Here is a 115343-nt window from a genome sequence, read left to right as displayed (position 1 = left end):
GTACGTCCCGATTTGCCCACCATGTCGCCGAGGAAGAGAAGTCTCATGCCCACTTCTATCCAGAGGCACGGACGCTAGGCAAGCGCTACCCGGGCGATTGGCGCTAACGCCGGCCGAAAGTACCACGCTGCTGTTGAGGCGGCTTGGCGCTCGCGCCCGCAACGCGAACTGCCGAAGGCATCATCGGTGACGCCGGCGGTGCGGTGCGTCCGCGCAGCCAGAAGAACCACACGTAAAAAACAGTGAACCCACCAGTAGCGGCCAGGAGCAACAGCCCGCCGCGCCAGCCCTTCATCGCCGCGGTATCGAGGATCGATGGATTGGCAGGGTTGTAATACAACTTCACCGCGTCGCCTTTGGACGCCGTGTAGAGGCCGATGTCCTTTCCCTTGCCGGACCACGTCATCGGTGCATCGTTCGCGACATAGGTGACAGCGACGTTGATGCCTTTCGCGGTGAGGCCATTACCCTGGGCTTCGCTGTAGGAACTGACATCCGTCACTGTGGCAACCGTCTGATGCAGGCGAACTGGTGGTGCAGGGCCGTTCCGGAAATGTGCAATGCCATCGCGAACAGCGTTACCGCGATGAGGACGAACGGCATCAGCAGGAAGCGTGCGAAGACAAACATGATGGCCGCCATCGGCTCGGACTGTGTTGCCGGAATACTATCCGGCACGTCTTGGAAACGCGTTAAGCGGGATCGCGGTCTTTTAAGCGATGTCGAAGCGGCGCAAACCGCTCTCGGTCAGTATTTCCGGGATGATGACGTCGTGCGCCTCATCCGGCACCAAACCCACCTCCTGGCAATCGAAAGCGATGCCGATCAGTCGTGGCGGCTGGCCCTTGTCGATCAGCCTGGCGATGGCGCGGTCGTAATAGCCGGCGCCATACCCGATGCGATGACCGCGGCTGTCGAAGGCCGCGAGCGGCACCAGCATCACCGCGGGATCGAGAACCTCGGCCTCCGCATGCGGACCGACCGTGCCAAAACCCATCTCGACCATCGGCGCGCCGCGCACCAGTTCGCGAAAGACGATGGTGGTCTTGTCGAGGATGGCCGGCAGGCAAAGCCTGGCCCCGTTCTCGCGCAAGGCGAACATCAGCGGCCTGACGTCGACTTCCGATCGCATCGGCCAGAAAGCTGAAACGATCTGACCCGGCTCGATGGCGAGGTGGTCGCGCGCCGTCTCGGCCATTTCAAGCGCGATCTCCACCCGCCACAGCGGATCGAGCGCATCGCGACGGCCGAGTGCCTCGAGGCGCAACTGCTTTTTCAGGTCTTTGGGAGATGTCATGCGCGGCCGATAGAAAAGGTCGGATCTGGGTGACGTTTCATGAGCGACGTTTTCTACCACATCATCCGCCAAACTGGGCGGATAGAGGTAAGTGACGATCCACACAACCGGTGGAGAGAGCGATCCCGGGAACCTACAAAGTAGGTGGGCGCCGTATGAGAAAACCCACGGGTCTTCCCAGGGACAGCTCCCTAAGGATCGTTAAGGCCCCGGGGAAAATGTTCTCCTGCCGGGAAGCGCAGACCGCCAAGCCCAATATAGGCGGCTGGTCGGTCAAGCGCTAGTGACATGAGCCGATGTTTCCATTTCGATCTCACACGCTTTGGTCGCAGCCGGCTCGCCCTTGCACAGGTCAAGCAGCGTCCTTACGCTCGCGCTGACCAACCGAGGAGCAAGTATGCGTTTCGAAGGCACGGCGGCCTATGTCGCCGACAAGGATCTGATGGTGGCGGTGAACGCCGCGATCGCGCTGGAGCGGCCGTTGCTGGTCAAGGGCGAGCCGGGCACCGGCAAGACCGAGCTTGCCCGCCAGGTGGCATCGGCGCTCGGCCTCGACTTGATCGAATGGCACGTCAAGTCGACCACCCGTGCGCAGCAGGGACTGTATGAATATGATGCTGTCTCGCGGCTGCGCGACAGCCAGCTCGGCGATGCCAGGTTCAACGACATCAAAAACTACATCAAGCGCGGCAAGCTCTGGCACGCCTTCGCGGCCGGTAAGAAGGTCGTGCTGTTGATCGACGAGATCGACAAGGCCGATATCGAATTCCCCAACGACCTGCTGCAGGAACTCGACCGGATGGAGTTCTTCGTCTACGAAACCGGCGAAACGATCCGCGCCGCTGTGCGCCCCATCGTCATCATCACTTCCAACAATGAGAAGGAACTGCCCGACGCCTTCCTGCGCCGGTGCTTCTTCCACTACATCCGCTTTCCCGATGTCGACACGCTGCACAAAATCGTCGACGTGCACTATCCCGGCATAAAGCAGAATTTGGTGCGTGCTGCCCTGACCCAGTTCTACGAGATCCGCGATGTGCAGGGGTTGAAGAAGAAGCCGTCGACCTCCGAGGCGCTCGACTGGATCCGCCTGCTGGTCGCCGACGACATCGCACCCGAGGATCTGCGCGCCGACCCCAGGAACGCGCTGCCGAAGCTGCACGGCGCACTGCTCAAGAACGAACAGGACGTGCATCTGTTTGAACGCCTGGCCTTCATGGCCAGACGGCAGGGGTGAGGATCGAGGGTTGGCTGACAGCTACGGGCGGCTTTGGCCGCTTACTCCGCGGGAGCAAACCCTCTCTCCTGCGGCGCGACGCGCTTCGGCCCGAAGATGACGAAGCCGATGACCGACAGGGCGAGAACGCCGATCCCGCAATAGAGCATGACCCAGCCGAAACCATTGACCAGCGCGGCATGCACGATGGCGCCGGATGGGTCGAGGGCTGCGAGCTTCGGCGTCCCCTGCGCAAGGCCCTCCAGATTGCCGGTGGCGACCCTTTCCGCCAGTGCCCGCAACTCATCCGGCTCCAAAGCCGCGCCGAGTGTGGCCCGCAGGTGGGAAACGATACCTTGCGTCAGCAGCAGGCCGAGCACCGCGATGTTGATAGCGAGCGTGATCAGGCGTGCGCTGATGTCGATGCCGGACGCCATGCCGGCACGATCCGGCGATACCGCGCCGGTCGTGGTATTGGTGGTCGGCGAATTGGTGAGACCGATGCCGATGCCGGCAATCAGCGTGCCGGGCAGCATGGTCAGCCAGGTGGCGCCCTCGAGCCTGGAGCCGATCCACATGGCGATGAAACCGATCCCTAGCGTCAGCAGACCGAGCGGGATGGCAATTCGTGCCTGATAGCGCGCGCGAATGCGCTCGGCGATCGGCGGCATCACCATGAAGGGCAGCGTGTAGACGAGCAACAGCAGGCCGGTCGTCGTGCTGTCATAGCCGAGAACGCCCGAATAATAGATCGGCAGATAGATGATGAACGGCCAGTAACTGAAATTCATGCCGATGGCGCCCATGATCGCGCCGGAAAACTGGCGGATGCGGAACGCGGAGAAATCGAACATCGGATAGGGATTGACCCTCTCGGCCACAAGGAAAGCGATGAACGCAGCCACGGAGGCTGATATCACGCCGATGCGGGCGCTGGTCCCGAGATCCGCACCTTGCGTGATCAGATAGGAAAAGCCGAACACCGCCGCCGACAGCGTCAGCATGCCGGCCCAGTCGAGCTTCTGGGCGTTGTGATCGCGCGATTGCGTGACACCGGCGCCGATAAAGGCGAGCGCCAGGATCGCCAGCGGCACGTGGATGAGGAACACCCATTGCCAGTTCGACAGCGCCACGATCAAGCCACCGATGGCGGGCCCGAAACCGAGCCCGATGCCTGAGACGACGCTCCAGGCGACGAAAGCCTTGCCGCGTTCGCGGCCGTCCTGGAACTGGTGAGACAGCACGGCGACGCTGCAGGTCAGCATCGCGCCGCCGGCGAGGCCTTGCAGGAAGCGGGCGGCTATCAGCAGTGCAGCACTCGGAGCCAGGCCGCACTGCAGCGAGGCGAGGCCGAAGGCGACGGTGGTGATCACCATCACGCTCTTGCGGCCGAAACGGTCGGCCAATGTCCCTGTCGCCATCAGCACTGTCGTGCAGGCGATGGTGTAGGCATTCATGATCCACTGCAAATCCCTGAAATTGGCGGCGAGCACGCTTTCCAGTTTCGGCAGGATCACCGGCACGCTGGAGATTTCGAGCCCGAACAGCAGCGACGCCAGGCACACGCCGGTGAGCGCTATGGTGTTTCGTTGAATTGGCATATCGATCTCTTTCCATCCGAGCATGAGGCGCTCTTCAAACCGCGACCAGTTTGAGATAGAGGAGACTCGACCATGAAAAAAGGCTATGCTCGGCTATATCAGAAATGACAAAACGGAATGATCGGCCCAATGGAGTGCTGCGATGACCAGTCTTGATGTGGACGCCGTACGAACCTTTGTGATGGTGGCCGATCTGCAGAGCTTCACCCAGGCGGCATCGGCGCTGGGCAGCACGCAGGCGACGATCAGCGTCAAGCTGCGCCGCCTTGAGGAGAAGCTCGGCGCGCGATTGATTGAAAGAACGCCGCGCCGCGTCAGCCTGTCGGCACGAGGCGCCGTCTTCCTCCCCGCCGCGCGTGACTTCCTTGCCGCGCACGAGCGCGCCATGGCGGAGTTTGCGTCAGCACCGTGCCGGCTTGCGCTCGGCTTTGTCGATCATGCCGCCGGTCCGGCGCTGTCCATTCTGATTGCCCAGCTCCATGCGCACGATCCATCGCTGACGCTCAGTTTGAGGATCGATACCAGCACGGTGCTCAAGGAAGCTTTCGAACACGGCGAGCTCGATGCAGTCATCGTGCACCGCGAAGGCGACAGCCGTCCTGGCCGGACCTTGTCGCGCAACCACTATGGCTGGTTCGCAGCACCTTCCTTCGAGTGGCAGCGCGGAACGCCGTTGCGCCTCGCGCTCTTAAGCACCGTGTGCAACTGTCCGGATCGTGTGCGGGCGGTCGAGGCGCTGGACAAAGCAGGCATCGCCTGGGAGGAGGCCTTCGTCGGCGGCGGCGGCGCGGCCGTCAACATTGCGATATCGGCGGGCTTTGCCGTTTCGGCGCTGGCTCACTGCGTCGCTCCGCCCGGCCTGATCGAGGTTGGCCGCAAACTTGGTCTTCCATCGCTTGACCCTTCCGAAGTGGTGCTGCATTCGCACAATCTGGCGCCGCGCGCGCGTGACGCGCTGCAGATGCTGGCGACCGCATTTCGCGAGTACAATTCGCCGGTGGATTAGGCGATGGTGTTTCCGATCTGATTCCGCCGGAATCCGATAAGGCTTTGGAGGAACCGAAATGACCGAGATCACCGTCCGCCCGCTGGCGCTGGCCGACCATGCCGACTGGCGGCGGCTGTGGACTGCCTACCTCACCTTCTACGAGACCAAGCTGCCGGACGAGGTCTACGACATCACCTGGAAACGACTGTTCACGGAAGGTGAATTCGAACCGAAGGGGTTTATCGCCACGCTCGACGGCAAGGCGGTCGGCCTGACCCATTATCTCTATCACCGCTCCGGCTGGTCGGAGAAAAACAACTGCTACCTGCAGGACCTGTTCGCCGACCCTGATGTGCGCGGCAAGGGCATCGGTGCGGCCCTCATTGAAGCGGTCAAGCAGGCAGCCGGCAAGATCGGCGTCAAGAACGTCTATTGGATGACCCACGAAACCAACACCACAGCGCGCAAGCTCTACGACCATGTCGCGCGGCGGACAGGGTTTATCGAGTATGATCTGCTATGATGCGAGCGCGATCGAAATAACGCGGAAGGAGCCGAATGATCCGCTATGTCGGAATCCTGGATGGCAGTGACGGCGTTTGGGGAGTGCGGATGCCCGATCTCGCCGGCTGCCACGGGGCCGGCGCAAACACGGCTGAAGCGATAGCCGATGCCGCGTCGGCTATGCGCGAATGGGCGGAAGCCCGCATCGCAAAGCACTTGCCCATGCCCAACCCACGTACCGTGGCAAATCTTCTGCAATCCGGCGAAATCGACAGTGCCCGTGGCGACTCCGCCGTGACCGTTCGGCATAGATAACGGCCAACCATGTTCCTCCCCTTCTTTCTCGAACTAAAGGCCGCGCGGGTTCCCGTTTCGCTCAGGGAATATCTGTCGCTGCTGGAAGGGCTGGAGGCCGGGCTGGTCGACTATGACGTCCAGGGTTTTTACTACCTCGCCCGCGCCGCGCTTGTGAAGGACGAACGCCATATCGACCGCTTCGACCAGGTGTTTACGCATGTCTTCAAGGGGATCGAGGCGCTCACCGGCCCCGATGCCGTCGGTGTCGCCAACATCCCTGAGGAATGGCTGCGCCGGCTCGCCGAAAAGCACCTGACCGAGGAAGAGAAGAAACTGATCGAGGCGCTCGGCGGTTTCGACAAGCTGATGGAGACACTGAAGCAGCGGCTGGAGGAGCAGAAAGGCCGCCACCAGGGCGGCTCGAAATGGATCGGTACCGGCGGCACCTCGCCTTTCGGCGCCTATGGCTACAATCCCGAAGGCGTGCGCATCGGCCAGCATGAAAGCCGAAATCGCCGTGCGGTGAAAGTCTGGGACGAGCGCGAGTTCAAAAATTTCGACGACGCCGTCGAGCTCGGCACCCGCAACATCAAGGTGGCGCTGAAGCGCCTGCGCCGCTGGGTGCGCGAGGGTGCGGAGGAAGTGTTCGACCTGCCCGGCACCATCCATGCCACCGCCGAGCACGGCTATCTCGATGTGCAGACGCGCCCCGAACGGCGCAACGCCGTGAAGCTCTTGATGTTCTTCGATGTCGGCGGCTCGATGGACGACCACATCAAAAGCGTCGAGGAGCTGTTTTCGGCCGCCCGCGCCGAATTCCGCCAGCTCGAATATTTTTACTTCCACAACTGCGTTTACGAGGGCGTCTGGAAGGACAACCGGCGCAGGCATGCCGAGACCATCCCGACCTTCGATCTGCTTCACAAATACGGCCCCGACTACAAGGTGATCGTCGTCGGCGATGCCTCGATGAGCCCTTACGAGATCGCGCATCCCGGCGGTTCGGTCGAGCATTGGAATCCGGAAGCCGGCAGTGTCTGGCTTGGCCGCCTCATCCAGCAATGGCCGAATGCGGTCTGGCTGAACCCCGAAAACCAGAAAAACTGGGGCTTCACCCATTCGATCGCGATGATCCGCGATCTCTTCGGCGGCCGCATGTTCCCACTGACGCTGGCCGGGTTGGAAGCCGCGACGAAGCAGCTCTCACGCAAGCATTGATATGAGAGGAAAACCGATGACCTGCTTTCTTTGCCCGCAATGCGGCGTCCAGTTCGCGGCAACGCAGACCCCTCCAGAAAATTGCCCGATCTGCGAGGACGAGCGGCAATATGTGCGCTGGGAAGGCCAGGCCTGGATCACTGGGGAAGAACTCTCTGCCGGGCATAGGCTTGTGATGAAGGACGATGCCGGCGTTCTCGCTTTCGGCATCGAGCCGCGCTTTGCTATCGGCCAGCGGGCGCTGCTGGCGCAGACGCCGCACGGCAATGTGCTGTGGGATTGCATCTCGATGGTGAGCGACGAGGCGGTAGCCGAAATCAACCGTCGCGGCGGCCTGGCCGCGATCGCCATTTCGCACTGCCACTATTATTCGGTGATGGTCGAGTGGAGCGAGGCGTTTGGCGGCGTGCCGATCTATCTCCATGCCGACGACCGCCAGTGGATCATGCGGCCGCACAACGCCATCGTCAGCTGGGCGGGCGAGACGCTGGCCATAAACCCGTCGCTGACACTCGTGCGTTGCGGTGGCCATTTTGCCGGCGGCCAGGTGCTGCATTGGAAACGCGATGACGGTAACGCCCTGCTGTCCGGCGACATATTGCAGGTGACGCCGACGCGTCGCCATGTCAGCTTCATGTACAGCTATCCGAACTACATTCCGCTCAATGCGCCGGCCGTGCGACGCATCGCGGCGGCACTTGAGCCTTTCGAATTCGACGACATCTACGGCGCGTGGTGGCAGCAGAACATCATCGGCGGCGCAAGAACGGCATTTCATGCGTCGATCGCCCGCTATCTTCAGGCGATTGGGTAGGAACTCGGCTGAAAATGCGAGCAAAACACGTAACAACGCCTATCTCTAAGCGAATATTGCTTGCAACCAACAACAAGCCGCCAAGGCTGAGGAGATCAAATGGACACCCACACCTACCCTGTCACCCGCACCGACGCCGAATGGCGCGCCCGCCTGACGCCCGAGCAATATGCGGTCATGCGCGGCCATGGCACCGAACGGCCCGGAAGCTGCGCGCTGCTCTACGAAAAGCGCGCCGGCACCTTTTCCTGCGTCGGCTGCGACCAGCCGCTGTTCGAATCCAAGCTCAAGTTCGAGAGCGGCACCGGCTGGCCGAGCTTCAATGATCCGGTGCCCGGTTCGGTCGAAAACACCGTCGACCGCAGCTACGGCATGGTCCGCACCGAATGCCACTGCGCCCGCTGCGGCAGCCATCTCGGCCATGTCTTCGAGGACGGCCCGCCGCCGACCGGCCTGCGCTATTGCATCAACGGCGTGGCGCTGAAATTCGAGCCGACGGCTTAAACCGCAGCTTGACCACCATCTTCAAAGGGCGGCTTCGGCCGCCCTTTTTCGTGTCAATCTTCTCAGACAACCACCACCAGGATCAGCCAAAGCGTAGCCCCGAGCGTCATCAACGAAGCCTTGGCGCCACTGGATTTTTCCGTGGTTCGCCAGACGGCAAAGGTCAGAAAGATGTTGTAGGGCACGGGCGCGAAATGCACCGCCAGGACGACGGCGAGCGGCAGCTTCAAGCCGAGCAGAATGAGCGCGGCCACCGACGAGGCGATGTTGATCGCCGTGCCGACAAGGACTAGATCGCGCCAGAACAACCGCTCGACCGGCACCGCGCCTTGCCAGCGCGAGCCGAAGAAGGATCCGATGCTTTGCACCAACACCTGATAGCTATCCCTCTCCCAGCACGTCGGTGACGGCGCGCTCGAAGCGCGAGCATTCCGTCACCAGCCAGTCGGCCATGGCCGGCCAGTTGTCCTCGGCATAGCAGTTCACCCGCCACATCGAATTGATGCCGAGGCCCTCGCAGCTCTGCTCCGGCCTGAGCTTCAGCCTGTCTTCGATTGCCGGTTGGAACGGCTTCAGCCGCGACCAGACCCCGGTCGCGCCGAACTTCCCGTTACGGCCGAAAAAGACGCCAACTTGGCTTTGCGCCGGCGCGACATACATCGACAGGACCAGAGCGAAGTCAGGCAGCCCGCGCTGCCAGAACCAGGGTCCGCGCCGCGCCATGGAAGCGCGTTCCTCCGGATGCCGTTCGGCGAACAGCGCCCAGAAGCTGCGTTGGCGGAATTCAGAGGCGCGGCGGGCGCCGAAGTCGAATTCGCTCATGGTTCGATGCCCGTTCCAGCATCATTCCTTGGCCCGAGACTGTTTCGAAATTCGCTCCGGCGATATCAGCCGGAGTAGAATTTCCAGACAGCCTTACACCATGCCGAGCGCGGCCTTGTAGAGATCGAGGATGGTTTCCTCTTCCTGGCGCTCGGCCTGGTCCTTCTTGCGCAGCCGGATGAGCGACCGCATCGCCTTGGTGTCGAAGCCGGTGCCCTTGGCCTCGGCGAACACTTCCTTGATGTCGTCGGCGATGGTCTTCTTTTCTTCCTCGAGCCGCTCGATGCGCTCGATGAAGGCGCGCAACTGGCCGGCGGCAACAGTCTGGCTGGTATCTGTGATGTCGTCGGCCATGTTTTTTCTCCGCTACTTTTTAAGCACCGCGATTCTGGCGCGGTAAATTGGGAGCGGGTTCGATGCCCGAGCAGGCGCGGCGGGTCAAGCCATTATCGATGCTCCATCAACGGCTGCTGCCAGCCGTCCCCAGTGTGATGGATCCGCGCGTCAGCCAAACGCGATCAACAGATCCTTCGCATCGATCTGATCGCCGGCCTTGACCAGCACTTCGGCCACTGTGCCGTCGCGCTCGGCATGCAGGGCCGTCTCCATCTTCATGGCTTCGATCGACAACAGCACGTCGCCGGCCTTGACCGCTTGGCCGGCGGCAACTGAAAGGGCGGAGACCACGCCCGGCATCGGCGCGCCGACATGCGCCTCGTTGCCGGGCTCGGCCTTGCGCCGAGCCTTGGCCGCCGAGGCGCCATGCGCCCTGTCCGGCACCCGGACACGGCGCGGCTGGCCGTTGAGCTCGAAGAACACGGTGACCATGCCCTTCTCATCGACGTCGCCGATCGCAAGGCAGCGCACCACAAGCGTCTTGCCTTTTTCGATGTCCAGGAAGATCTCGTCTTCGGACTTCATGCCGTAGAAATAGGTCGGCGTCGGCAGCACACTGACCGGCCCGTAGGTTTCCTGCGCGGCGGCGAAGTCGGTAAACACTTTCGGATACATCAGCCAGGAGGCGAATTCGTACTCCGAGAGCTTGCGCTCCAGCTTCTGCTCGATCTCCTTGCGGCTGGCCTTGAGGTCGGCTGGCTTGAGCAGCGAGCCCGGCCGCACGGTGATCGGCTTGCTTTCCTTCAGTGCCTTCTTCTGCAGCTTCGCAGGCCAGCCGCCGGGCGACTGGCCGAGATCGCCGCGCAGCATCGAGACGACCGAGTCCGGGAAGGCGATGTCCTTGGCCGGGTTTTCGACGTCGGCAACGGTCAGATCCTGGCTCACCATCATCAGCGCCATGTCGCCGACCACCTTGGACGACGGCGTCACCTTGACGATGTCACCGAACATCAAATTGACGTCGTGATAGGCTTGTGCCACCTCGTGCCAACGCGTTTCCAGCCCGAGCGAACGCGCCTGCTCCTTGAGGTTGGTGAACTGGCCGCCCGGCATTTCGTGCAGATAGACTTCCGAGGCTGGCCCCTTGAGATCGCTTTCGAAGGCCGCATACTGGTTGCGCACCGCTTCCCAGTAGAAGGAGATGTTGCGGATCCATTGCGGATCGAGGCCGGGATCGCGCTCGGTTCCCTTCAGCGCCTCGACGATCGAGCCCAGGCAAGGCTGCGAGGTGTTGCCGGAGAAGGAATCCATCGCCGCGTCGATGGCGTCGACGCCACTTTCCACGCCGGCCAGCACCGTCGCCGCCGACAGGCCTGACGTGTCGTGGGTGTGGAAATGGATCGGCAGGTCGGTCGCCTCGCGCAGCGCCTTGAACAGCACGCGGGCGGCAGCCGGCTTCAAAAGCCCGGCCATGTCCTTGACGGCGATGATATGGGCGCCGGCGGCCTGCAATTCCTTCGCCAGCCCGACATAGTACTTAAGGTCGTATTTGGCGCGCGCCGGATCGAGGATGTCGCCGGTGTAGCAGATCGCCGCTTCGACCAGCTTGCCCTCGGCGCCCACCGCGTCCATGGCGACGCGCATGTTCTCGACCCAGTTCAGGCAGTCGAAGACGCGGAACAGGTCGACGCCGCCGGCCGCCGCCTGGCTGACGAAATGTTGCACCACATTGTCGGGATAGTTGGTGTAGCCGACGCCGTTGGCGCCGCGCAGAAGCATCTGCAGCAAAAGGTTGGGGGCCGCTTCGCGCACTTTGCTCAGCCGCTCCCACGGATCCTCGGTCAGGAAGCGCATGGCGACGTCGAAAGTGGCGCCGCCCCAGCATTCCAGCGACAGCAGCCGCGGCAGCGCCCGCGCATAGGTGCCGGCAATGCCGGCAATGTCATGCGTACGCATGCGGGTGGCGAGCAGCGACTGGTGGCCGTCGCGCATCGTCGTGTCGGTGACCAGCACCTCTTTTTGCTCACGCATCCAGGCAGCGAATTTCTCCGGCCCCAGCGTGTCGAGCTTCTGCTTGCTGCCATCAGGCACATTGCCGTTGAGATAGGGCACGACAGGCGCTGCCGCATCGGTCTTGGGCATCGGTCGGCCGCGGGTTTCGGGATGGCCGTTGACGCTGACGTCGGCCAGATAGTTGAGCAGCTTGGTGGCGCGGTCCTGCCGCTTCACCTGCGCGAACAGCTCCGGCGTCGTGTCGATGAACCTGGTCGTGTAGGAATTGTCGGCGAAGCGCGGGTGGTTGATGATTGCCTCGAGGAAGGTGAGGTTGGTCGCCACGCCGCGGATGCGGAACTCGCGCAAGGCCCGGTTCATGCGGGCGATCGCCTCGGCCGGTGTCGGCGCCCAGGCAGTCACCTTCTCCAGCAGCGGATCGTAGAAGCGGGTGATGACCGCGCCCGAATAGGCGGTGCCGCCGTCGAGGCGGATGCCGAAACCGGCGGCTTCGCGATAAGCGGTGATGCGGCCGTAGTCCGGAATGAAACTATGCTCCGGATCCTCGGTCGTAATGCGGCACTGCAGCGCGTGACCGTTCAGCCTGATGTCGGCCTGCGCCGGTACGCCCGACTCTTTCGTGCCGATGGCAAAGCCGTCCAGTATGTGGATCTGCGCCTTGACGATGTCGATGCCGGTCACCTGCTCGGTGACGGTGTGCTCGACCTGGATGCGCGGATTGACCTCGATGAAGTAGAATTTGCCGGTGTCGGCGTCCTGCAGGAATTCCACCGTACCGGCGCCGATATAGCTGGTCTCGCGCGCGATCTTGAGCGCATAGCCGCAAAGCTCCTGGCGCAATGCCTCGCTGAGATAGGGCGCCGGCGCCCGTTCGACGACCTTCTGGTTGCGGCGCTGGATCGAGCAGTCGCGCTCGAACAGATGTACAGCGTTGCCATGCGTGTCGCCGAGCACCTGGACCTCGACATGGCGAGCGCGCTCGATCAGCTTTTCGAGATAGACCTCGTCCTTGCCGAAGGCGGCCTTGGCCTCGCGCTTGCCTTCCATCACCTCGCGGGCGAGGTCGGCTTCCGCGCGGATGGCGCGCATGCCGCGCCCGCCGCCGCCCCATGATGCCTTGAGCATCACCGGATAGCCGACTGTCTTGGCGAGCTGCTTGACTGCTTCCATGTCGTCCGGCAGCGGTTCGGTTGCCGGCACCACCGGCACGCCGACCTCGATGGCCAGATTGCGCGCGGCGACCTTGTTGCCGAGCCGGCGCATCGTGTCGGGCTTCGGCCCTATGAAAGTGATGCCGGCCTCGGCGCAGGCATCTGCGAATTCAGGGCTTTCCGACAGGAGGCCATAGCCCGGGTGGATGGCGTCGGCGCCGGACAGTCTGGCGACCCGGATCACTTCCTCGATCGACAGATAGCTTTCGATCGGCCCCATGTCCCTGGCCAGATGCGGCCCGCGCCCGACTTGGTAGCTTTCATCGGCCTTGAACCGATGAAGCGAATATTTGTCCTCCTCGGCCCAGATCGCCACGGTTTTGAGGCCGAGCTCGTTTGCCGCGCGAAAGACGCGGATGGCAATTTCGGACCTGTTGGCGACGAGGATCTTCGTGATGGCCAAGGAAGGAGGCTCCGGACAGGGAGGGATGGGGCAGAGGCATGATTAACGCGAAAATGCTGCAGTGCAACCAAAATCGGGGAGAGATTAAACCGATTTAAATGGGATTCTAGCACCACTGCTCGAAAAGCTGCGTGCGATTGCGTCGCGAGGTGACGCTAATTGTCGTGCCCGCACAAATTCGACCCCGGCTAGCGGCTTATCCAGCCACCCTCGCTGCGCCCTGTCACCAAAGAGAAATGCCCGGCGCGAGCGCCGGGCATTCCATAGAGCTGTGTCCCGAATTACGACTTCGGGAACCAGGAGATCTTGCCGTCCGGACCCTTCTTCCATTCGTACATGATGTAGCCCGGGAGCTTCGGATCGCCCTTCGCGTCATAGGCGAGATCGCCCAGAACGGTCTTGAACGGACCCTTCTCGTGCAGCGCCTTGGCCACTTCCACGGGGTCGTTCGACTTGGCCACGGCAGCGGCCTCGGCGATCACCTGCATGGCGGCGTAGGAGTAGAGAGTGTAGGCTTCCGGCTCGAAGCCCTGGGCGCGGAACTTCTCGACCAGTGCCTTGTTCTCGGGGATCAGACGCGGATCTGGACCGAACGTGTTGAGCGTACCGATAACCGCATCGCCGGCGATCGCAGCCAGCTCGTCGGTCACGATGCCGTCGCCCGACATCAAGGTAGCCTTGAGGCCCTGGTCCGCCGACTGGCGGATGATCAGGCCGGCTTCGGTGTGCAGGCCGCCCCAATAGATCAGGGTAACACCGGCGTCCTTCATCTTGGCAATGAGCGCCGAGAAGTCCTTGTCGCCGACATTGACGCCTTCGTACATGACTTCGGTCAGGCCGGCTGCGTTCATCGCCTTCTTGGTCTCGTCGGCAAGGCCCTGACCATAGGGGGTCTTGTCGTGGATGACGGCAACCTTGGCGTCCTTGAAGTTGGTCGCGATATAGCCGCCGGCGATGCCGCCCTGCTGGTCATCGCGTCCGCAGGTGCGGAACACGTTCCACAGGCCGCGCTCGGTGAATTTCGGGTTGGTCGCCGCAGGCGTCACTTCGACGATGTTGTTGTCGACGTAGACTTCCTGCGAAACCGGGATCGAGACGCCCGAGTTGAAGTGGCCGATCACGAATTTCACGCCGTCGCCGACGAACTTGTTGCCGACCGAAATGCCCTGCTTCGGATCCGAGACGTCGTCGCCGACTTCGAGCTTGATCTGCTCGCCGTTCATGCCGCCTGCTGCGTTGATGTCGGCAACGGCCGCTTCCGCACCCTTCTGCAGCTGCGCACCGAAGGCCGCATTCGGACCGGTGATCGGACCTGCGACGCCGACGATAACGTCAGCCCATGCATTGCCACCGAACGCGACAAGCGCGGTCAGGGCAACGGCGGACAAAAGTGATTTCTTCATTTAAACGCTCCCATTTACGAGGTGGGCGTGGATGAAACTTTCATGCGATGCCCACCCTTATCGCAGAAAGCGTACTTTGCCGATTTTCAGGCCCTTGTCACGCCGATTCATCCCCGGAACGGCGTTAATGATGAACGTCAACCTTTCGGTTTCCAGCTTAAGATCGAAGCCCGTTCGTAAAGCCAATTATACTGCGTCACCATCTGGTTCGTACGCGTGTATTGATAGCCGACAAATCCCAATATCATGAGCACGATTGTGTCCACGACATAGTATTGCAGCGAAAACATCGTGCCGCCGAACAAGGCATGATGGATGAACCTGATGCCTATGCCGAGACCCAGCAGATAGGCGAACAGCGCCGGCAGGCTGCGCCATGTCTGGGCGCTGGCCTTGCCGGTCATCCATGCCGCCCAGCCGCCGAGCAGACAGGTGACGAAGAAGAACTGCCAGATGGAAGGTTCCTCGTGAAGAATGCCTTGCATGATGAAGACTCCCTAGCATGATCCCGAAAAGTTGCAGACTTTTCGGACAAAGGTCATGCGACAAACAAACAAGTTGGAGCGGAATACCGTATGCATACATTCCGCTCCAAAATCAGTGATGGCCGCCTTCGAGATAGGCCGCCCGCACTTCCGGATTGGCGAGCAATTCCTTGCCTGTGCCGCTCATGGTCACGTTGCCGTTGACCATGACATAGCCGCGCGTGGCGAGTTTGAGCGCGCCGAAGGCGTTCTGCTCGACCAGGAACACGGTCAGCCCTTGCGTGCGGTTCAGCTCGCGGATGGCATCGAAGATCTGCTTGACGATCAGCGGCGCCAGACCCAGCGACGGCTCGTCGAGCAACAGCAGCTTAGGCCGCGCCATCAGCGCACGTCCGATCGACAGCATCTGCTGCTCGCCGCCCGACAGCGTGCCGCCGCGCTGGGCAATGCGCTCCTTGAGGCGCGGGAACAGCGCGAACACCTTCTCGGCATCTTCGTCATAGTGCTTGAGATTGTCGAGACCGGCGCCCATCTGCAGGTTTTCCATCACCGTCATGCGCGGGAAAATGCGCCTGCCTTCCGGCGACTGCGCAATGCGCATGCGGGCGATCTCGTGCGTCGGCATCTGGGTGATGTCGGTGCCGGCGAAAGTGATTGAGCCGGCACGAGCGCGCGGCGCACCGAAGATGGTCATCATCAGCGTCGACTTGCCGGCACCGTTCGCACCGATCAGCGCGACGATCTCGCCCTGGTTGACGTGGACATCGACGCCGTTCAGCGCCTTGATGTTGCCGTAGTAGGTCTCGACGCCCTTGATGTCGAGCAGCGTTGTCTCGGCCATCACTTACGCCCTCCGCGCGGCTTGCCTGTCGGGGATTTGGTGGCCGCCGGCTTGGACTTGGCTGTCAGACGCTCGGACGGTGCTCTTGGCGCGGAGTTGGCTCTTGTATCGTATTGGGTGGCTTTTGAAGCTCCCTTCGACACTGTGACCCGCTCGCCCTGGCTGTGGCCGATCGTGTCGCTTACCGGGCCGGCGAGATAGGAAGACGATGTGCCTGGTCCGTGAGCCGAATCCGGCCCGATGTCCAGCTGCTCGATGACGTCTTCATCGCCAACCTCGGTCAGCACCGTCTCGACCTCCTCGTCGTCGACGCCGAGATAGGCGGCGATGACGCGCGGGTCGGTACGCACCGATTGCGGGCTGCCGTCGGAAATCTTGCGGCCATATTCAAGCACCACGACATGGTCGGAAATCTGCATGACCACCGACATGTCATGTTCGATCAGCAGGATCGAGGTACTGCTCTTGATGTCCATCAGCAGCGAATTCAGCGCAGCCGACTCCTTCGGATTGAGACCGGCCGCAGGCTCGTCGAGGCACAGAAGTTCGGGCCCTGTGCACATGGCGCGCGCAATCTCGAGGCGCCGCTGCGCGCCATAGGGCAGGTCGCCGGCCGGATCGTCGGCGCGATCGACAAGATCGGCCTTCTCCAGCCAGTGCTTGGCAAGCTCCACCGATTCAGCCGAGGCTCTGCGGTAGCCGCCGATCCCGAACAGGCCCAGGATCGTATAGCCGGATGCCTTCATCAGCTTGTTGTGCTGGGCAACCAGCAGATTCTCCAGCAGCGTCATGCCCGAGAACAGGCGGATGTTCTGGAAGGTGCGCGCCACCTTGGCGCGCGCCGGGATCTCATGATTGGGCAGCCGTTCGAGCAGGAAGCTCGAGCCGTCGGCCCGGTTGAGCGTAATCATGCCTTCCGACGGCTTGTAGAAGCCGGTGATGCAATTGAAGACGGTGGTCTTGCCGGCGCCATTGGGTCCGATCAGAGCGGTGATCTCGCCGCGCTTGGCCTGGAACGACAGATCGCCGATGGCGATCAGGCCGCCGAACTTCATCGAAAGATGCTCGACCTGGAGGATGGCGTCTTTCATACCCGGATTGGTCTTCTGAATGGAGGTCGCGCTCATCAGCCGTGCCCTTCCTTGGTGAAGGAGGAGGAGACCGCTTTTCGTTCACTGAGGAAGGCCGTCGGTTCACGGCTGCCGACAAAGCCGCGCGGCTTCCACAGCATTACGATGACCATCGCCATGCCGAACAAAAGCATGCGGTAAAGCTCCGGCGTGAAATCTTTTCCGAAGACACTTTTCAGGAAATCGAGTTCGCGCAGTGCCTCGGTGCCGCCGATCATCACCAGCGCGGCGACCGCGATGCCGACCAGCGAGCCCATGCCGCCGAGCACCACGATGGCCAGGATGATCGCCGATTCCAGGAAGACGAAGGATTCAGGGCTGACGAAGCCTTGCCGTGCGGCGAAGAAGGCGCCGGCAAAACCGCCGAACATGGCGCCGGTGGCAAAGGCGGTGAGCTTGGTGGTGGTGGTGTTGATGCCAAGCGAGCGGCAGGCAATCTCGTCCTCGCGCAGCGCCTCCCAGGCGCGGCCGACAGGCATGCGCCTGAGCCTGATGGTGACGAAGGCGGTCAGCAGCGCCAGCCCGAGAATGAGATAGTAGAGGAAGATCTTGTAGTAGGCGCTTGACTGGGCGATGTGCAGCACCTTGCCGATATAGTTCGGGTCGGTCGAATTAAACGTCATCAGGCCGAAGAAGGTGACCTTCGGGATGCCGGAGATGCCGGCCGAGCCGTTGGTGACTTCACGCCAGTTGATCAGCACCAGGCGGATGATCTCGCCGAACGCCAGGGTCACGATCGCCAGGTAATCGCCACGAAGCCTGAGCACCGGAAAGCCGAGCATAACGCCCCAGAAGGCGGCCATGGCGCCGGCGGCGGGCAGCAGGATCCAGAACGACAGGCCGTATTGCGAGCCCAGCAACGCATAGGCATAGGCGCCGACCGCGTAAAAGGCGACGTAGCCGAGATCGAGCAGGCCGGCGAGGCCGACGACGATGTTCAGCCCCCAGGCCAGCATCACATAGATCAGGATCTGGATGCCGAAATTGTCGACCCACTTCAACGAGCCCTGCAGGCCGCCGGTTATCGACCACGCGTAGATCGACAGCACCACGACGACGAGGATCGGGTATAGCACCAGCGCCGCAATGCCGAGCTTGGTGAAATTGGCGTGGATGAAGGAGCGGAAATAGAAGATCACGCAAGCGAGCGCGTAAATGACGGCCAATGCGCGCAGGAACTGAAGGTAGCCGGCCAGATCGGGTCCCACCAACACCGGCAGGGCGCTGCCGAACGCAACCAGGACAACCGCCAGCACGACGGCGACGATGAAGGCCGGAAGCAGGAAGAAGCGCGACGCGACGCTCGCCGGCAACAGGCCGGTGGCGACATTGGTGATCTTCTGATTGGCCATGAACGGCTGGCCATATGCAATGTAGAAGAAGCGGCCAAGCATGGTCAGCACGACCACGGTGATGAGCAGCAACCAGCGCTGCACCAGGATCAGCTGGTTGCTTATGTTCTGGTCGGTCTTCAGGCCGATGAAGAGAATGAACAACCCCAGCGAGATGGCGCCGGCATAGAACGCTTCGCGCAATGCACGCTGCACGGGGGAGGCGACGGTGTCGCGCTCCGAGGATACGGAAACCGCCATTGTCTCAGACCTTTTCGACTTCTGGCCGGCCCAAAATGCCGGAAGGCAGGAAGATCAGCACGATCGCCAGGATCGAGAACGCCGCGACGTCCTTGTAGTCGATCGAGAAATACGCCGACCACATGCTCTCGATGAAGCCGATCAAAAGCCCGCCAAGCACCGCGCCCGGCAGAGACCCGATGCCGCCGAGAACGGCCGCGGTGAAGGCCTTGACCCCCGGCACAAAGCCGTCGGAAAAGGCGATGACGCCGTAATACATCAGGAACAACGTGCCCGCGACGGCCGCAAGCGCTGCACCCATGATAAAGGTGATCGAGATCGTACGGTCGACATCGACACCGAGCAGCGCCGCCATCTTGCGGTCCTGCTCGCACGCCCTTTGCGCCCGGCCGAGGGAAGTCCTGTTAACCAGGTACCAGAACAGCGCCAGCAGCAGGGCGGTGACGACGACGATGATGATCTGCTTCAGCGACACGCTGATGCCGTTGATGTTGTAGACTTGGCTGACCATCGGCGGGATCGGCTTGTTGCGCGGGCCTTGCGTCACCTGGATGAAGTTCGACAGCGCGATCGACATGCCGATGGCGGTGATCAGCGGCGCCAGCCGGAACGAACCGCGCAGCGGCCGGTAGGCCACCTTCTCGATCGTCCAGTTGTAGAGGCTGGTGAGCAGCATCGCCACGATCATCATGATCAGCAGCGCCAGGACGACCGGCACTGAATAGAACAAGGAGCCGAGGATGAGGAAGACGACGAGGGCGGCGAATGCCCCGACCATGAAAATGTCGCCGTGGGCGAAGTTGATCATGCCGATGATGCCGTAGACCATCGTGTAGCCGATTGCGATCAGCCCATAGATCGATCCCAGCGTCAGCCCATTGATAAGCTGCTGGACAAAGTACTGCATGTGTACATGGCTCCCCTGGAATGTCGCCCATGCAGACGCATTCCTTTTCGTATTTCCCCTAGTCGTAAAGTTTCGAGCCCGGATTGCAACGTGATTTTTCAAACGTCGAGCGTGTTTTGCCGGCACGCCTTCCGATTGCCCGTTTTTTTGCTCCCGACCCCTGGACTATCGCGGACCCTATCATTGGCATAACGCAATGTCTTTGACGATTCAGCCGGACCAGGCACATCATTTCGAAGAATTCGCCGTCAAGAATGGGTGGTGAGACGAATCGTTGCATTTTGGAGAGGGATCGTTGTTTGGCCACATTCCTTTCCGCGGGGGCAAGATTCCTGCTGTTGGCCTCAAGCCATGGCCGCCGGGCAGGGAAGCGCTGCCGTCTGCGATCAATAAGCTGGTCCACCTCCTCGCTGAGCGCATGCCGTTCGGTACCGTTCAGCGGCGGGTTGATGCACGGCGCAACTGCGACAAGGGATACTACCTGACCGTGTCAGCGAACGCCTCGACCGCTGCACTAACCTTTGCCGACTGGTTTCGCCGTGAGGTCTGGGTCGGGCCGGATGATCAGCACCCGGCAAGCTCACTTGACGACGAACCCGTGCGCGAACGGATCGCGGTCGTCGATGAAGATGGTGTTCAGGCCGGTCATCCGCGCCCAGCCGCCGATCGAGGGAATGATGGCCGGCTTGCCGGCAACAGTGACGTCCCTCTCGACCTTGCCCTTGAACAGCGAGCCGATGATCGATTCGTGGACAAAACTGTCGCCGGCCTTGAGCTTGCCCTTGGCATGGAGCTGCGCCATGCGCGCCGAGGTGCCGGTGCCGCAAGGTGAGCGGTCGATCGCCTTGTCGCCATAGAAGACGGCGTTGCGTGCGTCGGCCCCCTCCACCGTCGGCTCGCCGGTCCACAGCATGTGGGACAGCCGGTTGATGCCGGGGTTTTCCGGATGCACGAACGAGTACTTCTCGTTGAGCCGCTGCCGCACCACAGGGCTCCAGGCGATGAAATCGCCGGCGGAATAATCAGCCATGTCGCGAAAATTTGCCTGCGGCTCGACGATTGCGTAGAAATTGCCGCCATAGGCGACATCGACGGTGATCTCGCCAAGCTGCGGGCAGTCGACCGTCAGTCCCTCGGCATAAAGGAAGGACGGCACATTCGTGATGCGCACCTCCTCGACATAGTCGCCGACTTGTTTGTATTCGGCGATAACCAGCCCGGCCGGTGTGTCGAGCCGGAGCACGCCGGGTGTCTTCGGCTTGATCAGCCCATGTTCGATGGCCATCGTCACCGTGCCGATCGTGCCGTGGCCGCACATCGGCAGGCAGCCCGACGTCTCGATGAACAGGATGGCTATGTCGCAATCCTCGCGCGTCGGCGGATAGAGGATCGAGCCCGACATGACATCGTGGCCGCGCGGCTCGAACATCAGCCCGGTGCGGATCCAGTCATACTCCGCCAGGAAATGCGCCCGCCGCTCCATCATCGTCGACCCCTGAAGCAAAGGGCCGCCGCCGGCGACCAGCCGCACCGGATTGCCGCAGGTATGGCCGTCGATGCAAAAGAAGGATTTTTTGGCCATGATTTCCTCGAACTCAAAACCGTTGCGGGCTGAAGGGAGCAAGATCGATCGGCGAAGTTTGCCCGAGAACAAGATTGCGGATCAAGCGGCCGGTGGCCGCCGCCTGGGTCAGGCCGAGATGGCCATGGCCGAAGGCGTAGACAACGTTGGGCGCGGTTCGCGCCGTGCCGATCACCGGCAGCGAATCCGGCAGCGACGGGCGATAGCCCATCCACTCGCGGCCGCCTGACGCGTCCAGCCCCGGAAGGAACTGTCTGGCTTTTTCCAGCATGGCCTTCGAGCGCGCAAAATTCGGCGGCCGGTCGAGACCGCCCAACTCGACGGCGCCGCCGACGCGCAAGCCCGTCTCGAGTGGCGTGATGACGAAGCCATGGCCGGAAAAGATCAGCATCCGCTGCACGTCGAAAGCGGTCTTCGGCAGTGTTGTGTTGTAGCCGCGCTCGGTTTCGAGCGGGATGGTGTCGCCAAGCGCCTTCGTCAGCAGATGCGACCATGCCCCGGCGGCCACGACAAGATGTCTTGCCTGCCTGGTCGTGCCGTCGGTCAGCGCCAGCGTCGCGCCATCAGGATTGGCGGCGACGCGCTCTATGCGCGCCTTTTCGAAACGCGCGCCCAACCCTTCGGCATAGGCCCACACCCCCTTGCCGAGCAGTTTCGGATCGGCGACGGTCTTCCAGCCCGGCACGAAGGTGCCCTTGATGAAGCGCGGCGACAGTCCCGGCTGCAGCCGCGCCAGTTCGTCGCCTTCGACATGGCGAAAGCCGATGCCGAAGCGCTCGCGCGCCGCCCAGCCCGGCAGCCCGGCCTGAAATTCGGCCTCGCTTTCATAAAGCTCCAGCGAGCCGTCCTCGCGCAGCATCAGCCGCGTGCCGGAACGGTCGAGCAGGCCCATCCATTCAGCCTCGGCGAGCTTCATCATGCCTGCCTGAGCAGCAAGGCTCGCCTCATATTTTTCTGGTGCGCCAGCGCGCCAGAAGCGCAACAGCCAAGGCAACAGCTTCGGCAAGTAGGCCGGCGGGATGCTGAGTGGCCCGAGCGGATCGGCAAGCCATTTCGGCAAGTGCCGCATCATGCCCTTATGCGCCAGCGGCAGCACGTCGGAGAAGGCGAAGGCGGCGGCATTGCCGGAGCTCGTCTCCTCGCAGATGCCGGTGCGGTCGAAGACCGTGACGCTGCGCCCGGCCTCGGCCAGCATGGCCGCCGCGCAGATGCCGACAATGCCGCCACCGACAATGGCGATATCTACCCTTTCTCCCCGTTCACGGGGAGAAGGGGCCCGAAGGGCGGATGAGGGGCGGCGGCCCTCCTCTGTGTCCCTGGAATTTCCTTGCACGTCGGCGCTGCCCCTCATCTGGCTGCCGCCATCTTCTCCCCGTGCACGTGCACGGGGAGAAGAAAGCCTTCAGAACTGCGGCAGCTTCGGCCGTACCGCCAGCGCGTCCTTGACGATCTTCTCGACCGCTTTGCGGCGCTCGCCCGACAGCGGCTGGCGCGGCATGCGCACGCGGTCATTTGTGTCGATCGCGAGCACTTCGGCAAGCTTGATGTTTTGGACCAGATAGGTCGAGACATCGAGATCGAGCAGCGGCCGGAACCAGCGGTAGATCGAAAGCGCCTCCTCGCGGCGGCCCTGCTTCATCAGCTGGTAGATGGCGACGGTCTCGCGCGGGAAGGCGACGACCAGACCCGCCACCCAGCCGATGGCGCCCACCGACAGCGCCTCGAAGGCGAGATTGTCGACGCCGGTGAACAGATCGTAGCGGTCGCCGAAGCGGTTGATGATCTCTGTCGAGCGGCGGATGTCGTCGGAGGACTCCTTGATGGCGACGAAGCGCTTGTCGGCGGCCAGTTCCTCCATCTGGTCGACGGTGACGTCGACGCGGTAGGCGAGGCGGTTGGAGTAGATCATCACCGGCAGGTCGCCGGCCTGAGCGACGGCGCGCAAGGCGGCGACCGTCTCTTCCGGGTTGGTGTGATAGATCGGGCTCGGCACCACCATCAGCCCGTTGGCGCCTTCCCGGCTCGCGCGCTTTGCGATGCTCGCCGCCTCGCGGGTGCCCGCCTCGTTGACCGTCAGCAGCACCGGCTTGTTGCCTGCAACTTTCTGGGCAGTCTTCAGCACCTTGATCTTCTCGTCATGCGACAGCATCGGCCCTTCGCCGAGCGAACCGCAGACGATGATACCGTCGCAGCCTGCCTCCATCTGCAAAGCAAAGCAGCGCTCCATCTCGGCATGATCGAGGCGGTCGTCATCAGTAAACTTGGTCGTGACGGCGGGGAAAACTCCGGTCCACATAATCGTCTCTCCATCTGATATATCAGCCGTATATCTATTTGAAAACCGGCTGTCAACGCGGAATTCGTTATGATATATGTAAGATATATCAGGAGCCCACCTTTGATATCCAGTGAGACAGCATACCCCGAGCCGGCCGCTGCCAAGGCCTACCATGTACTCGAGCATATGATCGTGACGTTGGAACTGGCGCCGGCGAGCTTTGTCACCGAAGGCGCCCTCATCGAGAAGCTGGCGCTAGGACGCACGCCGGTGCGCGAAGCGATCCAGCGCCTCGCCTGGGAAGGACTGCTGGATGTCAGGCCACGCGCCGGCATCGCCATTGCCCCGCTTCATCCCGGCGACTGGCTGCGCGTGCTGGATGCCAGGCGCGGCGTCGAGGTGGTGCTGGCGCGCTCGGCCGCCCGCTTCGTCACCCGTGAGGCCGCCGACCTGTTTCATGAGGCAGCCCTTGCCATGCAGAAGGCCGTCATCTCGGGCAATGTGCTGGCCTTCATCCAGGCCGACAAGGCGCTCGACGAGGCCTTGGCGATGGCCGCCGACAACCCTTTTGCGGCCCGTCTGGCGGCGCCCCTGCAGACCCACAGCCGCCGCTTCTGGTTTCGCTACAAGGCCGACACAGGGCTGGCCGAATCGGCCGAACACCACGTCGCGCTAATCCGCTCGATCCTGGCCGGTGACGAAGAGGCTGCCGCCAAGGACGCCAAACGCCTTATGGCACTGCTGCGCGGCCATGCCGAAGTGGCCGCCACACGCTGAACTCCGTCTCTGCTCCAGACTTCCGACCGGTCTTTATCAGGTGCCCGGCAAGACTGCGGCCATGGTCGCCCCGTCCCAGCCTTCGCCAGCCGTGATGATGCAGCTTTGGCCGTGTGTGTCGGTGGCCAGGATGGTCCAGGTGCCCTGGTCGGAGACGAATATCTCAAGCACCACATTTGGGTTCACCAGGCCACGAGCGGCTTGGTTTTCGTGGAACTTCTCGCCGAGCGCCTTGACCAAGTCGGTCCGCGCCGCGCATTGATCGGCTTTAGCCTGGGCGATGCCGGACATCGCGAACACCGCAAAGAACATCGCCGCCACAAGACGTCGTGTCATCTGACACCTCCTTGCGCCAGACGAGAACCCCGGCTGCTACCGGCGCTATTTTGATGGCCTGCACCACGGCAGGAATGCAATTTAAGGCAGATGACAGGCTCTTGGTTCCATCGCTTAAACGTGATGGCCAATGTCGGTTTCGTACAAAGAAAGGCCCAGGACGTTGAACCCAGGCCTTCTTGCCGATCTTCGAAATCGTCCGGTCAGTTCATCGTCGGGATGACGAACTCGGCACCGTCCTTGACGCCGGAGGGCCAGCGCGAGGTCACCGTCTTGGTCTTGGTGTAGAAGCGGAACGCGTCCGGGCCGTGCTGGTTGAGGTCGCCGAAGGACGACGCCTTCCAGCCGCCGAACGTGTAGTAAGCGATCGGAACCGGGATCGGCACGTTGATGCCGACCATGCCGACCTGGACGCGCGAAGCAAAATCACGAGCAGCATCACCGTCACGGGTGAAGATGGCGACGCCATTGCCCATCTCATGATCGTTGGCGAGCTTGATGGCGCTCTCATAGGTCGGCGCACGCACCACCGACAGCACCGGGCCAAAAATCTCTTCCTTGTAGATGCGCATGTCAGCGGTCACATTGTCGAACAGGCAGCCGCCCATATAGTAGCCATCCTCGTAGCCCTGCATGGAGAAGCCGCGGCCATCGACGACCAGCTTGGCGCCTTCCTTGACGCCGGTGTCGACATAACCCTTGACGCGTTCCAATGCCTGCGCCGTCACCAGCGGGCCGAAATCGGCGGACGAATCCGTCGACGGGCCGACCTTGAGGCTTTCGACACGCGGGATCAGCTTTTCCATCAGCCGGTTGGCGGTGTCGTTGCCGACGGGAACGGCAACCGAGATCGCCATGCAGCGCTCGCCGGCCGAGCCGTAGCCGGCGCCGATCAGCGCATCGACCGTCTGGTCCATGTCGGCGTCGGGCATGATGACCATGTGGTTCTTGGCGCCGCCAAAGCACTGCACGCGTTTTCCCGCCGCCGTGCCGCGCGAATAGATGTAATGCGCGATCGGCGTCGAGCCGACAAAGCCGATAGCCTTGATATCAGGATCGTCGAGGATGGCGTCGACGACGTCCTTGTCGCCATTGACGACGTTGAGGACGCCAGCCGGCAGGCCAGCCTCGAGGAACAGTTCGGCGATGCGCATCGGCACGCCAGGGTCACGCTCGGAAGGCTTCAGGATAAAGGCGTTGCCGCAGGCCAGCGCCGGGGCAATCTTCCACAGCGGGATCATGGCCGGGAAATTGAACGGGGTGATGCCGGCAACGACGCCAAGCGGCTGGCGCATCGAATAGACATCGATGCCGGGGCCGGCGCCGTCGGTGAACTCGCCCTTCATCATGTGCGGCGCACCGATGCAGACTTCGACCACTTCGAGGCCGCGCTGGATGTCGCCCTTGGCGTCGGCGATGGTCTTGCCGTGCTCGCGCGCCAGGAGATCGGCCAGTTCGTCATAGTCGCGGGCAACCAGTTCAAGAAACTTCATCAGCACGCGCACACGCCGCTGCGGGTTGGTCGCAGCCCATTTGATCTGTGCTTCCTTGGCATTCAGGACAGCCGCACGCAGTTCAGCCGGCGAGGCCAGCGCCACCGTGCCGCGCACCGAGCCGTCCATCGGCTGCATGACGTCCTGCTTGCGCCCGCTGGTCCCGGCGACATGCTTGCCGCCAATGAAATGACCGTATTCGATCATGGTTTCTCTCCCTGAGTTTGTGATGAAGCATTCAACGCCTTTGCAGGCGCGAAGGCAACGCGAGGGGAAACGCAACCGTTGTGCGGGAAATAGACAACGAAGGACGAGTGTGCATTAATTGCCGCAAATTACAGATTGCTGAAAGGCCCGAAGCTTGCGCTCCGTCACACCCCCCTCTGTCCTGCCGGACATCTCCCCCGCAAGGGGGGAGATCAGATGTGGCTGCCGCCTTCGCAAATCTTCAACGCACCAAAAGAGACGCAGGTGGCGGAGCTGCCAATCTCCCTCCTTGCGGGGGAGATGGCCGGCAGGCCAGAGGGGGGTGGGCGGGAACGCCGCGTTCGCCGCTAGCCCGGACCACCCCCATGAACTGGGATGACGTCCGCATCTTCCTCGCCGTGGCCCGCGCCGGGCAGATCCTTGGCGCCGCCAAGCGGCTGGAACTCAATCACGCCACCGTCTCGCGCCGCATCGCAGCGCTTGAGGATGCGTTACGGACAAAACTGTTTCGCCGGCTTACCACCGGCAGCGAGCTGACGCCGGCCGGCCAGCGCTTTCTCGATATTGCCGAGCGCATGGAGAGCGACATGATCGCCGCGCGCTCCACCGTGTCGGGCGAAGGCGACGATATCTCAGGCACTGTGCGCATCGGCGCCCCCGACGGGTTTGGCGTTGCATTCCTCGCCACGCGTCTTGGCGCGCTGACCGCGCTGCACCGCGAACTCACCATCCAACTGGTACCGGTGCCGCGTTCCTTCTCGCTGTCGCGGCGCGAGGCCGACATCGCCATCACCGTCGAGCGGCCGAGCGAAGGCAGGCTGGTGGCGGGAAAGCTGGTCGACTACACGCTCGGCCTGTTTGCCTCGCGCGACTATGCACAGGCGCACGGCTTACCCGAGACCGCTGCCGAACTCGGCCACCATACGCTGATCGGCTACGTCCCGGACCTGATCGTCAGCCCTTCGCTCGACTATGCGGCGGAGTTCAGCCCGGACTGGCGCACCAGCTTCGCCATCTCCTCAGCGCTGGGCCAGGCCGAAGCGGTGCGGTCGGGCGCCGGCATCGGCATCTTGCACACCTTTGTCGCCCGCTCGATGCCGGAGCTGATCCCCGTCAACATCGTGACGCCGATCCGCCGCGCCTACTGGCTGGTCTATCATGAATCGGTCCGGCCGCTGCGCCGCGTGCAGATCGTCGCCAACTTCATCACCAAGGCGGTCGAGAGAGAGCGCGGGCTGTTTGTCTGATGGCCGCGCCGCCTTGCCTTCGCCACAAAATCGGCCAGTGTGGCAACAAGCGCGATGTCGCCTATCATTAAGGATTGGCTGCGCCGGGTCGGACACTTTTTTGCAAAGCTGGTGCGGATCAAAATGCGAGCGGTGCTCGCCATCTTGCCGCTTGTCGCGCTTTCCGCCTGCGCCAATCCATGGACCGAAGTTCCGGAAGCCGAACTGCCCAAGCCGGTCCGTATCGCAATGGCCCGCCCGTCGCCTTTCGTCTTCGGCAATTATTGCGGTCCCGGCACCCGCACCGGCGACCTCTCGGCTCGCCCTGTCAATCGCCTCGACAGCGCCTGCCAAATCCATGACGCCTGCTACATCGCGCGCCATAATCATTGCGACTGCGACGGCGCGCTCGTCGCCTCGGCAAAGGCGATCCGTGATGACAAGACAGCGCCGAAAAAGATGCGCGGCGAGGCCGAGCTTTTGATCGCCACTTTCGCGCTTCCCGTCTGCAAGGTGTTTCCGCAAGGCTTCCTGCCGCCGCGCGATCCGGCTGAACTGAAGACGATGAACGGTGCGACCGGATGAACCGCGCCATCTGCCTGGCCTTGGCCGGGCTGGGGCTGGCGGCCCTTGCCGGTTGCGCCGCCCCGATCCGGCACAGCTGCGATTTCTTTCCCGATGCGAAGGATTGCGGCCGGCCGTCGCTATCGGCCGACACGCCGGGACCGCAGACTGCAGCAGCAGCGTTTTTCGGCGATGCCGGCGCCCGCGACTATGAAAGGCAGTTTCTGGCGCTGCTCGCCCACAACCAGATCGGCGCCATCGACAGGGCGAACGGCACCGGTCCGTTCGGACATGACCGCCACGCCATCGCCAACCGCGATTTCCAGGCCACCTACCGGACGCTGGAACGGCTGGCGAAGCCGGTTACCGCCGAACAGATGCCGGCAGTGAGCGGCACAGCCGGCGAAGGCCATTTCAACGGCCGTTGGCGCGTGTCGCGGCAGACGCTCTATGTCAACGCCGCCGCGCGGCCCTCCGCGCCAAAGACGTTCAGCTTTTCCGGCCTGCAGGCGCGCTCGGTCGAGATCGTGATGCGCCAGGCGGGAAAGCAGCCGGTTGAGATATCGGGCGCCTGCGACGGGGCGCTGGCGATTCGCGCCGGCGGTGGCTCGCGCAGCGTGGCGAGCGGTGCCGCCTTCCGCCTCCGCCTGTCGGCCGGGCAAACCGCCAGCCTGTTCCCCAGCGATGGTTTGAACCGCTGCAGTCTCAAGCTCAGCTCCAGTCTGGCGCCGGCAGGCGCCCCGCTCACCATCCTGCGCGAAGAGGTTGCCTATCCGGCGATAGCCGCGCTCGACAGCCGCTACGAGCGTTGTCCAGTGCCCGGTCCATCCGGCCTGGATGAACTCGCCCGCGTCTTCTATGCCGGCCGCTGGCTGTCGCAGAGCTGTTCGCTGCCGCTCGGGTCACCGCGCCTGTTACGCAAGTCGCGCGACGGCTTCAACGCCAAGGTCGAAGCGCTGCTCGGCGCGCCTTTACCCGACAGCGCCTTCGACAAGGCCGACCCCGAACTGCCGCTCGATTTCTCGCGCGCGCCGAAACTCAAGCTGGTCTATCTGTCGTCGCTGGAGTTCAAGGCCGATTTTTCCGGCCGCGTCATCGAGCGGCTGATCCGCCATCACGCAGCCCTCGGCACCAAAGTGCGCATCATGGTCACAGACGTGCTGGAGCGCGACAAGGACGATGCCCTGCTGCACCGGCTGGCGGCCGATTATCCCAATGTCGAGTTGCAGGAATATCGTTGGCGGGCCGACCACGGCGCGCCGGTCGACGAGCAACTGTCACAGCTGCACAAGACCCATCACGTCAAGATGCTGGCGACGCTTGCCGAGGATCCCGCCCGCTCGCGCGTCATCATCGGCGGCCGCAACATTCATGACGGCTTCCTGTTCCACAAGCCGATCGACCTGTCGCGCTATCCGAACCTCGAGCAATACGGCAAGACCGACGGCCTCTCGCTCAACTACTATTCGAACTGGAGCGATTTCGACATCGAGTTTGCCGACCCGGCCACGGTCGAGACGCTGGCCGCGCATCTCTCGACATTGTGGCTGCGCGACGCCGACACCAACATCGCAAGACCCTTCTCCATTCCGGTGCGCTCCGACAGCCGGCGCCCGCCGGGCACGGTGCGCCATTTCATTTCCGTGCCCTACGAGGACAACCATGCGCTCGAGACCTATTTCGTCGAGCTGATCGACACTGCCCGGCACCATATCGAGATCGTCAATCCCTACCTTAATCTGACGCCGAAGCTCAGCCTGGCCATCGAGCGGGCGCTGGCGCGCGGCGTCAGGATCGACATTGTCGGCCGCATCGACCTCAAGGGCGATATTGGCGGCAAGCTGCTGACCGCGCTCAACAAGCTGTTCGTCGAGAAATATGGCGACCGCATCAACATCCGCGAATTCAAGGCGCCCGATGTCGTGCTGCACTCCAAGATCATGATGATCGACGAAAGGCTGGTGACGATCTCGTCGGTCAATCTCAACAACCGCAGTTTCTTCCACGATCTGGAGAACGGCATGACGGTGCTCGACCCTGCTTTCTACGCCAGGATGCAGCCGGTCTATGACGACTATGTCGCCCATTCGAACCCGGTATCGACCAAGGTGACGATACCGTGGGCCTACCGATGGCTGTTCTCGAAGGGTTGGGTGAAAGAGGCGTTTTGAGGGGCTGGCGACGCTGAAGGAATGCCGTTCTGTAGCGATCCTTTACACCCCCTCTGTCCGGTAGGACAGAGGGGGTGCTGGCCCGCCAGCTTTAAAAAGCACCCCTACCTCAAATACCGCTCCGGCCCCAGCTCCCGCACATCGATATCAGGCACCTTGCTGGAGATGATGTCGGACAGCACCTTGGCCGAGCCGCAGGCCATGGTCCAGCCAAGCGTGCCGTGCCCGGTGTTGAGATAGAGGTTGGAGAACTCGGTGCGGCCGACCAGCGGCGGCCCGTCCGGCGTCATCGGCCGCAGCCCGCACCAGAAGGACGCCGCCTTGAGGTCGCCGCCATCCGGGAACAGATCGCCGACCGAATGTTCGAGGGTGCGCCGGCGCGATTCATGCAGCCTGAGATCGAAGCCGGAAATCTCCGCCGTGCCGCCGACGCGGATGCGGTCGCCGAGCCTGGTGATCGCCACCTTGTAGGTTTCGTCCATTACCGTCGACACCGGGGCGGCGACCGCGTCCTTGATCGGAACGGTGATCGAATAGCCCTTGACCGGATAGACCGGGATCGGGCGCCTGAGCAGGCGCATGAAGCGCGCCGAATAGCTGCCCAGCGCCAGCACATAAGCGTCGGCCGCGCGCGAGCGCTGGTCGGTGCCGACGCTGACGATGCGATTGCGGTTCTTGGAGAAGCGCCGGATCTGCGTGCCGTACTCGAACGTGACGCCGCGCGCCACGCAGAGCTCGGCCAGCCGATCGGTGAACATCTTGCAGTCGCCAGTTTCGTCGCCGGGCAATCTCAGCCCGCCGACAAACTTTTCCCGCACGCCGGCCAGCGCAGGTTCGGCGCCAATGCAGCCTTCGGGATCGAGCAACTCGTAGGGAACGCCATATTTCTTCAGCACCTCTACATCGCCGCCGGTGCCGTCGAGCTGCTTTTGCGTGCGAAACAGCTGCAGCGTGCCCTTGGTCCGCTCATCATAAGCGATGCCGGTCGCCTCGCGCAGCGCCTTCAGCGTGTCGCGGCTGTATTCGGCGAGCGGCACCATGCGCGCCTTGTTGATGGCATAGCGATCCGCGGTGCAATTGCGCAGCATCTTGATGAGCCATGTCCACATATACGGATCGAAGGCCGGCCGCACCACCAGCGGGCCGTGCTTCATCAACAGCCACTTGATTGCCTTCAGCGGAATGCCGGGGCCGGCCCAGGGCGAAGCATAGCCCGGCGAGATCTCGCCGGCATTGGCGAAGCTGGTTTCCAGCGCCGGCCCTTTCTGGCGGTCGAACACCGTCACCTCGTGGCCGGCCTCAGCGAGATAATAGGCAGTGGTGACCCCGATAACGCCGCCGCCCAACACGAAGATCTTCATCGCATCACTCTCCACGACGACTTCCGTCAGAGGGCCGCCGCCTCCTGTCTGCCGGATTCTGCGGCGTCCGCCAAGGGGCGGCGTGTCGCGGCTCTATTCGTTGATATAGCGGCGGTGGAAGCGGGGGCCGAGACTGGTCAGGATTTCATAACCGATCGTGCCGGCTTGACCGGCGGCGTCATCGACGCTCTGCGAGGGGCCTAGGAGTTCGACAAGGTCGCCCTCGCGCAGCCGGCCGGCCGGCAGGGCCGAGATGTCGAGTATGATCGAATCCATCGACACCCGCCCGACAAAGGGCAGTCGCACGCCGTCGAGCCAGGCAGCCGAAGCCGCGCGCCGGTGCCAGCCATCGGCATAGCCGAGCGAGATCGTGGCCGCGCGCAAGGGACCGCTGGCCAGAAACGCATGTCCGTAGCCGACGCCCGCGCCCTTATCGATGCCGCGTGTCTGGATGATCTTTGCCTCGAGCCGCACCACCGGCAGCATCGGGTTCGCCTCATCAGGCGTGGGATTGATGCCGTAGAGCGCGGCGCCCGGACGCGCGAGGTCGTACTGATAGCGCGGCCCAAGAAAGATGCCGGAGGAATTGTCCAGCGACGCCGGCGCCTTGGGCAGCATTTTGCGCAGCCGTTCGAACTCCCTGAGTTGCGCGTCATTGGCCGCATTGGTCGGTTCGTCCGCACGGGCCAGATGGCTCATGACGAGAACGACATCGACGCCGGCGAAAGCATCGGCCGTAAGCGCCTCGACCTCTGCCGGCGCCATGCCCAGCCGCGACATGCCGCTGTCGACCTGGATGGCGGCCTTGAGCTTGCGGCCGGCCTTCTGGCCGGCTTTGCTCCACGCCTTCAATTGTCCGCCACTGTTGATGACGGGAACAAGGTCGGCGGCCACCGCTTCGGGTTCCGAGCCCGGCGGCAGCCCGTTCAGCACATGGATTTCCAGCTTCGGTCCGAGTGCGTCGCGCAGCGCTACACCCTCGGTGAGATGCGCGACAAAGAAGCTGTCGCAGCCTTCGGCAACCAGTGCCTCCGCCACTTGCCGCGCGCCAAGCCCGTAGCCGTCGGCCTTGACGACGCCGGCGCAGCGTACGCCGCCGAGCTTTGCCTTGAGCCGCCGGTAATTCTCCCTGACCGCGCCGAGATCGATGGTGAGAATGGCGCCGGCCGCCGCTTCGCTGATCGTATCTTTGGCTTTATGCATTGCAGACCCGCTGAAGTCGGCGCTGCCCCTCATTGTCCTGCCGGATATTTCTCCCCGGCCCTATACGGGGAGTTGAGGAGCGGTCCGCGTAAAGCGGACGAAAAGCCAACTGCTTGGCTTTTCGAGTGACGAAAGCCGGCAGGCAGGTGAGAGGCAGCCCAGACGCTGCGCTAAGAGGCCATTGCCCGGCGTCGTTCATATGGGTCTCGTGGCTGCGGGTGTCCCGATCAATAAAGCACGAATCAGGTGCCGTGCGAACCGTCACATCCAGCTAGGCAAGATGACGGAACGCCGCCACCACATCCTCATAGACCTTCCGTTTGAACGGCACGATCAGATCGGGCAGGTCCTGCATCGGCCGCCATGCCCATTCATCGAATTCGGCGGTGTGGCCGCCCGGCGGCGGATTGATCTGGATCTCTCTGGTCTCGCCGTGAAAGCGGTAGGCGAACCATTTCTGCGCCTGGCCGCGATAGCGGCCCTTGAGGGCGATGCCGACCAGATCGGGCGGCAGGTCGTAGTTGATCCAGTGCGGCGCCTCGGCCAGCAGCGTGACCGAGCGCATGCCGGTCTCTTCATAGAGCTCGCGCCCGGCCGCCTGCAGCGGCTCCTCGCCCTCGTCGATGCCGCCTTGCGGCATCTGCCAGAGCTGCATGGTCCCGGCAAATTCGCTGTCCGGTTCGGCGATGCGGTGCCCGACCCAGACCAGCCCGTCGCCATTGAGGATCATCAGTCCTACGCAAGGGCGGTAAGGCAGCGTCTCGGGGTCGACAGGTTTCTTCGTCATGATCAGCCTTTTTCCGGGTCGATGGCCACCGCCGAGATCGGCACGATCTCGATGCCGCGCTTTTTTGCTTCGACCACCCAGAACGCCACGGTATCGACGGTGAGGTCGAAGGCCGAGCCGATGCCGACGGCGGAGCCTTTGGCACGCGCGGTCGCTTCCAGCGCGTCGAGCTTTTTCAGGATGGCGCCGCGGTCCTGCACGGCGTCGATTGCCGTATCGCCGGCGACGAACGGCACACCGTCCTTCAAGGCGAGATCGGACGCCAGGCTCCGCGCGGACGAGCCGTCATCGACATAGGCAAGGCCACGCTTGCCGAGTTCGGCCATGAACGGTCCCATCGCCGTCGCGTCCGCCGAAAAGCGCGCCCCCATATAGTTCATGACGCCGGTATAGTTGGTGGTCCGCGACAGCGCCCAGCGCAGATTCTTCAGATTCTCGTCCGGGCTTGCCGCCACCGTCAGCGTGTTGCGGCCGGGATTGACGTTGGGATAGTCGAACGGTTCGAGCGGCACCTGCATGACCACCTCATGCCCGCTCTGCCGTGCCGCCTGCATCCACCGGCCGATGCTGTTGCCTTGCGGCGCAAAAGCCAGCGTCACTTCGGCCGGCAGCTTGGCGATCGCCGCCTGCGTGCCGGTCTGCGACACCGCAAGCCCGCCGATGACGATTGCCACTCGAGCGCCACGCGAACCCGACCACGGCCGCGCATAGACATCGAACGGCCGCCGGCCGTCAGCGGCGCGAACCGGCAACGGGCCGGTGTCGCTGGCCTCGATCAGCGCCCTGTCGGGGATATGCGCGATCTTCAGGTTCTGGCCGATCGTCGACGGGTCGTGGATGACGATGGCTGCATTGGGCGGGCCGTCACCCTCCTGGGACTGCACATGGATGATCTGCGGACCGCTGGCCTTGGGCGTTTCCGCCTTCGGCGCTGCCGCCGTCGCTTGAGCAGTGGGCGCTGCGGCCGCGGGCTCGGCCGCCGCCGTCACCTTCGGCGTCGAGACCGCGATTGCTTCCGGTTTGCGGAACGGCTTCTCGCGCAGCGCGATCGCGCCGGAGATGCCGACCGCGGCCAGCACGACCAGCGTCGCCGCGACGGCGCCAGCGCTGATCCCGCGCGACGCGGCACGCGGTCGGACGGTCTGTCCGAGCGGGCGTTCGATGTCCTTGCCGATGTCAGCCAAGCCGCATCCCCCGGCGCGTGATCAGCGAAATCTTCGCCATGCGCAGATCCAAAACTGACGGCGCGTCCCCTGCGCCTTTGAGGCACAGCGCCCAGCTGCCCCCGAATCAAACTGCCGGAACCTCACGGTCCCGGCAGCATTGCATCGCTTCGATTGGGCAGCCAGAGCTACCAGTCGATTTCACTGGTTAAGCACTGCCTTCTCCGGATTCGGCGGGAATGCCGGATCGGTCTTTTGGCCGCGCAGCAGCTGTTCGGCATAGATCAGCTGCAGATCGTCCTTCGGATCCGGCGGCACATAGGCAGCCGAGCCCGAGCCGGTATCGCTCTCGTCGGCGCCCTTGATGTGGCCCTTGAGGTCAGATTCACCGCGCGTCAGGTCCCTGCCCTGCAGTTCGGGCGGCAGCGGCTGGTCGACCTTGATGTCGGGCGTGATGCCCTTGCCCTGGATCGACTTGCCGGACGGCGTGTAATAGAGCGCCGTCGTCAGGCGCAGCGCGCCGTTCTCGCCAAGCGGGATGATGGTCTGCACCGAGCCCTTGCCGAACGACTGCGTGCCGACCACTGTGGCGCGGCGCAGGTCCTGAAGCGCGCCGGCGACGATCTCGGAGGCGCTGGCCGAACCGCCATTGACGAGCACGATCAGCGGCTTGGCGCCGATGTCGTCGCCTGCCTTGGCGTCGAAGCGTGTGACGTCCTTCGGGTCGCGGCCGCGGGTCGAGACGATCTCGCCACGGTCGAGGAAGGCGTCGGACACGCTCACCGCCTGGTCGAGCAGGCCGCCCGGGTTGAGGCGCAGATCGAGCACATAGCCTTTGAGCTTGTCGTTCGGCACCTGCTTCTTGATGGTGTCGATGGCATTCTCGAGGTCGTCATAGGTCTTTTCGGTGAAGGAGGTGATCTTCATGTAGCCGATGTCGTTCTCGACCCGGAACTTGACCGCCTTGACCTTGATGATATCGCGCACCACCGTCAGCTCGATCGGCTTGTCGGCGCCCTGGCGCAGGATGGTCAGCTTGATCGGCGTGTTGACCAGGCCGCGCATCTTTTCGACCGCATCGTTGAGCGTCAGGCCGCGAACCTCTTGGCCGTCGATCTTGGCGATATAGTCGCCGGCCAGCACGCCTGCCTTGGCAGCCGGGGTGTCGTCGATCGGCGTGATCACCTTGACCAGGTCGTTCTCCATGGTGACCTCGATGCCAAGGCCGCCGAACTCACCCTTGGTCTGCACACGCATGTCCTGCGCCTGCTCGGCATTCATGTAGGAGGAGTGCGGGTCGAGCGAGGTGAGCATGCCGTTGATGGCGTTTTCGACCAGCGACTTGTCGTCCGGCGGCGTCACATACTGCGCCCGCACGCGCTCGAAGATGTCGCCGAAGATCGCCAGTTGCTTATATGTCTCGGAGCCTGCAGCGTTCGCCGTCGAGCCGGGCGCGCCATAGACCAGGCTCATCGCTGACGCGCCCATCAGCGCACCGGCAATAAGAAGCGACAGTTTCCGCATCATTTCACGTCCTTCCAGAGAAGCGGTCCGCCCACCATGGGGTCGGATCGACGGGTTTTCCATCCTTGCGGAACTCGACATAGAGTTCCGGCGTGGCATTTCCATTCTTCGAGGCCGAGGTGCTTGCCACCCGGGCCTCTCCCATCGCGCCGACCGGCTCTCCTGCGAGCACCGACTGGCCAGACGCGACGCTGATTCTGCTCATCCCCGCCAGGACGACATGATAGCCGTCTCCCGCATTGAGGATCAAGAGTTGACCATAGGAGCGAAAAGGCCCCGCATAAAGCACATTTCCGTCCGCCGGTGCCGTGACGATGGCTCCCGATTGTGTCGCAACCATGTCGCCAAGCATCACCGCGCCGTTACCGTCATCGGCCCCGAAACGCAGCTTGATCTTGCCGGTGACCGGCAGCGAGACTTGTCCCTGAAGTGCCGAAAACGGCGCAGCGGCGGTGAGGCGGTTGCCTTCCGGCACGGGCAGCGAAGCCAGCTCCGTCGACGCGGTTGTGCCTGCATCGGCGTTATCGGCGTCCGGCTTATCGCTGTCGGCCGCTTTCTGTTCGCCTGCCTTGACGGCATCCGCCGCCTTGCGGTTCTTGTCGGCTTCAAGCGAAGCGATCAGCTCTTTCAGGCTGCCGGCCTTGGCCGCAAGCGCCTGGGACCGCTGCTTTTCAGCGGCCATCGCCGTCCAGGTGTCCGCCTCGAGCTTCTGCTTGGCTTCGAGCAGCATGGAGAGGCGTTTCTTTTCCGCCGTCTGCTCGCCGACCGCCGCCGTCAGCCGCGTCCGCTCGGCCTCGATCGAGGCCGTCACCCGGGTCTGTTCCCTGAGGTCGGCCAGCAATTTGTCGGTCTGCTGGCGCAGTTCCGGCACCACTGCGCCGAGCAGGATGGCGCTGCGCACCGACGACAGCGCGTCTTCCGGCTTGACCAGGATCGCCGGCGGCGGATTGAGCCCCATGCGCTGCAGCGCGCCCAGCACCTCGGCCAGCACGTCGCGCCGCGCCGCCAGCGAGACACGGATCTTCTGTTCCTCGCCCTTCAGTCCTTCGAGCCTGGCGCCGATATCCTCGATGTCCTGGCCGAGCTTCTGCTCGGTCATAGCCGACTGGATAAGCGCCGCGGTGATCGAGGCATGGTCCTTCTTGACCGAAGCAATGTCGGCGGCGAGCTTGGCCAGCCGTTCGGACGACAGCGTGATCTCGGCCGACACCTTCTCATATTCGGCACGGCTCAGATCGGGGTCGGGCGCCACGTCCAGCGTATTTTCGGCCCGCGCAAGCCCGAGCGACAGCAAAACCACCGCCGCAGCGATGCCGCAGCGCGCGTGCCGGAAGCCCGTTCGTGATTTCCCGTTGTCAGCCATTGAAGCCCGACTCTATGCGTGGCTTCGTTAACGAACCATCAACCATGATCGAACCGAAGCCTAGCACAAAACAGCCGCGCATTGGGGCGGAAATCCGGACGATTGACCCTCGACCCACTGATTTACGAACGGTGGTAGGGATGTCCCGAAAGAATCGTTGCCGTCCGATAGAGCTGCTCGCCCAGCATGACGCGCACCAGTTGGTGCGGCCAGGTCGCCGCGCCGAACGAGACTATCAGCTCAGCCTGGTCGCGAATCGACTGGTCGTGCCCGTCGGCGCCGCCAATGGCGATGACCAGCGCCTTGCGGCCGCCGTCGCGCAACTGGCCGATACGGTTGGCGAAATCGTCTGAGGACAGGTTCTTGCCGCGTTCGTCGAGCAGGAACAGCGCCGTGCCCGGCTGCAACTGTGCCTGCAGCTTCTGGCCTTCCTCGCGGCGGCGCTCATTGGGGTTCTGGGCGCGTCCCTCGGCGATCTCGGCGACACCAGAGAATTCGAGCCCGATCGCCGGGCCGCTCTTGGCGAAACGCTCGAAATAGCGGTTGGCGAGTTCTCTCTCGGGGCCGGTCTTCATCCGGCCCACGGCATGAACTGCTATCTTCATCCCTGCCTCGGCGAGCTTTCAATCCATGTCGCACCCAGGATGGTTACGACATGAGACGGAGCTCAGTGCAAGGTCTCTTCCTCGAGGTCCGGCGCCTGCCACATCTTTTCAAGATTGTAGAATTCGCGGACTTCTGGGCGGAAGACATGGACGATGATGTCGCCTGAATCGATCAGGACCCAGTCGGCGCCGGACAGCCCCTCGACGCGCGCCGTGCCGAGACCGGCATCCTTGAGCGCCTTGAGGAGGTGGTCGGCGACAGCCGAGACATGACGGTGCGACCGGCCCGACGCGATGACCATATAGTCGCCGAGGCTCGATTTCCGCTGAATGTCGATTGAGACAATATTTTCGGCCTTGGAGTCTTCCAGACTGGCAAGGACTGTCTTGATGGCACGGGACACGGCGTCATCTACGCTGATCCTGGCCGGCGAAGGCATGATGTCAGCCTTCTTCCGCAATGCTGTTCTCAGTGTATTTCCTTTCGCAGCAAGAACAACCAAATCACCCACGAAATCAGGTGACACCCTATAGATAGGCAGAGTTCCCTTGCAGTTTCAAGACGGGAGGCCCTGCCACCGCGAACGCAGTGCAAGACTTCCGGTTCCGGAGCCTTGAGAAAAATCGGAACCCATGGCCGCGGCAGGGGTTATCGACACACCCCCCAAACGGATTTTCCTGATGCCAATCGACCCCCAGAACACGCTGCTCACCGTGCAGGCTGGCCTTGCGCAACTCAGCACACTGATCGTTTCCTATTCCTTCTCCGCCATCGGCGCCATCATCCTGCTGGTCGTCGGCTATCTCGTCGCCGGGCTCGCAGAACGATCGATCTCAGCCGGCCTCGGCCATATCCATGGTTTCGACGCGACGCTGCGCCATTTCTTCTCGAAGATCGTGCGCTACGCCATCCTGATCCTGGTGGTCATCATGGTGCTCGGCCAGTTCGGCGTTCAGACGGCCTCGATCATCGCCGCCATCGGCGCCATCGGGCTGGCAATCGGCCTGGCGCTGCAAGGCACGCTGCAGAACATCGCCGCAGGCATCATGCTTCTGGCGCTCAGGCCATTCCGCATCGGCGAATATGTCGAGGTCGGCGCCATTTCCGGCACCGTCGAGGAAATCGGCCTGTTCGCCACCAAGCTCCGCACGACAGACGGCGTCTATGTGCTGGCGCCCAATTCGACGCTGTGGAACCAGCCGGTGCGCAATTTTACCCGCAACGGTGTGCGCCGCGGAGACATCACGCTGAGCATCGGCTCCTGGAACGACATCGACCTGGCGCAGAAAACCATGCTGGGCGTTGCCGGCGGCGAGCGCCGCGTCAAGCGAGAGCCGGCGCCGATCGCCTTCGTCGCCACGGTGGGCGATGCCAGCGTCGCCATCACCTTGCGCTACTGGACCACGGCGGCGGATTTCTTCGCCACCCAGATCGATCTCACCAAACGCGTCAAGCAGGCGTTCGACGCCGAAGCCATTTCGGTTCCCGCACCTCCGCCGGAGGCTCGACAGGAAACTGCCGCCACCAGGCAGTAGGAGCTGTGAAACCGTTCAGCGCTTATCTTCCGGGGCGTAGGCGAGCTCCACCGGCAGCGGCGCCTGCGCCGACATCGGCGCGAAACTGCTGGTCTCCGTAGCGGGGACGGCGCGCGTGGTGGCCACTCGCCACAGCACGAACAGGCAGAAGACAGTGGCGATGACGATGGCCACATAAATGAAGGCCTGCGTGCCATAGACAGCCGACAGGGCCGTCACGATACCCGGCACGATGAACCCCGACAGCGACCAGGCAAACAGCAACGAACTCGACAGCGCCACCATGTCGTCCTTGCCGGCGCGGTCGGCGGCATGCGCGCTGGCCAGCGAATAGATCGATTCCGAGGCGCCGTCCCAGACGATGTAGATCACCACGAGCACCATCAGCGCGCCGCCGTCGAAGCCGATGGCCAGAATACCGGCGACGATGGCCAGTGCCGCAGCGCCGGCCAGCACGTAACGGCGATCGGTACGGTCGGAAATCCAGCCGAGCGGTATCTGCAGGATCAGCGTGCCGACGGGCATCGCCGACAAAAGCAGCGCCACATCGGCCTGGCTATAGCCTTTGGCCGTGGCATGGATCGGTGCGAACCCGGCGATCGCCATCGACAGACCGCCGACGGCCAGCATGCCGGCCACGCCGACCGGCGAGATCCGCCAGGCGCGGCCAAGCGCCACGGAGGCTGCGCGAGGTGGCGGCGGTTGAGCCAACCGCGTCATGCCGACCGGCAGGATCGACACTGCGGTGAAGGCAATGCCGATCAGCGGCGCCTGCGCCGTCGCGATGTCGACCGCCGCCAGCAGGGCATAGCCGACGCCAAGTCCGGCGACATAGGCGACGTAAAACACCGCCATCACCCGGCCGCGAATGGCGTTTGCGACGGCATCGTTGAGCCAGCTCTGGGCGACGATGAACAGGCCGCATATTGCAAAACCGTAAAGCGCGCGTGCCGCGATCCACAGCAGCGGGTAGGTGCCGGCGCCAATGGCAGCATTCGACAGCGCTATCAGCGCCGACAGCACCATGAAGGCGCGGGCGTGCCCGACGCGGCGCACCAGCGGCCCGGTCAGGATACAGCCGGCAAGCCCGCCGGCCGACAGGCCGGTGATGATCAGCCCGGCCCAGGTCGGATCGAAGCGCTCGACGCCAAGCCGGACCGGGATATAGGCGAACATCAACCCATTGCCGACCGCGATCAGCGCCATCGACACGATTACGCTGGCAATGGCGATCACGGGCGCCGGCGGGGCGCCATGATTGGGGTCGATGTCGGTCTGGTTCACTGAAGTGGCCATATCCAGCGCAGCATCGCCCAGCCAATCGCGAAAGGCCGCCGTAAAAGCGACATCGGCGATCTGGTCTTACGGAGTTACCCCTTGGCTTGCTGGCGAATAGCACTCGATGACAGCGACGAGCGTGGGCCGTGGATGAAGGTCCAGGCCGGCGCCTTCATGCGCGCGAGCCGGGGCGCATCACCCTCGTCGACGCGGGCATAGTCGAACGTCTTGGCCACGACCGAGGACAGGAAGGACAGCGTCGCGCCCGGGCGGTCGATGACCGCGATGGGGAAGGTCATGACGATCTGGCGCCAGCGCTGCCAACGGTGGAAATCGCGAAGTGAGTCGGCGCCCATGATCCAGACGAAGTCGACGCCGGGATTGCGTGCCTTGACCAGCGCCAGCGTGTCGGCGGTGAAGCGAATATGATACGCCGCCTCGAAGGCGGTGACCTTGATCTTCGGGTTCTTGGCGATCTGCTCCGACTGGAGCAGCCGGTCGCTCAGCGGCGCCAATTCCCTGGTGCTCTTCAGCGGATTGCCTGGCGTCACCATCCACCATAGCTGGTCGAGCGCCAGCCGCCTGAGCGCGATTTCCGCCACCAGCGCATGGCCGGCATGCGGCGGGTTGAACGAGCCGCCGAACAGACCGACGGCAAGGCCCTTTTCGGCATGCGGCATGCGGAGGTAGTGCGAGGGGATGGCGGGCTGAAGGGACGACAGCATGGTGCTAGGCACCCCCCTCTGCCCCACCGGGCATCTCCCCCGCAAGGGGGGAGATCAGCAGCTTCGGCAAAGGCACTTTTCTTGCAACGTTAGTGATTGGCGAAAGCGGAAGAAAAACCTGATCTCCCCCCTTGCGGGGGAGATGTCCGGCAGGACAGAGGGGGGTGTCTGGGCTCAATGCCTCAAGCCCTGACGCGAATGATTCAAGGCCTCACCTGTCCCGACCCGCGCACGCGGTATTTGAACGAGGTCAGCTGCTCGACACCAACCGGTCCGCGCGCGTGCATCTTGCCGGTGGCGATGCCGATCTCGGCGCCCATGCCGAACTCGCCGCCATCGGCGAACTGGGTGGAGGCATTGTGCAGGAGAATCGCCGAGTCGATCTCGCTGAAGAAGCGCTGCACAGCCTTTGCATCCTCGGCGATGATCGCCTCTGTGTGGTGTGAGGAGAACGTCTCGATATGGTCGATGGCGCCGGCAATCCCGTCGACCAGTTTTACCGCGATGATGGCGTCGAGATATTCGGTCACCCAGTCGGCATCGGTCGCCGGCTTGGCGTCGAAGAACAGCTTCATGACTTCCTGATCGGCATGGATCTCGCAGCCTGCCGCGCGCAGCGCGTCGAGGATCGGCACCAGATGTGTGGAGGCCACCGCGCGGTCGACCAGCAAAGTCTCTGCAGCGCCACAGACACCGGTGCGCCGCATCTTGGCGTTGACGGCGATCCTGACCGCCATGTCGAGATCGGCCGAGCGGTCGATGTAGAGATGGCAGATGCCTTCAAGATGGGCAAAGACCGGCACCCGCGCCTCGCTCTGGACGCGCCCGACCAGGCTCTTGCCGCCCCGCGGAATGATGACGTCGAGATTGCCGCCAAGCCCTTTCAGCATCTCGCCGACGGCGGCGCGGTCGGTGGTCGGCACCAGCTGAATGGCGTCTTCCGGCAGGCCGGCGGCCTTCAGCCCCTCGACCAGGCAGGCATGAATGGCGGCGGACGAATTGAGCGAGTCCGAGCCGCCGCGCAGGATCACCGGATTGCCGGCCTTGAGGCAGAGCGCGCCGGCATCCGCCGTCACATTCGGCCGGCTTTCATAAATGACGCCGACAACGCCGAGCGGCGTGCGCACGCGCTCGATCTGCAGGCCGTTGGGGCGATCCCAGGCGGCAATCACATCGCCGACCGGGTCCCTGAGCTCGGCGATTTCACGGATGCCATCCGCCATGGCACGGGTGCGCGCCGGATCGAGCTTCAACCGGTCCATGAAGGAGCCGGACAAGCCCGATTCGTGTCCGTTAGAGACATCGATGGCGTTGGCATCGAGAATCTGCTGCTGGCGCGCGATGATCGCGTCGGCCATGGCGAGAAGTGCGGCATCCTTGGCGGCGGCGGTCGCAATCGCCAACGGTCGGGCGGCCGCGCGGGCACGGCGGCCGATATCAGCCATCAGCGCGACGGTGTCATCCCCGGATTGTTCATGCAACTTCAGCATGTCTCATCCTCCGCTTACCTCGCCCCCGGCCCATACCTGGCCGGCAGCCCGTATCTGGTCACCCGGATCGCTCACCACCAGATCGTCCCTGTGGATCATCGCCGAGCGCGCCTCGTAGCCGAGCACGGTTTCGATCTCCGCTGTCTTCAGGCCTGCGATCCTTACGGCATCGGCGGCATCGTAGGCAACAAGCCCGCGCGCGATCTCGCGCCCTTCCGGCGACAGGATGGCCACCGTGTCACCGCGCGAGAAATTGCCGCTGACCAGCCTGACGCCGGCCGGCAGCAAAGATTTGCCGGACAGCAGCGCGCCGATGGCGCCGGCGTCGACGGTGAGCCGCCCGGCCGGTTCGAGCTGGCCGGCGATCCAGGTCTTGTAGCCTTTCACCGGATTGGCGCTCGGCCTGAAGAAGGTGGCGCGCTCGCCACGCTCGATCGCCATCAGTGGCGACAGCCTGGTGCCCGAGGTGATGATCATGGCGGTGCCGGCGGCGGTGGCGATCTTGCCGGCATCGAGCTTGGTGCGCATGCCGCCGCGCGACAGTTCGGATGCGGCCGCCCCGGCCATAGCCTCGATATCGGGCGTGATGCGGTCGACCACCGGAATGAATTTTGCATCGGGATCGCGCGCCGGCGGCGCCGTATAGAGCCCGTCAATGTCGGAGAGCAGCACCAGCAGGTCGGCGCCCATCATCGTCGCCACCCGGGCCGCCAGCCGGTCATTGTCGCCATAGCGGATTTCGGAGGTCGCCACCGTGTCGTTCTCATTGATGACCGGCACCGCCTTCATCTTGAGCAGCGTCGAGATCGTCGCGCGGGCATTCAGATAGCGGCGGCGCTCTTCGGTGTCGCCGAGCGTCAGCAGGATCTGGCCTGATTTCAGCGCGCCCTTGCCCAGCGCGTCCGACCACGCGCCGGCCAGCGCGATCTGGCCGACGGCCGCAGCCGCCTGGCTTTCTTCCAGCTTCAGCGCCCGTTTGCCGAGACCGAGAATGGTGCGGCCGAGCGCAATGGCGCCGGAGGACACGACCAGGATCTCGGCGCCACCATTGGCCAGCACCGCAATATCCTCGGCAAGCGAGGCAAGCCAGTCGCGCTTCAGGCCGCTGGTGCGGTCGACCAGCAAGGCCGAACCGATCTTGACCGTGATGCGCCGGTATTTTGTCAGCGACTGCGCCGTCATCGCTATCGGTCCCAGCGGGTCTCGACGGGAGCGGCAGCCCTGTCGCGCGCTTCGCCGACAACCGCCATCAGCGCGCGCAGCACCGCTTCGACGCCCTCGCCGGTGGCCGCCGACAGCAGCATCGGCGCGCGGCCGGCAGCGCGTTTGAGCGACGCAACCTTCTTCTTGCGCTCATCGGCATCGAGGATATCGACCTGGCTGAGCGCCACGATCTCGACCTTCTCGATCAGCCCATTGCCATAGGCGTCGAGCTCGGCGCGCACGGTCTTATAGGCTTTGCCCGGATTTTCCTCCTGCGCCGAAACCAGATGCAAAAGCACACGCGTGCGCTCGACATGGCCGAGGAACCGGTCGCCGATGCCGACACCCTCATGCGCGCCCTCGATGAGGCCCGGAATGTCGGCGATGACGAATTCGCGCGCATCGATGCGGGCAACGCCGAGACCTGGATGCAGCGTGGTGAAGGGGTAGTCGGCGATCTTTGGCTTGGCTGCGGTGACGGTTGCCAGAAAAGTCGACTTGCCGGCATTGGGCAGCCCGACCAGGCCGGCGTCGGCAATCAGCTTCAGCCGCAGCCAGACATTCATCTCTTCGCCGGGCTGGCCCGGATTGGCGCGGCGAGGCGCCTGGTTGGTCGAGGTCTTGAAATGCTGGTTGCCGAAGCCGCCATTGCCGCCCTTGGCCAGCAGGAAGCGCTGGCCGACCACGGTCAGGTCACAGATCAGCGTCTCATTGTCCTCGGCAAACACCTGGGTTCCGGCCGGCACCTTGAGCGTCACATCGGCGCCCTTGGCGCCGGTCATGTTGCGGCCCATGCCGTGGACACCGGTCTTGGCCTTGAAGTGCTGCTGGTAGCGATAGTCGATCAGCGTGTTCAGCCCATTGACCGCTTCCAGCCAGACATCGCCGCCGCGGCCACCGTCGCCGCCATCCGGGCCGCCGAACTCGATGAATTTTTCGCGCCGGAACGACACAGAGCCGGCGCCACCGTCGCCGGAGCGGATATAAACCTTGGCTTGATCGAGAAATTTCATTGGACTACGCAGTTTCTGTTGGCCTTGCGGCTTTGCTTTAGATCTTGCGCCTTGCTCTAAACCAAGGCGCGGCCAAGGGCGAGGCCGTTTTGCGACTAAAGCGCCGGATGCCCTTTTGTCGGGGACGCGGTAGCAGTGTTCGCGGACGGACCTTGAGGGGCGCGGGAATGAAGGTTGTGAGCTACAACATCCAGTACGGTATCGGTCTGGATGGCCGCTACGATCTCGGCCGCATCACCGAGGCGGTTCGCGGCGCCGACGTGATCGCGCTGCAGGAAGTGACCCGCAACAATCCGAGGAACGGCAACCGCGACATGGTCGCCGAGATCGGTGAGGCGCTGCCCGAATATTTTGCCGCCTACGGCAGCAATTTCGAGGTCAATGTCGGCTCGCGCCTGGAGGCCGGCCGCGCCATCACCACCACTTTCCAGCTCGGCAACATGGTGCTGTCGAAGACGCCGATCCATCTGTCGCGCAATCTGCTTTTGCCGCGCAGCCGCAGCCTTGAGGCGATGAACTTCCAGCGCGGCGCACTCGAGGCGCTGGTCGAGACCCCGCTCGGCTTCATCCGCTTCTATTCCACGCATCTCGACCATCGCAGTCCGGTTGAGCGCGCCAGCCAGATCCGTTTCCTGCGCCAGCGCCTGTTGAACTATGCCTTCGAGGGCGGCGGTCTCTCCGGCATTCCCGAGATCGGCCTGCCGGACCTGCCCTATCCCGAAGCCTTCATCGTCATGGGCGACTTCAACATGCTGCCCGGCTCGCCCGAATATGTCGAACTCGTCGGCCGCCCGGACCATGAATTCGGCATGCCCTTGACCGCCGATCTCGCCGTCGACGTCGCCCAGCGCCTGAACACACCAGACGTCGTCACCTGGGTCGATCCCACGCGACCCGAAGACACAAGCCGCCACAAGCGCATCGACTACATCTTTACCTCGGCCTCGCTCGCCGGATCGCTGAAGCGCCTGTGGGTCGACCCGCAAGCGGTCGGTTCGGACCATCTCCCGATTTGGGTCGAGATGGGCTGAGTTGAGCCCGATCCACAACCAACGTTTCCAAACCTGTCGTTTGGAGGCACGCGCCTAGGTGTTGAGATTCAGGTCAGGCCGAGCCGAAAACACTGGTTTTCGAGAACCGGAGCGGAGTGTACTTAAGTACGTGCACCGGAAGCGCATAAGACCCGCGTTTGCAGGCCGGCCTCACCTGAATATCAAAACACCTAGAAATGCACCCAGTTTCGAAGACTGATCCAGGTCTTTCTGTCCAGCCGGTACCGCTCGACCGGCACCTGGCCGGCGACGATCGAGTTCAGCATGCCCTGGCCGGCATACTGGAAGCCGCATTTGTGGATGACCCGGCGCGAGGCCGGATTGATCACCCGCGTCGAAGCCTGCAGCACGTGGATCGACGTCCGTTGGAAGGCAAGGTCGACCAACGCGTGCGCGGCCTCCGTCGCATAGCCGCGCTTCCAATAGGGCTCGCCGATCCAGTAGCCGAGTTCCAGCCCTCGATCGGTCATGTTGAGGCCGGCGCAGCCGACGAAAATGTCGGTGCCGGCGAGCGTCAGGGCGTAGGCGATGCCGGCCCGGCGCGACCGGGTCATAGCCAGGAAGGCGCGTGCCTCGGCCTCGCCATAGGGGTGCGGCATGCGGGCCAGCATCTCGGCGACGTGACGGTTGTCGGCAAGCTCGACCAGTTGCGCGATGTCGGCTTCACACGGGGCGCGCATCACCAGCCGCTCCGTGGCCAGCACCGGGCAATCTATCGCGTAACTTTCGTCTTCGGTGTCTTCCGCTTCGGCAACCATTCGACGTCCTCCAGGCAAGAAAAAAGGGGAGATGGAAAACCCATCTCCCCTGATCCTTTTCCTGGCTCCATTCACTGGTTTGGCCAGACACCGGTTCCCGAGATGGGCGCCGGTTTTATAGTGCGGAACCGGCTACTCCGCGGCTTTGGTAATCGGGTTGACCGATACGTAGGTTCGGCCGTTGGCTTTTTTGTTAAAGGTGACTGCGCCGGTCTCGAGCGCAAAAAGGGTGTGGTCCGTGCCCATGCCGACATTGACGCCGGGATGCCAGGTGGTGCCGCGTTGACGGATGATGATGTTGCCCGGGATGACGGCTTCGCCGCCGAACTTCTTCACGCCCAGACGCTTGGAATGCGAGTCGCGACCGTTGCGCGACGAGCCGCCAGCTTTCTTGTGTGCCATCTAACTAACTCCGATGCGCCCTGGGGCGCTTGAATGGTCTTATGAACGCGTTCGCGTTCCGTTTCAAGTCCGATCCGGCGACCTTGTCGCCGGTTCGTTTTACTTCTTCGCCAGTTCCTTGGCCTGCTCGCGCCAGTCGTTGATCTGGTCGGTGCTGAAGGGCATGTGCGCGTCGATCTTGGCCACGTCCTTGTCCGACAGCTTGGCAAGCTGGGCGAAGGTGGTGATGCCCTGCTCGTGCAGCTGGCCGGCGGCAACCGGGCCGATGCCCTTGATCACGGCCAAATCGTCCGGCTCGCCCTTCGGCGCCTTGAACAGCGGCGCGGCGACGGCGGCCTCCGTCTTGGCTTCATCCTTCGGAGCAACCTCGGCTTTGGCTTCCTTCTTCGCCTTGGCTTCCTTCGTCGCGGCCTCGGCCTTCGCCTCGGGCGCTACGTCAGCCTTGACTTCCTTGGCTTCCACCTTGGCTGCGGCCTTCTTGGAAGGCTTGGCGCCACCCAGCAGGATCTCGGCGATCCGCACGGTGGTCAGAAGCTGGCGGTGGCCGATCTTGCGGCGCGAATTCTGCCGGCGGCGCTTCTTGAAAGCGATGACGGTGCGGTTCTTGCCCTGCTCGACGACTTCCGCCGTGACCAGAGCGCCATCGACGAACGGGGCGCCGAAGGTGACATTTTCGCCTTCGCCATGGGCGAGGACGCTGCCGATTTCGACGATATCGCCGACATTGGCTTCGAGCTTCTCGATCTTCAGGAGATCGTTGGCGGCAACGCGATACTGCTTACCGCCCGTTTTAATGACTGCGAACATTTTTTGCCTTTCGCTGTTCGGTCGGCCTCGATGAGCCGCGTCACGCGGTTCGGCCGTCTTTTTGTCAGTCTGCGGGTTCGAAAAACAAGCGGCGTGGAAGAACCCTCCACGCCGATTGCGCGCTTCCCCTAACCGAAGGTTCGGTACGAGTCAAGGCAAACGGCCGGATTCCTTGGCCATGCGGCCTCCTTGCCGCGCCCGATCCCTCTGGTCGAGACCGGTTGGCCTATCTGCCGACGTGGCCGCGGCGCAGCCCTCCCGGCAAAGCCCGCACAGGAAGCTGAATTTCCCCGCGGATTTGGCCTTGTAACCTGCCCGCCCAGCCGTTATCTAGTGCGCCGCGCCGGCAACGGCCGACCATGACCGCGGAGAGGTGGCAGAGTGGTCGAATGCACCGCACTCGAAATGCGGCATGGGTGCAAGCCCATCGGGGGTTCGAATCCCTCCCTCTCCGCCACCCTACGCCCTGCGGGCTTCGGGTGGCAGGCCACCCGGAACCGCATCTGGGCGTAGGAGTGTCGCCCGAAGCTACGAAGTAGCGTAGGGGGGACCGGAACGAAGCAGGATGCCCTCCGAAGCTTCAGCGTAGAGGCTGCCGCTAGGCAACAAGGCCTTGCCTTATTTGGTTAACCTCTTCGATCGGGACTGGATGCCCGGTGAGGAAGCCCTGCATCAAATTTACCCCCAGGCGCTGCAGCAATATGTACTGCTCCTCCGTTTCGACGCCCTCGGCGAGCACGACATGGCCGAGATTGCGAAGCAGCCCGACCATGTCCCGCAACAGGCTCAAGCCACGAGACGTCTGGCAATCGTGGAGGAAGCTGCGATCAATCTTGACCACGTCGAATTTGAAGCGGCGGAGCCATGTCAAGCCGGCAAATCCCGTTCCGAAGTCGTCCAGCCAGATCTGAACGCCGAGTTTTCGCAACCGCTCCACGTTTCTTACCGCTTGCGCCTCCAGAAAGATGTCACTGCCTTCGGTGATTTCGATGGCCAGTTTCTGGGGCGCAAGGCCGTGCCTGCCAAGAATCTCGGTGATCCGGAGTGAAAAGTTAGGAGCCTTGAGCTGAAGAACGGAGACGTTCACCGTCACGACCGAGCCCAATCCGTATTCCGCCATGTCACCGCAGGCTCGATCGATCAGCCACGTACCCAGTTCCACGATCGCTCCGGTCTGCTCGGCAACGGGTATGAATACGGACGGACTGATCATGGTGCCGTCGAAGTCGCATACCCGCATCAGACTCTCGTGGCCCAGCACGCGTCCCGACGCCAGCTCGCGAATTGGCTGGTAGGCGACAGAAACGAGCTGGTTGGAAACTGCCACCTTCAGCAGTTCTGAAAGATTTTCGCCGGAGCGATCCTGGCTGGTGGCATGCGGGTCGTAAATCGTGAACGTAGCCCGACCGGCAAACTTGGACGCGTAGAGCGCGCGGTCAGCTTCCTGCAGCAGGATTCTAAGCTCTATGCTCTGATCGGCGCGCGTCAACGACGCCCCGGCACTGATCGTTACGATGTTGAGCTTGTCGCCCCGATCAGGGTGGTAGATATCCAAATCCTCTACAGCGCGACAGAATTTCTTCGTTATCTCATGAAGGTGAGCCCGCCCGGTGACCTTGCAGAGAATGACGAATTCTTCTCCGCCATAGCGGGCCGCGATGGCGTTGTTGGCAGCCGCCATCTCGGAGAGGACATGGGCGAGTTTGATCAGGCAATCGTCGCCGGCCTGATGACCAAGTCCGTCATTGAACCTTTTGAAGTAGTCGACGTCGATCAGAATGAGCCCTATCTCGTCGTCGTCCGCGGCCCAGTCTTCGCGCAGCTCCGAGAATTCTCGAATGATCGCCCTGCGGTTCTTCATTCCCGTGAGCGGATCGGTGTCGGCGATTTCGGTTAGCTTTTGCCCCTTCTTGATAGCAGCCTGCTCCTGGAATTGTGCCCGAAGCGCGTGCAGGAAGGTCTGGTAACGCTCCAGGCTCAGCCGCCACGAAAGATAAAGCGACAAGACGAGGCAGTTCACGAAATAGGCCGACAACACGACCCGACCGGCGATGTCGGCCTGAAGGGAGAACATCGCGGCGTACACAAAGCTTGCGGCGACCGTCGCGGAGGCAAGGGCTGAAAGCCAAAAACGGAAGTTGAAGAACAGATTCGCACCCAGGATGAACACGGTGCCAAAAACCATGAAATGGGAGAGGGCATCCTGATGCTCTGTTCCAACAGCGGAGACGAGCCACCCAAGGGCACCGGAGACAATCGCCAGCGCTGCTACAAGGTGCAAGGTGGCAAGGCCAAAGCCCCGTCGGGCGACAAATTCGACAAGCGCCAGGGAAGTGATCCCTAGCGTAACGCGCGTCAAAACAAGCCGGCCGGCGACATCCGGAAAGAGAAACCAATCGAAAAGGCCATAGGCCACATAGCTGAATACAGCAGCCGCAATACCCCATCGCACAAGACTGCGATTCTCATCGGCATCCTTCTGCAGGAACAGTGCCAGCAGTTCCGGATCGGCGGAATGCCACCGCGGACGTCCAATCGCTGCCGCCACCTTCTGGGCAACGTCCTCGCTCAGTTGCATCGCAACGCTCCTCCGCGATCTGCAGTAGCGAATGCAACAGCCGACGTCGCCTGCGGTCGGGGAATGAAGACGTCCCTGTCCGCAAGAAAAGTCAGATGTCGCTAACCGAGGGTAAACGGGCGGTTCGGATTTAGCCAGTTTGCAGGATTGATGGCCATTCCGTTGATCCAAATTTTACTAAAATTTTATTAAAATTGTTAGCATTGGTTGGCGGCGCACCTATGCTGCTGGCCGGGGACCGGGGCGGTAAACCGGAGAGTAAACGGCATGCCTATCAAGCCAAAACTGCAGCTCGACCAATACAGCCTGGTCACCACCAGGCTGATGAAGAAACATGTTGCGACCTCCGAAGAGGCGGCTGACTCCGACGAGTTGAGGGACAGCACGGCCCAGCTCGCCCTGATACTGGACCTTGCTCATCAAGCCTTTGCGCGAAACAAACCGGCCGCCCCCGTCGTCCATCGTTTGGCGGGGCGACTCCACAAGCTCCGCCGGCAGGTTGCTACCGCGGTTTGGCAGAAACTCGTTCCTTTGGCTCAGCAGCATCGGGTCGCGGAATATTTGCTCCAGGACCCGTTCACGCGGTGGTCGGTCGAAAAACCGCGCGGGTATTCGGGCGATGCAGGCCTGCTGGATATTTACTACAAGCATCCGATCGCCGACGAGATCGTGGCCTCGTCGACCTTACTTGGTCGGCAAATCTATGCGTACACCAGTGAAGCTGCCAGTTCGGTGGCGGGGCGCGAGCGGCGGGATATTCTGGCCAGGACCGTGGACGAGACGGCCAGCAGTGTGGAAAAGGCTGAGGTGCTGGCGATTGCCTGCGGCCACCTCAGGGAAGCCGAACGCTCCGACGCGTTGGCCAGGCATAAACTGCAGCGTTGGATCGGCCTGGATCAGGACCCCGTCAGCGTAGCCACGGTGAACCACGACTTTGCCGGCACGGCAGTCGAGGCAGTCCAGGGTTCCGTACGCGGCATCCTGCGCCGCGCCTACGCCCTTGGCACATTCGATCTCGTCTACGCATCGGGGCTTTACGATTACCTGCCCCGTGCCATCGGCGTCCGCCTGCTTCAAAGAGCCATGGAACTCGTCAAGCCCGGTGGCGAATTCCTGTTTGCCAATTTCAGCGACGAGATAACGACGGATGGTTACATGGAGACTTTCATGGATTGGCCGCTCATCCTACGTTCGGCCGACGATATGTGGGACATCATCAATGCCGCCCTCGGCGGGAGTCCTTTCGACGCGAAAGTCTACTATGGCTCGAACCGGAATATCGTTTACGGCAAGGTGAGGAAGGGCGATATCTAACTAGGCGCGGGAATCGCGCGCGCATCCCCGTAACAAGGTAGGTCTGCCATGACGAGGCCATGCCTTCGCCGGCTTTCCGGCGACGGGCGAGCAGGTCGTCCGGGCTGCGGGCGGCCTACGCCGTGTTCGTTCTGCTTGCCGCCATACAGATGTGGCGGCGGTTCCAGCAGCACGACGGTGCTGCCCGCTCGGCGGGCTGCGTCTGGCCGTGTTGCTGGCACTGCCGCTGATCGCCAGGCTGTCGGTCGTGCAATGCAACGCGACTGGCCGGCCTGATCAGGCCTCGAAATAGCGGGCACGATCGAGATCGGCGATAAGCCCCGGCCCGGTCAGCTGCCATCCCAGCGCAGTGCGGGTCTGCTCACTTGACGCCGACAAGTCCCTGCCGATGAAATGCCCGAGAAAGCCGAAATGCGCAGCCGCGTCCTCGGGGCCTATGGAAACGACCGGCAGGCCGACCCGGCGGCCGATGATCTCGGCGATCTCTTTGCTCGCCACGCCCTGTTCGGCAACCGCATGATAGCTGACGCCGCCCGCCCCCTTCTCCAGTGCCAGCCTGTACAGGGTGGCGGCTTCGAACCGGTGCACCGCCGCCCAGCGATTTGCGCCGTCGCCGACATAGGCCGAGACGCCCTTTTCACGCGCAATGGCAATCAGCATCGGCACGAAACCGTGATCGCCCTCGCCATGGACGGTCGGCGCCAGCCGCACCGTCGATGCGCGCACCCCGCGCGCTGCGAGCGCCACGGCCGTTGCTTCCGAAGCGCGCGGCATGGAGACCGATGGAGGCGCAGGTTTGTCGTCTTCGGTTGCCGGCCTTCCCTGCGCAAAACCGGCGAGTCCGGAGGTGACAAGCAGCGGCCGCTCGGAACCCTCGAGCGCCGCGCCGAGCGTTTCGATGGCGCGCTGGTCAACTGCGCAACTGGCGGCGAATCTCGAAAAGTCGTGGTTGAAGGCCGTGTGGATGACGCCATCCGATTGGGCAGCGCCGCTGCGCAGGCTGTCGAAATCCTCGATATCGCCGCGATGCGCCTCGGCACCCGCGGCCACGATCGACTCCGCACCTGCTTCCGACCGCGCGAGGCCAAGCACCTGATGGCCCGCCCCGAGCAATTCCCGCACAACAGCCGAACCGACAAAACCGGTAGCCCCGGTAACGAACACACGCATGATGATTTCTCCTTGGTTTTTGTCGAGGCCGTACAGGCAGCCCGTTGCGAAGGAGATAGAAGGTTGAGATCATACGATCTATACTGTAAAATCCGAGATATCTTCGCAATCGTCCGAGAACGCTCATGGATCCGCTGTCAGACGTGCTGTCGCTACTGAAGCCGCGCAATTACCTGTCGGCTGGGCTGGAAACCGGTGGCGACTGGGCGATCCAGTTTCCTGACCAGCAGGCCGCCATCAAATGCGGCGCCGTGGTGTCCGGCCGATGCTGGCTGTCGGTCGAGGGCGTCCCTGACGCGGTGCGGCTGGACGTGGGCGACTGCTTCCTGTTGCCGCGCGGCCGGCCTTTCCGCCTTGCCAGCGATCTCGGCCTGCCGACGGTCGATGCGCGAACGATCTTTTCACCGGCGCGGACCGGCGGCATCACCGTCCATAATGGCGGCGGCGATTTCCTCCTGGTCAGCAGTCGCTTCACGCTGTCCGGCGACCATGCCGGCATCCTCTTGCGGATGCTGCCGCCCATCGTCCACATCCGCGGCGAGAGCGACCATTCGGCGCTTCGCTGGCCGGTGGAGCGGATGATGCAGGAATTGCGCCAGCGGCGTCCCGGCGGCTTTCTCATCGTCGAGCACCTCGCCCACATGATCCTGATCGAGGCCTTGCGCCTGCATATGACCGCGCAAGGCAATGTCGGCTGGCTGTTCGCACTTACCGACAGGCAGATCGGCGCGGCGATCGGCGCCATGCACGAAGACCCGGCCCATGGCTGGACATTGCAGAAGCTGGCCGAGCGCGCCGGCATGTCGCGATCGACTTTTGCGCTCAGATTCAAGCAGACGGTCGGGGCCTCACCCCTGGATTATCTGACGCGCTGGCGCATGATGCTGGCCGGCGACCGGCTGATGCATTCCGGCGATCCGGTTTCCGTCATCGCCCTGGCGCTCGGCTACGAATCCGAAAGCGCCTTCAGCACGGCATTCAAGCGCGTCATGGGCTGTTCGCCGCGGCAGTACAGCCGCCGGGAGCCGGACCTGACTGCGCAGGCCGAACGCGAAGCCGCCTGAGGCGGCGATCCGATCGCCTTGATCACCTTGCCCTTAAAGGCTGTAGCGCGAACGAAACTCGGTGAACGACATCGCCAGATGGTTCTCGTCCACATGGCCGGTGATTCCGTCCACACTGCGCGAGTCGAGTTGTAGCGGGCGAGCCAGAGCGGACAATTGCCGAAGCCGCTCGGATTTCCCAGCGCGCTTCGACCGCTGCGGCCCTTCTGCTCAGATCGATCCCTTGCTTGCTCCATGGCATGCGCTTGACAATCGACTGATTCGCAACCCTTCGGGAATATAAGTATTTCTGTTAACTTAGGGATAATCGGCAGCAGGAACTAGATTTCAGACGCTCAATTGGCACGAGCAAAATCGCGTTTTTCATGCTTTCAGAATGACTTGCTCGCGTGCTGGCGGTTAACCGGCACCAACTTCTCCGATTTCCTTGCCTCTACGGCTGGGTAGCGCAATAGGGTTAATTGCGCGATTGCTAATATGCCTATATCTTAGGCGGCGCGGGGGGCCTCATATCTCCCCGCAGTGGCCGGTGCGGTGAAGCCCCACAAGCATGCCCAACCTGCACCGGCCATTCCCTATGGCTGGGTATGGTCTTCGCGCTCGGCAACTTTTCCAAGAGCTTCCGTGAAGCCTCTAGGACGCGTCGCGTTTCGGCGATGGTCGATTGCAGGGAGTCCAGTTGGCTCTCCGCTCGGAGCTGGCTACGGCGGGCGCTTTCAATGAACTGGTGGTCAGGTTCCCACCGGTCTTTCATCAGGCTTAGCCTCTCTGCAGACGAACGAACTTGTCGAGATGCAGGCGTATCCGCTGGCCCTCAGCATAGGACAGCGCAAACGGTTCAATCACGAATGATCGGGTAATTTCCTGGTCTTCCTTGGCCACAGGAACGGACCATCCGCCGCCGGCTTCGACCACTTCCACGCAAGGCAATGCTTTGCGGATTGGACCCACGTTTCCACCACAGCCTCTATACGAAAAGCAATGGTAACCTCGAGTTTTATACTCCCGTCGAAAGCGGGTTTTCAACAACAAAGATGGTCTGAATCATACCATTCGGGTCAGCGGATAGCGGCTGCCGAGGTAGCGTCTCCAAGGCCGAGAAAACCGCCATCCGCGCGCAACAGCGGGTTTCCATAGTCACGGCTACATCCGAAGAATCGACCGCATAGATTCAGGAATGTGTGTTGTCGTCACGGTTCCATACAATTTGGAAGGCCATTCCCCTACGGCAGGGTAGCGCCAAAATGAAAGGATAAGCGGGCGGGCAAGTTGAAGGCGTACTGATGCCGGATCGGGCTTTGGTCCAGCAAAACCCCTTTCAGCCTGGCGTCTCGGAAAGGTGCGCGGCAATGGCGCTGACAAAAATCGCGCCGAACTCCTTGAGCTTGGCCGCACCTACGCCGTTGACCCCGGCAAAATCGTCGAGGTCTTGCGGACGACGCTCGGCCATGTCGATCAGTGTACGATCCGAAAACACCACATAGGCCGGCACCTGGCGTTCCTTGGCCAGACGCAGCCGCAGCGTCTTCAGCGTCGCGAGCAGCGACGCATCTACATTTTCGCTCTGGGGGCTCTGCCCGGCACGAGCCGCGCGGCGCGCGGCGCGCGTGCGCATCTCGACCCGATACTGGAACGGCACCTCGCCCCGGCCGAGTGCGTGGCCCTTGTCCGCGATGGCCAACCCGCCATGGCCGGCCGGGTCCGGCATCAGGAAACCGTTCGCGACCAGCTGGCGAATCATAGATTGCCAAAAATCCTTCTTGTGCGCGGCGCCATTGCCGAAGGCTGCCAGCCTGTGATGCCCCCTTGCCGCGATCTTTTCAGTCTCGTGGCCGATCAGGATGTCGATGACATGGCCGGCGCCGAAGCGCTCGCCGCTCTGCGCCACCGCCGCCAGGATGAGGCGCGCCTCGGAGGTGCCGTCGGCGCGCGGCGCCTGTTCCAGGCAATTGTCGCAATTGCCGCAAGGGACCGCCTCTTCACCGAAATAACCGAGCAGCACCTGGCGGCGGCACTCGGCCGTCTCGCAATAGCCGATCAGCGTATCGAGCCGGCCATGCGAGCGGCGCTTGTGTTCGACAGCGGCGTCCTCGTCGTCGATGAACATGCGGCGCATGCGGATGTCGCCAAGGCCGTAAAGCATATGCGCCTCCGCCGCCCGGCCGTCGCGACCGGCGCGGCCGATTTCCTGGTAATAGGCCTCGAGGCTGCCCGGCAGGTCGGTGTGGAAGACATACGCGACATCAGGCTTGTCGATCCCCATGCCGAAGGCGATGGTCGCCACCATGACGACGCCCGACAGCGTCATGAAGGCGTTCTGGTTGGCATCACGCGCCTCCTTGCTCATGCCGGCGTGATAGGCGAGCGCGGGGACGCCGTTCTTTTCGAGGAATGCCGCCATCTCTTCGGTCTTCTTGCGCGACAGGCAGTAGACGATGCCGCTGCGCCCCTGATGGCGCTCGATGAAGTTGAGCAACTGCCGCTTGCTGTCCTGCTTGGGCTCGATGGCAAGCTTGATGTTGGGCCGGTCGAAGCCAAGCACCTGCGTTTCGACACGCCCGCCAAACAGCCGTCTCTCGATGTCTGCCCGCGTCGTCTCGTCCGCCGTCGCCGTCACCGCAATGATCGGTACGTCGGGAAAGATGCCACGCAGCTGCGACAGGTCTTCATATTCGCGCCGGAACGCCGGCCCCCACTGCGAAATGCAATGCGCCTCGTCGATGGCGATCAGGCTGACATCGAGCCTGGCAAGCGCATCCAGCATCCGCTCGGTCATCAGCCGTTCCGGCGCGAGGTAGAGCAGCCGCGTCTGGCCCGACGCGACGCGGCGCCATGCCGCGACATTGGCATCACGGTCGATCGAGGAATTGATCGTATCGGCGGCGACGCCGGCGAGGCGCAGTGCCGCGACCTGATCCTGCATCAGCGCCACTAGCGGCGAAACGACAATGGTCAGCCCACCCTTGACCAGCGCCGGAACCTGGTAGCACAGCGATTTGCCGGCACCCGTCGGCATGACGGCCAGCACATGGCGGCCGCCAAGCAGCGCCTCCATCACCGCGGCCTGTCCGGGACGGAAATCGTCGAAGCCGAACACGTCCTTGAGGACGCGCCGTTTGGGATCGTGCGTCGGCACGCTTGTCGTCAATATCTGCATCACTGATGTTTCGATCGGCCGCCCGAAGCAGCGGCGTGGACAGAACGATTAGCGCAGCCCCTGCGTGACCACAACAAGCAGCAGCAACACCCCACCGGCGATCGACCTGATTGGCATCGTTAAACCTATCTTCACCATGTTGCGGCACCGTCCAACCCTGCGGCGATGTTTCGAGTACCGCTGCGCCACGAGCGCACAGGCAACAGCCCGCGCCTCCCCAGGAGGCGCGGGTTTCCTGTTTCTGGAATTGCCGAAAAAGGTCAGGCCAGGAAATCGGCGCGGTGCGGGGTAAAGCTGTCGACCAGGCGCCCGGCCTCCAGCGCCTTGACGCCGTGCACCAGATTGGACGGCACGATGAAGCTGCCGCCGGTCTCGATGGTCGCGGTGCGGCCGTCGATGGTCACCTCGAAGCGGCCTTCGGCGACATAGCTGGCCTGGACATGCGGGTGCGAATGCAGCGCGCCGACGCCGCCCTTGTCGAAGCCGAACTCGACCATCATCAGCTCATCGGTGGAGACGAGAACGCGCCGCCTGTTGCCGTCCGGCGTCGGCGTCCACGCGCTCTCGCCGGGCTGTGCGAAAATCTTGGCTTCAATCATGACCATCTCCTCATCGCGCCAGCCAGCCGCCGTCCACGGGAACCACCGCGCCATGCATATAGTCGGACGCTGGCGCCAGCAGGAACACGGCGGCATCGCCTATGTCTTCCGGCCCGCCCCAACGTCCCGCCGGAATGCGCGCCAGGATGGCAGCACTGCGGTCGGGATCGGCGCGCAACGCCTCGGTGTTGTTGGTTTCGATATAGCCGGGCGCAATGGCGTTGACGTTGATGCCTTTTGCCGCCCATTCGCAGGCCAGCAGCCGGGTTATGCCGAGCGCGCCATGTTTCGACGCGGTATAGGACGCGACGCGGATGCCGCCCTGGAAACTCAGCACCGAGGCGATGTTGACGATCTTGCCGCGCCGCCTCGGGTCGGTCAGCACGCGCCTGGCAAAACCCTGGCTGAGAAAGAACAGCGTCTTCAGATTGACGTCGACGACGTCGTCCCAGTCGGTTTCCGAGAAATCGACCGCATCGGCGCGGCGGATGATGCCGGCATTGTTGACCAGCCCGTCGATCGGGCCGGTCTTCTCCCACACCTGGTCGAGCATGGCCTTGGCGGCAACATGATCGGCGAGATCGCACCGCACAGTCTCGAACTGGCCGCCGGCTTCCGCGACTTGTCTTTCCGTGTCGTCCATCGCCGAGCGGCCGACACCGATGACGGTGCCGCCGGCGCGCGCGATCGAGACCGCGATGCCCTGGCCGATGCCGGTGTTTGCGCCGGTGACCAGGACGCGCTTGCCGGCCAGGCTGAAGGAGGAAGGGCCGCTCAACGCAGTTCGCCCAGCGGCACCGGGTCGACATCGGTGTAGTCGACATTGTCGCCGGCCATCGCCCAGATGAAGGAATAATTCGAGGTGCCTGCCCCTGAATGGATCGACCAGCCGGGCGACAGCACTGCCTCCTCATTGGCCATGACGATGTGGCGGGTTTCGTCCGGCTCGCCCATGAAATGGAAGACGCGCGCCGTCTCCGGCAGGTCGAAATAGAGATAGGCCTCCATGCGCCGGTCATGCACATGGCAAGGCATGGTGTTCCACACCGAGCCCGGCGCCAGTTGGGTCATACCGACCACCAGTTGGCAGGTCTTGACGCCATCGGCATGGATGAACTGGAAGATGGAGCGTTCGTTGCAGGTTTCCTTGCTGCCGAGATTGAGGCGCTTGGCATCGCCAATGCGGATCAGCCGGTTGGGATGGGTGTGATGCGCAGGCGCGCTGAGCAGATAGAATTTGGCCAGTGCGCCCTCATCGGCCGATGCGAACGAAACGTCGGTGCTGCCCATGCCGAGATAGAGCATGTCGCGCGCCTGCAACTGGTGGGCCTCGCCATTCGCCGTCACCGAGCCGGCGCCGCCGATGTTGACGATGATCAACTCGCGGCGGTCGAGAAAATTCTTGGTGCCCGTCGGCTTGATCGCCTCCAGCGGCAGTTGTGCCGCAGCCGGCACGGCGCCGCCGACGATCATGCGGTCATAGTGGGTGTAGGTCAGGCTGATGCGTCCCTGCTGGAACAGGTCGTCAATATGGAAATTGTGACGCAGCTCGTCGGTGCCCATGGAAGCCGCGGCGACCGGGTCGATGGCGAAACGCGAGGTGAAATCGGTATGCGGGTGACTTTGAGTCATTGCTGCTCCAGCTGAATGAATGGCTATTTGGTTGCCGACGCCTTGACCGAGTCGGCGTAGTAGACCTGGCGGGCGTGCAGCCGCTCGCGGTAGCGCTCTTGGCTGGCGGTGAGATGAGCGCGCATCGCCTCGCGCGCAGCTTCGGCGTCGCCCGAGGTGATCGCATTCAGGATCACCAGATGCTCGCGCTGCAGCCCGCGCTGATAGCTGTCGGATTGCACAAGTTCCGTCGACCAGGGCGAGGTCACGTCGCAGGGAATGGCGCGGCGTCCGAGCACATCGAGCATCTCGACATAGAACGGGTTGTTGGTGGCGCTGGCGATTGCCCGGTGGAAGGCGAGATCGGCCGGACCGGTCGGCTCGCTGTTGAGAAGCAGCCGTTCGAATTCGAAGAACGCTTCCTGGATCGCTGCTTCCTGCGCGGCGTTGCGGCGAATGGCGGCGAGCCCGGCCGATTCGATTTCGACGGCCAGGCGCACTTCGAGCACATTGAGCGCGATGGAATCCTTGCTGCCCATGTCGGCGGCGAGCGCGCCGAACATCGTTGAGATGTGCTCGGTGACGAACACGCCTGCGCCCTGGCGCGCCTCGACCAGCCCGTCGGCGGCGAGCTTGGCCAGCGCTTCGCGGATGACGGTGCGGCTGACGCCGAAGGTCTCGGTCAGCTGGCCCTCGGTCGGCAATTTGTGGCCGGGCAGGATCTCGCCCGCCTGCAACTGCTTGCGGATCGCCGCAACGACGGTCTCCGACAGTTTGGGTTTTCTCTCGACCCTGAGATCAACAGCGCTATCCGATGCCATATCGCACCCCTGTTTGAAGACGCCTATTTGAACACGCTCGGCAACCAGAGCGAAATCGCCGGAATATAGGTCACCAGCCCCAGAACCACGATGCCCGCGCCATAGAACGGCCAGATCGAGCGCATCGCTTCCCAGACCGTAATCTTGCCGACGGCACAGGCGACGAACTGCACCGTGCCGACCGGTGGCGTGTTGAGGCCAATGCCGAGATTGAGGATGGTGATGACGCCGAAATGCACGGGGTCGACGCCGTAATGGGTGACCAGCGGCAGGAAGATCGGCGTGCAGATGATGATCATCGGCCCCATGTCCATGAAGGTGCCGAGCAGCAGCATCAAGACGTTGAGCAGAAGCAGCACCACCAGCGGATCGGTGGAGATGGCGTTCATGCCTGCGATCAGCAACACCGGCACTTTGAGATAGGCCATCAGCCAGCTGAACGAGGCCGCCGTGCCGATGATCAGCAGCACCATTGAGGTCGTGCGCACCGCGCCCTTTGTGGCATGGACGAAATCGCCCCAGGCCATCGACCGGTAGACGAAGACGGTGACCAGCAAAGCGTAGATGATGGCGATGCAGGAGCTTTCCGTCGCCGTGAAAATGCCCGAGCGAACGCCGCCGAAGATGATCCCGATGAGCAGAAGTCCGGGGATGGCGATGACCGCCAGCTGGCCGACACGCGAGAAGCCGGGAAAAGCCTCGACCGGGTAGCCGCGGCTGCGGGCGACGAAATAGGCGGTGACCATCAGCGAAGCGGCGAACAGCAGACCCGGCAGGATACCGGCGGTGAACAGGTCGGCGATCGAAATCTTGCCGCCGCCGGCGATCGAATAGATGATCATGTTCTGCGACGGCGGCAGAAGCAGCGCGATCAGCGCCGCCATCGAGGTGACGTTGACGGCATAGTCGGCTCCGTAGCCGCGCGCTTTCATCTGCGGGATCATCAGCCCGCCGACGGCAGCGGCTTCCGCCACCGCCGAGCCGGAAATGCCGCCGAACAACGTCGCGGCGATGATGTTGACCTGACCGAGCCCACCGCGGACATGACCGACCAGCGAGCCGGCAAAGGAAACGATGCGCTGCGCGATGCCGCCGCGCACCATCAGGTCGCCGGCAAAGATGAAGAACGGGATCGCCATCAGCGAGAACGCCGACATGCCCGACTTCAATTGCTGGAACACCACCAGGGGCGGCAGGCCGAGATAAAGCACGGTGGCGAAGGACGCCGCACCCAGGCAAAAGGCGATCGGCGTGCCGGCAAACATCAAAAGCGTGAAGACGCCAAACAGGATCCAGAGTTCCATCTAGGCCTCCTGCACGGCCGGCATTTCCGGCACTTCTTCGAGATTGATATCCTTGTCGATGTCGGCGCCGGACCAGCGCAGCGCGATGCGTTCGGCCGAGAACAGGCAGATCAGAAAGCCGCCGGCAACCAGCGGCAGATAGTCGAAACCGCCGGGAAGTTCGAGCGCCGGGATGACAGTGTGCCAGGTCAGCCCGACCAGCTTGCAGCCGTACCAGACCATGCCGAAGCCGAAGCCGAACGCGATCAGGTCGGACAGGGTGCGCAGCGCCCATTTGCTGCCCTTGGGCAGGATATAGAGCAGCACGTCGAAGCCCATATGGTAATTCTCGCGCACGCCGACGGCAGCGCCCAGGAAGATGAACCAGTTCATCAGCATGATGGCGGTGACTTCGGTCCAGCTCGGTGACGCGTTGAGCACGAAGCGGGAAAACACCTGGTAGGCAACAAGCGCGGTCATGGCGACCATCCCGATGCCCGCGAGATAGAGCGCACCGTCGCAAATCTTCGAAAGCACCGCGCTGAAGCGCGGTGGCGCTCCGCTCCTGGCCGTTCCCGCAGTCATCCGATCCTCCCGGTCTTTCCGTCCCCTAAAAGCGATTGGCGGGGCGGCGCCATGCCGCCCCGCCAGAAAATCACTTGGTCGCCTGGATGCGCGTCGCGAGGTCCTTGAGCTCCGGCGTCTTCAGATACTTGTCGTAGACCGGCTTCATCGCATCGATCAGCGGCTGCTTGTCGATCTCGCTGACCTTGACGCCGGCCTTCTCGACGATCTCTCGCGACTTCTTCTCCTGCGCGTCCCACAATTCGCGCATCTTGACGACGCTATCCTTGGCCGCCTGCTTGACGATCGCCTGGTCTTCCGGCGTCAGTCTGTCCCAGCTCGATTTCGACATCACCAGCACTTCCGGCACGATCTGGTGCTGGTCGACGGTATAGTGCTTGGCGACTTCGTAGTGCTTGGCGGATTCGAAGCTGGGCCAGTTGTTCTCGGCGCCGTCGATGACGCCGGTTTCGAGCGCCGAATAGACCTCGCCATAGGCCATCGGCGTGGCGTTTGCGCCAAGCGCGTTGACCATGTCGACGAACACGTCGGACTGGATGACGCGGAACTTCATGCCTTTCAGATCGGCGATCGAGGTGATGTCCTTCTTGGTGTTGTAGAAGGAACGGGCGCCGGAATCGTAGAAGGCAAGGCCGACCAGATCATGCGTCTCGAAGGCCTTGAGGATCTCGTCGCCGATCGGCCCGTCCATGACATGGCGCATGTGCTCGACCGAACGGAACATGTAGGGCAGCGACGGCACCGCGGTTTCCGGCACGATGCCGTTGAACGGACCCATCGAGACGCGGTTCAGATCGATGACACCGGTCTGCGTCTGCTCGATCGTGTCTTTTTCCTCGCCGAGCTGCGCCGAATGATAGACCTCGACCGAATAGCGGCCGGCGGTGCGCTCCTTGATGAGCTCGCCGAGATATTTGACCGCCTCGACGGTCGGATACCCGTCCGGATGGGTGTCGGCCGAGCGCAGTACGGTCTGGGCGCCGGCAACGCCGATCATCAGCGAGCCGAAGGCGAATGTGGCTGCCATCAGTTTTGAAAAATGCAACATGACTGTCTTCCTCCCTTTTAAAATTCCACGCGCCCGGCTCACAGCCGGTACGCCTTCTTGGCAAGCGTGTAGGCAAGCTCCCGCGCCAGCTCATGCGCCTCGTCCTCACGCAGCCGGTGCTCGGCGACGAGACGGGCGAGAAAGGCGCAGTCAACCCGGCGCGCCACATCGTGACGGGCGGGAATCGACGGAAAGGCACGGGTGTCATCGTTGAAGCCGACGGTGTTGTAGAAGCCGGCGGTCTCGGTGGTCATCTCGCGGAACCGGCGCATGCCTTCCGGACTGTCGTGGAACCACCAGGCCGGCCCGAGCTTCAACGCCGGATAGACGCCGGCCAGCGGCGCCAGTTCGCGCGCGTAGCTGGTCTCGTCGAGCGTGAACAGAATGATGGAGAGGTCGCGCTCCAGCCCGACGCAGTCGAGCAAGGGTTTGAGCGCCGCGGCATAGTCGGTGCGGGTCGGAATATCGAAGCCTTTGTCGCGGCCGAATTTTTGGAAAACACCAGGCGAGTGGTTGCGCCAGGAGCCGGGATGGATCTGCATGACCAGCCCGTCGTCGCGGCTCATCTTGGCCATTTCGGTCAGCATCTGGGCGCGAAACAGCTTGCGCTCGCGCTCGTCGTCCGAGCCGCGGCGGATGCGGTTGAACAGCTCTTCCGCCGCCGCATCGGAAAGATTGGCGGTCTCGGCCGTCGGATGGCCGTGGTCCGACGAGGTTGCGCCGAAGCTTTTGAAGAAGGCGCGGCGCTGGCGATGCGCGTCGAGATAGCCGGCCCATGTGCCGGTGTCGCAGCCGGCGATCTCGCCCAGACGATCGAGATTGGCCGAAAATCCTTCGAAGTCGGGATCGACGACGGCATCCGGCCTGTAGGCAGTGATGACGCGGCCCTGCCAGCCGCTGTCGCGGATCGTCTTGTGCCATTGGAGATCGTCGAGTGCGCCCTCGGTCGTCGCGATGACCTCGATGTTGAAGCGCTCGAACAGCGCGCGTGGGCGATAATCGTCGCGCTGCAAAAGCGCCGCGATGGTGTCGTAATGGCGGCTAGCGGTGCTGGCGTTGAGCGGCTCTTCGATGCCGAACAGATGCTCGAGCACATGGTCGAGCCACAACCGCGTCGGCGTGCCGCGGAAGAGGTAATAGTGCTCGGCGAAGCGCCGCCAGATCGCCCTGGGATCGGTCTCGACCGGCGAGCCGTCGAGGGTCGGGACGCCGAGATCTTCCAGCCGCACGCCCTGGCTGAACAGCATACGGAAAATGTAGTGGTCGGGCACCACCAGCAATTGCGCGGGATCGGGGAATGGCTCGTTGAGCGCATACCAACGCGGATCGGTGTGGCCGTGCGGGCTGATGATCGGCAGGTCCTTGATGCCGGCATGGAGATCGCGCGCGATCGACAGCGCGCGCCCTTCGGCGGCAAAAAGCAGATCCGGATCGGTCAGTCCCGCCACGTCGTTCCTCCCAGGGGCGATATCGGTAGGATTGGAAAGAAATAATGTCAACATACAAAAACTGGATTGTTGTATGATGACTTTAACCGGCGTCAGGTCATTGTGCGGCGGAAGAGCGGATGTTACGCCGCTAGCAGATCCCGCCCCGCACACCATCCAGCGACAAGCCGCGCCCAACAAGCCAAGCCATGACCAGCAGACGCCTTTCCAACGCAACAGTGCAATCCTTGCCGGCCTCGGTCGCGGTCCCCCCCTATGATCGCGCCAGTGTCGCCCCAGGCATCGTCCATCTCGGCGTTGGAGCCTTCCACCGTGCCCATCAGGCCGCCTATGTCGATGACTGCCTAGCGGCCGGCGAGACCGGCTGGGGCATTGTCGGCGTCTCGCTGCGCAGCCCCGACACGCGCGATGCGCTGACGCCACAGGACGGGCTCTACACGCTGGCGGTGCGCGGCAGCGATGGCGAAGCGCTGCACATTATCGGCTCGATCCAGTCGATGCTGGTCGCGCCGGAAGACCCCGGCGCGGTGCTGGCCGCGCTGACCGACCCGCGCACCCGCATCGTCACCCTGACCATCACCGAAAAGGCCTATCTCAGGGCCGCCGACGGCAGCCTCGACGAAAACCATCCCGATATCGTCCACGATCTGGGCAATCCCGGATCTCCCAGGACAGCGCATGGATTCCTGGCGGAAGCGCTGGTGCGACGCCGGGCCGCCGGCACGCCGCCCTTCACCGTGCTTTGCTGCGACAACCTGCCGGCCAATGGCGCCACGCTGCACCGGCTGCTGGTCGGGTTTGCAAAACTGCGCGATGCCGGCGCTGCTGCTTCAGGCGACGCTGCCCTCGCCGGTCATATAGCCGATGACGTTGCATTCCCATCGAGCATGGTCGACCGCATCGTGCCGGCAACCACCGATGCCGACCGGGCGCGCATCGCGGTCGAACTCGGCCTCGAGGACGCCTGGCCGGTGATGACCGAACCGTTCCGGCAATGGGTGATCGAAAACAGGTTTCCAGCCGGCCGCCCGGCCTGGGAGAAATTCGGCGTCACCATGGTCGAGGATGTCCGGCCGTTCGAGGACATGAAGCTTCGGCTGCTCAACGGCGCCCATTCGGGCATCGCCTATATCGGCCTGCTCAGCGGCCACGTCACCGTCGACCGCGCCTTCGCGGATCCCGCGATCCGCGCGTTCGTCGACCGGCTCTGGGCCGAGGCCATCCCGACATTGCCTGGGGATGCCGGGCTCGACACGTCAGCCTATACGGCCGAACTTGCCGAACGTTTCTCCAACACCGCGCTGGCCCACCGCACCGCGCAGATCGCCAATGACGGCAGCCAGAAATTGCCGCAGCGCATTGTCGCTACCGCCATCGAGTGCATCCAGGCCGGCCTGGTCCCGGAGCATCTGACGCTGGTGATCGCCGCCTGGATCGCCGCCTGCGAGGCGCGCGGCAAGGACCTGCCGGAAGCCCACTTTACCGATCCGCTCGACGCGGCGCTGGCGGCGCTCGACGAACGACGGATGCTGGAACGAGTAGCGGCGGTGTTCGACTGGGCCGGCTTCGCCAGCGGCAAGCCCGAGCGGCAGACGCTGATCGAACTGGTCGCCGCTCATCGCGAGCATATCCTGCAAGGCGGGATCGTGCTTGCGCTCTCAGCGCTCGGCATACCGGAGCCGACAAACGTAGGCTGAAGCTGGTCCGGAACCGCCCATTTCAAGCCTATTGTCCCGCCGGAGCGTCCAGCCTCTGCCGCGACGAATACTCCGTGCCTTGCGAATTCCAGAACAGTCGCACTGCCTTGCCGACCAGGTTTTCGGCAGGAACGAAGCCGACACTGAGCCGGCTATCGGAGGAATTATCCCTGTTGTCGCCAAGCACGAAATAGTGGCCTTCGGGCACGTCGAACACCCGCGTGTTGTCGGTTATTGAATTGTCCGTAAGACTGATGACGGAATAGGAAACGCCGTTGGGGAGGGTTTCACGTTGCAGTCTGGCGCTTTGGGGAGAGTCCTCGGAGCTGTACGGACCAACATCCTCGAGTTTGACCGCCACACCATTGATGCGAAGGATTCCGTCGACCATCTGGATTTTGTCGCCCGGCAGTCCAACGACCCGCTTGACGTAGTCGATGCTCGGATCCGCTGGAAATTTGAACACCACAATATCTCCGCGCTTCGGCTCGGCGGCAAAGATCCGGCCTTCGAAGGGCAGCAGCCCAAGAGGAACACTGTAGCGGCTGTAACCATAGGCAAACTTCGAGACGAAGAAATAGTCGCCGAGTTCCAGCGTTGGTGTCATGCTGCCTGCCGGGGTCGAAAACGGCTGGAAGAGGAATGTGCGGATCGCTAACGCGGCTCCGTAGGAGGTCAGCACGGCCAACAGCAGCACCGAAAGGCCGTGTGAATACCACCGGTTCGGTCTGTATCGTGACGCGAAAGGCACGACGAGCGCTACCCACAGGACCATGAGACCTAAACTGGAGAGATCCACCAGCCAGGCGAGATCGACCCCCGGCAGAACCGGGAATCCCACATATGTCAGCGCAATGCTTATGGCGCTGATCACCACCAGGCTGGCAACCGCCGGCCGGCCGGCGCCGATCCAAAGGAACCCGCCGAACGGACCGCCAAAGGCCGCGATCAGCGCCGTCGTCCACCGGGATCGCGAGGCCGCTTCCGGTTGCGTTGTCTGTTCCGTCATCGGCCACCCCAAATCGATAGACAGCCGGACTGTCGAACAACCAGAAAGCAGGGGCAAGCCCCGATCCGACTGTACCGCCGCAGCCAAATCGCGGTTCCGCCGGCGCCATCGCCTAATACAAGCTCATCTCGCCCTGACTGGCAGCCGGCATGCCGCCACCCGATCTGATCATGCTGGCTGCCCGCCCTGAAATCCCGCCAAGGCCCTGCGCCTATGCGAGACGATCCAGGATGGCGGCCGCAACAAAAAAGCCGGGCTGAGCCCGGCCTTTTCTTCAAGTCATTCTGCGGCTTACGCCGGCAGCAGCGCGCCTTCGAGCGTGGTAAGCTGGCTAAGGAACTGCTCCGCCTTGCTGCGGCTCTGGTCGTCCTTGGCGTCGGCGGCGTCTTCCTTGGCTTCCTGGATGCGGCGGGCGAGATCGGCGCGGTCGATATCGCCGACGGCGACCGCCGATTCGGCGAGCAGCGTGCAGCCGGCAGGGACGATGTCGGCAAAGCCGCCGAACACCACATAGCGCTCTTCCTTGCCGCCGGCGGTCTTCAGCGTGACGACGCCCGGCTTGATCGTGGTCATGACTGGCGCATGGTGCGCCATGACTGTCATTTCACCTTCGGCGCCTGGAATGACGACGGACTCGACCTGCTCGGAAACCAGGAGGCGCTCCGGCGAGACCAGTTCGAACTTGAAAGCTTCAGCCATGTCAATTTAGTGAGTAGGGAATAGTGAGTAGGGAGTAGGGAGAGGACAGCTGTCCTGATCACCCGGCCGCTATTCACTACTGACTACTGACTACTCCCTATTGCCTTGATTACGCTGCTTCAGCCGCCAGGCGCTGAGCCTTCTCGACCGCTTCGTCGATGCCGCCGACCATGTAGAAGGCGGCTTCCGGCAGGTGATCGTAGTCGCCGTTGCAGAGGCCCTTGAAGCCCTTGATTGTGTCGGCGAGGTCGACCAGCTTGCCCGGCGCACCCGTAAACACTTCGGCGACGAAGAACGGCTGCGACAGGAAGCGCTCGATCTTGCGGGCGCGGGCCACCGTCTGCTTGTCCTCTTCCGACAGCTCATCCATGCCAAGGATGGCGATAATGTCCTGCAGCGACTTGTAGCGCTGGAGGATCGACTGCACCTGGCGGGCGACGGCATAGTGCTCCTCGCCGACGACCAGCGGATCGAGCATGCGCGAGGTCGAGTCGAGCGGATCGACGGCGGGGTAGATGCCCTTTTCCGAGATCGCGCGGTTGAGCACGGTCGTCGCGTCCAGGTGGGCGAACGAGGTCGCAGGCGCCGGGTCGGTCAAATCGTCGGCCGGCACGTAGATCGCCTGCACCGAAGTGATCGAACCCTTGGTCGTTGTGGTGATGCGTTCCTGCAGCGCACCCATGTCGGTGGCCAGCGTTGGCTGGTAACCCACGGCCGAAGGAATACGGCCGAGCAGCGCCGACACTTCAGAACCGGCCTGCGTGAAGCGGAAGATGTTGTCGACGAAGAACAGCACGTCCTGGCCCTGGTCGCGGAAATATTCGGCGACCGTCAGGCCGGTCAGGCCGACGCGGGCACGCGCGCCCGGCGGCTCGTTCATCTGGCCATAGACCAGTGCCGCCTTGGAGCCTTCGCCGCCGCCCTTCTTGTTGACGCCGGACTCGATGAACTCGTGATAAAGATCGTTGCCCTCGCGGGTGCGCTCGCCGACGCCGGCGAAGACCGAGAAGCCGCCATGCGCCTTGGCGACGTTGTTGATCAGCTCCTGGATCAGAACCGTCTTGCCGACGCCGGCGCCGCCGAACAGGCCGATCTTGCCTCCGCGGGCGTAGGGCGCCAGAAGGTCGAGCACCTTGATGCCGGTGATCAGGATCTGCGCTTCCGTCGACTGTTCGACATAGGTAGGCGCCGGCTGGTGGATGGCGCGCATCTCGATGCCGTCGACCGGGCCTTCTTCGTCGACCGGCTCGCCGATGACGTTGATGATGCGGCCGAGCATGCCCGGGCCGACCGGAACGGTGATCGGCGCGCCGGTGTCATAGACGTCCTGGCCGCGAACCAGGCCTTCGGTGGAATCCATGGCGATGCAGCGCACGGTGTTTTCGCCCAGATGCTGGGCAACTTCGAGCACCAGGCGGTTGCCGACATTGGAGGTTTCGATGGCGTTCAAAATGGCCGGCAGATGATCGCCGAACTGCACGTCGACGACGGCGCCGATGACCTGGCGAACCTTGCCGATGGCGCCGGTCTTCTTGACGGCAACGCTCGTCGTCTTCGCTGCCGGGGCCGCGGCCTTGGCGGGCGCGGCCGCCTTCTTGGCCGGAGCGGCCTTCGCCGCTGCTGCCGGAGCCTTTGCGGCCGCTTTGGGGGCCGTCTTCGCGGGGGTCGCTGCTTTCGCCATCGTCTTTACCCTTCTCGTCCTTTGTTTCTCACGCTCCATCAGAAGGTCGATGACCTCCTGGCGGTCGCGCCTAGAGCGCTTCGGCGCCCGAAATGATTTCGATCAGTTCCTTGGTGATCTGCGCCTGCCGCTGGCGGTTATAGGTGATCGACAGTTTGTTGATCATGTCGCCGGCATTGCGCGTTGCATTGTCCATGGCGCTCATTTTGGCGCCCATCTCGCCGGCTGCGTTTTCGAGCAGCGCGCGGAAGACCTGGACCGAGATGTTGCGCGGAATGAGGTCGGTGAGGATCTCGCCCGGCTCCGGCTCGTATTCGTAGACGGCATTGCCACCGGCGGTCGCTTCGGCGGGCGCCTAAGCCACGCCGGCAGGAATGATCTGCTGCGCGGTCGGAATCTGGCTGATCACCGACTTGAACTGCGAATAAAACAGCGTGCAGATATCGAAGCCGCCTTCGCCGAACAGATGGATGATCTTACGGGCGATCGCATCGGCATTGACGAAGCCGAGCTTCTTGACATCGCGTAGGTCGACGCGGTCGATAATCAGCGAGGCATAGTCTCGGCGCAGAATGTCGAAACCCTTCTTGCCGACGCAGATGATCTTGACCTGCTTGCCGTCGGCCAGAAGCCGGCGGATATGGTCGCGGGCCAGACGTGCGATCTGCGAGTTGAAGCCGCCGCACAGGCCGCGCTCGGCCGTGCAGACGACGAGCAGATGCACATCGTCCTTGCCGGTGCCGGTCATCAGCGCCGGGGCATCGCCGCCGCCGCCGATCGCCTGCGTGATATTGGCCAGCACCGCACCCATCCGCTCGGAATAGGGACGCGCCGCCTCCGCTGCTTCCTGCGCGCGACGCAGCTTCGCCGCGGCGACCATCTGCATCGCCTTGGTGATCTTCTGCGTCGCCTTGACCGAGGCGATACGGTTACGAAGGTCTTTTAATGAAGGCATGCTTCAAACCTGATCCCGAGCGTCCGGCTTCTTCTCAAGCGAAGGTCTTGGCGAAGGCGTCGATCTCGGCCTTCAGCTTGGCGCGCAGATCGTCCGACAGCGCCTTTTCCTTGCGGATGCCGTCCAGCACGTCCTTGCCGGCCGAGCGCATATGGCTGAGCAGGCCGTGCTCGAACTTGCCGACCTGGTTCAGCGCCAGCTTGTCGAGATAGCCGTTGACGCCGGCGAAGATCACCGTGACCTGCTCCTCGACCTTGAGCGGCGAGAACTGCGGCTGCTTCAACAGTTCGGTCAGGCGCGAGCCGCGGTTGAGCAGGCGCTGCGTGGCGGCGTCGAGATCGGAGCCGAACTGCGCGAACGCAGCCATTTCGCGGTACTGCGCGAGCTCGCCCTTGATCGAGCCGGCGACCTGCTTCATCGCCTTGATTTGCGCCGACGAACCGACGCGCGACACCGACAGGCCGACGTTGACCGCCGGACGGATGCCCTGGAAGAACAGGTTGGTTTCGAGGAAGATCTGGCCGTCGGTGATCGAGATCACGTTGGTCGGGATGTAGGCCGACACGTCGTTGGCCTGCGTCTCGATGATCGGCAGCGCGGTCAGCGAACCGCCGCCCAGATCGTCGTTGAGCTTGGCGGCGCGCTCGAGCAGGCGCGAATGCAGGTAGAACACGTCGCCCGGATAGGCTTCGCGACCCGGCGGGCGGCGCAGCAAGAGCGACATCTGGCGATAGGCGACGGCCTGCTTCGACAGATCGTCATAGCTGATCAGCGCATGCATGCCGTTGTCGCGGAAATATTCGCCCATGGTGGCGCCGGTGAACGGCGCCAGGAACTGCATCGGCGCCGGATCGGAAGCTGTGGCGGCGACGATGATCGAATATTCAAGGGCGCCGCGCTCTTCGAGAACCTTCACGAACTGCGCGACCGTCGAGCGCTTCTGCCCGATGGCGACGTAGACGCAGTAGAGCTTTTCCTTTTCCGGCCCGTTGTCGTGCACGGCCTTCTGGTTGAGCATCGTGTCGAGGATGATCGCGGTCTTGCCGGTCTGGCGATCGCCGATGACCAGCTCGCGCTGGCCGCGGCCAACGGGGATCAGCGCATCGATGGCCTTGAGGCCGGTCGACATCGGCTCGTTGACCGACTTGCGCGGGATGATGCCTGGCGCCTTGACGTCGACGCGCTTGCGTTCGGTCGCCTTGATCGGGCCCTTGCCGTCGATCGGATTCCCGAGCGCGTCGACGACGCGGCCGAGCAGGCCCATGCCGACAGGCGTATCGACGATGGCGCCGGTGCGTTTGACGATGTCGCCTTCCTTGATGTCGCGGTCGGCGCCGAAGATGACGACGCCGACATTGTCGGCTTCGAGGTTGAGCGCCATGCCGCGGATGCCGCCGGGGAATTCGACCATTTCGCCGGCCTGGACATTGTCGAGGCCGTAGACGCGAGCGATACCGTCACCGACGGACAGCACCTGGCCGACTTCGGAGACCTCGGCCTCCTTGCCGAAATTCTTGATCTGGTCTTTGAGAATTGCGGAAATTTCCGCGGCGCGGATGTCCATCAGCCGACCTCTTTCAGTGCAAGCTTGAGCGAATTGAGTTTGGTTTTGAGCGACGTATCGATCTGGCGCGAGCCCATCTTGACCACCAGCCCGCCGAGCAGCGACGGATCGACGGTAACAGTGATGGCCACGTCCTTGCCGGCAACGCCTTTCAGCGCGGCCTTGAGTTCGGTCTGCTGGGCAGCCGTCAGTTCATGCGCCGAAGTGACCTCGGCTGATGTCTCACCGCGCTGTTCGGCGGCGATCTTGCGAAAAGCCTTGATCATGCCGGGCACCGCGAAGAGCCGGCGGTTGCGGGCGACGACGCGCAGGAAATTGCCGGTCAGGCCGGTGATGCCGGCCTTGTCGGCGATCGACGCGATTGCCTTGGCCTGGTCCTCGCTGGAGAACACCGGGCTGTTGATGAGGCGCGTCAGGTCGGCGCTGTCATCCAGCATCCTGGCGAAACTGTCGAGGTCGGCCTCGACCTTGGCCACCGAATTCGACTGCCGCGCAAGTTCGAACAGCGAACCCGCGTAGCGTTCTGCGACACCCGAGATTGGCGATGACGATTGAGCCACGGACCGTCTTTTCTCTTGTCTGAGGGGCCGCAGATTGTTGGCGCGAGCAAAAACTCTGGCTAAATCTTTGACCTTACTAAGTTTTTCCAAGCACGGAGGCGCGGCTTCCGCTATCCCCGGCCGAAAGTCGATTGCCGTCTAGCACAGGCATTTTAAGACCGCAATGCGTCGTCCCGCATGCTTTTCGGGCACTATTGTCGCATCCGGCCGCAGAGTTCAACCGAAGCCTTTGGATTGGCTGCCGATTCAGGGCAGAAAGCCGAAGACGAAGGCAAGCGGCAACGCGGCCAGGACGAGTTCGACGACGATCGACGCCCAGTTGAAAGGCGTGTTGGCGCCGTCCGACATCATCGACAGCAAACGGCCAAAAGCGGTGAACAGCCAGGAAAAGCCGAGTGCCATATAGAGCCACGGCTGCGCCAACAGAATGCAGCACAGGCTGACGCCGAGATAGAAGCCCGACATCCGGCCGCGCCCTTCCGCGATTGCCGCTGCCCTTTCGGGCCGGACCTGCAGCCGCAGAATCCGAAATGCCAGCCCTGGCGCGAGGAAAAACAGCAGACCGAGCGCCAAGGTGACGACGGCGCTGGACCAAGCCAGCCATTCGCCCTGGCTGGTCGGCCACGGAAACGCAAATTCCATCTTGCTTTCATCCCCTCACAGCAATGCCGGATGTATTGAATGTCGCTGCAAAAAGAAGTCAAGCGCGCGGCAGTTTTGGCACGCAATTCGTGAAGGAGCGGAAGGCTGTTTAGGCCGCGCGCGCGTCCGGCCAGCATCGTGGCCAACCTGTATTGTCAGGCGACGCCTCACTCCTATCTGCAGGACCGGTTTTGCACAGCCAAAGGCCCCGACACCGATCGCCTTTATTTCCTGACCGGGCACCTCAATCTGGCCGGCACGGAAGCAGATCGATGGAAGCTGAAAGTGGTCGGCAGCGGCAATGTCGCCGTGGCCGCCCAGCCCTGATCTCTGTTTTGGCCCTTCAGGGCAGCATGAATGCGACCGCCGCCTCGGCATGGATGCGCGTGGTGTCGAACACCGGAATGTCGAAATCGCGCTCGCCAATCAACATGGTGATCTCGGTGCAGCCCATGATGACGCCATCGATCTTCTCATCGCGTCGCAGACGGGCGACCTCGTCGATATAGGCCGCCTTCGATGCCGCGCTGACGATGCCCCGGCAGAGCTCGTCGTAGATTACCTGGTGCACCATGTCGCGCCCGGCCTGGTCCGGCACCACGGGCTGCAGCCCGTATTTCTCCGTCAGTCGGCCCTTGTAGAAATCCTGCTCCATGGTGAAGCGGGTCGCCAGCAGCGCCGGCCGCTTGACGCCGGCGCCCTTGACCGCGACGGCCGTGGCGTCGGCAATGTGGATAAGCGGGATCGACACCGCCGCCTGCACCCGGTCGGCGAGCTTGTGCATGGTGTTGGTGCAGATCAAAAGCCCCTCTGCGCCGCCCGCCTCCAGCTTGCGCGCCGCATCCGCCAGCAGCACGCCCGCACTGTCCCAGTCGCCATGATGCTGCCGGTCGGCGATTTCGGCGAAGTCGAAGGAATAGAGCAACAGCTTTGCCGAATGCAGCCCGCTCAGCCGCTCGCGCACGATCTCGTTGAGCAGGCGATAATAGATCGCCGTCGATTCCCAGCTCATGCCGCCGATGAGGCCAAGGGTTTTCATGCGCTGAGCCTCCAGCAGGACCGAACGATCTCTCTCACAGAAAAGCTTTACGGGTCGATGTCAACCTTAACGCGCGCCGTACCACGCTCTTCGGCCCGCCTCCACAAACATCACCGCGCGCCCGATTCGGTCATCCTCGCATTGGCGCCGAGATGATGCAGGCTTTGTGTCGTGTGCCTTGAACTCCAGGCAACCGGCGGATCGGGCAGATCGAGATCGAACTGTGCCCGCCCGAGCAGCGAATTGACGATCTTGGCGCTGCGCCAAGCCATCAGGCTGAGCTGCGGCTCGGCTATGCCATGGCTGCGCCGGCCGGCATTGAGCGCGTAGATCCGGCGGTCGTCGGGCCCGTCCCATTCGACCTCGAAGCTGGCGTTGAGCCTGTAATGACCGCGCTCGTCCAGCGCGATCCTGTTCATGAGCGGCGCCATGCAATCAGGAATGGCAAAGGCATAGCCGGTGGCCAGAACCACCGCATCGACGGTGCGCGTCTCGATGGCGCCCTCGAAGCCGTTGCGCATGATCAGCCGGTATTCGCTGCCTTCCCGCGTCACGTTCAGCACTTCGCGGTGCGGCGTCATGTTGACCGCCGTCGTTTCCTCCGAGAGGTGCCGCAGCGTGTAAAGCTGGCGATAGATCGCCTTCAGTGTGCTCGTCGATGCGCCGTCACCGGCAAGCAGTTGCTGTTCCAGGATCGTCTCACGCCGCCCTTGCGGCAGCCGATGGAAGCTTTCGACATAGCCCGGCGTGAAGAGTTCGTCGGTGAAAGGCGAGTCGTCCAGTGGCAGGAAATTCGGCCGCATCGAGATCCACTCGATTTCGCGGCCGGCGAAGCGGTCGGAGGAGATCAGATGCAGAAGCACTTCGGCGCCGCTCTGGCCACCGCCGATCACGGCGACACGCTGTCCGCTCAGGCGATCGAGGCGGTTGGCGGCCTGGGCGTTGTGGAAGCATTGATCGGAGGCCGCCGCCCGCGCCCAAGCGGGGATGTTGGGCACCAGCCCGACGGCAATGGCGAGATTGCGCGCGTTCACCTGCTCGCGGCCGATACGCAGCCTGAAATTCGTTCCGTCGAAGTCGATCCGGTCGACGGCGCTGGCGAAGCGCAGCGAAGACAAGTTCTCGCCGACCCATCCGAGATAGCGGGCGAATTCCGGCCGCGGGATGGCTGAGAAATCCGCGTTGAGGAATTCATAGAACCGCTTCTGCGCGACCAGATAGGACATGAACGACCATGGGCTGGTCGGATGCGTCGCGGTGACGAGATCCTTGAGGAAGGATGTCTGCAGTTCGACGCCCGGCAGCATCATGCCCGGATGCCATTCGAGCCGCGTCGCCCGATCGAAGAAGCGCGCTTCGACGCCGTCCACCGCATCGAGATGGGCGGCGAGGCTGAGATTGAACGGCCCGATGCCGATGCCTGCGAGGTCAAGCGTATGGGTCATGGCGAACTCCTTATGGAGCTGGCTGGGCTGATGGGAGATCGCCGGGCTGACTCGGGGTTAAGCGGATTGTCGAGCGGTGTGCCAAGGTCGGGCAGAGGGCGTTCGCCGCTGTCGCCGTAGCCGATGGCGAAGCGCACCTTGTTGATGGCGATGCGTGGGATCTTCGGAGCAAACAGATCGAAGAGCGCGAACCGTTCCGACAGATCCGGGTTCTGCGCCTGGTAGCGCCGGATGGCGCCGGCCAGGATGGCGTAGAAAGTCCTCTCGTCGAAGCGGTCATAGGCGGCCAGCGCCTCGGACAGGAAACGCAGAACGCTGACGATGTGTCCCGTTTGCAGATGCTGGAGAAGATGTGCCGGGGGCCGGCGCTTCAGCGTCGACAGGATTTTGGGGTCGAGGCCGGCCAGTTCGGGAAACGGCTGGTCGACGAGATCGAGGTCGCCCTGGAAATCCTTGACCGCCACGCCGAGAGGCGCCGCTCCGTCGAGGATGATGGTGACGTTCTGGCCATGGGCGATGAAGCCGACGCCGTAACGGCACATGAAGTGGTAGAGCGGCACGAACACCGTGGAGAACAGGCGGTCCAGCCATGCCTCCGGACCAAGGCTGGATTGCTCGATGAGGGCGCTGGCGATCGGCCTGCCATGGGCGTCGCGCTGCGGCAGGGCGCCCATCATCATCGGCCGCTGGCCCGCTGTCAGATCCTTTTCGGGGCTTTCGCGCCATATGGCGCCCAGCATCTCGCAAAACTGATAGGGCGCGCCTTCAACGCCGGTATAGTGCGGATGCGGATAGAAGGCGCCGGCGACTTCCTGCAAGACCTTGACGTCCTTGAGCACCGGGTCCGCGGCCGCCACCGTGGCCAGCCAGCGCGACAGATCGGCGCCGATCGCCATGTATTTGCCCGGCACGCCGCGCCACGCTGAGGTGTTGAGGACGGTCAGCGGCAGCTTGACGTGCAGCGCCTCGGGCCGTGCCACATTGGCAAGCGTGCGCAGCGACTGCAAGGGCAGGAACGGATCGCCGAACTGGCCAAGCGGCACCAGCCGGCCGGCGGCGATCTCGCTACCATATTGCGAGGCGATCATCGCCTGCCACTGCCAGGGGTGGACCGGCAGCAGCCTATGCGTCGATCGCGAGATCCCGGCGGCGCTGAAAGCCGCTTCGAGCCTTGCGCGCTCGTAGTCGCCGAGTGCGGCCTGCAGCAGCGCCTCTTCGTCGAGCCCGCAGTCAAGCGCCAGCAGGCAGCGATCGCTGGCGGCGGCAAGCCAGAAGAGCTGGAATGCGGTGGCCGATTCTGGCGCGTAGCGCTCGAAGTCGTCCCGTCCCCAGCCAAGCCGTCCCTTGTTGGCAGGTGCCTTCGGATGGCCGTCGAGCAATGCCTGCAACTCGGTATCCGGCAGCGCGGCTAGATCGGCGGCCGGTCGATTGCCGCGTGCCTTGGCGATCCGCATGTCGGCCATCAGCGTGTTGTAAAGCTCCTTCGCATAGGTGCAGAATGTTGCCGGCGACATGCCGAGCGTCTCGCGCGCGTCGGCGAAGAAGGCGACCGCATCGTCGACCGGCAGCTCGATGCCGGCGTCGCGAGTCAGCGTCTCCGGACGGACGGCGATCTGGCCCCACAGGCGCCGCGTCGCGGCAAAGCGATAGGTCACGCCGGGGCCGGGCGTCAGCTCCCATCGGCCGGGCGAAAGCTCGCGCGGCGACAGGCACTCCTCGAAGGTCAGTTCGGAAATGGCCTTGGCGACGGCGTCGCGGTTGATCGCGGCCCAGCGTGTCGCCTCCCCCGCTTTGGCAATCGGTTGCTGCACCGTCACAGCGGCACCTCGCGGAAGAAGCGCTCGCGTTCGCAGCAGACCAGCGCCGCGCGCTTGTGCGGGAAGTCGAACTCCTTGACTTTGTCGTAGGCGGCGCCGGCGCAATAGCTCAGCATCTTCTGGTGCGCGGCGCGTGGCTCGCCGACGACGCGCTGCGTGCGCGGCTCGTCGAGGAACAGATAGTGGGTGACGGAGCGGAACAGTGACAGCGTCTTCGGCCGGCCGAGATGGCGCATATTGCCGATCAGCCCATGCCAGCCGCGATCCCAGTCGAGCGGCTCGTAATAAGGCCCGAGCCGGTCCTCCTTGGCCCAGTAGAACTCGAAATAGCCGGTCGGCTCGCCGTCGAAGCTGGCGATGACGCCGAAAATATGCGGATCGCTTTCCTGCTCGGCGAGATATTTGTCGAGCTCTTCATGGCTCTGGGCAAGTTCCCAGAAGAAGGCGACACGGCCATCGTTCATCCAGCGATGGAAGAGGTCGAGATCGGTCCGGCGGTCGATCGGGCGCAGCGACACGGTGAGACCGATCTCCGGAATCCAGCGTTCGTACATCGGGCCGCAGGGGCGCGGTTGGCGCAATGGCGGCAGCCGGTCTTCCGGGCCGATAGCGGTCGTCAATGCCGGATAGGTGACATGCGAGGCCTGGCTGCGCCACAGCAGCGGCAGCTGGCGCAGGACCGAGCGATGGATGACGGCGCGTTCCGGTTCACCCGGAACCGTCTCGGTGGCCAGCGCCGAAACTGGCCACAGCGTCTTGGCCGCCGGCAGGAAGGCGCAGTCGAAGGAAGGATGCAGGCGCAGCGCGGCGTCGACGAGACCTGCCAGGATTTGCGGTTGGTCGAGACGGCCGCCAATGAACGCGACATCGTCGATGAGCAGGCGGCCATCCGCGTCGGAGATGCGGGCCTGTCCCACCGCTGTTCCCTCAGCGTTAACCAGGCTGACATGGCCATCGCCGGCACGGATGGCGAGCGGCTCCGCGGCCGAGGCCAGATGCTGCCATCCTTCGTTGCCGGCGACGGTGGCGGGTGACCAGTTTTTCGCAGCCTCGATGTTCATGCGTATTCTCTCACATGCAGGGGGTTCGGAAGCTCGACGTAACCTGCCAGCGGGTCGGTCACTTCGGTGTTCTCATTGATGTCGCGCAGCGCGATCAGGAAATTGCCTTTGGCAGCAAGCGTCGGCGCGTTGAGCAAATAGTCGACGCAGGACCGGTCAGCCATCGGCGTGGCGGCCAGCCGCTCGAGCGAGCGGCGGAATATCGCCAGCAGATCGTCTTCGTTGGTGAGGCCAGCGGCCGCAAGGGCTGCGACGGCGGCGAAAGCGCCATTGACGACCAGATAGTAGCCGAACAGCTTCGCGGCCGCTTCCGCTGGGAAGACATGATCGCCCGCCTGACCAGCCTCGGGCACGAATTCGCGCAGCCTGGGCAGGAATTCCTCGACATAACCGGTGCCCTGGCAGTCGCGAAAATAGAGCGCATTCGGCCAGCCGCCGGCGAGGCCGACGACGAGGTTCTGCTGATGGGCGCCGAACAGCAGGCCGAATTCCGAGAAGGCAACGATAAACGGCTCGATGGCGGCATGAAGGAAACGCTCGAACCACAAACGCGCCGTTTCCTCGACAGGTCGCTTCTCGTCGCGGGCGATACGGTGGACCAGGTCGGACAGATGGCTTTCGGTACGGCCGGGATGGCGCTCGCAAAGCGCGCCGAGAACGGCAGCCGGCGGATTGCCCGTGCCGCGAAACGGATTTTCGCGAAACGAGACGATGGTATCCGTCATCAGCCGGCCGTCTTCGTCACGCAGGCCGAACCAGGCGGGCTCACCCAGCACCGTCATGGTCGGGCAGCGCCGCTGCAAGGCATAGCCGAGCTTGCCCTTGACCAGCCGGTGCACCGAAAGGCCGCGCCGGCACTCATGCTCCTCGACGATGCGCCTGGAATTGGTCAGGCGCAGGCTGAGCGAGAATTTCAGCATCCACTCGGCTTCAGACGAATGAACCGTGCGCAGCGAGGTCGTGGCCCGCCACGCTGGTCCGCCGAGCCCAACATCGACGATACGACCGGCGCGAAACAGGCGCTCGACGCGGTCTTCCAGCATGAGCCGTACGGCCTGCCACGGATGCATCGGAACGAGAACCTTGCCCTGTTGCTTGCCAGCCCGAGCAAGCAGCTGCGGATCGCTGGCGGCAAGCCCGCGGACCATCTCGGTGACATCTAGCGGCTCGACGCTGCCTCCAGTGAGGATGGTCGGGTCGACGGCCCACCAGCGCAGTTTGAACGCATTGCAGTATTCATGCCCGAAGCGCGCGGAATCCGTGTGCGTGAACTCTTCGCGACTCATCGGCGCCGGGTGCACCGCGTGGCCGAAACGCAGGGCGCTTTCGGCATCGATGAAATCAGGATCGCCTTCGGAGAAGGGCCGCGACGATCCACGCGCCGCAGTCGCGTCAGCGATTGCGGCGATGCTGGCCAGGCTGCGGCGCAGGAAGGTCAGTCGGCTTTTCGCTGTCGCCCGGCCGGCAATGTCGGGATCCGCCAGGATCAGCGCCAAAAGGCTGAAAAGGTCGATCTCGGTCGCTTCGCCATCGGCCCCCTCGTTACTAATATCGAGGCGCCAGAGCGGCATCGCTAAATCGTGGTAACCAACCTTCGAGCGATGCCGCGCCTCGACGAGCACCGCCGCGCGCGAGGCAGGGAAATTCAGACGCAGCACGGCTGCCTGCGGCCGAAACAGCCCGGTTTGCCTGGCGTCGACGAATTCCCATCCATGCCATTCCCGCAGCAGCGCGTTGAGGAAGGGGCTTAATGCAGAGGAAGTTTCTGACCTTATTTGTTCCATGTCCATCCTCGTATAACTTTGAGATTTATCAAATCTATAAGGTTCTACTTTTATATCTCAATATTTATATTGATTATATGATGAAAATCAGAAATAAGCTTCTGTTGTGACGGGTATATTGAAAAATAAATCTTCGCTTCTGCGCCGCCTGGCAATCGCGGTCTCCGCGATCGGCTTCGGCCAGTCGGCCTTTGTGTCGCTCGTTCCCCTGGTTATGGAGCGGCTGAGGCTCGACACATTTGCCGTCGGCGCGGCAACCGCTGTCGGCGCGGCGGCCTTCCTCGTCGGCTCGCCGCTGTGGGGCCGCATGGGCGAGCGGCTCGGCCACGCCAGGCTGCTGCGCCTGCTTGGCCTCGCCATGCTGGCCGGCCAGGCGGTGTTCGCCGTGCTGCTGATAGCCGGGACGGGAGCCGCGCTCGGCCTCGCTTTGTTGGTGCTTTCGCGAACCGTTTACGGTTTCGCCGCATCGGGCGTCATGCCGACGGCGCAGGTCTGGGCCAGCCGCTCGGTTGCCGATGACAGGCGACAGGCCGCGCTGGGACTGCTTGGCGCCGGCGTCAGCATGGGGCGGCTGGCCGGTGCGCTGCCGGCGACGGCCGCCGTGTTGTCGCCGCTGCTGCCGCCCATCCTGTTCCTGTTCAGCCCGCTGTTGCTGTGGCTCGCGCCGGGCAAAGGGGAAGCCGGCGGACGGAGCGACGGCAAGGCAGCCGACGTCGGCCGTGGAATATCGCCCTTCGATCGCCGCGCTCTGCCTTGCCTGGCGATGGGCTTGTGCCTGACGCTCGGCTTCGGACAGGTGCAGATGATGCTCGGCCCGATGGCCCAGCAGCGTTTTGGCCTTGGTGCGACGCAGGCCACGACGGTGACCGGCCTGGCCCTGATGCTGGTCGCCATCGTCATGGTTCTGGTCCAGGGACTGCTCATGGCGCGCCTGCGGCTGGCGGAGCGCAACAGCGTCGTCGTCGGCTGTCTCATGGTTTGCGTCGGCATGACGGCGCTGGCCGTCACGGCCAGCCATGTTGCCTCGGCAGCGTCTCTGGTGGTGGCGGCGGCCGGCATTGCCCTGGCGACACCCGGCTACACCGCCTGGCTGATGAAGCGCCTGGAGCCCGGCGAGCAGGGCGCGGCGGCCGGCTGGCTCACCAGCACCCATGTGCTCGGCCAGAGCATCGGCGCATTGGCCGGCGGCTTTGCCTTCACGCTCTGGCCCTTTGCGCCGCTGGCCGACTGCGCGGCGTTGGCGCTGGCCGCTGCCTGTCTCGCTGCCATGGTTCGCAAGCACTAGCCAAACCGCGCTCATTCGGCGACCTCCGGCAGCGGCTGCATCGGAGTACCCGGCTGGGCTTTTGCGGCATCGGCGAAATGGGCATTCAGCATGCGATAGGTCGCCACCACGGCGATGCCCGACAGCACTGTCGCCAGGGTGAACAGCGCGAAGTAGCCGAGCATGTCGGCGAGGCGGCCGGCCAGCATGGAGCCGACGAGATAGACGATAAGCTGGGCGCAGGACAGGATGGTGAAATCGGTGCCGGGTTGGTCCGACGACGTGACGGACATGAACAGGCTGTAGAGCGCCACGATCTCCATGTAGCGCACCAGCGTCTGCAGGAACGAGGCGCCGAAGATCGGCCAGAAGCCGGCGATAGCGCCGAAAGCGTGCAGCGCGAAGATCAGGAAGCAGATGGTTCGCAGCGCGCCGAGCAGGCCGAGCACCGAGGCGGCCCCCTTTTTGTGCAGCAGCCACGCCGCCAGCGCCGAGCCGCCGAGCCCGACGGTGAGCGCGGCACCGCCCGAGAGATAACCGATGATATCGAGCGGCACGCCGGCATCGACGAGATAGGAGCCTTCCATCGACTTCACCAGCCCCTCGCTGGCGCGGTAGATGAGCGCGATCCACAGGATCTGGCGTGCCTCCGGCCGGCGCAGAAAGCGCAGGATCGAGGGGCGGTCGATGGCCGCCTGCGGCGCGCTGGCGACGGGATCGGTCTCGCGCATGGCGAAGGCGGCGACCAGCGGGATGATGGACAGCGCGGCCACCATGGCCACCATGGTTTGCCAGCCGGCATGATGATAAGCCAACAGGCCGAGCGTGCCGCCGAGAACGACGCCGAGCGCGACGGCGCCGCCCTGGATCGCATTGCCGATCGGCCTGTCCTTCGGGTCGAGATATTTGGCCGCGTAGCCGTCGGTGGCGATGTCCTGGGTCGACATCAACAGGCTCACGACAAGGCCGACGGCAAAGATACCGGCGACACCGGTCGGCTCGATCCAAAGCATGGCGGCGATGCCGGCGATGACGCCGATCTGGGTGATGATGACCCAGCCGGCGCGATGGGCGCGGGCCATTGGCCGAAAGCGGTCGACCAGCGGCGCCCATAGGAATTTCAGCACCAGCGGCAGCATCAGCAGCGCCATCAAGCCAATGGCGGTGCGCGACACGCCCTGCTCGCGCAGGATCGGCGGGATCGCCGCGGCAAACAGATAGCTCGGGATGGCCTGCGCCAGATAAAGGCAGGCGAGAACGACGAAAAGCCGCAGGCGCGAAAGCCCGGCGGGCGCCGGCCGGTCTGCGTCGCCGCTCATTTGACATAGTCCTTCGGTGCGTAACCGTTCAGGAAGGCGCCGGCCTCCGCCCGGCTGCGGGTGACGAGCACTGGAAAGCCGAACAGGCTTTGCCAGACGCGCTGCATGTTCTCGTCGGCGGCGGGGCGCACCAGCGCACAGGCGCGGCAGGCTTTTTCGAGCTGCTCGCGTTCCGCCTTGTACCAGAGGTTTTGCGCCTTGCGCTGGGCGTCGCTCAGCGCGATCTCGATGCGGATATCGACCAACAGCACGAACGGCTCCCTCTCCTGTGAAAGGCAGCCGAGCGCCTCGATATAGGCCCCGCCATCCGCCGGATCGGCGGGCGCTTCTGCCAGCAGCGAAACCAATGCACCGTTTCGTTGGAGAGACACCGCCATTGCCGCCCTCAGAAGGTGATCTGGTACGACAGAGCGACGGAACGCCCCAGACCGGGAACGTCGGCGCCGCGCGTCGCCGATGCGGAGGGGTTGATGTAATAGGTGTCGAACACATTGCGCACGGCAAGGTTCAGCACACTCTCATTGGCGAACGTCTTCGAGACTGCAAGATTGACCAGTGCTGCACCGTCCAGTTCCTGGGTGGCGATGCGGTCGCGCCCGGAAAACAGCTCCAACTCGCTGCGCAGGGTCAGCTCGTTCTCGAAACGGGTGGTGAGATAGACCAGGCCCTTGTAGGTCGAGGGGATACGGTTGTTGGGCAGATATTCGTTAGCTTCGATGTGGCCGTCGTGATCCGCATCGTATTTGCCTTCGATATAGCCGACCGATCCGCCCAGCGTGAACATGCCGCTGAGGTCTGCCTCGAGATTGGCTTCGACGCCCCAGATACGTTCCTTCTGCTGCGATAACCGGTTGTTGAAGATGTCGTAGCTGACGCCGTTGTCCGAGGTCGACAGATAGGTGCTGACGCCGCCGCGATAGTCGCCCCAATCGCCGCGCAGACCGGCTTCCCAGGTGTTCACCAGCTGGGGTTCAGGCGCGATATCGGCATAGCTGATCGCGTAATCCGGCGCGTTGGTGCATGGCAGCAGCGGCCGGATGGCGGTGCCATAGGCGTCGCAGGTTTCGGCGTTGGAGTTCAACCCGGCCCGGCGGGTGAAGCCGCCAATGTCGGTCAGGCTGTAGCCTTGCGAGAAATTGCCGAAAAGCTGCATCCTTTCGGTCAGATCGTAGACGGCGCCGGCGTTGAAGGTGACGGCGTCGTAGTCGAACGAGCCGCCGGTCACCTGGATCGCCGGCAGGCCGATAATGTTCCGGCCTAGCAGAACGGCAGCGGCAGGCCGGGTGAAGTCTTCAACGTTGAGATAAAACTGGTCGTAGCGCGCGCCGCCGCTGATGCGAAAGCGATCCGTCACCGAAATTTCACCCTGCGCAAACAAGGCAACCGAGTTCTGGGTCGTGGGCGAGATGGCGTCCTGGCCGTTGGTCAGCTGCTGATCGGTGGCATCGAAAACGTAGTCGGCGCCCCAGGTCAGTGTGCTGCCCTGAGTGATAAAGTCCATCGGCGTGTTGACGGTCAGGTTGACGCCGCTGCGCCGCGATTGCAGCGCCGTCTGGTTGAAGTCGGCGGTCGGGTCCGTACCCGGCGGCAGGATCACCGGCCGCGTCGGGTTCGTCGGTAAATACACCTGGCTGTTGACGGCCGAGAATTTGGTAAAGGGCGACTGCTTGAAGATGTCGTTGTAGAACGCCTTGACCTCGAGGTTTCCGAGCGCGAAGTCGCTGTCGGTGTATTTGGCGGTCAGATATTTCGAACCTTCCTTCAGCGGCTTGCCTTCATAGGGATCGCCGAAATCCGGGGAGACGGGATTGGTCGTGTAATCGGTGAACCAGTCCGGCTTCTGGTTGGCATAGGTCCAGTCGACGCTGGCCTCGAAGCGCCTGGAATCGAACTGGTAGCCGGCCACGCCGAAGAGATTGCCCGTGCCGGTGCGGTCGCCGCCGCCTTGCCCAAGCATGGCGTCGGAAGCCATCTCGTTGCCGTGGCCGTCATAGGTGCGGCGCGACAGATCACCGGACGCCGAGAAGAAATAGTCGAAATCGCCTTTCTTGCCCTCGACCGAGACACTGGTGCTTGGCCCGGCCGACTTGCCGGGGTTTTCGGTGAAGGCGGTGACGCCGGTGCGCACCGTCACCTTCGGCTTGTCGCTGTCGCCGCGCTTGGTGATGAAGTTGATCGTGCCGCCGGTGGCGCCGGCGCCATAAAGGCTGGACGCGCCATTGATGACTTCGATGCGCTCGACCGAATTCAGGTCGATCATCGACAGGATGCGTGAGACGTCCCGCAGCGGTGTGTTGCGCGGCACACCGTCGACCATGATGAGAACGCTGCGCCCGCGGAAGGTTTCCGAAGCGCCGGAAACGGTCTGGTTGCGTGGCGCGTAGCCGGGGACGATGCGGCTGATCAGGGTCGCGGCGTCGATATTTTCCTGCGCGGCTTCCTCGACCTGTTGCCGTTCCACGACCTGGACAGACTGGGCAACGCTGGAAATGGACCTTTCATTGCGGCCGGTGACCAGGATCTGGTCGAGCACCGTGGCTTCCTGCTTGCCTGTCGGGGCGGCTTCCTGGGCAAATGCCGCGCCTGCCAGGATCGACCAACCCAAAGCCGATGACCAAAGAAGTGAACTGTAAAATCTGCGCATGCTGCCCCCATCCATGCCCTGGTCCCCAGTGCCAGAGCGGAAAGGTGCCCAGTTATAATTCATGACAAAAGGAGTCAACATTTATTTTATGAGTTCTTTGATCAGGATTGTTCCGCAACGGACGGGGCTGTGCATATGAGCAGAACGTATTTTAGCGAGCGCTAAGATGTTGAGCTTTCTTGACAAAACGGCATAGGGCAGCCGGCGGCGTCGTCAGCCTTTGTGCTTACAAGAAGCTCTGCGGATCGATGTCGACCTGCACGCGAACCGAGCCGCGCTGCTTCGGCCCTTCGGCCAGCATGGTGCGGATGAAGCCTTGGATGTCGGCGCGCTTTTCACCCTGGATCAGCAAGCGGAAACGATGGCGCCCACCAAGCAGCGACAGCGGCGCCTCGGCCGGGCCGAGCACGAACAGGTCGCTGGCCTGGGGTGCTGCACGGCGCAGGCCGCGCGCGTGGCCTTCGGCCTCGGCCCGCGTCACCGCACTGACGATGACGCCGGCAAGCCTGCCGAAGGGCGGCAGGGCTGCCCGTTCGCGCTCAGTGATCTCGCGTTCGTAAAAGGCCTCGGCATCGCCCGAGACGATCGCCCGCATCACCGGATGGTCCGGCTGGAAAGTCTGCAGCAGGCCGAGGCTCTTCTTGCCGGTGCGGCCGGCGCGTCCAGTCACCTGGCTGAGCAATTGGAAGGTCCGTTCGGCGGCGCGCGGATCGCCATTGGCGAGGCCGAGATCGGCATCGACGACACCGACCAGCGTCATGCTGGGAAAGTTATGGCCCTTGGCGACCAGCTGCGTGCCTATGACGATGTCGGCCTCGCCATTGGCAATGGCCTCAAGCTCCAGACGCAGCCGTCGCACTCCACCCATCAAATCGGACGACAGGACGATCGTGCGCGCGTCGGGGAAATGCGCCACGACTTCTTCAGCTATCCGCTCGACGCCAGGCCCGCAGGCGACCAGATGGTCGAGCGTGCCGCATTCCGGACAAGCCTCCGGCCGCTTCTCATTGTGCCCGCAATGATGGCAGACGAGTTGGCCGCGAAAGCGGTGCTCAACCAGCCAGGCCGAACAGACCGGGCAGCCGAAGCGGTGGCCGCAGACACGGCACAGCGTCAGCGGCGCATAGCCGCGCCGGTTGAGGAACAGCAGCGACTGCTCCTTCTTCTCCAGCGTACGTTGCATCTGGTCGATCAGCAGCGGCGACAGAAAGCCGCCGCGGGCCGGCGGCGCGCGCCGCATGTCGATCGTCTTGAGATCGGGAAGCGCGGCTTCGGCAAAGCGCGCCGACAGCACCGCCCTGCTGTAGCGGCCCTGCTGCGCATTGACCCGGCTTTCGACCGATGGCGTCGCCGACGCCAGCACCACCGGGAAGCCGCTGATATGGCCGCGCACCACCGCCATGTCGCGGGCATTGTAGAAGACACGGTCCTCCTGCTTGTAGGCAGGGTCGTGCTCCTCGTCGACGACGATCAGCCCGAGCTCGCGGAACGGCAGGAACAGCGCCGAGCGTGCGCCGGCGACGACGCGCACGCCGCCTTCCGCCACCTGTCGCCAGACCTTTTCGCGCATTCGGGGCGGCAGGTCGGAATGCCATTCCGCCGGCTTGGCGCCGAAGCGCTGCTGAAAGCGTTCGAGGAAGGCATGCGTCAGCGCGATCTCCGGCAAAAGGATCAACACCTGCTTGCCCTGGTCGAGGGCTGCCGCCACCGCCTCGAAATAAACTTCCGTCTTGCCTGAACCGGTGACGCCGTCGAGCAGCGTGACGTTGAAAGCAGCGGCCGTGACATTGGCGCGCAGCATGGCGGCCGCGTCTGCCTGGTCCGGCATCAGCTCCGGCATGGCGTAGGAAGGATCGGGCGCGGCGACCACCGGTCGAGGCGGGATCATCACCGTCTCGAACACGCCTTGCGCCTTGAGCCCCTCGACCACCGTCGACGACACGCCCGCCGCGTGCGCCAGGCCGGATCGCGTCCAGGCAAGCCCCCCTTCCGCCGTCTCCAGCACGCGCGTCCTGGCATCCGTCATCCGGTCGGGCATGACGAGGGTCCGCTGCAGGCCCTCTATCCATGGTTCGGGATCGAACGCCTCCGGTGCGCGCAACAGCATGCGCGCCACCACGCCGGGCGGCGACAGCGTGTACTGCGCCAGCCAGTCGACAAAGCGGCGCATGCCGCGGTCGATCGGCGGGCAGTCGAAGACCTGTTCGATCGGGCGCAGCTTTTTGGCGTCGATATTCTCGACCGCACCATCCCAGACGATGCCGGCAACCTGGCGCGGACCGAGCGGCACGCGCACGATCGAGCCCGGCACCACGCGCATGCCGGCGGGCACAGCGTAGGTGTAGGGCCGTTCGGCGGGCATCGGCACCAGCACCGGCGCGGCTGCGACAAAGGGCGAATCTTCGATCATCGGGCGTGACCTTGCCCCGACTTTGGTCTAGATCAAAGGGCAACCCCGAATGTGCATGGCATGCACATGGAAATCTTTCAGGAGACCCCCATGAAATTTTTTGTCGACACCGCTGACATCAAGGACATCAAGGAACTGAACGACCTGGGGCTGCTCGACGGCGTGACCACCAATCCCTCGCTGATCCTGAAATCCGGCGGCAAGATCGCCGAGGTCACCAAGCAGATCTGCGACATCGTCAAGGGCCCGGTTTCGGCCGAGGTCGTTGCGGTCGAATACAAGGACATGATGGCCGAGGCCAACATCCTGGCCAAGATCGCCGACAATGTCTGCATCAAGGTGCCGCTGACGCTCGACGGCCTGCGCGCCTGCAAGACGATCCGCACCGAGATGAACCGCATGGTCAATGTAACGCTGTGCTTCTCGGCCAACCAGGCGCTGCTGGCGGCCAAGGCCGGCGCCTCGTTCATCTCGCCCTTCGTCGGCCGCGTCGACGATACCGGCGCGGACGGCATGGAACTGATCCAGGAGATCCGGCAGATCTACGACAATTACGATTTCGACACCGAGATCCTCGTCGCTTCGGTTCGCACCGTGAACCACGTCAAGCAGGCAGCCCTGATCGGCGCCGATGTCGTTACCGCGCCGGCCGCGACGCTGAAGGCGCTGGTCAAGCACCCGTTGACCGACAAGGGCCTGGATCAGTTCGCTGCCGACTGGGCCAAGACCGGCCAGAAGATCGGCTGAGATCGGTTCGATACAAACGAAAAAAGGCCGGGAAACCGGCCTTTTTGTTGCGGACTGCTAAAAGTCTAGTTGGCAGCGCCAGGGAATGCTCAGGCCTTCTTGCCGTGCCTGACCAAGTCCTGGGCGACCGACAGGCTCACCATTTCAGCCAGTTCACGCGCGGCGCGGTTCTCGGCGTCGAGCTGTGCCCGGTAGGAGGCGAACTCCTGCGTCGGCTTGTCGAAGGATGATGGGATCGACCGTTTGCCGGTTGCGATCACCACGCCGGTCCTGGCATCGGTCAGCACATAGTTTGCGGTCAGCGTCACCGTGCCTGCCGTCGGCTCGTCTTCGTCGGTCTGGATCTGCACCACCGCGGCCGATTCGACCAGTTCGGTGACGCCGAGATCGAGCATGTAGACTGGCGCCGGCGGCTCGCCGGCGCCTTGGCCAAAGGCAAAGATCAGATTGTTGCGGACCTGCTGGGCGTAGCGTGTCTTGACCGGCTTGACCGCGATCGACGCCAGTTCCGCCGAAGCGCTGACCGTGGAACCGGCGCTCAGCGGCGCGCTGGAATAGAGCGGCCTCACCGTGCAGGCCGAAACCAGCGCCACCGAGGCGACCATGCCGTACAGCGCTGCGCGGCGCAGCAATAGCGTCGTCTTTCCGAAGTCAAGCCCCGTCTTTTTGAAATCAGGCAACGACATTGACGATCCTCTGCGGCACGATGATCACCTTGCGGGGCGCCTTACCTTCCAGCGCTTTCTGCACGAAGTCGAGAGCCAGAACCGCTTTTTCGATCGCACCTTGGTCCGCGTCGCGGGCAATTGTCAAATAGCCGCGCATCTTGCCGTTGACCTGGACCGGCAGCACAACCTCGTTGTCGACGACCAGCGCCGGATCGTAGACCGGCCAAGGCCGTTCGGCGACCAGATCAGTGCCGCCCAGCGTGTGCCAGCACTCTTCGGCCAGATGCGGCATGACCGGCGCGACCACATGCACCAGGATCTCCACCGCCTCGCGGCAGGCGCCTTTGAGCGCCGCATCGGCCTTGCCCTCGGCGATGTCGTTGAGCGGCGTGGTCAAGGCATTGGCCAGTTCGTAGATGCGGGCGATGGCGCGGTTGAAGCCGAGCTTCTCGATATCCTCGCCGATGGCCTTCAGGATCTTGTTCGCGGCCTTGGAAACGGCGCCCGCCTCGCCCTCCTTCGCCGCCTGCGGCTTGACGCCGTCGAGCGTCTCGGCGGCGATCGACACCAGGCGCCAGATGCGCTGGATGAAGCGGTGCGCGCCGGCCGCGCCGTCGTCGGTCCATTCGACGTCGCGCTCGGGCGGCGAATCCGACAGCATGAACCAGCGCGCAGTGTCGGCGCCGTAGCCATCGGTGATGTCTTCCGGGCTCACCGTGTTCTTCTTCGACTTCGACATCTTTTCGAGCGAGCCGATCGCTGCCTCTTCGCCGGTGGCGATCTCGATGGCGCGGCGCGTGCCGCCGGCATCCTCGATCCTGACCTCAGCCGGCGACAGCCAGCGGCCATTGTTCGACGCACCGCCGACGCGGTAGGTCTCATGCACCACCATGCCTTGCGTAAACAGGCCCTTGAACGGCTCGGCGAGGTCGAGATGACCGGTCGCGCGCATGGCGCGGGTGAAGAAGCGCGAATAGAGCAGATGCAGGATCGCGTGCTCGATGCCGCCAATATACTGGTCGACGGCCAGCCAGTCATCGGCAGCCTTCGGCTCGGTCGGCTCATTGGCCCAGGGCGCGGTGAAGCGGGCGAAATACCAGGACGAATCGACGAACGTGTCCATCGTGTCGGTCTCGCGCCGCGCATCCTTGCCGCATTGCGGGCATGTGACATGCCGCCAAGTCGGATGACGGTCGAGCGGATTGCCGGGACGGTCGAACTCGATGTCGTCGGGCAGCTTGACCGGCAGGTCGGCCTTCGGCACCGGCACCACACCGCAATCCTCGCAATGGATCATCGGGATCGGACAACCCCAATAACGTTGCCGCGAAATACCCCAGTCGCGCAGGCGGAAGTTCACCTTGCGCTCCGCCATCGGCCGGCCGCCGATGGTCTTCTGCTCCAGCAGTTTCGCGACCTCGTCGAACGCCTGCTCCGGCTTCATGCCGTCGAGAAAGCGCGAATTGATCATCACGCCATCGTCGACATAGGCCTCTTCCGTGACCTGGAAGGTCTTTGCGTCACCATCTTCCGGCATCACAACCGGAATGACCGGCAGGCCGTATTTGTTGGCGAAGTCGAGGTCGCGCTGGTCGCCCGACGGGCAGCCGAAAATGGCGCCGGTGCCGTATTCCATCAAAACGAAATTGGCGACATAAACCGGCAGTTTCCATGAGTCGTCGAACGGATGGACGACGCGGATGCCGGTGTCGAAGCCTTTCTTCTCGGCAGTCTCCAGTGCGGCCACCGACGTGCCCATATGCCTGATTTCGTCGATGAACTTGGCCAGCTCGACATTGGTCTCGGCGGCCTTCCTGGCCAGCGGATGGTCGGCGGCGACCGCCATGAAAGAGGCGCCGAAAATGGTGTCGGGCCTGGTCGTGTAGACTTCCAGTTCGTTCGCATCGCCGATCGGAGCGGCCAGCGGCCAACGGATCAGCAGCCCTTCCGAGCGGCCGATCCAGTTCTGCTGCATCAGCTTGACCTTTTCCGGCCATTCGCCAAGCCCGTCCAGCGAGTCCAGCAGGTCCTGCGCGTAGTCGGTGATCTTGAAGAACCACTGCGTCAGCTCGCGCTGTTCGACCAGCGCGCCCGAGCGCCAGCCGCGCCCGTCGATGACCTGCTCGTTGGCGAGCACCGTCATGTCCTCCGGGTCCCAGTTGACCTTGGAGGATTTGCGCGTCACCAGCCCCTTCTCGACGAAATCGAGGAACAGCATCTGCTGGCGGTGGTAATAGTCGACGTCGCAGGTGGCGAACTCGCGCGACCAGTCCAGCGACAGGCCCATCATCTTGAGCTGCTCGCGCATGGCGGCGATGTTGGCGTAGGTCCATTCCTTGGGATGGACCTTGTTCTGCATCGCCGCATTTTCGGCCGGCATGCCGAAAGCGTCCCAGCCCATAGGGTGCAGCACGTTAAAACCCTTGGCCCGCTTGTAGCGCGCCACCACGTCGCCCATCGTGTAGTTGCGGGTGTGGCCGATATGGATCTTCCCGGAGGGATAGGGGAACATCTCCAGCACGTAGTATTTCGGCTTCGGATCGTCGTTATGCGCTTCGAACAGCTTCTTTTCGGCCCAGGCCTTCTGCCATTTGGGCTCTGACGCGCGCGGATTGTATCGTTCGGTTGCCATCGGATGATTTTCACTTAAAAGCAGGCGCAGACCGCCGGACAAGGCCCGGTGGCCAAGGTAAATGTCGTGGCGGTGTTCACCATGGATTGCCGGACCCGTCAACTGCGGTGAGCCGGCGAGGGCTAGAAAGACAGGCAGGATATAGGCATGGCGAGCGCCGTCGAACAGTTTTTCGCCGTCAGGACGAGGATCGCTGCCGCCGAGCGCGAGGCCGGCCGCGACGCCGGCTCCGTGACGCTGGTTGCTGTGTCGAAGACTTTTGAGGCCGACGCCATCCGCCCGGTCATCGAGGCCGGCCAGCGCGCCTTTGGCGAAAACCGGGTGCAGGAGGCGCAAGGCAAATGGCCGGCGCTGAAAACTGAATTCCCCGACATCGAGCTGCATCTGATCGGCCCGCTGCAGTCGAACAAGGCGAAGGAAGCCGTCGCGCTCGCCGACGTCATCGAGACCGTCGACCGCGAGAAGATCGCCGCCGAACTCGCCAAGGAGATCGCTAGGCAAGGCCGTGCACCAAAACTCTATGTCCAGGTCAATACCGGCTCGGAGCCGCAAAAGGCCGGCATCGAGCCGCGCGACGCCGTTGCCTTCGTTGCCCGCTGCCGCGATGTCCACGGCCTCGCCATCGAAGGCCTGATGTGCATCCCGCCGGCGGACGAGAATCCCGGCCCGCATTTCGCCCTGCTGGAAAAGCTCGGCAAGGAGGCCGGCGTCGCCAAACTGTCGATGGGCATGTCCGGCGACTACGAGACCGCGATCGCCTTCGGCGCCACCAGCGTCCGGGTCGGCTCGGCGATTTTTGGGAGCCGGTAGTCGTCGGCTTCGCGAGACACCTGTCGATCCCCGATTTTTCGAGCTAATGTATCGAGCACATCCGGCCGAGTTAGCGAGGACTATTCTTCTTGGACTGGCACCTCAGGGACGCACGAAACAATCTTTCGAAGCTTGTGCGACAGGCGCGCGAAGAAGGGCCGCAAACCATCACCTTGCGCGGAAAGCCAGCTGCCGTCGTGTTGTCTCCTGATGACTATGACCAACTGATCGGCGCAAAGCCTTCGCTTGCGGAATATCTCCTCTCCGGTCCCGCATGGGACGACGATTTCGTCGAGGAGGTCAACCGCCGCTCAGAGACGATGATCCGACCCGTGGAATTCTGATAGATTTTCGACACAAACATCGCCTCGCGCATCTCGCCACGGTTGACGAGTTCTATGGGGCCAGATGCATCCGGTCGATTACGCCACCACTGGAAACGAAACGTACCGTTCCTATTTGCTTTGCGTAATCACCAAATCTTCTGGAGCTGCCACCATGCGCTACAATCAACTCGGAAATACGGGGATGTTCGTCTCCGAACTCTGCCTCGGCACAATGACCTTCGGCGCCGCCGGCGAGAATGCCCAATGGGGTCTGATCGCCAGCCTCGACCAGAAGGGCGTCAACGACATCGTTGGCCGTTCGATCGCCGCCGGCGTCAATTTCTTCGACACCGCCGACGTCTACTCCTTCGGCCAGTCCGAGCGCCTGCTCGGCCAGTCGCTCAGGGATCTCGGCGTCAAGCGCTCGGACGTCATCATCGCCACCAAGGTGCATGGCGCCATGGGCCAGGGCCCGAACGAGCGCGGCTCTTCGCGCGGCCACATCATGGATTCGGTCGAGGGCAGCCTGGAGCGGCTGCAGCTAGACCATATCGATCTCTACCAGCTGCACGGCACCGACACCGTGACGCCAGTCGACGAGACGCTGCGGGCGCTCGACGATCTCGTTGCCAGCGGTAAGGTCCGCTATGTCGGCGTCTCCAACTGGGCGGCCTGGCGCATCGCCAAGGCGCTGGGCGTTGCCGAGCGCAAGGGATTTTCCCGCTTCGAGACCATCCAGTCCTATTACTCGATCGCCGGCCGCGACCTCGAGCGTGAGATCGTGCCGCTCATCAACGAGGAGAAGCTCGGCTTGATGGTGTGGTCGCCGATGGCCGGCGGCCTGCTGTCGGGCAAATACGGTCCCGGCGCGCCCGGCAATGGCGAGGGCCGCCGCGCCGCCTTCAACTTCCCGCCGGTCAATGAGGACCGCGCCTGGGCAGCCGTCGCCGTCATGCGCGACATCGCCAAAAAGCACGATGTCAGCGTCGCTACGGTCGCGCTCGGTTATGTCCTGGCCAAACCTTTCGTCATGAGCGTCATCATCGGCGCCAGCCGCATGGAGCAGCTCGAGCAGAACCTTGCCGCCACTGAGCTGAAGCTCGACGCCGACGATCTCGCCAGACTGGATGAGGTCAGTGCGCTGCCGGCCGAATATCCCGGCTGGATGCTGGAGCGTCAGGGCGCCGGTCGCCGCCCGGCGCCGTTCACCCCGAAGAAATAGTCATCGCTGTCGCCTGATGCTTGGGGGGTCATCTGGCTCCCCAACGTCTTTTCAGCTCATCCGCACGCTCTCGACCAGAAAGTCGAGAAACGCCCGCACCCGTGCGGGCAAATGCCGGCCCTGGCCGACATAGACGGCGTGGGTAGGCTCCTCGTCGCCCGAATTGAAATCCTCCAGCAGCGCCGTCAGCCGCCCCGCCGCGATGTCATCGGCCACATGCCAGTGTGCCAGCCGGGCGATGCCGGCGCCGCCGACCGCCATCAACCGCATCGACTCGCCATCGCCGACCAGCGTGTTTCCGGTGATCGGCACCATGAGGGCGTTCCCGGTTGCATCGACAAACGACCAGCCATCGACATGCCGGACAAAGCCGAAAGCCATGCGATTATGCCGGTCGAGATCGGCCGGCATCATCGGCGTGCCATGTGTCTTGAGATAGGACGGTGCGGCAACGACCGTCATCCGGCTTTGCCCGAGCTTGCGCGCCACCAGCCGCGATTCGCCGAGCGGCCCGGCGCGGATGGCGACGTCGGCACGCTCAGCCATCAAATCGATGACGCTGTCGGTCAGCACCAGATCGACCGAAATCTCGGGATAGCGTTCGAGCAAATCAGGCAGCAGCGGGATCAGCCGATGCACCCCGAAGGGCACATAGGAGTTGACGCGCAGCCGTCCGCGCGGCGCGGCACCCACGGCCGCCTCGCGCTCGGCCGCTGCCATATCGGCCAGGATGCGCACCCCGCTGTCATAGAACGCCGTCCCTTCCGGCGTCAGCTGCAGCTTGCGCGTCGAGCGGGTGACCAGCCGCGCGCCGAGCCTTGCCTCCAGTCGCGCGATCAGCTTGCTCACCGCCGACGGTGTCATACGCAGCGAACGAGCCGCAGCCGAGAAGCTGCTCGCCTCGACGACGCGGACGAACACTTCGATCTCGCCGGAACGGTTGATATCGGGTCTGGCCATTTGTGAATCTATTTCACAGGAAATATGCCCAAGGCAAGTCTGGTTCACAAGGCATGGCAACACGATCTCTGCGGTCGGGGCGCGGGTCTGGACAGCGCGCTCGTTCGAGTTCGAACTGGAAACCGCCATGCCTCTTGCTCTCTACGCCCTCGCTGCCGGCGCCTTCGGCATCGGTGTCACCGAATTCGTCATCATGGGGCTGCTGATCGATGTCAGCAAAGATCTCGGAGTCTCGATCTCGGCCGCCGGCCAGTTGATTTCGGGCTACGCGTTGGGCGTCGTCATCGGCGCGCCGCTTTTGACCATCGCTACCGGCAACTGGCCCCGCAAGACCGTCCTTCTGGCCCTTATGGCGATCTTCACGCTCGGCAACCTCGCCTGTGCGATCGCCCCCGACTACTGGACGCTGATGGGCGCCCGCATCATCACCGCCTTTGCCCATGGCACTTTCTTTGGCGTCGGCTCGGTGGTCGCCACCGGCCTGGTCGCGCCCAACAAGAAGGCCTCGGCGATCGCGCTGATGTTCACCGGCCTGACTATCGCCAACATCCTCGGCGTGCCCTTCGGCACTTGGCTCGGCCAGACCTTCGGCTGGCGCGCCACCTTCTGGGCCGTAACCCTGGTCGGCTTGGCAGCCTTTGCCGTCATCCTGCTTCTGGTGCCGCGTAGCAAGGAAGCGCCCGAGAAGACCAATCTGCGCGCCGACCTCGCCGTGCTGCGCCGCACGCCGGTGCTGCTCGGCCTCGCCACCACCGTGCTCGGCTATGCCGGCGTCTTCGTCGTCTTCACCTACATCGCCCCGCTGCTCACCGAGATCACCGGTTTTGGGGAAGCCGCCGTGTCGCCGATCCTGCTCGTCTTCGGCGGCGGTCTTATCGCCGGCAATCTGCTTGGCGGCAAGGTCGCCGACCGCTGGTTGGTGCCGGCGGTGCTCGGCAGCCTCGTGGTGCTGGCGTTGGTGCTGGCCACAATGACCTTCGCCGTCCACAGCCAAATCCTGGCCGTCACCTATGTCGGCCTGCTTGGTGCCGCCGCCTTCGCCACCGTGGCGCCGCTGCAGATGTGGGTGCTGGAAAAGGCGCAAGGCGCGGGCCAGAGCCTCGCCTCGTCCTTCAACATCGCCGCCTTCAACCTCGGCAATGCCGCCGGCGCTTGGCTTGGCGGCGCGGTGATTGCCCATGACCTCGGCCTCGGCTCACTAACCTGGATCGCCGCTTTGCTGCCGGTCGCGGCTCTTGGCGTCGCTGCCCTGGCGCTGCGCCTCGATCGCGCCCCCACAATCGGGGTGCCGGTCTGCGCCCAGTCATGAGCATCACGCGCAATCCTTCTTCGACATCATCAAGGAGCATAAAATGGATTATCGACGTCTCGGCGCATCGGGCCTGAAAGTGCCCGCACTCTCTTTCGGCGCCGGCACTTTCGGCGGCTCCGGGCCGCTGTTCGGGGCCTGGGGCAACAGCGATGCCAAGGAAGCGCGGCGGCTGATCGACATCTGCCTCGAGGCCGGCGTCAATCTGTTCGACACCGCCGATGTCTATTCGAACGGCGCCTCCGAGGAAGTGCTTGGCGAAGCCATCAAAGGCCGCCGCGACGCGGTGCTGATCTCGACCAAGACTTCGCTGCCGATGGGCGACAGACCGGCCGACTACGGCTCGTCGCGCTCGCGGCTGATCAAAGCCGTCGACGCCGCCCTGAAGCGCATGGGCACCGATTACATCGACCTGTTGCAGCTGCACGCCTTCGATGCCGGCACGCCGATCGAGGAGGTGTTGTCGACGCTGGACGACCTCGTGCGCGCCGGCAAGCTGCGCTATGTCGGCGTCTCCAACTTCTCCGGCTGGCAGGTGATGAAATCGCTGGCGGAAGCTGACAAGCATGCTTATCCGCGCTACGCCGCGCATCAGGTCTACTACTCGCTGGTCGGTCGCGACTATGAATGGGAGCTGATGCCGCTCGGTATCGACCAGGGCATCGGCGCGCTGGTGTGGAGCCCGCTCGGCTGGGGCCGCCTGACCGGCAAGATCCGCCGCGGCCAGCCCCTGCCGGAAAAGAGCCGGCTGCACGACACCGCCGATTTCGGCCCGCCGGTCGCGGACGAACATCTCTACCGGGTCATGGATGCGCTTGATGCAATGGCTGAAGAGACCGGCAAGACCGTGCCGCAGATCGCCATCAACTGGCTCTTGCAGCGCCCGACCGTGTCCTCGGTCATCATCGGCGCCCGCAACGAGGAACAGCTGCGCCAGAACCTCGGCGCCGTCGGCTGGGCGTTGACGCCGGAGCAGGTCAAAAAGCTCGACAAGGCAAGCGAAGTGACCGCGCCCTACCCGTACTTCCCCTATCACCGCCAGGAAGGTTTCGCCCGGCTGAACCCGCCTGCGGTGTGATCGCCGACGTTGAAGCTGCCAATCTCCCCCCTCGCGGGGGAGATCAGCTATACTGCCGCTCAGTGCAGCACGAACTCCCCATCCACCTTCCGCCATTCGTTCGGCGCGATCAGCTTCTGGTGCGTGTAGCTGATCGAATGCAGCGGCCCGTCGAGCCTGGCCTTCCAGAACTCGATGAACTTGATCAGCACCGGAAACTTCGGCGCCAGATCGTAATCCTGCCAGATGAAGCTCTGCAGCAGATGCGGGTGGTCGGGAAAATGGTACAGAATCTTGGCCGTGGTCAGGCCATACCCCTTGAGCATCAGGTCCATTTCGGAATGATCGCGCATGACAGCCCCTTGGCCTAGTTGATTCTCCATTCCTCCCAACACCGAATTGTGCGCGCCGTTCCTTAACTGTCTATGATTTTCCTGATCCCAGTCGGGTTTTATGCACGAAAACATGCAGTTAGCAGCGACCGCTGCCGAGTGCTGATACAACCGAAACGGGAGCTGCGGCATCCCGCCACGCGAATCCAACGTCTAATGTTGCCGTCAGCGCGGAACTGTTAATAATGCCGCCGAATTCGCGGCTGCGTCGCCGTGATCCTGGCTGTGGTCAAGCCGGCGGGGTGGTTTGGGAGGAAAGTGAAGACATGTCCGAGGTGAAGATCCACCGCGTCCAGCCGGCGTGGAAGAAGAACGCGCTGATGGACAACGACACCTACCTCAAATGGTATGCCGACAGCGTGAAGAATCCGGACAAGTTCTGGGGCAAGCACGGCAAGCGCATCGACTGGTTCAAGCCGTTCAGCAAGGTCAAGAACACCTCCTTCGAGGGCAAGGTCTCGATCAAATGGTTCGAGGATGGCGAAACCAACGTCTCCTATAACTGCATCGACCGCCATTTGAAGAAGCGCGGCAACCAGACCGCCATCATCTGGGAAGGCGACAATCCCTACGACGACAAGAAGGTCACCTACAACGAACTTTACGAGCATGTCTGCCGGCTCGCCAATGTGATGAAGAAGCACGGCGTCAGGAAGGGCGACCGCGTCACCATCTACATGCCGATGATCCCGGAAGCCGCCTACGCGATGCTGGCTTGCACCCGCATCGGCGCCATCCACTCGATCGTCTTCGGCGGCTTTTCACCGGACGCGCTGGCCGGCCGCATCGATGACTGCAAGTCGACCTTCGTCATCACCGCCGACGAAGGCCTGCGCGGCGGCAAGCCGATCCCGCTGAAGGAAAACACCGACAGAGCGATCGAAATCGCCGCCAAGGCCGGCACCAAGGTCGATAAGGTGGTCGTCGTTCGCCGCACCGGCGGCAAGACCGGCTGGGTCCAGGGACGCGACATCTGGTACCATGACGAGATCGCCACGGTGAAAGGCGACTGCAAGCCGGAGAAGATGAAGGCCGAGGATCCGCTGTTCATCCTCTATACCTCAGGCTCGACCGGCAAGCCGAAGGGCGTGCTGCACACCACCGCCGGCTATCTCGTCTATGTCTCGATGACCCACCAATATGTCTTCGACTACCATGATGGCGATATCTACTGGTGCACCGCCGATGTCGGTTGGGTCACCGGCCACAGCTACATCGTCTATGGCCCGCTCGCCAACGGCGCCACCACGCTGATGTTCGAGGGCGTGCCGAACTACCCCTCGCAGTCGCGCTTCTGGGAAGTCATCGACAAGCACAAGGTCAACATCTTCTACACCGCGCCGACGGCACTGCGCGCGCTGATGGGCGCCGGCGACGAACCGGTGAAGAAGACCTCGCGCAAGTCGCTGCGCGTGCTGGGCTCGGTCGGCGAACCGATCAATCCGGAAGCCTGGGAGTGGTATTTCAACATCGTCGGCAACGGCAAGGTGCCGATCGTCGACACCTGGTGGCAGACCGAGACCGGCGGCATCCTGATCACGCCGCTGCCCGGCGCCACCGACCTCAAGGCCGGCTCGGCGACGCGGCCCTTCTTCGGCATCAAACCGCAGCTGGTCGACGGCGAAGGCAAGGTGCTGGAAGGGGCGGCCGACGGCAATCTCTGCATTGCCGATTCCTGGCCCGGCCAGATGCGCACCGTCTATGGCGATCACGACCGCTTCGTGCAGACCTATTTCTCCACCTACAAGGGCAAATACTTCACCGGAGACGGCTGTCGCCGCGACGCCGATGGCTATTACTGGATCACTGGCCGCGTTGACGACGTCATCAACGTTTCCGGCCACCGCATGGGAACGGCCGAGGTCGAATCGGCGCTCGTCAGCCATGAGAAGGTGTCGGAAGCAGCTGTCGTCGGCTATCCCCACGACATCAAGGGCCAGGGCATCTACAGCTACGTTACCTTGATGAAAGGCGTGGAGCCGAGCGAGGAACTGCGCAAGGAGCTCGTGGCCCATGTCCGCAAGGAGATCGGCGCCATCGCCTCGCCCGACAAGCTGCAGTTCGCGCCCGGACTGCCGAAAACCCGCTCCGGCAAGATCATGCGCCGTATCCTGCGCAAGATCGCCGAGGACGATTTTTCCGCACTCGGCGATACCTCGACACTGGCCGATCCGGCCGTGGTCGATGATCTGATCGCCAACCGCCAGAACAAGAAGGGCTGAGGGGATTTGATGGCTGCACTGGGCGCAGTCACGGAGCTCTGGCGTTACCCTGCAAGTTCGCTTGCCGGCGAACGCCAGGACGCCATTTCGGTCGGCCTTGAAACCATCGACGGCGACCGGCTGTTCGGCCTTGTCGATGTCTCGGACAATGAGATCGCGCGGCCCGACCGCGACGCCAAGTGGCACAAGGTGCCGCGCATCCGCACCCGGCTGAGCAAGGACCGCAAGCTGGAGATCGCCGTTCCCGACGGCGACTGGCTGGTAGCGCCGGGCGCTGAATGCGACAGCGCCGTCTCGACCTATCTCGGCTTCGCCGCCTCGATCCGGCCGTTCAGCCAGGACAACGCTCCCGGCTACACCGGCCCGCTGACCGCGGCGCGCTACCGCAAAGCGCCGATCCATCTCTTGACCACCGCATCGCTGGCCCGGCTCAAGGCGCTGCACCCCGAAGGCATTCCCGATCCGCGCCGCTTCCGCCCCACCATCGTCGTCGACATGGCGGCGGTCGAAGGCTCGTTTCCCGAGACCGAATGGATTGGCCGCAAGCTTGCCATCGGCGACCTGCTGGTGACCGTCTCGGAGCCGTGCCGCCGCTGCGGCTTCACCATCATCAGCCAGGACGGCTTCGACCACGATCCCGGCATCCTGCGCAATCTGGTCCGCCACAACGCCCATAATCTCGGCGTCTATTGCACTGTGGACAGGCCTGCCCGTGTCGAGATCGGCGCGCCGATGCGGTTCGTGTAGGCCTCTACCGCGAGGCAGCGAATCGCAGACCTTGGAAAGCGTGGGGTTCGGCCCCGAATCCTATCCCTACCGATACAGATCCGCCCGTGTCGGCGGCAGCCCGCTCGGGCCGCGTGCGCGTTTGGTGACGACGGTCTGAAAAATCTGCGCCGAGGCGCGCTCGAAGGTGATCGAGCAGCCGGTGAGATAAAGCAGCCACAGCCGTGCCTTGGCCTCGCCGACTTCGGCGACCGCCTCGTCGAAGCGAGCCTGTAGCCGCTGGGCCCACAGCCGGCAGGTGCGCGCATAGTGCTCGCGCAGATTCTCGACGTCGTAGACCAGGAAGCCATGCGCCTCCAGATTGCCCAGCGTCATGCCGATCGTGTCGAGTTCCCCGCCGGGGAAAATGTATTTGAGCAGCGCCTTGAACTCCGGCCCCTTGCGCAAGGTTTTCTTCAAGTCGCCCTTGCTTCGCCTGGTGATGGCGTGGTGCAGATAGATGCCGCCGGGCTTCAGCAAGCGATGGATGGTCTTGAAATAGCTGGCGTGGTTGGCGAGGCCGAGATGCTCGAACATGCCGATCGACGATATCTTGTCGAAGGAGCCTTTGAGTTCCGCATAGGATTTGATCTCGATGGTGATGCGGTCCTGCAGCCCTTCGGCGCGGATGCGCTCGCGGGCGAGATCGGTCTGCGCCTGCGACAGCGACACGCCATGGCCGACGACGCCGTAATTTTTGGCCGCATGGATCAGCATGGCGCCCCAGCCGCAGCCGATGTCGAGCAGCTTTTCGCCCGATTTCAGCCTGAGCTTGCGGCAGATATGGTCGAGCTTGTCGGCCTGCGCCTGGTCGATGCCATTGCCGAAATCCGTAAAGTAGCCGCAGCTGTAGACCATGCGCTCGTCGAGGAAGAGCCGGTAAAAGGCATTCGAAATGTCGTAGTGATGCTGGATCGCCTCCTGGCTCGACCCGCTGACATAGGGGTTGCGACCCGACAGATCGGTGCGTGCGCTCATCTGCTTGCGTGACAGGAGCACCGCCGGCAGGTCGCGCAGGATCGCCAGCTTCGGCAGCGACTTGAGCTTGGTCCTGAGCTTGCCTTGCGACGGCAGTGCGTAGAAATCGAAAATCGTCCCATTTTCGATGTCTATCGTCTTGGAGATCCACATCTCGATCAGCGTCGACAACGATGGCCGCTTCACCACCTGCCAGACGATGTCCTGGTCGTTGATGGTGAGCACGGGCCCGGTGGCGGGACCGATTCGCTCGCCGGTCCACAGCTTGACCGCAAAACCCGGCTTCAGCGTTTCGATCACCGTTCGCACGATGCGCGCGGCCTTCTCGGCTGCCTCCATGGCCATCCTCCCGAGTCCTGACAATCCACCTTGCATGGATTTTGCCCGCCCTCGCGGCTCTTCGCAACCCGGCGCAAAAGGCGGCTCGCCAGCTATTTCAAATCGGCATCTTGTTTTTTGCTGCAACGCACCCCATCATCTGTACGTGTTCAACAAATCGAAAGGAGGTGATCCGATGTCGAGTGATTTCGTTTTCCAGAACGTGGCCTCAGCGGATTGCACTTTCGGGAAGCAGTCTTCCCGTTAAGGCGCGATAAGCGCGGCGGGTGACCTCGGTCGCCGCCATTGGCCGCGCCACGGACGGAAACACGGAAGGCCGCCGGCTTCGTCAAGAAGCGGCGGCCTTTTCCATTCCGGATTGTGTGTCGAAGCGGATCAGAATCCGGTCACGCCAGCATCCGCGCGCTGACGGTCTTGTCGACGCCGTGATAGGGCGGGTTGAACAGATTGCCTTCCTGCTCATAGGTCCAGACCTTGAACAGCGAGAGCTGATGCGGCCCGAAGCTGTGCAGCAGTGGCACGTCCGTGGCATCACGACCGCGCGCGATGACGACGCGGCCTATCCTCGGACGATTATGACGGGGGTCGAACGTGTACCACTTGCCGTCGAGGAACACTTCCATCCAGGCCGAAAAATCCATCGGCGCCGGGTCAGCCGGTACGCCGATGTCGCCGAGATAACCGTTCACATAGCGGGCCGGGATGTTCATGCAGCGGCAGAGCGTGATCGCCAGATGGGCGAAGTCGCGGCATACACCAACCTGCTCCTCATGCGCCTGGGCCGCGGTGCGCGTCGACCGCGCATAGCCATAGCCGAAGGACAGCCGGTTGTGGACATAGTCGACGATCGCCTGCACCCGCGCCCAGCCAGAGGGAACATGGCCGAAAAGCTGCCAGGCCAGACTGCTCAGATGATCGGTCTCGCAATAGCGGCTGCCGAGGAGGTAGCCGAGCACATCGTCCGGCAGTTCCGCCACCGGGACTTCCCTGGCCAGCGTGTTGACCGCGTCAGGCTCGCCGCTGTCCTCGACGGCTGCGTCATAGAGAATGCGGAAACTGCCGGCGGGTACGGTGAAGCGGCGGCAGGTATTGCCGAACAGATCGTGATAGACCTTGCTCGGCACTGAAGGCGACGTCAGCACGCGCGTCTGCCGTTTGATGTCGGCCTGACGATCCCTGTGGATATCAAGCAGCGAGATGACCGGCGTGGCGCCGACGCATTCAATGGCGATTTCGTAGCCGAGCCGGATCAGCACAATGATTGCCCCTTCGATCCCGTGGAAAACAGTATGCTCAAAACGCCAGAGGCGGGACCATGGTTCCCTGGAACTATCGAAAAGGCTCTCCCGCGGCTTCCCAGGCAGGCGTGGCGACGTTACGGTCGCACGACATGTTTTGACCCTCCCGAAACGATCCCTAACCCCGCGGAAAATCTGATGTTTGCAGGCAGAAAATTCGCCGCGTTCCTGTTCGATATGGATGGCACGGTGCTCAATTCGATCGCCTCGGCCGAGCGCGTCTGGGCGGCGTGGGCGCTTAAGCACGGTCTCGACGTCGAAGCCTTCCTGCCGACGATCCATGGCGTGCGGGCGGTCGAGACCATCACCAGGCTGGCGCTTCCCGGCGTCGACCCTGTTCATGAGGCGTTTGTGCTGTTGCAGGCCGAGTCGGACGATGTCGAAGGCGTGCTGCCGATCGCCGGCGCCGTGCCGTTCCTCAACGCTTTGCCGCCAGAGCGCTGGGCGATCGTCACCTCGGCGCCGCGCCCGTTGGCGCTGCTGCGCATGCGGGCCGCCGGCATCCCGGTTCCCGCCTTGGTGGTCGCGGCCGAGGATGTGTCGCACGGCAAACCGGCGCCCGACTGTTTCCTGCTGGCGGCAAAACGGCTCGGCGTCGATATCGGCGACTGTCTGGTCTTCGAGGATGCGCCGGCCGGTATCGCGGCGGCGGAAGCAGCGGGCGCGTCGGTGATGGTGATCAGCGCCACTCACCAGCATCCAATGACGACTCAGCACAACTCGATTAGCGGCTACGAAACCGTCTCCATCGCCATCGATGACAGCGGCTGGATGACGTTGGGGGCACAGCGCAGCGCGGCCTGAGGAACTGGAGAACTGGAGAACTGCCTTTTTCTTCAACTCTTCAGTTCACCAGTTCCCCAGTTCTTCCGTTCCTGAACCCCTAGAAATCGCTAGCCATTCCCTTCACTTCCCAGTCGCCGTAGCGGCCGGGTTCCTTGCCGCCGCGGCCGCCGATTTCCTTCGGCAACGCAGCTTCCTTCTGGCGATACGCTTCACGGCGCGCCTCGGCTTCAGCCAGCGCCCGGCTGGCCACCGGCGTCAGGTCCTTCTCCCGGTCGGCATCGACTTTGCTGGGCTGGTCGGTCATGCGATATTCCGAGCGGATTGAAACGAAGGGCGGCGTTTCCCATCATATAGCCATGAGTTCACCCCGATCGACCTTTTTTTGCCACGGCCGCACAGGGAGCAGACAATGAGCACGCTACGCACCACCATGCTTCTGGCCGCGATGACGGCGCTGTTCATGGGCGTCGGCTTTCTGATCGGCGGCACCGGCGGCATGATGATCGCCTTCCTGGTCGCCGCGGGCACCAATCTGTTCAGCTACTGGAATGCCGACAAGATGGTGCTGTCGATGAACCGCGCCGTCGAGGTCGATGCCAGGAACGCACCCGAATTCCACGCCATCGTCGAGGCGCTGGCCAAGCAGGCCGGCCTGCCGATGCCCAAGACCTATCTGATCGACAATCCGCAGCCGAACGCCTTCGCCACCGGCCGCAATCCCGAGAACGCCGCGGTCGCGGCCTCGACCGGGCTGCTGGAGCGCCTTTCGCATGAGGAGGTGGCGGCAGTCATGGCGCATGAGCTGGCCCACATCCAGCATCGCGACACGCTGACCATGACCATTGTCGCGACACTCGCCGGCGCCATCTCGATGCTCGGCAATTTCGCCTTCTTCTTCGGCGGCAGCCGCGACAACAACAACCCGTTCGGCTTTGTCGGCGTGCTGGTGGCGATGCTGGTCGCGCCCTTCGCCGCCATGATCGTGCAGATGGCGGTCAGCCGCACCCGCGAATACGAAGCCGACCGGCGCGGCGCCGAAATCGTTGGAAATCCGCTTTGGCTGGCATCAGCGCTTGACAAGATCGCCCGCGGCGCCGAACGCATCCGCAACCCGGATGCCGAACGCAATCCCGCGACCGCGCATCTCTTCATCATCAATCCCCTTCACGGCGAGCGAATGGACAGCCTGTTTTCGACCCACCCGAACACCGACAACCGCATCGCCGCGCTGCAGGCGATGGCCCGCGACATGGCAGGCCGCCAGCCGGCGCCGCGCCAGGCGCCGACGCCAGAGCCGATCGAAGAATTGCCGGCCGATGCCGAGCAAGGTCCGTGGGGCAAGGCAGCACGCCCCACGCAGCCGACCAAACCGGCCAAGCCGAAAGCCAATCCGTGGGGCCGCAACCCGACCGGACCCAAAGGTCCGTGGTCGTGAGCGGCGCCAGACCCCGGCCCGCACATTCAGGCGTTCGCGAAAACAGCTCGGACGAATTCGTCGCCGGCCTCGCCGCGCGCAAGGCAGCGGCGCGGCTGCTGGCCGCCGTTATCGACGCCAAGACGCCGCTCGACGGGCTGACCGACCACGAGAACGGCCACCCACAATACAAGGTGCTGGACCTGCGCGACCGCGGCCTGGTGCGCGCCATACTGGTGACCGCGCTGCGCTACCGCATGACCATTGCCGGGCTCCTCGCCCGCCGCCTTGAAAAGCCGCTGCCGCCCAACGCTACAGCGCTGTCGCACATCCTGCATGTTGCGGCGGCGCAGATCCTGTTCCTCGACATCCCCGACAGCGCCGCCGTCGATTTGGCTGTGACCCACGCCAAGTCGGACCCACGCACGCAGCGCTTTTCCGGCCTCGTCAACGGCGTGCTGCGCACTTTGGTGCGCGCCAAGGAAACCGAACTGCCGGCAGCTCTTGCCGCCACCGATGAGGCGCCAAAATGGTTCTCCGATCGCCTGAAAGCTGCCTATGGCCCTGAGATGACCAGACAGATCCTGGCGGCGCATCGCGTTGAGGCGCCGGTGGATTTCACGGTCAAGGCCGATCCCGAACTGTGGGCCGAAAAGCTCGGCGGCATCGTGCTGCCGACCGGCACGGTGCGAGTGGAAAAGCTCAGCGCCTCCGTCACCGAACTGCCGGGCTTCAGCGAAGGCGCATGGTGGGTCCAGGACGCCGCCGCCAGTTTTCCGGCGCGGCTGTTCGGCGATGTCAAAGGATTACGCGTCGCCGACCTCTGCGCCGCCCCCGGCGGCAAGACCGCCCAGTTGATTCTTGCCGGCGCCAAAGTCACCGCCGTGGACACCTCGAAGAACCGGCTGGCGCGGCTGACGCAGAACCTCGAACGGCTCGCGCTGTCCGCCGAGATCGTGCAGGCCGATCTGCTGAAATACCAGCCGGCGGAGCTTTTCGACGCCGTCCTGCTCGACGCGCCCTGCTCTTCCACAGGCACGGTTCGGCGCCACCCCGACGTGCCATGGACCAAGACGGCAGCCGACGTCGAAAAGCTAGCCGATCTGCAAGCAAAGCTGCTCGCCCGCGCCGTCACTTTGGTCAAACCGGGCGGCCGGATTGTTTTTTCCAACTGTTCGCTGGACCCGATCGAAGGCGAGGATCTGTATCGCGCCTTTCTGGCCGGCAACAAGACCGTCGCCGACGATCCGCTGCAGCCCGGCGAAATCGCCGGCATCGACGCCTTCCTGACCCCGCAAGGCACGCTGCGCACCACACCCGCCGATCTTGACCGTGGTTCGCCAGGGGTTTCCGGCCTGGACGGCTTCTTTGCCGCCCGCATGCGATGTCTGGCCTGACTCCGACGCGACGACATGCCTAAAGCATGTCGTCCAAGGACCAGTGCTTCCCCCACCTTGCATCGATCTCATCATCGACATTCTGGTAGCGGATATCGGTGGAGAGCCGGATACGCCCCTCCGCGCTCTGGTTGGTTGTCGAGGCGTGGATCATATAGGGCGAGTGGAGGACGACATCGCCGGCCTCGAAATCCGCGATCAGCCAGCGTGTATCGAACCGCTCCGCCATGTCGGGCAGGTCCTTCGACACCCAGCCGCCCTCGCTCATGTTCCGGTTGTAGGCGCTGATGCGCTCCTGCGGGCTCAGCCCGGCATTGTCCCTGGCGAACCGGGCCTCCATGTCGAGGCCGATGGCGTGCGATCCCTCGAGATAGATCAGGCCGCCCATGTCGACGGGAACGTCGCCGATCGGGATCCAGGCAGTGACGATGCGGCTGGTGCCGCCGCGCAGATAGACGAGGTCGTAATGCGCCGGCGTCGCCACAGTGGTGCCCGGTTGGGTGAAACGCATGATCTTGCGCTTGTGCAAATAGGACAGCCCGCCGACGAACGCATCCATCAGCCGGGCCATCAGGGGCTGTGCGCAGAACCCTTCATAGGCGGTGGAGCGAACCAGCGCCATCAACCGGCGATCGGCGAACTGACGGTCGAACGTGCCGGCCGCCGCCAGGCCAAGCGCGGGATCGGACCCGGGCTGCAGCAAGCCGGTGTCGGCCAGATACGAAAACACCCAGCCGCGAAAATCGATGACGTCGCGGCGCGGCAGCATACCTTTCAGCCAGACATAGCCTTGCTCGGCAAGGAGGCCTCGAATGGCATCGATGCCGATCCCGGCGTCGGTTGGCACGAGATGACCCAACCGGTTCGGCGCCATCGATAATGTCTTGCCGTTGGCGTTCAGATCGATTGACGCAACAGGACTCCGTCGTTGCATGCCACCTGTTGAGCTTGACATTTCAGCCACCTGCGATTTTCCATCCTTAGCTGGAAATGCCATACTGTTTGCACACTCGCCCATGGACAGAACGAAGCCATGGACTTTTCGCTCATGAACGATCTCCCTTACGCACTCTACAGATCCGCACCGGCCGCGGCCGGCGGCCTGTCGGTTACAGGGATTGGTCGGCATCGCGTCACGCAGGCGATCCAAGCGCGCAAATTGCCTGAATTCGCCGTGGTGCTGATTGAGAACGGTCAAGGCTGGCTTGAAACCAGGACTGCCGGCATGCAGACGATCCAAGCGCCGGCCCTGTTCTGGCTGCTTGCCGGGAGGATGCATTCCTACGGGCCGGACGCATCGGGCTGGCTCGAACGCTGGGCGCTCTTCGACGGGGCCTTGATACGCGATTTCACCCGGCTGCGGCTGATCGCCGAGGACGCCCCTGTCGTCCCCTTGCGCGACCTCGGCAAAATGCAGCGGCTGTTCGACAGGCTGCATAGTGAGCTGTCGCTCGATACGATGCTGAGCCAGGCAGAAGCCGCCGCCACGATGCATCGCATCGTCGTGCGTGCTGCCCGCCAGGCAATGGATTGGAACAACCGTCAACGAAACCCCAGCCTCCAGGATGCCGCCGACATGCAGCCCATCGTCGACGAATTGCGCCGCTGCGCGTGCGACCCGGTCGATCTCGATGCCTTCGCCGCGAAATTCTCGATGTCGCCGGCAACCTTGCGGCGCAGATTTGCGCGGGCAGCCGGCATGTCGCCCAAGGCCTTCCAACTGCGCACGAGGTTCGACCGCGCCAAACAGATGCTGGCCGCCTCCGATTCGCCCATCGAGTCCATTGCGGCCGCCGTCGGCATCCACGACGCCTTCTATTTCTCCCGTCTGTTTCGCGACCGCGAAAACTGTTCGCCCAGCGAATTTCGGTCTCGCCACAACCGCAAGTGAGTGCAGGATTGCCGGGCTTAAACCCGCGAAGCGCTTGACTTTTTTCGGGGTGGGTCGGTGGCCGGCAGCGTGAAGCGCTTCACGCCGGCGGAATCCGACTTCGCATAAGTTCTTGAATCATATAAGCTTGTGCTGGGGTACCGGAACATGATGCCGAAAAGTGTGCCGCGGTTTTCGGGCGACAGCATGCTCTATCTCCAGGCGATGAGGAGGGGTTTTGGCACTGGCTGCCGGCAGCACGACACGTCTGTGGACGCTTGTCGCTAAGGAGTTTTGGCGCAAGACGCGCCGGCGCCTTCGCGCAGGGCCAGTCTATCGCTGGCGCTATTCCGGGCGCACGCCCGAACGCGTCCTGATTGCACCGCCCGACCTCAGGCTCGCCGATCCGCAGATCGCGCTCGAGATTTATTATGGCCGCTATCCGCTGTCGGGACATCTGGTCGAGACCGGCGGCAAATCTCCATTCCAGATCGATGTCGCCAATCGCGGCTGGGTGAAGACGCTGCACGGCTTTCGCTGGCTGCGCCATATGCGCGCCGCCGGCACCGAGCTGGCCGCCGCCAATGCACGCGCGCTTGTCTCCGACTGGATCGCCATGCATGGCAACCAGATTTCCGGCATAGCCTGGGAGCCCGGCACCACCGCCAAGCGAGTCATTGCCTGGTTGCAACACTCCTCGGTTGTCCTACAAGGGGCCGAATTTCCGTTCTATCGCGCCTTCCTGAAATCGCTCGCCGTGCAGATCCGCTATCTCCGCTCGATGGCGCGAGAGATGCCGGACGGCAAGGACAGGCTGCGCGCTCGCATCGCGCTTGCCTTCGCCGCGCTGTCGCTGCCGGCGCCGGCCTCGGCACTGCGCGGCGCCACCCGCAACCTGGCGGAAGAACTCGACCGCCAGATCCTTCCCGACGGCGGCCATATTTCGCGCAACCCGATGGCGGTTCTCGAACTGCTCGCCGATCTCCTGCCGCTGCGCCAGACCTATGCCAACCAGGCCGAAACGCCACCGGCAGCCCTGATGGGCGCCATCGACCGCATGCTGCCGGCGCTCCGTTTCTTCCGCCATCAGGATGGCAGCCTGGCCCGCTTCAACGGCATGGGCGCCACCATCCACGACCGTATAGCCACCATCTTGCGCCACGACGACACCGCCGGCGCGCCGCTGCTGCACGCGCCGCATTCCGGCTATGAGCGCCTGTCGATGGGCGGCGTGACGGTGATTGCCGATACCGGCCCGTCGCCGGCCGTCGATGTGTCCAACGCCGCGCATGCCGGGTGCCTGGCCTTCGAACTCTCGTCCGGTCGCCAGCATTATATCGTCAATGCCGGCATCGACACCTATGGCGCCGCCGAGTTCCGACCGCTGGCCCGTGCCACCGCGGCGCATTCGACCGCCACCATCAACGACACCTCGTCGGCGCGGTTTTCCCATTCGCTGCGCGTCAACGACCTGCTCGGCTCGCCCTTGCTCGGCGGCCCGCAGCATGTGCCTTGTAAGCGCATCGACCAGAAGGGCACGCAAGGCTTCATCGCCCGCCATGACGGCTATATGCAGCGCTTTGGCTTCCTGCATGAGCGCGAGCTGAAACTGTCGAGCGAGGGCAATGTGCTCGCCGGCAGGGATCGCTTCCTCCGCCCGGGCGGTGCGGCGATCCGCAACAATGGCCGCGACTTCGTCGTGGTGCGCTTCCACATCCACCCTGACATCAACCTTTTGCAGGACGAGCATGACCGCCTGGTGCTGACCGCCGACCAGGCCGACACCTGGGTGTTCACCTGCACCGAAGTGGTGCCGGAGGTCGAGGAATCGATCTATTTCGCCGGCCTTGGCGGCCCGCGCCGCAGCCGCCAGATCGTGCTCGCCTTCAAGGCCTCGGAGATCGCCGAAGTGCATTGGCAGCTCACGCGCACCGGCATCGCCGGCTATCCCGAGCACAGCTGAGCGTCGTTGCCGGCGCCGGCTTGATCGAGCTTCCGGCTTGATTTCCTGATGTCATGTGCTACGGCCCGGCAACGCTCTCCAATCAGCCCTGAAAGGCCGCCAGCCCATGGCCGTCGCCGCCAAGAACATTCCGGCACCCGACCTCCTTCCGGTCCGCCGCGCCCTGCTTTCCGTCTTCGACAAGACCGGCCTGATCGACTTCGCCAAAGGGCTGGTCGCGGCCGGCGTCGAGCTGGTCTCGACCGGAGGCACGGCAAAGGCGATCGCCGAGGCGGGGCTGGCGGTGCGTGACGTCTCGGAACTGACCGGCTTTCCCGAGATCATGGACGGCCGCGTCAAGACGCTGCACCCGTCGGTGCACGGCGCGCTGCTCGGCGTGCGCGACGATCCCGAACACGCCAAGGCGATGCACGATCACGGTATCGAGCCGATCGATCTGCTCGTCTCCAATCTCTACCCGTTCGAGGAGGTCCGCCGCTCCGGCGCCGACTATGCCGCTGTTGTCGAGAACATCGACATTGGCGGCCCGGCGATGATCCGCGCCTCGGCCAAGAACCATGCCTATGTCGCCATCGTCACCGATCCCGGCGATTATGCCTCGGTGCTGAACGCGCTGGAGATGAACATCGGCTCGCTGTCGCTGGATTTCCGCCAGAAGCTGGCGGCAAAGGCCTTTGCCCGCACCGCCAGCTACGATGCGGCGATCTCCGGCTGGTTCGCCGAAACGCTGGAGATCGAGCATCCGACCTGGCGCGCCTTCGGGGGCAGGCTGGAAAGTGTCATGCGCTATGGCGAGAACCCGCATCAGAGCGCCGGCTTCTATGTCAATGGCGATAAGCGGCCGGGGGTCGCCACGGCTCGCCAGTTGCAGGGCAAGCAGCTGTCCTACAACAACATCAACGACACCGATGCCGCCTTCGAGCTGGTGGGCGAGTTCGACCCCAACCGCTGCGCCGCCGTTGCCATCATCAAGCACGCCAACCCGTGCGGCGTCGCCGAGGACGCTTCGCTGGCTGCTGCCTATGCGAGAGCGCTGGCCTGCGACCCGGTTTCGGCCTTTGGCGGTATCGTCGCCATGAACCGCATCCTCGATGCGGAAGCGGCGCAGGAGATCGTAAAAACCTTCACCGAGGTGATCATCGCGCCGGACGCGTCGGAGGACGCTGTCCGCATCATCGCCGCCAAAAAGAATTTGCGCCTGCTGGTCACCGGCGGTCTGCCCGATCCGCACGCCGGCGGCATCGCTGTGAAATCCGTCGCCGGCGGCATGCTCGTCCAGGGCCGCGACAATGCGGTAGTCGACGATCTCGAGCTCAAGGTGGTGACCAGGCGCGCACCGACGGCGGCCGAGATGGCCGACCTCAAATTCGCTTTCCGCATCGCCAAGCACGTCAAGTCGAACGCCATCGTCTATGCAAAAGACGGCGCTACCGTCGGCATCGGCGCCGGCCAGATGAGCCGCGTCGATTCCTCGCGCATCGCCGCCCGCAAGGCCCTCGACGCGGCGGAAGCAGCTGGTCTCGCGGAGCCGTTGACCAAGGGCTCGGTGGTCGCCTCCGACGCTTTCTTCCCTTTCGCCGACGGGCTGATCTCAGCCATCGAAGCCGGCGCCACGGCGGTGATCCAGCCCGGCGGCTCGATGCGCGACGACGACGTTATCGCCGCTGCCGACGCGCATGGCATCGCCATGGTGTTTACCGGCGTGAGGCATTTCAGGCATTGAGCGCCTCTGCCTTCTCCCACAAGGGGAGAAGGAAAAGTGCGGCGCTATTCCACCGGCTGATCCGCCGGATACGGCGTCTTGATCAATATCGCGATCCCAACGCCCAGGAACAGCACGATGGCCGCCATGCCGAGCCGCGCCGAGCCGCTGGCGAGCGTGATCGACGCCACCATGAACGGCGCCAGGAAACTCGTCGCCCTTCCGGCCAGCGCATAGATGCCGAAATAGCGGCCGGATTCGGCCGCGGTCACGCTGCGCGCCATGTAGGAGCGTGACGACGCCTGCACCGGTCCGAACGCCAGCCCGATCAACAGGCCATAGAAAATGTAGGCCTTTTCCGCCGCCGTGCCGAACAGGCCGCCACTATCGGCTCCCGGCATCATCCAGGCGCCGAACAGCGTGTAGCCTGGCCCGGTGGAAACGATGCCGATGGTGGCGATGCTGAGCAGGACGAGCGAAATCATCACGATGGTCTTGGAGCCAAGCGCGGTGTCTAGCCATGCGGCAACCAGGCAGCCGACGATGGCGACGACGTTGAGGATAATGCCGAACATGCCGATCTCGGTGATCGACCAGTGGAACATCGCTGCCGCAAATGTGCCGCCCAAAGCGAGCAGCGCATTGACGCCGTCCTGATAAATCATGCGGGCGACAAGGAAGCGGAAGATGCCTTTGCGCCGGCGCACTTCAGTCAGCGTCGACTTCAGTTCCGACAGCCCCTCGCGCACCGCCGGCCCGATCGGAATGCCTTTGATGGCGTCTGGCGTGAAGAAGAACATCGGCAGGATGAACAGGAAATACCAGCCGGCCGACAGCGGCCCGGTGGCGCGCGCGTCCTCGCCGAGTTTCGGGTCGAGCCCAAAGAGCGGGTCGATGCCGATGATCGTCTTGCCGGTCTCCGGCGAACCCGCCAGACAGGCGACGACAAAGATCAGCGCGATCATGCCGCCGAGATAACCAAGTCCCCAGGCAATGTTGGAGACGTGGCCGATCTCGCTCTTCGGCACCAGGCGCGGCATCATCGAATCGTTGAACACGGTCGAGAATTCCGCCGCGACCGAAGCGAGAGAAAAGAACAGCACCACCAGGAAAAGGTTCGAGCCGGGAGCGGCGAACCATAGCAGGCAAAGGCTGATGATCTTGATCGAGGCGAAGAACGCAATCCACGGCTTACGCGGCCCGGTCTGGTCGGCAATCGAGCCGAGGATGGGAGACAGCACGGCAATGACCAGGCCCGCAACAGCGATGCCGTAGCCCCAGGCCGCCTGGCCTGAGACCGGATCGCTCGCCATGCGCGAGACGAAATAAGGCCCGAAGATGAAGGTGGTGACGACGGTGAAAAACGGCTGCGCCGCCCAGTCGAAGAACATCCACCCCCAGATGCCACGCCCGGATGCCCGCTGCGCTGTTTCTACTGCCGCCATGATGATTCCCTCGGACACCGCGCTTGTCGGACGCCATGTCTGCATGTTTCGAATGCTCATGCAAACCGCCAAAGATTCGCGCTGCCACCTGGATGTCGCCGCTGTCTACCTGCATAGAGACGCGAAGAAAGGCGCCGCGCCCCTACCTCCCCCTTGTGGGGAGGTCGGACCGAAGGTCCGGGTGGGGGTCGGTGCCGCGGGGGGGGGCCCCCGCGCGCCCGCCGCCCCGGGCGCCGCCCCCCACCGCGGGGTGGGGGCGGTGGGCCGCACCCAGGGGCGGGCCAACG

Annotated in this window: 103 protein-coding genes, 1 tRNA gene, 1 other RNA gene and 2 pseudogenes (1 of these 107 running past the window's edge); 33 read left to right on the top strand and 74 right to left on the bottom strand. The window is 63.5% G+C overall.

Annotation, left to right across the window (positions count from 1 at the left end):
- The 5 genes from NKJ88_RS17600 to ssrS all read right to left on the bottom strand — a co-directional run.
- A protein-coding gene (locus NKJ88_RS17600) for a TIGR00282 family metallophosphoesterase (protein WP_023668734.1) crosses the window boundary here: on the bottom strand, positions 1-47 show its beginning. Its footprint begins 778 nt before the window's first position; the window shows 47 of its 825 coding nt (coding positions 1-47); it begins with the start codon at positions 45-47; its stop codon lies beyond the left edge, outside the window.
- A 56-nt stretch (positions 48-103) separates the two neighbouring features.
- Complete coding sequence (locus NKJ88_RS17595) at positions 104-502, bottom strand: DUF3592 domain-containing protein (protein WP_023824271.1); 399 nt, start codon at positions 500-502, stop codon at positions 104-106.
- Positions 499-630 carry a hypothetical protein gene (locus NKJ88_RS17590; protein ID WP_280800231.1) on the bottom strand — a complete coding sequence of 44 codons (132 nt, stop codon included), beginning with the start codon at positions 628-630 and terminating at the stop codon, positions 499-501. The genes NKJ88_RS17595 and NKJ88_RS17590 overlap by 4 nt, the downstream gene beginning before the upstream one ends.
- Positions 631-712: 82 nt before the next feature.
- Entirely contained in the window at positions 713-1297 is a 585-nt protein-coding gene (locus NKJ88_RS17585; RefSeq protein ID WP_023698428.1) for a 5-formyltetrahydrofolate cyclo-ligase, read from the bottom strand.
- Between the two features lie 92 nt (positions 1298-1389).
- Positions 1390-1545: non-coding RNA, 6S RNA (ssrS, locus tag NKJ88_RS17580), on the bottom strand.
- Between the two features lie 149 nt (positions 1546-1694).
- Here ssrS and NKJ88_RS17575 point away from each other — a divergent pair.
- Entirely contained in the window at positions 1695-2534 is an 840-nt protein-coding gene (locus tag NKJ88_RS17575) for an AAA family ATPase (protein WP_023694573.1), read from the top strand.
- A gap of 41 nt (positions 2535-2575) precedes the next feature.
- On the opposite strand, the gene NKJ88_RS17570 is transcribed toward NKJ88_RS17575, so the two are convergent.
- The gene (locus tag NKJ88_RS17570) at positions 2576-4114 is read right to left on the bottom strand and encodes an MFS transporter (protein ID WP_352444857.1); all 1539 of its coding nucleotides are present in this window, start codon (positions 4112-4114) and stop codon (positions 2576-2578) included.
- A 142-nt stretch (positions 4115-4256) separates the two neighbouring features.
- On the opposite strand from NKJ88_RS17570, the gene NKJ88_RS17565 reads away from it, so the two are divergent.
- From NKJ88_RS17565 to msrB, 6 genes are all read left to right on the top strand, one after another.
- Positions 4257-5120 (top strand): LysR family transcriptional regulator, encoded by an 864-nt coding sequence (locus tag NKJ88_RS17565; protein WP_352444855.1) that lies wholly within the window; start codon positions 4257-4259, stop codon positions 5118-5120.
- Between the two features lie 58 nt (positions 5121-5178).
- Positions 5179-5625 (top strand): GNAT family N-acetyltransferase, encoded by a 447-nt coding sequence (locus NKJ88_RS17560; protein WP_023688930.1) that lies wholly within the window; start codon positions 5179-5181, stop codon positions 5623-5625.
- A 35-nt stretch (positions 5626-5660) separates the two neighbouring features.
- On the top strand, positions 5661-5921 hold the full coding sequence (locus NKJ88_RS17555; protein ID WP_352444853.1) for a type II toxin-antitoxin system HicB family antitoxin: 261 nt from the start codon (positions 5661-5663) through the stop codon (positions 5919-5921).
- 9 nt (positions 5922-5930) lie between these two features.
- A complete protein-coding gene (locus tag NKJ88_RS17550) occupies positions 5931-7121 on the top strand; it encodes a vWA domain-containing protein (protein WP_352444851.1) in 1191 nt (396 codons plus the stop codon).
- Between the two features lie 16 nt (positions 7122-7137).
- Positions 7138-7935, top strand: coding sequence for an MBL fold metallo-hydrolase (locus NKJ88_RS17545; protein ID WP_023684142.1), 798 nt, complete (start codon positions 7138-7140; stop codon positions 7933-7935).
- A 99-nt stretch (positions 7936-8034) separates the two neighbouring features.
- A complete protein-coding gene (gene msrB, locus NKJ88_RS17540; RefSeq protein WP_023688927.1) occupies positions 8035-8439 on the top strand; it encodes a peptide-methionine (R)-S-oxide reductase MsrB in 405 nt (134 codons plus the stop codon).
- Between the two features lie 62 nt (positions 8440-8501).
- On the opposite strand, the gene NKJ88_RS17535 is transcribed toward msrB, so the two are convergent.
- The 13 genes and pseudogenes from NKJ88_RS17535 to NKJ88_RS17475 all read right to left on the bottom strand — a co-directional run bounded on the left by NKJ88_RS17535 (position 8502) and on the right by NKJ88_RS17475 (position 23460).
- A complete protein-coding gene (locus tag NKJ88_RS17535; RefSeq protein WP_023688926.1) occupies positions 8502-8813 on the bottom strand; it encodes a hypothetical protein in 312 nt (103 codons plus the stop codon).
- A gap of 7 nt (positions 8814-8820) precedes the next feature.
- On the bottom strand, positions 8821-9261 hold the full coding sequence (locus NKJ88_RS17530) for a hypothetical protein (RefSeq protein WP_023688925.1): 441 nt from the start codon (positions 9259-9261) through the stop codon (positions 8821-8823).
- 93 nt (positions 9262-9354) lie between these two features.
- Positions 9355-9615 (bottom strand): DUF2312 domain-containing protein, encoded by a 261-nt coding sequence (locus NKJ88_RS17525; protein ID WP_352444850.1) that lies wholly within the window; start codon positions 9613-9615, stop codon positions 9355-9357.
- A 150-nt stretch (positions 9616-9765) separates the two neighbouring features.
- Positions 9766-13224, bottom strand: coding sequence for a pyruvate carboxylase (gene pyc / locus NKJ88_RS17520; RefSeq protein WP_352444849.1), 3459 nt, complete (start codon positions 13222-13224; stop codon positions 9766-9768).
- Between the two features lie 281 nt (positions 13225-13505).
- A complete protein-coding gene (locus NKJ88_RS17515) occupies positions 13506-14627 on the bottom strand; it encodes a branched-chain amino acid ABC transporter substrate-binding protein (protein ID WP_023668720.1) in 1122 nt (373 codons plus the stop codon).
- A 137-nt stretch (positions 14628-14764) separates the two neighbouring features.
- Positions 14765-15112, bottom strand: coding sequence for a DUF6867 family protein (locus NKJ88_RS17510; protein WP_023668719.1), 348 nt, complete (start codon positions 15110-15112; stop codon positions 14765-14767).
- Positions 15113-15224: 112 nt separating this feature from the next.
- Positions 15225-15953 carry an ABC transporter ATP-binding protein gene (locus NKJ88_RS17505; RefSeq protein WP_023668718.1) on the bottom strand — a complete coding sequence of 243 codons (729 nt, stop codon included), beginning with the start codon at positions 15951-15953 and terminating at the stop codon, positions 15225-15227.
- 20 nt (positions 15954-15973) lie between these two features.
- Positions 15974-17080 (bottom strand): annotated as a pseudogene (locus NKJ88_RS17500) (ABC transporter ATP-binding protein); the annotation flags it as partial.
- Positions 17080-18675 carry a high-affinity branched-chain amino acid ABC transporter permease LivM gene (gene livM / locus NKJ88_RS17495; RefSeq protein ID WP_023668716.1) on the bottom strand — a complete coding sequence of 532 codons (1596 nt, stop codon included), beginning with the start codon at positions 18673-18675 and terminating at the stop codon, positions 17080-17082. The gene livM and the pseudogene NKJ88_RS17500, both read right to left, overlap by 1 nt.
- Positions 18676-18679: 4 nt before the next feature.
- Positions 18680-19582 (bottom strand): branched-chain amino acid ABC transporter permease, encoded by a 903-nt coding sequence (locus tag NKJ88_RS17490; RefSeq protein ID WP_023668715.1) that lies wholly within the window; start codon positions 19580-19582, stop codon positions 18680-18682.
- 580 nt (positions 19583-20162) lie between these two features.
- A complete protein-coding gene (locus NKJ88_RS17485; protein ID WP_027050572.1) occupies positions 20163-21164 on the bottom strand; it encodes a 4-hydroxyproline epimerase in 1002 nt (333 codons plus the stop codon).
- Positions 21165-21177: 13 nt separating this feature from the next.
- Complete coding sequence (locus tag NKJ88_RS17480) at positions 21178-22515, bottom strand: NAD(P)/FAD-dependent oxidoreductase (protein WP_352444847.1); 1338 nt, start codon at positions 22513-22515, stop codon at positions 21178-21180.
- A gap of 51 nt (positions 22516-22566) precedes the next feature.
- On the bottom strand, positions 22567-23460 hold the full coding sequence (locus NKJ88_RS17475) for a dihydrodipicolinate synthase family protein (protein ID WP_023668712.1): 894 nt from the start codon (positions 23458-23460) through the stop codon (positions 22567-22569).
- Positions 23461-23529: 69 nt separating this feature from the next.
- On the opposite strand from NKJ88_RS17475, the gene NKJ88_RS17470 reads away from it, so the two are divergent.
- Positions 23530-24219 (top strand): GntR family transcriptional regulator, encoded by a 690-nt coding sequence (locus tag NKJ88_RS17470; protein WP_050588433.1) that lies wholly within the window; start codon positions 23530-23532, stop codon positions 24217-24219.
- Positions 24220-24255: 36 nt separating this feature from the next.
- Here the strand turns inward: NKJ88_RS17470 and NKJ88_RS17465 are convergent, their stop codons facing one another.
- Both NKJ88_RS17465 and NKJ88_RS17460 read right to left on the bottom strand, forming a co-directional pair.
- Complete coding sequence (locus tag NKJ88_RS17465) at positions 24256-24555, bottom strand: hypothetical protein (protein WP_023688917.1); 300 nt, start codon at positions 24553-24555, stop codon at positions 24256-24258.
- Between the two features lie 203 nt (positions 24556-24758).
- The gene (locus NKJ88_RS17460) at positions 24759-26255 is read right to left on the bottom strand and encodes a CoA-acylating methylmalonate-semialdehyde dehydrogenase (RefSeq protein ID WP_023668709.1); all 1497 of its coding nucleotides are present in this window, start codon (positions 26253-26255) and stop codon (positions 24759-24761) included.
- A 365-nt stretch (positions 26256-26620) separates the two neighbouring features.
- Between NKJ88_RS17460 and NKJ88_RS17455 the strand changes: the two genes are divergently transcribed.
- From NKJ88_RS17455 to NKJ88_RS17445, 3 genes are all read left to right on the top strand, one after another.
- Positions 26621-27502, top strand: a complete 882-nt coding sequence (locus NKJ88_RS17455) for a LysR family transcriptional regulator (protein WP_352444845.1) — start codon at positions 26621-26623, stop codon at positions 27500-27502.
- Positions 27503-27625: 123 nt separating this feature from the next.
- Positions 27626-28066: a phospholipase A2 family protein gene (locus tag NKJ88_RS17450; protein ID WP_023684130.1), complete on the top strand. Its 441-nt coding sequence runs from the start codon at positions 27626-27628 to the stop codon at positions 28064-28066.
- Positions 28063-30216, top strand: a complete 2154-nt coding sequence (locus tag NKJ88_RS17445) for a phospholipase D-like domain-containing protein (protein WP_352444843.1) — start codon at positions 28063-28065, stop codon at positions 30214-30216. The genes NKJ88_RS17450 and NKJ88_RS17445 overlap by 4 nt, the downstream gene beginning before the upstream one ends.
- A gap of 104 nt (positions 30217-30320) precedes the next feature.
- Here NKJ88_RS17445 and NKJ88_RS17440 read toward each other — a convergent pair whose 3' ends face one another.
- The 8 genes from NKJ88_RS17440 to rsfS form a co-directional block, all read right to left on the bottom strand.
- On the bottom strand, positions 30321-31577 hold the full coding sequence (locus NKJ88_RS17440) for a D-amino acid dehydrogenase (protein ID WP_023668705.1): 1257 nt from the start codon (positions 31575-31577) through the stop codon (positions 30321-30323).
- A gap of 93 nt (positions 31578-31670) precedes the next feature.
- Positions 31671-32780 carry an alanine racemase gene (gene alr, locus NKJ88_RS17435; protein WP_352444841.1) on the bottom strand — a complete coding sequence of 370 codons (1110 nt, stop codon included), beginning with the start codon at positions 32778-32780 and terminating at the stop codon, positions 31671-31673.
- A gap of 271 nt (positions 32781-33051) precedes the next feature.
- Positions 33052-33567, bottom strand: a complete 516-nt coding sequence (locus tag NKJ88_RS17430; RefSeq protein ID WP_352444839.1) for an RNA pyrophosphohydrolase — start codon at positions 33565-33567, stop codon at positions 33052-33054.
- Positions 33568-33569: 2 nt separating this feature from the next.
- A complete protein-coding gene (locus tag NKJ88_RS17425) occupies positions 33570-34751 on the bottom strand; it encodes a divergent polysaccharide deacetylase family protein (RefSeq protein ID WP_352444838.1) in 1182 nt (393 codons plus the stop codon).
- Positions 34752-34931: 180 nt separating this feature from the next.
- Positions 34932-36257 carry a S41 family peptidase gene (locus NKJ88_RS17420; RefSeq protein ID WP_023668701.1) on the bottom strand — a complete coding sequence of 442 codons (1326 nt, stop codon included), beginning with the start codon at positions 36255-36257 and terminating at the stop codon, positions 34932-34934.
- 1 nt (position 36258) lies between these two features.
- Positions 36259-37617 (bottom strand): murein hydrolase activator EnvC family protein, encoded by a 1359-nt coding sequence (locus tag NKJ88_RS17415; protein ID WP_352444837.1) that lies wholly within the window; start codon positions 37615-37617, stop codon positions 36259-36261.
- Between the two features lie 122 nt (positions 37618-37739).
- Positions 37740-38222, bottom strand: coding sequence for a 23S rRNA (pseudouridine(1915)-N(3))-methyltransferase RlmH (gene rlmH, locus NKJ88_RS17410; RefSeq protein ID WP_352444835.1), 483 nt, complete (start codon positions 38220-38222; stop codon positions 37740-37742).
- Positions 38223-38284: 62 nt separating this feature from the next.
- Positions 38285-38662: a ribosome silencing factor gene (rsfS, locus tag NKJ88_RS17405; RefSeq protein WP_023668698.1), complete on the bottom strand. Its 378-nt coding sequence runs from the start codon at positions 38660-38662 to the stop codon at positions 38285-38287.
- A 241-nt stretch (positions 38663-38903) separates the two neighbouring features.
- On the opposite strand from rsfS, the gene NKJ88_RS17400 reads away from it, so the two are divergent.
- A complete protein-coding gene (locus tag NKJ88_RS17400) occupies positions 38904-39758 on the top strand; it encodes a mechanosensitive ion channel family protein (RefSeq protein ID WP_023736854.1) in 855 nt (284 codons plus the stop codon).
- 15 nt (positions 39759-39773) lie between these two features.
- On the opposite strand, the gene NKJ88_RS17395 is transcribed toward NKJ88_RS17400, so the two are convergent.
- The 5 genes from NKJ88_RS17395 to obgE form a co-directional block, all read right to left on the bottom strand.
- Positions 39774-41054: an MFS transporter gene (locus tag NKJ88_RS17395; protein ID WP_023818237.1), complete on the bottom strand. Its 1281-nt coding sequence runs from the start codon at positions 41052-41054 to the stop codon at positions 39774-39776.
- A gap of 74 nt (positions 41055-41128) precedes the next feature.
- Positions 41129-41761, bottom strand: a complete 633-nt coding sequence (locus NKJ88_RS17390) for a nicotinate-nucleotide adenylyltransferase (RefSeq protein ID WP_023744954.1) — start codon at positions 41759-41761, stop codon at positions 41129-41131.
- Positions 41762-41964: 203 nt separating this feature from the next.
- The gene (locus NKJ88_RS17385; protein ID WP_023684121.1) at positions 41965-43251 is read right to left on the bottom strand and encodes a glutamate-5-semialdehyde dehydrogenase; all 1287 of its coding nucleotides are present in this window, start codon (positions 43249-43251) and stop codon (positions 41965-41967) included.
- 3 nt (positions 43252-43254) lie between these two features.
- Entirely contained in the window at positions 43255-44433 is a 1179-nt protein-coding gene (gene proB / locus NKJ88_RS17380; RefSeq protein WP_023684120.1) for a glutamate 5-kinase, read from the bottom strand.
- A 2-nt stretch (positions 44434-44435) separates the two neighbouring features.
- Entirely contained in the window at positions 44436-45467 is a 1032-nt protein-coding gene (obgE, locus tag NKJ88_RS17375) for a GTPase ObgE (RefSeq protein ID WP_023668691.1), read from the bottom strand.
- Positions 45468-45634: 167 nt separating this feature from the next.
- Between obgE and NKJ88_RS17370 the strand changes: the two genes are divergently transcribed.
- A complete protein-coding gene (locus tag NKJ88_RS17370) occupies positions 45635-46498 on the top strand; it encodes an endonuclease/exonuclease/phosphatase family protein (RefSeq protein WP_023668690.1) in 864 nt (287 codons plus the stop codon).
- Between the two features lie 191 nt (positions 46499-46689).
- On the opposite strand, the gene NKJ88_RS17365 is transcribed toward NKJ88_RS17370, so the two are convergent.
- The 3 genes from NKJ88_RS17365 to NKJ88_RS17355 all read right to left on the bottom strand — a co-directional run bounded on the left by NKJ88_RS17365 (position 46690) and on the right by NKJ88_RS17355 (position 48486).
- On the bottom strand, positions 46690-47277 hold the full coding sequence (locus NKJ88_RS17365) for a GNAT family N-acetyltransferase (protein ID WP_023684119.1): 588 nt from the start codon (positions 47275-47277) through the stop codon (positions 46690-46692).
- Between the two features lie 132 nt (positions 47278-47409).
- On the bottom strand, positions 47410-47679 hold the full coding sequence (gene rpmA, locus NKJ88_RS17360) for a 50S ribosomal protein L27 (RefSeq protein WP_015315190.1): 270 nt from the start codon (positions 47677-47679) through the stop codon (positions 47410-47412).
- Positions 47680-47778: 99 nt separating this feature from the next.
- A complete protein-coding gene (locus NKJ88_RS17355; RefSeq protein WP_023684118.1) occupies positions 47779-48486 on the bottom strand; it encodes a 50S ribosomal protein L21 in 708 nt (235 codons plus the stop codon).
- Between the two features lie 367 nt (positions 48487-48853).
- On the opposite strand from NKJ88_RS17355, the gene NKJ88_RS17350 reads away from it, so the two are divergent.
- Positions 48854-48943: transfer RNA gene (locus tag NKJ88_RS17350), tRNA-Ser, on the top strand.
- A 141-nt stretch (positions 48944-49084) separates the two neighbouring features.
- Here the strand turns inward: NKJ88_RS17350 and NKJ88_RS17345 are convergent.
- Positions 49085-51064, bottom strand: coding sequence for a putative bifunctional diguanylate cyclase/phosphodiesterase (locus tag NKJ88_RS17345; protein WP_023693166.1), 1980 nt, complete (start codon positions 51062-51064; stop codon positions 49085-49087).
- 267 nt (positions 51065-51331) lie between these two features.
- Here NKJ88_RS17345 and NKJ88_RS17340 point away from each other — a divergent pair, with 267 nt between their 5' ends.
- Positions 51332-52378 (top strand): class I SAM-dependent methyltransferase, encoded by a 1047-nt coding sequence (locus NKJ88_RS17340; protein ID WP_023732980.1) that lies wholly within the window; start codon positions 51332-51334, stop codon positions 52376-52378.
- A gap of 276 nt (positions 52379-52654) precedes the next feature.
- Here the strand turns inward: NKJ88_RS17340 and NKJ88_RS17335 are convergent, their stop codons facing one another.
- Entirely contained in the window at positions 52655-53548 is an 894-nt protein-coding gene (locus NKJ88_RS17335) for an SDR family oxidoreductase (protein ID WP_352444831.1), read from the bottom strand.
- Positions 53549-53673: 125 nt separating this feature from the next.
- Here NKJ88_RS17335 and NKJ88_RS17330 point away from each other — a divergent pair, with 125 nt between their 5' ends.
- A complete protein-coding gene (locus tag NKJ88_RS17330; RefSeq protein WP_023668685.1) occupies positions 53674-54612 on the top strand; it encodes an AraC family transcriptional regulator in 939 nt (312 codons plus the stop codon).
- A gap of 759 nt (positions 54613-55371) precedes the next feature.
- Here the strand turns inward: NKJ88_RS17330 and NKJ88_RS17325 are convergent.
- From NKJ88_RS17325 to uxaC, 10 genes are all read right to left on the bottom strand, one after another.
- The gene (locus tag NKJ88_RS17325; RefSeq protein WP_352444830.1) at positions 55372-55533 is read right to left on the bottom strand and encodes a hypothetical protein; all 162 of its coding nucleotides are present in this window, start codon (positions 55531-55533) and stop codon (positions 55372-55374) included.
- A 397-nt stretch (positions 55534-55930) separates the two neighbouring features.
- Positions 55931-57769 carry a DNA helicase RecQ gene (gene recQ / locus NKJ88_RS17320; RefSeq protein WP_023824289.1) on the bottom strand — a complete coding sequence of 613 codons (1839 nt, stop codon included), beginning with the start codon at positions 57767-57769 and terminating at the stop codon, positions 55931-55933.
- Between the two features lie 260 nt (positions 57770-58029).
- Entirely contained in the window at positions 58030-58368 is a 339-nt protein-coding gene (locus NKJ88_RS17315; protein WP_023684110.1) for a cupin domain-containing protein, read from the bottom strand.
- A 10-nt stretch (positions 58369-58378) separates the two neighbouring features.
- Positions 58379-59146 (bottom strand): 2-dehydro-3-deoxy-D-gluconate 5-dehydrogenase KduD, encoded by a 768-nt coding sequence (gene kduD / locus NKJ88_RS17310; protein ID WP_023704936.1) that lies wholly within the window; start codon positions 59144-59146, stop codon positions 58379-58381.
- Positions 59143-60000, bottom strand: a complete 858-nt coding sequence (kduI, locus tag NKJ88_RS17305) for a 5-dehydro-4-deoxy-D-glucuronate isomerase (protein ID WP_352444827.1) — start codon at positions 59998-60000, stop codon at positions 59143-59145. Before kduI ends, kduD begins: the two co-directional genes overlap by 4 nt.
- A gap of 23 nt (positions 60001-60023) precedes the next feature.
- On the bottom strand, positions 60024-60800 hold the full coding sequence (locus tag NKJ88_RS17300) for a FadR/GntR family transcriptional regulator (RefSeq protein ID WP_023700229.1): 777 nt from the start codon (positions 60798-60800) through the stop codon (positions 60024-60026).
- A gap of 23 nt (positions 60801-60823) precedes the next feature.
- Positions 60824-62104, bottom strand: a complete 1281-nt coding sequence (locus NKJ88_RS17295; protein WP_023684106.1) for a TRAP transporter large permease — start codon at positions 62102-62104, stop codon at positions 60824-60826.
- Entirely contained in the window at positions 62105-62668 is a 564-nt protein-coding gene (locus NKJ88_RS17290; RefSeq protein ID WP_023668678.1) for a TRAP transporter small permease, read from the bottom strand. It abuts the gene before it with no gap.
- 70 nt (positions 62669-62738) lie between these two features.
- A complete protein-coding gene (locus NKJ88_RS17285) occupies positions 62739-63716 on the bottom strand; it encodes a TRAP transporter substrate-binding protein (RefSeq protein WP_023684104.1) in 978 nt (325 codons plus the stop codon).
- 38 nt (positions 63717-63754) lie between these two features.
- Positions 63755-65164 (bottom strand): glucuronate isomerase, encoded by a 1410-nt coding sequence (uxaC, locus tag NKJ88_RS17280; RefSeq protein ID WP_023698223.1) that lies wholly within the window; start codon positions 65162-65164, stop codon positions 63755-63757.
- 188 nt (positions 65165-65352) lie between these two features.
- Between uxaC and NKJ88_RS17275 the strand changes: the two genes are divergently transcribed.
- Positions 65353-66861 (top strand): mannitol dehydrogenase family protein, encoded by a 1509-nt coding sequence (locus tag NKJ88_RS17275; RefSeq protein ID WP_023688888.1) that lies wholly within the window; start codon positions 65353-65355, stop codon positions 66859-66861.
- A gap of 28 nt (positions 66862-66889) precedes the next feature.
- On the opposite strand, the gene lepB is transcribed toward NKJ88_RS17275, so the two are convergent.
- The 7 genes and pseudogenes from lepB to NKJ88_RS17240 form a co-directional block, all read right to left on the bottom strand.
- Positions 66890-67636, bottom strand: a complete 747-nt coding sequence (gene lepB / locus NKJ88_RS17270; RefSeq protein ID WP_032892998.1) for a signal peptidase I — start codon at positions 67634-67636, stop codon at positions 66890-66892.
- Between the two features lie 525 nt (positions 67637-68161).
- Positions 68162-68569, bottom strand: coding sequence for a F0F1 ATP synthase subunit epsilon (locus NKJ88_RS17265; RefSeq protein WP_023668674.1), 408 nt, complete (start codon positions 68567-68569; stop codon positions 68162-68164).
- Positions 68570-68678: 109 nt separating this feature from the next.
- Positions 68679-70250 carry a F0F1 ATP synthase subunit beta gene (atpD, locus tag NKJ88_RS17260; protein WP_023668673.1) on the bottom strand — a complete coding sequence of 524 codons (1572 nt, stop codon included), beginning with the start codon at positions 70248-70250 and terminating at the stop codon, positions 68679-68681.
- 70 nt (positions 70251-70320) lie between these two features.
- Positions 70321-71205, bottom strand: a pseudogene (locus tag NKJ88_RS17255) (F0F1 ATP synthase subunit gamma).
- A gap of 34 nt (positions 71206-71239) precedes the next feature.
- The gene (atpA, locus tag NKJ88_RS17250; RefSeq protein WP_023684101.1) at positions 71240-72769 is read right to left on the bottom strand and encodes a F0F1 ATP synthase subunit alpha; all 1530 of its coding nucleotides are present in this window, start codon (positions 72767-72769) and stop codon (positions 71240-71242) included.
- Positions 72769-73329 carry a F0F1 ATP synthase subunit delta gene (locus NKJ88_RS17245; protein WP_023688887.1) on the bottom strand — a complete coding sequence of 187 codons (561 nt, stop codon included), beginning with the start codon at positions 73327-73329 and terminating at the stop codon, positions 72769-72771. The genes atpA and NKJ88_RS17245 overlap by 1 nt, the downstream gene beginning before the upstream one ends.
- A gap of 246 nt (positions 73330-73575) precedes the next feature.
- A complete protein-coding gene (locus NKJ88_RS17240; protein WP_023684099.1) occupies positions 73576-73971 on the bottom strand; it encodes an AGROH133_08824 family phage infection protein in 396 nt (131 codons plus the stop codon).
- Positions 73972-74109: 138 nt separating this feature from the next.
- On the opposite strand from NKJ88_RS17240, the gene NKJ88_RS17235 reads away from it, so the two are divergent.
- Complete coding sequence (locus NKJ88_RS17235) at positions 74110-74298, top strand: hypothetical protein (RefSeq protein ID WP_023726136.1); 189 nt, start codon at positions 74110-74112, stop codon at positions 74296-74298.
- Positions 74299-74314: 16 nt separating this feature from the next.
- Here NKJ88_RS17235 and NKJ88_RS17230 read toward each other — a convergent pair whose 3' ends face one another.
- The 5 genes from NKJ88_RS17230 to NKJ88_RS17210 all read right to left on the bottom strand — a co-directional run bounded on the left by NKJ88_RS17230 (position 74315) and on the right by NKJ88_RS17210 (position 81117).
- The gene (locus tag NKJ88_RS17230) at positions 74315-75010 is read right to left on the bottom strand and encodes an aspartate/glutamate racemase family protein (protein ID WP_023726135.1); all 696 of its coding nucleotides are present in this window, start codon (positions 75008-75010) and stop codon (positions 74315-74317) included.
- Positions 75011-75120: 110 nt separating this feature from the next.
- A complete protein-coding gene (locus tag NKJ88_RS17225; protein ID WP_352444822.1) occupies positions 75121-76455 on the bottom strand; it encodes a lysine N(6)-hydroxylase/L-ornithine N(5)-oxygenase family protein in 1335 nt (444 codons plus the stop codon).
- Positions 76452-78272, bottom strand: a complete 1821-nt coding sequence (locus tag NKJ88_RS17220) for an IucA/IucC family protein (RefSeq protein ID WP_352444821.1) — start codon at positions 78270-78272, stop codon at positions 76452-76454. Before NKJ88_RS17220 ends, NKJ88_RS17225 begins: the two co-directional genes overlap by 4 nt.
- Complete coding sequence (locus NKJ88_RS17215) at positions 78269-79333, bottom strand: GNAT family N-acetyltransferase (RefSeq protein WP_352444819.1); 1065 nt, start codon at positions 79331-79333, stop codon at positions 78269-78271. The genes NKJ88_RS17220 and NKJ88_RS17215 overlap by 4 nt, the downstream gene beginning before the upstream one ends.
- Positions 79330-81117 carry an IucA/IucC family protein gene (locus NKJ88_RS17210; RefSeq protein WP_352444817.1) on the bottom strand — a complete coding sequence of 596 codons (1788 nt, stop codon included), beginning with the start codon at positions 81115-81117 and terminating at the stop codon, positions 79330-79332. Before NKJ88_RS17210 ends, NKJ88_RS17215 begins: the two co-directional genes overlap by 4 nt.
- Before the next feature lie 118 nt (positions 81118-81235).
- Between NKJ88_RS17210 and NKJ88_RS17205 the strand changes: the two genes are divergently transcribed.
- Positions 81236-82402 (top strand): MFS transporter, encoded by a 1167-nt coding sequence (locus tag NKJ88_RS17205; protein ID WP_352444815.1) that lies wholly within the window; start codon positions 81236-81238, stop codon positions 82400-82402.
- Positions 82403-82413: 11 nt separating this feature from the next.
- Here NKJ88_RS17205 and NKJ88_RS17200 read toward each other — a convergent pair whose 3' ends face one another.
- From NKJ88_RS17200 to NKJ88_RS17185, 4 genes are all read right to left on the bottom strand, one after another.
- Entirely contained in the window at positions 82414-83700 is a 1287-nt protein-coding gene (locus tag NKJ88_RS17200) for a RhtX/FptX family siderophore transporter (RefSeq protein WP_352444813.1), read from the bottom strand.
- A complete protein-coding gene (locus NKJ88_RS17195; protein ID WP_155923988.1) occupies positions 83697-84077 on the bottom strand; it encodes a hypothetical protein in 381 nt (126 codons plus the stop codon). Before NKJ88_RS17195 ends, NKJ88_RS17200 begins: the two co-directional genes overlap by 4 nt.
- An 8-nt stretch (positions 84078-84085) precedes the next feature.
- The gene (locus NKJ88_RS17190) at positions 84086-86344 is read right to left on the bottom strand and encodes a TonB-dependent receptor (protein ID WP_352444812.1); all 2259 of its coding nucleotides are present in this window, start codon (positions 86342-86344) and stop codon (positions 84086-84088) included.
- Positions 86345-86570: 226 nt separating this feature from the next.
- On the bottom strand, positions 86571-88754 hold the full coding sequence (locus tag NKJ88_RS17185) for a primosomal protein N' (protein WP_352444810.1): 2184 nt from the start codon (positions 88752-88754) through the stop codon (positions 86571-86573).
- A 90-nt stretch (positions 88755-88844) separates the two neighbouring features.
- On the opposite strand from NKJ88_RS17185, the gene fsa reads away from it, so the two are divergent.
- Entirely contained in the window at positions 88845-89501 is a 657-nt protein-coding gene (gene fsa / locus NKJ88_RS17180) for a fructose-6-phosphate aldolase (protein ID WP_023688874.1), read from the top strand.
- Positions 89502-89590: 89 nt separating this feature from the next.
- Here fsa and NKJ88_RS17175 read toward each other — a convergent pair whose 3' ends face one another.
- Both NKJ88_RS17175 and leuS read right to left on the bottom strand, forming a co-directional pair.
- Positions 89591-90187 carry an LPS assembly lipoprotein LptE gene (locus NKJ88_RS17175; protein ID WP_352444808.1) on the bottom strand — a complete coding sequence of 199 codons (597 nt, stop codon included), beginning with the start codon at positions 90185-90187 and terminating at the stop codon, positions 89591-89593.
- Positions 90174-92801 (bottom strand): leucine--tRNA ligase, encoded by a 2628-nt coding sequence (gene leuS / locus NKJ88_RS17170; RefSeq protein ID WP_352444806.1) that lies wholly within the window; start codon positions 92799-92801, stop codon positions 90174-90176. Before leuS ends, NKJ88_RS17175 begins: the two co-directional genes overlap by 14 nt.
- 147 nt (positions 92802-92948) lie before the next feature.
- On the opposite strand from leuS, the gene NKJ88_RS17165 reads away from it, so the two are divergent.
- The 3 genes from NKJ88_RS17165 to NKJ88_RS17155 all read left to right on the top strand — a co-directional run bounded on the left by NKJ88_RS17165 (position 92949) and on the right by NKJ88_RS17155 (position 95159).
- Positions 92949-93611, top strand: coding sequence for a YggS family pyridoxal phosphate-dependent enzyme (locus NKJ88_RS17165; protein ID WP_352444804.1), 663 nt, complete (start codon positions 92949-92951; stop codon positions 93609-93611).
- Between the two features lie 89 nt (positions 93612-93700).
- Complete coding sequence (locus NKJ88_RS17160; RefSeq protein WP_023700209.1) at positions 93701-93955, top strand: type II toxin-antitoxin system Phd/YefM family antitoxin; 255 nt, start codon at positions 93701-93703, stop codon at positions 93953-93955.
- A gap of 154 nt (positions 93956-94109) precedes the next feature.
- Positions 94110-95159, top strand: coding sequence for an aldo/keto reductase (locus NKJ88_RS17155; RefSeq protein ID WP_352444802.1), 1050 nt, complete (start codon positions 94110-94112; stop codon positions 95157-95159).
- A 51-nt stretch (positions 95160-95210) separates the two neighbouring features.
- Here NKJ88_RS17155 and NKJ88_RS17150 read toward each other — a convergent pair whose 3' ends face one another.
- Complete coding sequence (locus tag NKJ88_RS17150) at positions 95211-96119, bottom strand: LysR family transcriptional regulator (protein ID WP_352444800.1); 909 nt, start codon at positions 96117-96119, stop codon at positions 95211-95213.
- A gap of 127 nt (positions 96120-96246) precedes the next feature.
- Between NKJ88_RS17150 and NKJ88_RS17145 the strand changes: the two genes are divergently transcribed.
- Both NKJ88_RS17145 and NKJ88_RS17140 read left to right on the top strand, forming a co-directional pair.
- Entirely contained in the window at positions 96247-97428 is a 1182-nt protein-coding gene (locus NKJ88_RS17145) for an MFS transporter (protein ID WP_352444798.1), read from the top strand.
- Between the two features lie 43 nt (positions 97429-97471).
- Positions 97472-98506: an aldo/keto reductase gene (locus NKJ88_RS17140; RefSeq protein ID WP_352444796.1), complete on the top strand. Its 1035-nt coding sequence runs from the start codon at positions 97472-97474 to the stop codon at positions 98504-98506.
- A 59-nt stretch (positions 98507-98565) separates the two neighbouring features.
- Here the strand turns inward: NKJ88_RS17140 and NKJ88_RS17135 are convergent, their stop codons facing one another.
- On the bottom strand, positions 98566-98838 hold the full coding sequence (locus NKJ88_RS17135; protein WP_023668649.1) for an usg protein: 273 nt from the start codon (positions 98836-98838) through the stop codon (positions 98566-98568).
- A gap of 305 nt (positions 98839-99143) precedes the next feature.
- On the opposite strand from NKJ88_RS17135, the gene acs reads away from it, so the two are divergent.
- Both acs and NKJ88_RS17125 read left to right on the top strand, forming a co-directional pair.
- The gene (acs, locus tag NKJ88_RS17130; protein ID WP_352444795.1) at positions 99144-101099 is read left to right on the top strand and encodes an acetate--CoA ligase; all 1956 of its coding nucleotides are present in this window, start codon (positions 99144-99146) and stop codon (positions 101097-101099) included.
- Between the two features lie 9 nt (positions 101100-101108).
- Positions 101109-101846, top strand: a complete 738-nt coding sequence (locus NKJ88_RS17125) for an MOSC domain-containing protein (RefSeq protein WP_023818256.1) — start codon at positions 101109-101111, stop codon at positions 101844-101846.
- Between the two features lie 66 nt (positions 101847-101912).
- On the opposite strand, the gene NKJ88_RS17120 is transcribed toward NKJ88_RS17125, so the two are convergent.
- Positions 101913-103181 carry a class I SAM-dependent methyltransferase gene (locus NKJ88_RS17120; RefSeq protein WP_023824304.1) on the bottom strand — a complete coding sequence of 423 codons (1269 nt, stop codon included), beginning with the start codon at positions 103179-103181 and terminating at the stop codon, positions 101913-101915.
- 386 nt (positions 103182-103567) lie between these two features.
- Positions 103568-104437 carry a transglutaminase-like domain-containing protein gene (locus NKJ88_RS17115; RefSeq protein WP_023700201.1) on the bottom strand — a complete coding sequence of 290 codons (870 nt, stop codon included), beginning with the start codon at positions 104435-104437 and terminating at the stop codon, positions 103568-103570.
- Positions 104438-104617: 180 nt separating this feature from the next.
- On the opposite strand from NKJ88_RS17115, the gene NKJ88_RS17110 reads away from it, so the two are divergent.
- Positions 104618-105283, top strand: coding sequence for an HAD-IA family hydrolase (locus NKJ88_RS17110; protein WP_352444792.1), 666 nt, complete (start codon positions 104618-104620; stop codon positions 105281-105283).
- Positions 105284-105362: 79 nt separating this feature from the next.
- On the opposite strand, the gene NKJ88_RS17105 is transcribed toward NKJ88_RS17110, so the two are convergent.
- Complete coding sequence (locus NKJ88_RS17105; protein ID WP_352444790.1) at positions 105363-105569, bottom strand: DUF1674 domain-containing protein; 207 nt, start codon at positions 105567-105569, stop codon at positions 105363-105365.
- A 105-nt stretch (positions 105570-105674) separates the two neighbouring features.
- On the opposite strand from NKJ88_RS17105, the gene htpX reads away from it, so the two are divergent.
- Positions 105675-106700, top strand: coding sequence for a zinc metalloprotease HtpX (htpX, locus tag NKJ88_RS17100; protein ID WP_023684074.1), 1026 nt, complete (start codon positions 105675-105677; stop codon positions 106698-106700).
- On the top strand, positions 106691-108076 hold the full coding sequence (locus NKJ88_RS17095) for an RsmB/NOP family class I SAM-dependent RNA methyltransferase (protein WP_502904753.1): 1386 nt from the start codon (positions 106691-106693) through the stop codon (positions 108074-108076). The genes htpX and NKJ88_RS17095 overlap by 10 nt, the downstream gene beginning before the upstream one ends.
- 19 nt (positions 108077-108095) lie before the next feature.
- On the opposite strand, the gene NKJ88_RS17090 is transcribed toward NKJ88_RS17095, so the two are convergent.
- A complete protein-coding gene (locus tag NKJ88_RS17090; protein WP_245261834.1) occupies positions 108096-109010 on the bottom strand; it encodes a phytanoyl-CoA dioxygenase family protein in 915 nt (304 codons plus the stop codon).
- A gap of 99 nt (positions 109011-109109) precedes the next feature.
- Here NKJ88_RS17090 and NKJ88_RS17085 point away from each other — a divergent pair, with 99 nt between their 5' ends.
- The 3 genes from NKJ88_RS17085 (at position 109110) to purH (ending at position 113632) form a co-directional block, all read left to right on the top strand.
- Complete coding sequence (locus NKJ88_RS17085) at positions 109110-109967, top strand: helix-turn-helix transcriptional regulator (protein WP_502904752.1); 858 nt, start codon at positions 109110-109112, stop codon at positions 109965-109967.
- Between the two features lie 217 nt (positions 109968-110184).
- Positions 110185-111909, top strand: coding sequence for a heparinase II/III family protein (locus NKJ88_RS17080; RefSeq protein WP_352444786.1), 1725 nt, complete (start codon positions 110185-110187; stop codon positions 111907-111909).
- Positions 111910-112015: 106 nt separating this feature from the next.
- Positions 112016-113632 (top strand): bifunctional phosphoribosylaminoimidazolecarboxamide formyltransferase/IMP cyclohydrolase, encoded by a 1617-nt coding sequence (gene purH, locus NKJ88_RS17075; protein WP_352444784.1) that lies wholly within the window; start codon positions 112016-112018, stop codon positions 113630-113632.
- A gap of 44 nt (positions 113633-113676) precedes the next feature.
- On the opposite strand, the gene NKJ88_RS17070 is transcribed toward purH, so the two are convergent.
- Positions 113677-115056, bottom strand: coding sequence for an MFS transporter (locus NKJ88_RS17070; RefSeq protein ID WP_352444782.1), 1380 nt, complete (start codon positions 115054-115056; stop codon positions 113677-113679).
- Positions 115057-115343 lie beyond the last annotated feature (287 nt).

Source organism: Mesorhizobium sp. M0016 (assembly GCF_040324035.1).
Classification (GTDB): domain Bacteria; phylum Pseudomonadota; class Alphaproteobacteria; order Rhizobiales; family Rhizobiaceae; genus Mesorhizobium.
This window is presented reverse-complemented; position numbering and strand designations above follow the sequence as displayed.

Coding starts and splice junctions, on each gene's coding strand:
- NKJ88_RS17590 (WP_280800231.1), bottom strand. CDS start 630: ATGTTTGTCTTCGCACGCTTCCTGCTGATGCCGTTCGTCCTCATCGCG.
- NKJ88_RS17585 (WP_023698428.1), bottom strand. CDS start 1,297: ATGACATCTCCCAAAGACCTGAAAAAGCAGTTGCGCCTCGAGGCACTC.
- NKJ88_RS17575 (WP_023694573.1), top strand. CDS start 1,695: ATGCGTTTCGAAGGCACGGCGGCCTATGTCGCCGACAAGGATCTGATG.
- NKJ88_RS17570 (WP_352444857.1), bottom strand. CDS start 4,114: ATGCCAATTCAACGAAACACCATAGCGCTCACCGGCGTGTGCCTGGCG.
- NKJ88_RS17565 (WP_352444855.1), top strand. CDS start 4,257: ATGACCAGTCTTGATGTGGACGCCGTACGAACCTTTGTGATGGTGGCC.
- NKJ88_RS17560 (WP_023688930.1), top strand. CDS start 5,179: ATGACCGAGATCACCGTCCGCCCGCTGGCGCTGGCCGACCATGCCGAC.
- NKJ88_RS17555 (WP_352444853.1), top strand. CDS start 5,661: ATGATCCGCTATGTCGGAATCCTGGATGGCAGTGACGGCGTTTGGGGA.
- NKJ88_RS17550 (WP_352444851.1), top strand. CDS start 5,931: ATGTTCCTCCCCTTCTTTCTCGAACTAAAGGCCGCGCGGGTTCCCGTT.
- NKJ88_RS17545 (WP_023684142.1), top strand. CDS start 7,138: ATGACCTGCTTTCTTTGCCCGCAATGCGGCGTCCAGTTCGCGGCAACG.
- msrB (WP_023688927.1), top strand. CDS start 8,035: ATGGACACCCACACCTACCCTGTCACCCGCACCGACGCCGAATGGCGC.
- NKJ88_RS17530 (WP_023688925.1), bottom strand. CDS start 9,261: ATGAGCGAATTCGACTTCGGCGCCCGCCGCGCCTCTGAATTCCGCCAA.
- NKJ88_RS17525 (WP_352444850.1), bottom strand. CDS start 9,615: ATGGCCGACGACATCACAGATACCAGCCAGACTGTTGCCGCCGGCCAG.
- NKJ88_RS17515 (WP_023668720.1), bottom strand. CDS start 14,627: ATGAAGAAATCACTTTTGTCCGCCGTTGCCCTGACCGCGCTTGTCGCG.
- NKJ88_RS17510 (WP_023668719.1), bottom strand. CDS start 15,112: ATGCAAGGCATTCTTCACGAGGAACCTTCCATCTGGCAGTTCTTCTTC.
- NKJ88_RS17505 (WP_023668718.1), bottom strand. CDS start 15,953: ATGGCCGAGACAACGCTGCTCGACATCAAGGGCGTCGAGACCTACTAC.
- livM (WP_023668716.1), bottom strand. CDS start 18,675: ATGGCGGTTTCCGTATCCTCGGAGCGCGACACCGTCGCCTCCCCCGTG.
- NKJ88_RS17490 (WP_023668715.1), bottom strand. CDS start 19,582: ATGCAGTACTTTGTCCAGCAGCTTATCAATGGGCTGACGCTGGGATCG.
- NKJ88_RS17485 (WP_027050572.1), bottom strand. CDS start 21,164: ATGGCCAAAAAATCCTTCTTTTGCATCGACGGCCATACCTGCGGCAAT.
- NKJ88_RS17480 (WP_352444847.1), bottom strand. CDS start 22,515: ATGAGGGGCAGCGCCGACGTGCAAGGAAATTCCAGGGACACAGAGGAG.
- NKJ88_RS17475 (WP_023668712.1), bottom strand. CDS start 23,460: ATGTGGACCGGAGTTTTCCCCGCCGTCACGACCAAGTTTACTGATGAC.
- NKJ88_RS17470 (WP_050588433.1), top strand. CDS start 23,530: ATGATATATGTAAGATATATCAGGAGCCCACCTTTGATATCCAGTGAG.
- NKJ88_RS17465 (WP_023688917.1), bottom strand. CDS start 24,555: ATGACACGACGTCTTGTGGCGGCGATGTTCTTTGCGGTGTTCGCGATG.
- NKJ88_RS17460 (WP_023668709.1), bottom strand. CDS start 26,255: ATGATCGAATACGGTCATTTCATTGGCGGCAAGCATGTCGCCGGGACC.
- NKJ88_RS17455 (WP_352444845.1), top strand. CDS start 26,621: ATGAACTGGGATGACGTCCGCATCTTCCTCGCCGTGGCCCGCGCCGGG.
- NKJ88_RS17450 (WP_023684130.1), top strand. CDS start 27,626: ATGCGAGCGGTGCTCGCCATCTTGCCGCTTGTCGCGCTTTCCGCCTGC.
- NKJ88_RS17445 (WP_352444843.1), top strand. CDS start 28,063: ATGAACCGCGCCATCTGCCTGGCCTTGGCCGGGCTGGGGCTGGCGGCC.
- NKJ88_RS17440 (WP_023668705.1), bottom strand. CDS start 31,577: ATGAAGATCTTCGTGTTGGGCGGCGGCGTTATCGGGGTCACCACTGCC.
- alr (WP_352444841.1), bottom strand. CDS start 32,780: ATGCATAAAGCCAAAGATACGATCAGCGAAGCGGCGGCCGGCGCCATT.
- NKJ88_RS17430 (WP_352444839.1), bottom strand. CDS start 33,567: ATGACGAAGAAACCTGTCGACCCCGAGACGCTGCCTTACCGCCCTTGC.
- NKJ88_RS17420 (WP_023668701.1), bottom strand. CDS start 36,257: ATGATGCGGAAACTGTCGCTTCTTATTGCCGGTGCGCTGATGGGCGCG.
- NKJ88_RS17415 (WP_352444837.1), bottom strand. CDS start 37,617: ATGGCTGACAACGGGAAATCACGAACGGGCTTCCGGCACGCGCGCTGC.
- rlmH (WP_352444835.1), bottom strand. CDS start 38,222: ATGAAGATAGCAGTTCATGCCGTGGGCCGGATGAAGACCGGCCCCGAG.
- rsfS (WP_023668698.1), bottom strand. CDS start 38,662: ATGCCTTCGCCGGCCAGGATCAGCGTAGATGACGCCGTGTCCCGTGCC.
- NKJ88_RS17400 (WP_023736854.1), top strand. CDS start 38,904: ATGCCAATCGACCCCCAGAACACGCTGCTCACCGTGCAGGCTGGCCTT.
- NKJ88_RS17395 (WP_023818237.1), bottom strand. CDS start 41,054: ATGGCCACTTCAGTGAACCAGACCGACATCGACCCCAATCATGGCGCC.
- NKJ88_RS17390 (WP_023744954.1), bottom strand. CDS start 41,761: ATGCTGTCGTCCCTTCAGCCCGCCATCCCCTCGCACTACCTCCGCATG.
- NKJ88_RS17385 (WP_023684121.1), bottom strand. CDS start 43,251: ATGCTGAAGTTGCATGAACAATCCGGGGATGACACCGTCGCGCTGATG.
- proB (WP_023684120.1), bottom strand. CDS start 44,433: ATGACGGCGCAGTCGCTGACAAAATACCGGCGCATCACGGTCAAGATC.
- obgE (WP_023668691.1), bottom strand. CDS start 45,467: ATGAAATTTCTCGATCAAGCCAAGGTTTATATCCGCTCCGGCGACGGT.
- NKJ88_RS17370 (WP_023668690.1), top strand. CDS start 45,635: ATGAAGGTTGTGAGCTACAACATCCAGTACGGTATCGGTCTGGATGGC.
- NKJ88_RS17365 (WP_023684119.1), bottom strand. CDS start 47,277: ATGGTTGCCGAAGCGGAAGACACCGAAGACGAAAGTTACGCGATAGAT.
- rpmA (WP_015315190.1), bottom strand. CDS start 47,679: ATGGCACACAAGAAAGCTGGCGGCTCGTCGCGCAACGGTCGCGACTCG.
- NKJ88_RS17355 (WP_023684118.1), bottom strand. CDS start 48,486: ATGTTCGCAGTCATTAAAACGGGCGGTAAGCAGTATCGCGTTGCCGCC.
- NKJ88_RS17345 (WP_023693166.1), bottom strand. CDS start 51,064: ATGCAACTGAGCGAGGACGTTGCCCAGAAGGTGGCGGCAGCGATTGGA.
- NKJ88_RS17340 (WP_023732980.1), top strand. CDS start 51,332: ATGCCTATCAAGCCAAAACTGCAGCTCGACCAATACAGCCTGGTCACC.
- NKJ88_RS17335 (WP_352444831.1), bottom strand. CDS start 53,548: ATGCGTGTGTTCGTTACCGGGGCTACCGGTTTTGTCGGTTCGGCTGTT.
- NKJ88_RS17330 (WP_023668685.1), top strand. CDS start 53,674: ATGGATCCGCTGTCAGACGTGCTGTCGCTACTGAAGCCGCGCAATTAC.
- recQ (WP_023824289.1), bottom strand. CDS start 57,769: ATGCAGATATTGACGACAAGCGTGCCGACGCACGATCCCAAACGGCGC.
- NKJ88_RS17315 (WP_023684110.1), bottom strand. CDS start 58,368: ATGATTGAAGCCAAGATTTTCGCACAGCCCGGCGAGAGCGCGTGGACG.
- kduI (WP_352444827.1), bottom strand. CDS start 60,000: ATGACTCAAAGTCACCCGCATACCGATTTCACCTCGCGTTTCGCCATC.
- NKJ88_RS17300 (WP_023700229.1), bottom strand. CDS start 60,800: ATGGCATCGGATAGCGCTGTTGATCTCAGGGTCGAGAGAAAACCCAAA.
- NKJ88_RS17295 (WP_023684106.1), bottom strand. CDS start 62,104: ATGGAACTCTGGATCCTGTTTGGCGTCTTCACGCTTTTGATGTTTGCC.
- NKJ88_RS17290 (WP_023668678.1), bottom strand. CDS start 62,668: ATGACTGCGGGAACGGCCAGGAGCGGAGCGCCACCGCGCTTCAGCGCG.
- NKJ88_RS17285 (WP_023684104.1), bottom strand. CDS start 63,716: ATGTTGCATTTTTCAAAACTGATGGCAGCCACATTCGCCTTCGGCTCG.
- NKJ88_RS17275 (WP_023688888.1), top strand. CDS start 65,353: ATGACCAGCAGACGCCTTTCCAACGCAACAGTGCAATCCTTGCCGGCC.
- lepB (WP_032892998.1), bottom strand. CDS start 67,636: ATGGTCCTGTGGGTAGCGCTCGTCGTGCCTTTCGCGTCACGATACAGA.
- NKJ88_RS17265 (WP_023668674.1), bottom strand. CDS start 68,569: ATGGCTGAAGCTTTCAAGTTCGAACTGGTCTCGCCGGAGCGCCTCCTG.
- atpD (WP_023668673.1), bottom strand. CDS start 70,250: ATGGCGAAAGCAGCGACCCCCGCGAAGACGGCCCCCAAAGCGGCCGCA.
- atpA (WP_023684101.1), bottom strand. CDS start 72,769: ATGGACATCCGCGCCGCGGAAATTTCCGCAATTCTCAAAGACCAGATC.
- NKJ88_RS17240 (WP_023684099.1), bottom strand. CDS start 73,971: ATGGAATTTGCGTTTCCGTGGCCGACCAGCCAGGGCGAATGGCTGGCT.
- NKJ88_RS17230 (WP_023726135.1), bottom strand. CDS start 75,010: ATGAAAACCCTTGGCCTCATCGGCGGCATGAGCTGGGAATCGACGGCG.
- NKJ88_RS17225 (WP_352444822.1), bottom strand. CDS start 76,455: ATGACCCATACGCTTGACCTCGCAGGCATCGGCATCGGGCCGTTCAAT.
- NKJ88_RS17215 (WP_352444819.1), bottom strand. CDS start 79,333: ATGAACATCGAGGCTGCGAAAAACTGGTCACCCGCCACCGTCGCCGGC.
- NKJ88_RS17210 (WP_352444817.1), bottom strand. CDS start 81,117: ATGGAACAAATAAGGTCAGAAACTTCCTCTGCATTAAGCCCCTTCCTC.
- NKJ88_RS17200 (WP_352444813.1), bottom strand. CDS start 83,700: ATGAGCGGCGACGCAGACCGGCCGGCGCCCGCCGGGCTTTCGCGCCTG.
- NKJ88_RS17195 (WP_155923988.1), bottom strand. CDS start 84,077: ATGGCGGTGTCTCTCCAACGAAACGGTGCATTGGTTTCGCTGCTGGCA.
- NKJ88_RS17190 (WP_352444812.1), bottom strand. CDS start 86,344: ATGCGCAGATTTTACAGTTCACTTCTTTGGTCATCGGCTTTGGGTTGG.
- NKJ88_RS17185 (WP_352444810.1), bottom strand. CDS start 88,754: ATGATCGAAGATTCGCCCTTTGTCGCAGCCGCGCCGGTGCTGGTGCCG.
- fsa (WP_023688874.1), top strand. CDS start 88,845: ATGAAATTTTTTGTCGACACCGCTGACATCAAGGACATCAAGGAACTG.
- NKJ88_RS17175 (WP_352444808.1), bottom strand. CDS start 90,187: ATGTCGTTGCCTGATTTCAAAAAGACGGGGCTTGACTTCGGAAAGACG.
- leuS (WP_352444806.1), bottom strand. CDS start 92,801: ATGGCAACCGAACGATACAATCCGCGCGCGTCAGAGCCCAAATGGCAG.
- NKJ88_RS17165 (WP_352444804.1), top strand. CDS start 92,949: ATGGCGAGCGCCGTCGAACAGTTTTTCGCCGTCAGGACGAGGATCGCT.
- NKJ88_RS17155 (WP_352444802.1), top strand. CDS start 94,110: ATGCGCTACAATCAACTCGGAAATACGGGGATGTTCGTCTCCGAACTC.
- NKJ88_RS17150 (WP_352444800.1), bottom strand. CDS start 96,119: ATGGCCAGACCCGATATCAACCGTTCCGGCGAGATCGAAGTGTTCGTC.
- NKJ88_RS17145 (WP_352444798.1), top strand. CDS start 96,247: ATGCCTCTTGCTCTCTACGCCCTCGCTGCCGGCGCCTTCGGCATCGGT.
- NKJ88_RS17140 (WP_352444796.1), top strand. CDS start 97,472: ATGGATTATCGACGTCTCGGCGCATCGGGCCTGAAAGTGCCCGCACTC.
- NKJ88_RS17135 (WP_023668649.1), bottom strand. CDS start 98,838: ATGCGCGATCATTCCGAAATGGACCTGATGCTCAAGGGGTATGGCCTG.
- acs (WP_352444795.1), top strand. CDS start 99,144: ATGTCCGAGGTGAAGATCCACCGCGTCCAGCCGGCGTGGAAGAAGAAC.
- NKJ88_RS17125 (WP_023818256.1), top strand. CDS start 101,109: ATGGCTGCACTGGGCGCAGTCACGGAGCTCTGGCGTTACCCTGCAAGT.
- NKJ88_RS17120 (WP_023824304.1), bottom strand. CDS start 103,181: ATGGAGGCAGCCGAGAAGGCCGCGCGCATCGTGCGAACGGTGATCGAA.
- NKJ88_RS17110 (WP_352444792.1), top strand. CDS start 104,618: ATGTTTGCAGGCAGAAAATTCGCCGCGTTCCTGTTCGATATGGATGGC.
- NKJ88_RS17105 (WP_352444790.1), bottom strand. CDS start 105,569: ATGACCGACCAGCCCAGCAAAGTCGATGCCGACCGGGAGAAGGACCTG.
- htpX (WP_023684074.1), top strand. CDS start 105,675: ATGAGCACGCTACGCACCACCATGCTTCTGGCCGCGATGACGGCGCTG.
- NKJ88_RS17090 (WP_245261834.1), bottom strand. CDS start 109,010: ATGCAACGACGGAGTCCTGTTGCGTCAATCGATCTGAACGCCAACGGC.
- NKJ88_RS17085 (WP_502904752.1), top strand. CDS start 109,110: ATGGACTTTTCGCTCATGAACGATCTCCCTTACGCACTCTACAGATCC.
- purH (WP_352444784.1), top strand. CDS start 112,016: ATGGCCGTCGCCGCCAAGAACATTCCGGCACCCGACCTCCTTCCGGTC.
- NKJ88_RS17070 (WP_352444782.1), bottom strand. CDS start 115,056: ATGGCGGCAGTAGAAACAGCGCAGCGGGCATCCGGGCGTGGCATCTGG.